We start from the raw sequence: 113,250 nt of genomic DNA, 5'->3' as shown, positions 1-113,250 counted from the left end.
GCGACGTGTTGGTGGCATTCTCGACTGACAATACCATGGCAGTGATGTCGCCATCGGTAGGGACGGCACTGACCGATGCGACAGGTACGGCCAGCGTAACGCTGCGTCCTTTCAGTCTGTCGGCCAGCGGCGCCGCCACGTTGCGGGCGACCACGACGGCCAATGGTGCCGTTGCCAGCAGCCAGATCAATTATGTGCTGGGAGCCACCGACCTGAGTGCGGAGAACATGCGGTTTTCGCCCGCCAGCATCCCGGCCTATGGCACCACCAACGTCACGGTTGATGTCATGGCTGGCACCAGCCTGTACACAGGATCAGGCCAGACGGTAAATTTCAGTTCGACTTGCGTGCAGGCCGGCAAGGCTAGCGTGACCAGCGGCGTGCCGGTAGTCAATGGCAAGGCCACAGCTGTTTTCCGCGACCTGGGTTGCAATGACTACGATATGGTCAATGCCACAGTGGCGGGCAGCGCTTCCATGTATCACGCGACGCTGCCGATCGGCCGCGTCGCGCCGGCATCGGTACAATTTTCCAGCGTCAGTCCGGTAGGAAAATCGATCGTGATTCAAGGGCAGGGCGGCATAGCGCGCACGGAAATGGCTACGCTCACTTTCCGCGTATTCGATACTTTCAACAAACCTCTGGTCGGCCAGGAAGTGACGTTTTCGTTGTTGAACGGCCCTGGCATGACGCTCAATAAAGTGAAAGACACCACGGATGCCAATGGTGACGTCATCACCACCGTGAATTCCGGCACCACCCCGACCACCTTCCGTGTTAAGGCCAGCCTGGCCTCTGGCATTTCCACCTTGTCCGATTCCATCCTAGTAACGACGGGTTTGCCTGTGCAAACGGCGTTTTCGCTCAGCTCCGTCAAGTCTAGCGTGGAAGGCTGGTCGTATGACAGCCCCTTAGGCACCCCTGCCACGACCGTCACTATCTTGCTGGCAGACCAAGCGGGCAACCCTGTTCCTGACGGCACGCCGGTGGTATTTCAGAGCAATTTGGGCGCCATCGGCTCGTCCAGCATGGGCGGCTGCACTACCATGAATGGTGGCTGCTCGGTCGACTTCCGCAGCCAGAACCCGCGTGTGGCGACCAATCCACCTGTCACGCCCTGCAATGATGTCAGCAATGGCGGCACGGCCGACAGCCTGTGGCCCGGTCTTGCTACCGTCTGCGCCAGCACTTCGGACGGCAACAAGACGTTGTTCGCGAAGATCGCCATCTTCCTGAGCGGCAGCCGTCCCGAGAATGTCATGCTGTTCGATCAGTCGGCCCAGGTAAGCCTGGATCGCAGCACCTATGATCTTGGAAGCGTTTCAGCCGCTGCAGTGCGTCAATTCAGCTTGAGATTCAGCGATTTGCATCAAAACCCCATGCCCTCTGGGACCACGGTCGCGATTACGAATATGATCAATGGCGTTGGATCCATTACTCCGGACAGCATACAAAATATCTATCCGCACAACACGCTTGGCGTGGATGACCGTACCGGAGGCAACATTCAAGGTAACCAGGGAGGCCGGCATGCCGTTACAATTAACAGTCTGACGCCGACAAATTGTGTAGCGAATGTGGTCAGCACGTTTAATGTAACAGTGACGACGCCGCTGGGTAACGCCACCAGTTACCCGTTTAGACTGACATTCTCCTGTCCTTGACGTAAGGGGAAACGGGCGCCGTAGAGGCGGCGCCTGCTTATTTTCTGATTGATATAAAAAGTGTCCGAAATTTCCAACAGTAATATCTTTCTTGTCGGCCTCATGGGCGCAGGCAAAACCACGATCGGGCGCATCCTGGCCCGCAAGCTGGGCTTGCGCTTTGTCGATTCCGACCACGAAATCGAGGCACGCACGGGAGCGACCATCCCGTGGATCTTCGAGATCGAGGGCGAGGCCAGTTTTCGCCGGCGCGAGGCCGAGGTCATCCGCGACCTGAGCGCCCAGGAAGGGATCGTCATGGCCACAGGCGGCGGGGCCATCCTCAACGCCGACAGCCGCGCCTACCTGAAGGAGCGGGGCACGGTCGTGTACCTGCGCGCCAGCGTCAGCAACATCCTGGCGCGCACCAGCCACGACAAGAACCGCCCCCTGCTGCAGACGGCCGACCCGCGCAAGAAGCTGGAAGAATTGACGGCGCAACGTGAGCCCCATTACATGGAAGTGGCCGACATTGTCATCGACACGGGCCGTCCTAACGTACAATCGATGGTTCAGACCATCCTGATGCAGCTGGCCAGTCTCGAATGCGAGGCCTCGCCCAACTGCGTCATTCATGCAGAGCCTTCGATGAACGAGCAATCCAAAATGTTGTTGAGCGTAGACCTCGACGAACGCAGTTATCCGATCGCCATCGGTCCCGGCCTGCTGGCCGACGCCGATGCGCTGCTGCGCCATATCAGCGGCCACAAGGTGGCCATCGTCACCAATACCACCGTCGCGCCGCTGTACCTGGGCCGCCTGCAGGCGGCGCTGGCCAGCGATGGCCGCGAAGTGATCTGCATCGTCCTGCCGGACGGCGAAGAATATAAAAACTGGGCCAGCCTGATGCAGATCTTCGATGCGCTGCTGGCCAATAAATGCGACCGCAAGACCACGCTGGTGGCGCTGGGCGGCGGCGTGATCGGCGACCTGACCGGCTACGCGGCGGCCAGCTACATGCGCGGCATCGGCTTCGTGCAGGTGCCGACCACCCTGCTGGCGCAGGTCGATTCTTCCGTCGGCGGCAAGACGGGCATCAACCACCCGCTGGGCAAGAACATGATCGGCGCCTTCTACCAGCCGCGCGCCGTGATCGCCGACACCTCGACCCTGGAAACCCTGCCGGCGCGCGAGCTGTCGGCGGGCCTGGCCGAAGTGATCAAGCATGGCGCCATCATCGATGCCGCGTTTTTCGACTGGATCGAAGCGAACATGGACAAGCTGATGGCGCGCGACAAGGGTGCGCTCGCCTATGCGATCGCCCGCTCGTGCGAAATCAAGGCCGACGTCGTGCGTCAGGACGAGCGCGAAGGCGGCTTGCGCGCCATCCTGAACTTCGGACACACCTTCGGCCACGCCATCGAGGCGGGCCTGGGCTACGGTCACTGGCTGCACGGCGAAGCCGTCGGCTGCGGCATGGTGATGGCGGCCGACCTGTCCTGCCGCATGGGCTATATCGACCAGGCGGCCGTCGAGCGCGTGCGCAAGCTCGTCGCCGCCGCCGGCCTGCCGGTGAAAGCGCCGGACCTCGGTGTCGAGCGCTGGCTGGAATTGATGGAAGTGGACAAGAAGAACGAGGGCGGTGCCATCAAGTTCATCCTGTTGAAACCCTTGGGCAGCCCGTGCATCACGTCCGCGCCGCACGAACTGGTGCTGGCCACCCTGGCCGCCGGAGTGCAATAGGCATGACGCCGGAAGACGCCCTCGCCCAAGGATGGCTAGCCCCCTATGCCGCCCATTCGGCACAGGGGCAGGGACGTCGCTTTGCCGAGGCGGCGCACGCCTCGCGCAGCCAGTTCCAGCGCGACCGCGACCGCATCATCCATTCCTCGGCTTTCCGCCGCCTCGAATACAAGACCCAGGTTTTCCTCAATCACGAGGGAGACCTGTTCCGCACGCGCCTCACGCACAGCCTGGAAGTGGCACAGGTGGGCCGCTCCATCGCGCGCAACCTGCGCCTGAACGAAGACCTGGTCGAAGCCATCGCGCTCGCGCATGACCTGGGCCACACGCCGTTCGGCCACGTGGGCCAGGACGTGCTCAACGAGTGCATGCAGGCGCACGGCGGTTTCGAGCACAACCTGCAAAGCCTGCGCGTGGTCGACACGCTGGAAGAGCACTACGGCGCTTTCGATGGCTTGAACCTGATGTTCGAGACGCGCGAAGGCATATTAAAACATTGCTCGCTCGCGCATGCGCGCGAACTCGGTCCCGTGGCGCAGCGCTTTATCGACCGCACGCAACCGACGCTGGAAGCGCAGCTGACCAACCTGGCCGATGAAATCGCCTACAACAGCCACGATATCGACGATGGCCTGCGCTCGGGCCTGATCACCATCGCGCAGTTGGAAGAAGTGGAATTCTTCGGCCGCCTGTGGCACGACGTGCAGCAGGCGTTTCCCGGCCTGTCGGGCCGGCGCGCCATCTACGAAACCCTGCGCCGCCTGATCACGGCCCTGGCCGACGATCTGATCGTCACGTCGAATGCCCTGATCCTCGACGCCGCGCCGCGCGACGTCAGCGAAGTGCGCGCCAGTCCGCCGCTGATCCGTTTTTCGGACGCCATGCGCAAGGATGCGACGGAGCTGAAGCGCTTCCTGCGCGCGAACCTGTACCGCCACTACCAGGTCAACCGCATGCGCGTGAAGGCCAGCCGCATCGTGCGCGAACTGTACGACAGCTTCATGGCCGAACCGGCCCTGCTGCCGCCCGATTATCAGGTCAACGGCGATGATGTGACAAAGCAGGCGCGCAAGATCGCCGACTATATCGCCGGCATGACGGACCGCTACGCGATCCGCGAGCACCGCCGGCTTTATTCGCTCGACGAGCTGTAACGGTCACTGCGTGGACTGACATGCCCGCGACGCTTCATGTCGGGTTACGCCGTGCCGGCTAACCCGACCTACCTATGCAAGCGGTCATGGGGAATCTGACGTAGGTCGGATTAGCGCAGCGTAATCCGACATGTCTGCGCGATACCACGACACTTCATGCCAACAATGTTGTCGGATTACGCGCTGGCGCGCCTCGGCGGCCCCGCTAATCTGACCTACTCCGCATTGTCGATCCTGTCAATTGGCATGATCATCTAGGTCCCCGCACGATCACCCCAATATCCGTACGGCAACTTCTTTTCTATCATGGCAGCAAGTCAACAAGGGCTTGCCGCCCATCGTCAAGGAGAGTGTCATGATCGAATCGCGCCGCAGTTTCTTGCGCGCCTTGCCAGCCGTTACCATTGGGGCGGCCATCGCGCCGCTGCCAGGCAAGGCCGCCACCAGGGGCGAAGGCGGCCAGCGCTGGGCGATGGTGGTCGATGTGCAGAAATGCATCGGCTGCCAGGCGTGCACGGTCTCCTGCATCATGGAAAACGCCGTGCCGGAAAACAGCTTTCGCACCGTCGTCTCGACCTATGAAGTCAAGGAAGAGAACCGCTGCGGCACCTACATGCTGCCGCGCCTGTGCAATCACTGCGCCAATCCTCCCTGCATCCCCGTCTGTCCCGTGGGCGCCACCTTCCAGCGCAAGGATGGCGTCGTCGTCGTCGATGGCGACCGTTGCGTGGGCTGCGCCTACTGCGTGCAGGCCTGCCCCTACGATGCGCGCTTCATCAACCACGAGACGGGCAAGGCCGACAAATGCACGTTCTGCGCACACCGCGTCGACGAAGGCCTGCTGCCGGCCTGCGTGGAAACCTGCGTGGGCGGCGCGCGCATCTTCGGCGACCTCAATGATCCGGACAGCATGGTGCACCAGCTGCTCAGCGAGAACAAGGTGAAGGTGCTCAAGCCTGAACAGGGTACCCAGCCCCACGTGTTTTACCTGGGACTGGACACGCGCTTCGCCGGCCACGTCGAGGGCGAAGCGACACTTTGGCAACCGAGCAAACACGGGAAATAAACCATGGACAGCCACATCACCGAAATTGTCAACGTCACGCGCGAAGCGGCATGGCTGCCGTGGGCGGTGCAGTATTTTTTCCTCATCGGCCTCAGTTACGGCAGCTTCATGCTGACCCTGCCGTACTTCGTCTTCGGCCGCAAGGCGTATGAACGCCTGGGGCGCATCGCGCTGCTCGCGTCTCTCGTCTGCGGCATGACGGCGCCCGTGGCGCTGCTGGCCGACTTGCACGGGCCGGGCCGCTTCTACCATTTCTACATTTACTTCCAGCCGCAGTCGTGGATGTCGTGGGGCTCGTTCTTCATCCCCCTGTATCTGGGCTGTCTGATGCTGTACGCGTGGCTGGCGCTGCGCGGGGACTTCGCCACGCAGGGGCAGGGTCGGGACCGCCTGGCCTTTGCCTATCGGCTGCTGGGACGTGGCGGCGCCGCATCGCGCCAGGCCATCATCACCGCCGCCGCCTTCACCCTGCTCGCCGCCTTCGTGGTGGGGCTGTACACGGGCATGGAAGTTATGGTGGTGCGCGCCCGTCCACTGTGGTTCACGCCGTTCCTGCCGGCGCAATTTGCCGCCACGGCCTTTGTCGGGGCGGTAGGCCTGGCGCTGCTGTTCAACCGTTTCCTGCCGGGCCGCGACATGGAGCTGGAAGTGTCCTTGAACCGCGCGCTGGCCCTGTCGCTGGCGCTGGTGCTGGCATTGGGCGGCGGCTGGCTGTTCGTCAGCCTGTCCGGCGTAAGCGCCAGCCACAGCATGGCTTTTACCCAGGTGGCGGGCATGCCGCAATGGCAGTTCACGGCAGTCTGGGCCGTGCTGTCGTCGATCGTGCCGATGGCCCTGGCCATCTGGCGTCCCGCCACGAGTGGCCTGGTCAACGGCCTGATCGCGCTGCACTGCGCCTGGATGATGCGCTGGACGATTTTCATCGGCGGGCAGAACATCCCGAAGACGGGCGCGGGCCTGTACGACTACCACCTGCCGATGGGGAACGACGGCTTGATGGGGATTATCGGCACGGCCGGCCTGTGGATCGCGCTGCTGTTGCTGATGCTGGAATTTTTGCCATGGGCCGGACGCGTCGTCGCTGCACGCAGCCGTCCCGCCATGGCCACGCACTGAGGAGTCAACAATGAACGATCAAATACACAACGACGACCGCAACGACGTCCCTGAAGACGAAAAAGAAAAACGCCGCAAGCTGCTGCGCTATGGCGCCATCGGCGGTGGCCTGGCCGCCTTTGCCGCCAGCTTTTCCACCACGGCCGGCCGCATGGTCGACCACGCGCTGGGCAAGGACAAACCCGTACAGCGCTTGCACGGCAATTCGCTGGCGCCCGAGTTTTCCGTCGACACGGCCACGGGAAAATTGACGGTCAATCCCGACCAGCAGGTCAGCTACACCATGTGCATGGGCTGCACCACGTTTTGCGGCGTGCGCGTGCGCCTGGATAAAAAAAGCGGCAAGGTGCTGCGCGTGGCGGGCAATCCGTACAGCCCCCTGTCGGCCGATCCGGCGCTGCCGTACCAGACCCCGATACGCGAGAGCTTCATTTCCCTGTCGCGTTTCGAGGAAAAGGGCTTGAAGGGACGTTCCACCGCTTGCGGCCGCGGCAACGGCGTGCTGGAACAGATGGAGTCGCCGTTCCGCGTGCTGGCGCCCATGAAGCGCGTGGGACCGCGCGGCGGCGGCCAGTGGGAGCCGATCGCCTTCGACCAGTTGGTCAAGGAAGTGACGGAAGGCGGCGACCTGTTTGGCGAAGGCCACGTGCAGGGCTTGCGCGCCTTGCGCGAGCTGGAAAAACCGATCGATCCGGCGCAGCCGGAACTGGGTCCGCAAGTCAATCAGGTGGGCCTGATGTGCAGCACCGACGATGGCCGCCTGGCGTTCGGCACGCGTTTTTTCAAGCAATCGTACGGCAGTCTGAACCTGGTCAACCACGGCTCGTATTGCGGCGGCGCCTACCGCAGCGGCTCGGGCGCCATGTTCGGCGACATGAAGAAAATGCCGCATGCGAAAGTGGACCTGGAAAACACGGAGTTCTGCATCTTCGTCGGCACGGCGCCCGGCAATGCGGGCAACCCGTTCAAGCGCCAGGGCACCTTGATCGCGAAAGCCCGTTCGGGCAAGCGCGACTTCAGCTACGTCGTCGTCGACCCCGTGCTGACGAATGCGGACAGCCTGGCCGCGGGCGACCGCAGCCGCTGGGTGCCGATCAAGCCGGGCACGGATGGCGCGCTGGCCATGGCCATGATCCGCTGGATCATCGAGCACGAACGCTATGACCGCAACTTCCTCGTGCAGCCGAACCTGAAGGTGGCGGAAGCGGCAGGCGAAGCCGCCTGGTGCAACGCCACGCATCTGATCATCAGCGAGAAGGGCCATCCGCGCGACGGCCGCTATCTGCGCGCGTCGGACATCGGCGCGGTGGAACTGGCGGAAGAGGAGCGCTACAAGGATGGCGACGCGTTCTGCGTGATCGACGCGGCCACGCAAGCGATCATGCCGCACAATGCCGCCAAGGGCGAAGCGCGCCTGTTCTTCGACGGCCCGCTGGACGTGGCTGGCGCGCCGCTGCATCTGAAGACGGCCATGACGATGCTCAACGAAGAAGCGCAGCGCCACAGCATGGAGGACTATTCCAGCGCCTGCGGCATCCCACTTGACATCATCGAAGGCCTGGCGCGGGAACTGACCAGCCACGGCAAGCGCGCCGCCGTCAATGCGCACGGCGGCATGATGTCGGGCGCCGGCTTTTATAACGCGTATGCGCTGGTCATGCTCAATACCCTGATCGGCAACTTGAACCGCAAAGGCGGCACCCTGATCAACGGCGGCAGCTTCAAGGATGCGGGCCCCGGCCCGCGCTACGACCTCGAGAGTTTCGACGGCGAGATCAAGGCGGCCGGCATGCCCATCGGGCGCAACGTACCGTATGAAAAAACCTCGGAATTCAAGCTGAAGAAGGAAGCGGGCAAGGCGTATCCGGCCAAGGCGCCGTGGTATCCGAACGCGCCCGCGCTGGCCACCGAATGGCTCACCAGCGCCATGAACGGCTATCCGTACACCTTGAAGGCGCTGATCCTGTGGAGCTGCAATCCCGTCTACGGCATCACGGGCTTGCGCGCGCAGATCGGCAAGGAGCTGGCCGATCCGAAGAAGATTCCCCTGATCGTCGCCATCGATCCCTTCATCAATGAAAGCTCGGCGTTTGCCGACTACCTGCTGCCCGATACCTTGCTGTATGAAAGCTGGGGCTGGGCCGGCGCCTGGGGCGGCATGCCCGTCAAAATGAGCACGGCGCGCTGGCCCGTGGTCGAACCGCGCGTGCAAAAGACGCCGGACGGCCAGAGCATCTGCATGGAATCGTTCTTCATCGCGCTGGCCAAAACGATGGCCTTGCCCGGCTTCGGCCCGGAAGCCCTGCAGGACATGGAGGGCCAGCGCTTCCCCCTGCAGCGCGCGGAAGACTGGTATCTGCGCGGCGGCGCCAACATCGCCTGGCAAGGCAAGACGGCCGTGCCTGAGGCGAGCGACGACGATATCGCGCTGTCCGGCGTGGCGCGCATCCGCCCAGAACTGGAGCGCACCCTGAAGCCGGAAGAGTGGCGCAAGGTGGCCTTCATGCTGGCGCGGGGAGGGCGCTACCAGAGCTATGGCGAGATGTTCGGCCTGCGCCTGCCGCCGCCAGCGAATGCCAAGGCACCGGCAGCGCCCGTGCCGGTGCTTGATGAGACGCCGTATCCGCAGGACTGGTCCACGCACCGCTACCTGAAGCCGATGATGCTGTACAACGAGGGCCTGGGCGTGAGCAAGAACAGCTTGAGCGGCAAGCGTTTCCCCGGCACGCCCGCGTGGAGGGTGGCGGCTTTCGCCGACGGCACGCCCGTGCGCAAAACCTACCCGGCCAGCGAGTGGCCGTTCGAGTTGATCAGTTTTAAATCTGCGCTGCAAAACTCGTACAGCATCGGCGCGCGGCGCTTGCGCGGCATCCATCCGGACAACCCCGTCGCCGTGCATCCCGACGATGCGGCGCGCCTGAAGCTGGAAAATGGCGACCAGATTTATCTGGAGACGCCGGGCGGCAAGGCCAGGGCCACGGTGATGCTGCGCCACGGCGTGCAGCGCGGCGTGATCGCCGTCGAGCACGGTTTCGGCCACAAGGAGCACGGCGCGCGCGCCCACCGCATCGGCAAGCTGCGCCAGCCCGACGAACCGGCCATCGGCGCGGGCATCAACCTGAACGACCTGGGCTTGACGGATCCGAGCCGCGGCGACAAGAACGTGTTCGTCGATCCCGTTTCGGGCACGTCGGTGCGGCAGGGGCTGCCGGCGCGCATTGTGCGGGCCTAGATTTGCCCACCCGCCATCAGCAGCCGGGCTATCTCGGCTGCTGAATGCAGGCCCAGTTTTTCCATCGTGTTATGGCGGTGCACCTGCACCGTCTTGTCGCTGATGCCCAGTTCGCGGGCGATGACTTTCGACGCTTTGCCTTCGGCCATCAGCAGCGCCACTTCGCGCTCGCGCGCGGTGAGCCTGGCCAGCGCCGATTGCGCAGTATTCGCGCTGGCGGCGCTGCGGCTTTCTTCCACGCTGCGGGCCACGGCACGCGAGACGGCGTCCAGCAATACCTGGTCCTTGCACGGCTTTTCCAGAAAATCGCAGGCGCCCGCCTTCATCGTCTGCACGGCCATGGCCAGGTCGCCGTGGCCGCTGAGGAAAATCACGGGCAGCGATATTGCGTGTCCGGTCCTGTTATTCAACTCCTGCTGCAGTTCCAGTCCGCTCATCAATGGCATGCGCACGTCGAGCAGCAGGCAGCCCGGCACATGGCCCTCGTAGCGCTGCAGGAAGTCGCGCGCCGATTCGAACGTCTGCACTTGCCAGCCGGCCGAATCGAACAGATAGGCCAGCGAGCGGCGCATGGCGGCGTCGTCGTCGACGACAAAGATGATCGCATCGCTTTCGTTCATGGTGTTTCCTTATCTGCTTCCATATGCGTATCTTCGGGCAGGCGGAACCAGACCGTCAAGCCTGGCGCATCGGCGTTGGCATGGGCCGACAGGCTGCCGCCGAACGACTCGATGATGCTTTTGCTGAGGGACATGCCCAGGCCCAGGCCTTCGGCCTTGGTGGTAAAGAAGGGCTCGAACAGGCGCGCCATCTGCGCCGCATCGAGGCCGCAGCCGGCGTCGCGCACGGCCACCGTGCAGGCGCCGTTTTCGCGGTGCAGCAGCACGCCGATCGGGTGCTGCGGATGGTCGTTTTCCACCTGCGCGTCGAGCGCATTTTTCAATAAATTGAGCAGCACCTGCTGCACCTGCTGCGGGTCGGCCAGCACGCGCGGTGCGGCGCTGGCCGCCTCGTGACGCCAGCTGATATTGGCTTGCGGATGGGCCGCGCGGAACAGCGATACCGCCTGCTCCACGGCGTCGGCCAGCGCGAAGGCCGTGCTGTGCGCGGGACGCTTTTGCGCCATCGCGCGGATGTGCCGGATGATGGCGCCCGCGCGCTCGCTTTGCGTGGCGATTTCCTGCGCGCCGTCGAGCAGCGGCGCCGCGTCGAGCCGTCCCGCCGCGATGCGGCGCGCCATGCCGCGCGCGAAATTGCCGATGGCCGCCAGCGGCTGGTTCAATTCGTGCGCGATGGCGCTGGCCATTTCGCCCAGGATGGCCAGGCGCGCCGTGTGGTCGAGCGTGGCCTGGCGCTGGCGCGCCTGTTCTTCCAGCGCGCGCTGCTGGTGCTGCGCCGCGCGCAATTGCTCCGTGCGCCGGCTGACCAGGTATTCCACGCGCACCGTATGCACGGCCCAGGCCACCAGCAAGGCCAGCACCAGCAGCATCCAGCCCCAGTAGCGGCGCAGGGCCGTCTCGAACGTCAGCTTGTTCAAATAGGCGTAGGGGCCGATGCGCAGTTCGCGGAACAGTTCATCGACGATCTGGTAATCGCTGGGCACCGTCCAGCTGTAGCCTTCGCTGGTGCGCGGCATGGCCAGCAGGGCCTGCGCCACTTTTTTTGCCAGCGGGGGCGGCGTCTGGCGCAGGGCCACGAAGGGCCAGTCCGGATACAGCCGCGACGAGCTGGCGCAGCGAAAACCGGGAATCGGACGCGTGGTGATGACGCGCAGTTCCTCGGCCCGCACTTCGCCGCGCGCCACCATCTGTTCCAGCAGGCAGGTGCGCACGATGCCGGCGTCCATGCGGCCAGCACGCACGGCCTCGACGATCTGCTGCGAAGGAAAGCCGCTGTAGCGCAGGCTGGCAAAATCGTGCGCGGGATCGATGCCCGCTTCCTGCAGTTCGCGCGCCGCGATCTGGTAGCCGCCAAACGCGTCGGGCGCCACCGCCATCACGTTCTTGCCCGCCAGGTCGGCCAGGTCGTGCAGCGGCGACGCGCTGCGCACGACGATGGCCGAGCCGATGGCCTGGCGCGGCGAGTCCGTCCACGGCGATTCGAGCGTGGCGATGCGGCTGGCGCCGTCGCTGTGTTCGAGCGCCACGTAGTGGCCGCTGCTGGTGATGGCAAAGGCGATGGCCTGCGCCTGCACGGCCCGCGTCAGGCCCGCCTGGTCGTAGTCTGCCAATGTAAAACGGATGCCGGGGATGCTCGCCTGCAGGTGGCGCGTCACGTACGACCAGTCCTGCTGCACGGCGTCGCCGCCCTTGTAGGCCAGCACACCGATGCGTACCTCCGGCAGCGCGTCAGCCGCCTGGACGCCGTGCAAATACAGCGCCGTCAGCGCGAACAGTAAAAAACGCCGCACTAGAACATGCTGCGCTGCGCCGCGCGCGTATCGCCGAACAGGTCCAGCAGCAGTTTCTTGATCGGTGCGGGCAGCGGCGCGTCGGCGATTTTCTCGCCGTCATACCAGACGTGCGTCGCTTCTCCGGCCAGCGCCAGGCGGCGCGCCAGGGTGATGCGGCAGGGGACGATGTGCAGCTTGTAGTGGGTAAACACGTGGACAATGGGCAGCAGCCGTTCCTGCGTTTCGATTTCACCGAACGGTGCCACGGCGCGCGCCAGTACCTGTTGGTCTATCTCGCGCGGTGTGACTTCATCGGCCAGCACGTGGCCATCGAGTTCCGGCAGCGACAGCAAGCCGCCCCAGATGCCCGAGCCGGGGCGCTGCTCCAGCAGCACCTGGCCGTCGTCGATGATGACGAGCATGACGGCATGTTTTTCCGGACTGGTTTTCTTCGGCTTGCGTACAGGTAAGTCTTTGACCCGATGGGTGGCGTAGGCCACGCAGCGCGGCTGCAGCGGGCAGCGGCCGCAATCGGGGCTGCTGCGCGTACACAGGGTGGCGCCGAAGTCCATCAGGCCCTGCGTGTAGGCCTCGATACCTGTTTCAGGCAGCAGCGCCTCGGCGCGGCGCCACATGGCTTCCTCGACCCGTTTTTCGCCGGGATAGGCGTCGATGCCGAAGGTGCGCGCAAACACGCGCTTGACGTTGCCGTCCATGATGGCCGCGCGCGTGCCGCTGGAAAACGCGGAGATGGCAGCCGCCGTCGAGCGGCCGATGCCGGGCAGATCGGCCAGTAGCAGCGGGTCGCTGGGGAACACGCCGTCGTATTCGGCCACCACGCGCTGCGCGCACTTGTGCAGGTTGCGCGCCCGCGTGTAGTAACCGAGGCCGCTCCACTGCGCCATCACGTCTTCCACCGGGGCTGCGGCCAAATCGCGCAGGGTGGGGAAGCGTTCGAGGAAGCGCGCGTAGTAAGCGAGCACGGCGGTGACCTGCGTTTGCTGCAGCATGATTTCGGACAGCCAGATCAGGTAGGCGTCGCGCGTATTCTGCCACGGCAGCGCATGGCGGCCATGCTGCTTTTGCCAGGCGATGACGGTGGCGGAAAAAGTCGGGTCGACGTAATCTTCCAAAGGTGCCGCGCCCGTGGCGGGCGAGAGCGGATGCAGCAGACGTTTCATGCAGGATTCCAGGGTTGTATTCAGTGCGTAGGGTTCATGCGGCGCTGGCCGTGCGCAAGGCGGCCAGCAATTGCGCCAGCTGCGCCTTGTCACGTTCGAGCGCCGCCAGGCTCGCTTCGAAGCCGGCGATTTTCTGTTCCAGGCTGCCCGTGGCGTCGTGGATGCGCTGGATCGAGGCAAAGCGCAGTTTCAGCTGTTCCTTGTACTCGACGATCTGCGCTTCGAGCGGCGCCATGATGACTTTCAGCCAGGCGCTGGCATCGTCGTTGGCGTTGGTGAAACTGCGTCGCACGCGCGAGGCGATAGTGTCGAAGAATTTCTCCATCAGCACGACGCGGCTGGTGGTCAGCAGGGTCGCCGTGCCGAACTGCTTATGGTAGACGGCTTCGATGTCGGCGATCTCCTGGCGGTAGCGGGCCAGCGAAAACGGCATCGGCAAGGCCAGCGCCAGGCCATGTTCGGAGGCGAATTTGCGGTACATCACGTTCATCATTTCCGTGATCTCGGCCGTCTTGCCTTCCGAGCGGTCGAGGTTCTGGCCGATACGCTCGAAATACTGGCGCACGGCTTCGCGCAGGCCCGTGAAAAAGCGGCTGCGCTGCATGGCGGCGCGCACGCCGTCGATATCGTCGCGCACGATGTCCATGCCCAGGCTCGTGTACAGCTCCGTCGACAGCCGGGTAAACACGGCGCGCGTCGCTTGCAGCTTGAACAGGCTGCTGTCGAATTCCTTCTTCTCGATGTCGATGCGCCGCATCATGTGGGCGATCACGCTCTGGTTCTTGCCGCGCAGGCTGTGCAGTTCATGCAGCTGCTCGGCGATGCCGCGCGCGCGGGCCGCCGCCTGTACCTGCTGCGCCGCTTCGATGGCGTCCAGGTCGAACGCCAGCTGGCGCCGGATGATGTCCTTGCGCGCGGGGATCAGCTCCTCGAACAGGGCCGTCTCCAGCGCCTGCAGGCGGCTTTTTTCCAGCAGCGCCGCATCGTGGTTGATCTTGCCCACCAGGGCCTTCTGCGCCGAGACGGGGAATACCTGGCCCGCGTCCAGCGTCAACAGGTGCGCCACGCTGGCCTGCTGGCGTTCGATCGCCTGCGCCACCTCGGCGTCGCCGCGCAATTCGTCCCACATGCTGTCGATCTTGTTGAGCACCACCAGGCGTCCCGCGCCGGCGCCGATATGGTTGCGCCACACTTCGATGTCGCTGCGCGTGACGCCCGTGTCGGCCGCCAGGATGAACAGCACTGCGTGCGCATTCGGGATCAGGTTCAGGGTCAGTTCCGGTTCCGTGCCGATGGCGTTCAAGCCCGGCGTGTCGAGGATGACCAGGCCCTGTTTCAGCAGCGGATGGGGGAAGTTGATGATGGCGTGGCGCCACATGGAAATTTCCACCTGGCCGTCCTCGTCGAGCATGGCGGGAGCGTCCGCATCGCCGGCGTCATACAGGCCGTAGCGCGCCGCTTCTTCCACGCTGACTTTTTTCGTCAGGCTGACCTGGCGGATGGCTTCCTGCATGTCGTCGCCCGCTTCGATATTCAGGGGCAGGACGGTCCAGGCGGCGGGCAGTTCGCGGTAGTCGCTGGTCGACAGGTTCTGCGCGCGCGTCTCGATGGGCAGCAGCCGGATCGATGGCGGCCAGGCCGCGTCGTACAGCAGCTCGGTGGGGCACATGGTGGTGCGGCCCGCGCCCGAGGGCAGGATGCGCTGGCCATAGCCGGCAAAGAAGATGGCGTTGATCAGCTCGGATTTGCCGCGCGAGAATTCCGCTACGAAGGCGACGGATAAACGGTCATCGAGCAGGCGGGAGCCACAGCGCGCCAGGCGCAGCGCGGAGGCGCCGTCGACCAGGCCCGCCGCGCTGGCGGCTTGCCGGTATGCCTGCAAGGCGGCCTGCACGTCCTGCCGCCATGCGCTGTATTGTTCCAGGTCTCTGACCATCTGGCTCCCTCTGTGAGTATGCTTACTTTTGACAATTCACGCAGTAAAACGTGGAACGCTGTCCCTGCACGATTTGCCGGATCGGCGCGCCGCAGACGCGGCAGGGCTTGCCCGCGCGGTTGTACGTGAAATACGTCTGCTGGAAGTAGCCGGACTGGCCGTTCACGCCGATGAAGTCGCGCAGGGTGCTGCCGCCCTGTACGATGGCTTCGGCCAGCACGTCGCGGATCGCCTGCGCCAGTTTCTCGTAGCGGGCCAGGCCGATGCGCCGGGCCGGCGTCTTCGGGTTGATCCCCGCACGGAACAGGCTTTCGGAACAATAGATATTGCCCACGCCGACGACGATGTCGCCCGCCATCAGCACCTGCTTGATGTTGGTGCCCTTGTTGCGCGTTTTCTCGAACAGCAGCTGGCCCGTGAAGCCGCCTTCGAGCGGCTCCGTGCCCAGCCCGCGCAGCAGCGCGTGGCCGTCCAGCGGGCCGTCGGCCTCGTCGTGCCACAGCACGGCGCCGAAGCGGCGCGGGTCCGTCATGCGCAGCACCTGGCTGCCGCCGTCCGCGTCCTCCACGACGAGGTCGAAATGGTCGTGCTTTTGCGCCTGCGTCCCCGTTGGCAGCACGCGCAAATGGCCGGACATGCCCAGGTGGATGATCAGGGTGCCGTGGCGGAAGTGGATCAGCAGGTATTTGCCGCGCCGCCCCGTCAGGCCGATGGTTTGCCCCGACAATTGTTCGCCCAGGGCAGGAGGGAAGGGCCAGCGCAGGCCGTCGCGGCGCAGCACGACGGAGCGCACGGCGCGCCCTTCGAGGTGGGGCGCGACACCGCGCCGTGTGACTTCGACTTCTGGCAATTCTGGCATAGGGCTCGAATGGTTGAAAACCGGGTAAAAAACAGGCGGCTTGCCGGCTGAGGGCTGGCTCTGGCAGGCTACGCCGCCACGACGCATATATTTCGTTACATACGTGAAGTACGCGATAGCCGCGTTGGGCGTAGAATCAAACTTTGCCGTTTAGCCAGGATCAGCCTTTGAAAAACGCTTTCGCCATTGTAACCTTGTCCGCCCTGATGGCCACGCATGCCATGGCACAGACGCCTGTCGCCCCCGCCGATGCCGCGGCCAGCCCCTCTGCGTCTGCGCCCGCCGCGCCGCAGGAGCCGGACGCCACCTCCAAGGAGGGGCCCGCCGGCGATGAGCTGCCGAAGGTCGAATTGAGCAGCGACTTGCTGTACAAGCTGACCAAGGCCGAGATGGAATTCAAGAGCGGCCAGTGGCAAGGGCCGTATGTGACGATGATGGTGGCGGCGCAGCAGACGCGCGATCCGCGCCTGGCGCGCCGCGCTTCCGAAATGGCGCTGGCCGCCAAGCAGGGCAGCGAGGCGCTGGCGGCCATCCGCCTGTGGCGCGAGCTGGCGCCCGACTCGGACGAGGCGACGCAGTTCTTCCTCGGCTTTGTCGTGTTGACGGACAAGATCGAAGAAGCGGAACCGATTTTCGCCGAACGCCTGGCCAATGCGCCGCAAGGCGCACGGGGCGTGGCCCTGTTCCAGATGCAGCAGATTTTGTCGCGCTCGAATGACAAGCTGTATGCCTATTCGATGGTGACGCGCCTGGTGCAGCCTTACCTGGACATGTTCGAAGCGCACCTGGTGCTGGCGCAGGGCGCCCTGTCGATCGGCGAGCGTGACCGTGCCATCGGCGAAGCGAACAAGGCGCTGGCGATCAAGCCAAACTCCGAGCTGGCCGTGCTGACCCTGGCGCAAGTGACGGGCGAACCCGAGGCGGCGGGCAAGGTGCTGGCCGCTTTCCTGCAAAAGAATCCGGACGCCGTCGAAGTGCGCGGCGCATACGCGCGCCTGCTGGTCGAACAGAAGCAGCTGGAACCGGCGCGCGAGCAGTTCCTGCTGCTGTTGAAAAGCGCTCCCGATAACGTGGGCGCCCTGTATGCGCTCGGCATCGTGGCGCTGCAGCTGGAAGACACCAAGGGCGCGGAGCAGTACTTCAAGCGCTTCCTGGCCGTGCTCGAAAAATCCCCCGGCGACACGCGCGATCCGTTCAAGGCCCTGATGATACTGTCGCAGATCGCCGAGACGCGCGGCGACACGGCGGGCGCCATCGCCTGGCTGGACAAGGTCGACAACAGCGCATCAAGCGGCTATGTCGAGGCGCGCTTGCGCCGCGCCCAGCTGATCGCCCGCGGCGGCAATCTCGATGCGGCGCGCAAGGCGCTGACGGAAATCGAAACGGACGATCCGGCAAGCCAGGCGCAGGTGCTGCTGGTCGACGCGCAATTCCTGCGCGACGCCGGCTATGTGCAAAGCGCCTACACGGTGCTGGAAAACGCCTTGCTGCGCTTCCCAGACAATCCGGAGCTGCTGTACGACTACGCCTTGCTGGCCGAGCGCATGGACAAATTCGAGCGGATGGAGGCGAGCCTGCGCCGCGTGATGGCGCTGGCGCCCGACAACCAGCACGCGTACAACGCGCTCGGTTATTCGCTGGCCGAACGGGGCCTGCGCCTCGAGGAAGCCCATGCGCTGATCGAAAAAGCCTTGCAGATGGCGCCGGGCGACCCGTTCATCATGGACAGCATGGGCTGGGTGCAATTCCGCATGGGCAACCTGGCCGCCGCGGAAAACGCGCTGCGCCGCGCCTATGCCGTGCGCAGCGATCCGGAAATCGCCGTCCACCTGGGCGAAGTGCTGTGGCAGAAGGGCGACAAGGCCGAAGCGCAAAAACTGTGGCGCGAGGCGCAAGGCAAGGACCCGAAAAACGAGGCGCTGAAAAGCACCTTGGCGCGCCTGAATGTCAGTTTGTGATTGAATCGATTAACTCAACTATAAAAAACCAGCGCCTTGGCGCTGGTTTTTCCTTGTACCCATGTTAAAAAAACTGCTTCCCCTCACACTCGTCTGCCTGTCACTCTCGGCCTGCTCGACCCTGAGTTCCCCATTCTCGTCAGGCGCCGCGCCATCCGCCAACACCGTCGCACCCTACCGCGAACAGGTGGAGCTGACGGGCCGCCTGAACGTCGTGTACCAGAAAGATGACAAGCCCGAATCGGCCACCGTCAATTTCAACTGGCAGCAGACGGCGCAGCGCACGGACGTGACCCTGTATTCGCCCGTCGGCAGCACGCTGGCGACGATTGCCGTCACGCCGCGCGAGGCCGTGCTGACGCAAAGCGGCAAGGCGCCGCGCAGCGCGCCCGATGTCGACACCCTGAGCGCGCAGATGCTGGGCTGGTCCTTGCCCGTGTCGGGCTTGCGCGACTGGCTGCAAGGGTATGCCGTGGGCGCCGACGGCAAGCGCTTCGTCGCTTCGCCGGCCAACGACAGCGTGACGACGAAAGACGGCTGGCGCTTGCGCTATGTGTCTTGGCAAGAAGTAGGGCAAAATGCGGCCGACAAGACACCGGGCGCCTTGCCCCAACCGCGGCGTATCGATGCCGAACGCAATGCCAGCGCGCAGGCCGATGCCGTGTCGCTGCGCATCGTCCTCGATCCCGCCCCATCGGCTCAAGCACAATGACGTTGACGACCCTGAATAACTGCCCGGCTCCCGCCAAGCTGAACCTCTTTTTGCACGTCAACGGCCGCCGCGCCGATGGCTACCATCTGCTGCAGACGGTGTTCCAGTTGCTCGACCATGGCGACACCCTGCACTTCGCGCTGCGCGACGACACGGCGATTGTCCGCGTGACGGAACTGGCCGGCGTGCCGCAAGAGCAGGACTTGATCATCCGCGCCGCCAGGCTGCTGCAGGCCGAAGTGCTGCGCCGCACGGGCGCCTTGCCGCGCGGCGTCGATATCGCCATCGACAAGGTGCTGCCCATGGGCGGCGGCTTGGGTGGCGGCTCGTCCGACGCGGCCACGGCGCTGATGGCGCTCAATCGCCTGTGGCAGGCCGGTTTGACGCGCGAGGAACTGATGGCGCTGGGCTTGCCGCTGGGCGCCGATATTCCGTTTTTCATCTTTGGCGAAAACGCCTTTGCCGAAGGCGTGGGCGAAGCCTTGCAGCCCGTCGCCACGCCCGCATGCTGGTATGTGGTGATCGAGCCTGGCGTGCAAGTGCCGACCGCCGCAATTTTTTGCGCGGAAGGCTTGACGAGAAATACCGAACCCGTCACAATAGCGGACTTTTCCAGGTACCTCGCAGAAGGAAACGATGCGGGCGGGTTTGGAAAGAATGATTTACAGCAAGTAGCATGCAGTCTTTTCAAGCCGGTAGCAGATGCGGTAGAATGGCTGGGTGCTTACGGTGAGGCCAGGATGACTGGTTCCGGTGCTTGTGTATTTAGTGCGTTTGGCAGTCAGGAAGAAGCGGATGCGGTGCTCAGCAATGTGCCACCAGTCTGGGTCGCCTGGAAGGCAAAAGCGCTGAATCGCCACCCGATGCTCACCATGTTGTAGAGAGCAAAAAAAGATTTTGCTTAGCGTCAAATAGTCGGTATAATACTGGCCAACATGACGGCAAGCAGTCAGTAACGTAGGGGAATCGCCAAGCTGGTTAAGGCACTGGATTTTGATTCCAGCATGCGAAGGTTCGAATCCTTCTTCCCCTGCCACCATTTCACCGTAGTCTGTCGATGCGAAGTTGGCGTCCAGTACGGGAAAAAGCAGATGTGCCGCCACGCGGCATATTCTAAACAATGACTGACCGGGCCTATGCCCGGTTAGTGCTTTTCAAGACTTCTTTATCACCTCTTGGGACTCCCATGGCTTACGAAAACCTGATGGTTTTTACCGGCAACGCGAATCCAGCGTTGGCAGAGGGGGTCGCAAAAAACCTCGGCATTCCTCTCGGTAAAGCAAACGTTTCGAAATTCTCCGACGGCGAAGTAATGGTCGAGATTAACGAAAACGTACGCGGCAAGGATGTTTTTGTTTTGCAATCCACCTGTGCTCCAACCAACGACAGCCTGATGGAAATCATGCTGATGGTTGATGCCTTGAAACGTGCTTCCGCTGGCCGCATCACCGCCGCGATTCCTTACTTCGGCTACGCCCGCCAAGACCGCCGTCCACGCTCCGCGCGTGTGGCGATTTCGGCCAAGGTGGTGGCGAACATGCTGGAAGAAGCCGGTGTCGAGCGCGTCCTGATCATGGACTTGCACGCTGACCAGATTCAAGGTTTCTTCGATATTCCAGTCGACAATATTTACGCTTCGCCAATTTTGCTGGGCGACCTGCAAAAGAAAAACTATCAGGATCTGCTGGTGGTGTCGCCGGACGTCGGCGGTGTGGTCCGTGCGCGCGCCCTGGCAAAACGCCTGGGCTGCGACCTGGCCATCATCGACAAGCGTCGTCCAAAAGCGAACGTGTCCGAAGTGATGAACATCATCGGTGAAGTCGAAGGCCGCAACTGCGTGATCATGGATGACATGGTCGACACGGCAGGCACCCTGACCAAGGCTGCCGAAGTGCTCAAAGAGCGCGGCGCGAAAAAAGTCGTGGCGTATTGCACGCACGCGGTGCTGTCGGGCCCGGCGATCGACCGTATTTCGGCCTCGCCGCTCGATGAGCTGGTCGTGACCGACACGATCCCCCTGTCCGAAGCGGCCCTGGCCTGCGGCAAGATCCGTCAATTGACGTGCGCGCCGCTGCTGGCCGAGACGTTCAAACGCATCATCAAGGGTGACTCCGTCATCTCGCTGTTCATCGATTAATTCGGCAAGAGCAGCAACAGACGTAATGCCTGCGGCGCGACCGGCTTTTTGCCTGTTGCGCCGCAGTGTTTTAGTTTTCGGGGTGTTTTGCACCCATTTTCGAGGATTCCTGGTCGCGGGAGTCCTCATAACACAAGGCGCAAGCCTTGTTCTTCTTGGAGTTTCACATGAAAGTTATCGCATTTAAACGCGAATTGCAAGGTTCCGGAGCGAGCCGCCGCCTGCGCATTTCCGGCCAAACCCCTGGTATCGTCTACGGTGGCGCTGAAGCCCCGGTGCTGATCTCGCTGGATCACAACGCTCTGTACCACGCGTTGAAAAAAGAAGTGTTCCACTCGTCGATCCTGGATCTGGAAATCGACGGCGTTTCCCAGCAAGTTCTGTTGCGCGACTTCCAAGTCCACGCATACAAACAACTGGTTCTGCACGCTGACTTCCAGCGCGTTGACGCTAAGCAAGCTATCCACGTAAAAGTGGCGCTGCACTTCGTAAACGCTGACGTTTCCCCAGCAGTCAAACTGCACGGCGCGACCATCAGCCACGTAGCCAACGAAATCGAAGTTTCGTGCCTGCCAGGCCAACTGCCAGAATTCATCAACGTTGACCTGTCGAACATCGACGTCGGTCACTCGCTGCACGTTGGCGACCTGGTCCTGCCAGCTGGCGTGACCGCTGTCACCCACGGCGCCAACCTGACCATCGCTACCGCTTCGGTACCGGCTGGCCACGTTGCTGCTGAAGCCGAAGCCGCTGCTGCTGAAGCCGACAAGAAGTAATTTTGCCGCCGCAGCAATGCGGTAGTGGCAAGGAAAAACCCGCCAGGTTCGCCGCGCGGGTTTTTTTCTGCCTGTTTTCACCGATAATGCTTTCTTTTACATTGCAGACACAGCCATGCCCATACGCCTGATCGTCGGCCTCGGCAACCCGGGACCCGAATACGAACAAACCCGCCACAATGCCGGCTTCTGGCTGGTGGACAATCTTGCCAACAGCTTGCCCGGCACGCGCCTGCAGCGCGATTCGCGCTACAACGCCATGCTGGCGAAAACGTCGATTGGCGGCAACGAAGTCTGGCTGCTCGAACCGCTGACCTTCATGAACCGCTCGGGCCAGTCCGTGGGCGCGCTGGCGCGCTTTTTCAAGATTGCCGCCGATGAAGTGCTGGTCGTGCACGACGAACTCGATTTGATGCCCGGCATTGCGCGCCTGAAAAAGGGCGGCTCGGCCGGCGGCCACAATGGCTTGAAAGACATCACGGCCGCGCTGGGCACGCAGGATTACTGGCGCTTGCGCCTGGGCATCGGCCACCCGCGCACCCTGAGCCTGCAGCAGCAGGTGGCCGACTTCGTGCTGCACCGCCCGCGCCGCGAAGACCAGGAGCTGATCGAGCAGGCGATAGAAAAATCCCTGCAGGTCATGCCGCAGATCGTCGAGGGCAAGTTCGAGGCGGCGACGATGAAGCTGCACACCGCCTGAGAACAGGGCCTGATGGCGTCACGATACGGCTGTTTTGGCGTCATTTGCCCATCATCGGGCTTTTGAAGCGCGCCTGTCAGGGGTACAATTGACCCCTTGAAATGCAGCACACGCACTATCCCCGGAAAAGGGCGAACCATCGCCCGTTTTCCCTAACAGCACGGCAAGCACGCCGATAGACGGCGCCATGTGCTTTGATTATTAAAGGTTTTCCATGAGTCTCCAATGCGGTATCGTCGGCTTGCCGAACGTCGGCAAGTCCACCCTGTTCAATGCACTGACGAAAGCCGGTATCCCGGCTGAAAACTATCCGTTCTGCACCATCGAGCCGAACGTCGGCGTCGTCGAAGTGCCGGATCCGCGCATGGATGCGCTGGCCGCCATCGTCAAGCCGGAACGCATGGTCAACGCCATCGTGGAATTCGTCGACATCGCCGGCCTGGTGGCCGGTGCATCGAAGGGCGAGGGCCTGGGCAACCAGTTCCTGTCGCACATCCGCGAAACGGACGCCATCGTCAACGTCGTGCGCTGCTTCGAAGATGACAACGTCATCCATGTGGCCGGCAAGATCAACCCGCTCGACGATATCGAAGTCATCCAGACCGAACTGGCGCTGGCCGACATGGGCACCGTGGAAAAAGCCATCCACCGCGAAAACAAGAAAGCCCGCTCGGGCGACAAGGACGCGGCCAAGCTGCTGGCCATCATGGAACGCATGATGCCGTACCTGAACGATGCCAAGCCCGTGCGCGCCATGGGCCTGGACGCCGACGAAATGGAACTGATCAAGCCGTTGTGCCTGATCACGGCCAAGCCGGCCATGTTCGTGGCCAACGTGTCCGACACGGGCTTTACCAACAATCCGCTGCTGGACCAGTTGACGGCGTATGCGCAATCGCAAAACGCCCCCATCGTCGCCATCTGCGCGGCGCTGGAAGCGGAAATCGCCGACCTGGACGACGCCGACAAGGGCGCTTTCCTCGCCGACATGGGTATGGAAGAGCCGGGCCTGGACCGCCTGATCCGCGCCGGCTACAAGCTGCTGGGTCTGCAAACCTACTTCACGGCGGGCGTGAAGGAAGTGCGCGCCTGGACCATTCCCGTAGGCGCCACGGCGCCACAGGCGGCCGGCGTGATCCACACCGACTTCGAACGCGGCTTCATCCGCGCGCAAACCATCGCCTATGACGACTTCATCGCCTACAAAGGCGAAGCGGGCGCCAAGGAAGCGGGCAAGATGCGCGCCGAAGGCAAGGAATACGTGGTCAAGGATGGCGACGTGCTGAACTTCCTGTTCAACGTCTAATCCCTGCGCCGGTCCCATACGGGGCGACAACGAACCCTGCAAGTCATTGATTTGCAGGGTTTTTTATTGCCCGGATGGCCAGCATGTCTGCCATCGGCTGGTTCTCTAATCGTCGTGGCCCCGTGCCAGGCTCTCCGAGCGCTGCCACGTCCACATCAGGCCGATGCCGGCCGAGGTGCCGCTGTTCTGGCGCAGCAGGGGGCTGGCGCGGTTGGCGGCGCCCGTGTAGTTGTCGTAGCGTACAAAGGCAAAGGCGCGCCAGTCCCGCTGCAGCCGGTAGGAGCCGCCCAGGCCCAGGCGCGTGAGCATCAGCCCGCTTTTGGCCGCATACGCGGGGCGCCCATCGGTGGCAAACGCGGGGCTGACGCCATACAGGTAATCGTTGATGGCGGCATTGCCCAGCACGGCGCCGACGCTGGCATCGACATGCCATGCCTGCCGCTCGCCTTGCAGCGCGTACACGAGGCGCGGTTCGAACGTGGCGCCCTGGCGGTGCAGGCCGCCGCGCGCTTCGATGACGGCGCGCAAGGGCAGTTCCAGGCCCAGGCGGCTGTGCTGCGTCGGCTCGGCCAGCTTGATTTTCAGGCGCGGGCCAAATTCCACCAAGGTGCCCAGGTCGGGCATGCCGCGCCGGGCCGGTACATCGCTGGAGCGGGCCGGCAAGGACAGGGCAAAACCGATATCGAAGTCGAGGCGATCCGTATCGAGCAGGCGCGCGCCCACGCCGGAACGGTCGGCGCGCAATACTTTCCCGCGATAAATCAGATAGGGCAGGGCCAGGCTGCGCGTCGAGCGTTCGCTGGCGCCCGGATAGGCGGGCGTGACGGCCGCGCCGCCGAAGACGCCCGCTTCCCATAAGGGTAGCGCTGGCTCTGCGGCGCACGCGGACGCCATGCCGGTAAAGAGGGTGGATGCTGCCAGCAAGGTGTGCGCGACGTTCATGGGGGACCTGCGCAAGGTTTGCCGGCCTGTAGCGATTCCAGCGCCTTGTCGCTGAGGGCGCTCGATGTACGGGCCTGCTTTGCCAGCGCGATAGCCTGGCGGAAATGAAATGCGGCCGCATCGTAGTGGCAGGCGGCGCTGGCGGCGCGTCCCGCTTCGTGGTGCAGCCGCGCCTGCCAAGCTGCATCGCCATGGCCCAGTTCGGCATTCTCGGCCGCGGCCGCGTAGCTGCGCATGGCTTGCGCCCAGTCGCCCTGGCCAGCGGCTTCACGTCCCCACTGCTCCTGCTGCGCCGCCGTGCGCAGTTCGACCTGCGTGGAGCAGGCGCCCAGCGCCATCAGGACGAACGGCAGGACGAGGCAAGAGCGGAAGGACGGGAGTGTGGACATGGCGCCACTGTAGCGCATGGGAAGGCGCGCACGTTTGCGCTGAACGCGTCAATCGGGGCTTTTTTGTAGCACTGATGACATATAATTTGCACACGACTTTGTTATCTTTGACACATCACCGAACAGGAGCACCATGTTTTCACGCAAATTCCATTCTTGTGCACAGCTGATGCTGGCCACCTTGCTGATGGGCTTTGTTGCCGCGTCCCCCGCACGCGCGCAGCAGGCGGCCGTCAAATTGCCGAATGTGGTGATCCTGGCCACGGGCGGCACCATCGCCGGCAGCGGCGCCGACAGCACCACCACCGTCGGCTACACCTCGGCCACCGTGGGCGTCGAGCGCCTGATCGCGGCCGTGCCGGAATTGAAGAAAGTGGCGAATGTGAAAGGCGAGCAAGTGTTCCAGATCGCCAGCGAAAGCATGGGCAACAGCCACTGGCTGGCCCTGGCCAAGCGCATCAACGTGCTGCTGGCCTCGAACGATGTCGATGGCGTGGTCGTCACGCACGGCACCGACACCATCGAGGAAACGGCGTATTTCCTGAACCTGACCGTGAAAAGCCACAAGCCGGTCGTGGTGGTGGGCGCCATGCGTCCCTCGACCGCCATCTCGGCTGACGGCCCCATCAATCTGTACAACGCCGTGTTGCTGGCCGGCAGCAAGGAAGCCGTGGGCAAGGGCGTGCTGGTGGCCTTGAACGACCAGATCAACGCGGCGCGCGAAGTGACCAAGACAAATACGTCCACCACCGACACGTTCAAGTCGCCGGAACTGGGCATGCTCGGCTACATCCAGGGCAGCAAGCCTTTCTTCTATCGCCAGTCGACGCGCAAGCACACCCTGGAATCGGAATTTGACATCAGCAAGCTCGACGCTTTGCCCCAAGTGGACATCGTCTACGGCTATGCCAACATGAACCGTGTCGGCATGGACGCCTTCATTGCCGCCGGCGCCAAGGGCATCATCCATGCGGGCGTGGGCGATGGCAGCGTGGCCGCGCAAATGAAGCCGGCCCTGGTGGAAGCGCGCCAGAAGGGCGTGCTGATCGTGCGTTCGAGCCGCGTCGGCCAGGGCATCGTGGCGCGCAATGGCGAAGCCAACGACGATGAACTCGACAGTGTCGTATCCGACACCCTGAACCCGCAAAAAGCCCGCATCCTGCTGATGCTGGCCTTGACCAAAACCAACAGCACGCAAGAAATCCAGCGTATTTTCTACACGTATTGATCATGACCGCGCCAGATTCAGCCTCATTGGCTGAATCTGGCTGATTTACGCTTGCCCGCTTTGCTGCCATACTTCGCTTCTGAATAATTTCCTGGCAGAAGCAGCAACACTGTTCCTTCTCCCCCTGTCCATGGCTATCCTGTCCGACATCATCCTGTATCCGATCAAATCGTGCGCCGGCATCCATTTGCGCGAGGCGGTCCTGACGCGCTCAGGGCTGATGAGCGAGCACGTGTTCGACCGCGAATGGATGGTGGTCGACCCGCAGGGCCGCTTTCTGACCCAGCGCGAGCATCCGCGCATGGCGCTGATCGTGCCATCCATCAAGGCCAGCACGCTGGAATTGCGCGCGCCGGGCATGCTGCGCCTGGAAATCGAGCTGGGCTTGCCGCATCCGCAACTGGCACCGATGCTGGAGGTGCAGGTGTGGGACGATACCGTGCGCGCCTATGATTGCGACGAGGTGACGGCGACGTGGTTTTCCCAGGCCATCGGCGTGCCGTGCCGCCTCGCGCGCTTTCACCCGGACGTGGTGCGCGCCACGAGCACCAAATGGACGGATGGCGTTGCCGCCTCGACCATGTTTGCCGACGGCTACCCGGTGCTGATCGCGGGTGCCGCCTCGCTGGCCGATGTCAACGACAAGCTGCGCGCCGCCGGCCGTGAACCGCTGCCGATGAACCGCTTCCGGCCCAACCTCGTCATCGGCGATATCGGCGCCTTCGAGGAAGACTACGCCGCGTTCCTGCAATTGGGCGCGACGACCTTGAAACCCGTCAAGCCGTGTTCGCGCTGCCCGATCCCGTCGGTGGACCAGGCCACGGGCGTGCCCGGCCCGGATCCGCTCGACGTCATGCATGGCTATCGCGCCAAGCCCGAACTCGACGGCGCCATCTGCTTCGGCATGAACGCCATCGTCACCGAAGGCGGCGATGAGCGTATCGTGGTGGGGCAGGACATCGGTTTCGAACTGGCATTTTAAGCATGGCGCCCGTACACAAGGGTTTAAGGTTTCTATGAATCAAGCAATACCGCCGGACCCGCGCATTGCCAGCCTCGAAGCCGAAAACCAGGCCTTGCGCGCGCGCATGGCTTTCCTGCTGGAACAGGTCGAGCGCAACCACGACATCATGTGCCGCCACCAGGCGTTCGACCTGGAAATCGTCAGCGCGTCCACGTTTCCCGAGTTGATCGGCACCATCTTCCGCACCTTGCCCGTGATTTCCGACCTCGACGGCGTCACCTTGAGCCTGCTCGACGAGGATGACGATATCGTGCTGGTGATGGAAAAGCTGGGCGTCGATTTCAGTGCCTTCCCGCAGTTGCTGTTCGTGCATGCCGTGGCGGAGCTGGGGTTTACGTCGCCGGTGCCGGCGGCCGAGGGCGAAGCGGCCTTGCCGCCATCGCCGTTGCTCGGTGCCTTCGACGCGGCCGTGCATGGCCCGCGTTTTCCGCAGATCGCATCTCTGCGCAGCGTGGCGCTGGTGCCCTTGTTGCGCAACAAGCGCCTGATCGGCAGCCTGAACCTGGCCAGCAGCGACGTGACGCGCTTTACGCCCGCGCTGGGCACGGATTTCATCAAGCACATGGCGTCCATCATCGCCATTTGCCTGGAAAACGTGATCAGCAATGAAATGCTCAAATACATCGGCTTGACCGATTCCCTGACGGGTGTCTACAACCGCCGCTATATCGACCGCCGCCTGCTGGAAGAAATCGCCCGTGCGCGGCGCCAGAATTATTGCATCTCATGCATGTATATCGATATCGACCATTTCAAGCTGTTCAATGACAAGCATGGCCACCAGGGCGGCGATGAAGTGCTGCGCGAAGTGGCTACGCGCATCCGCACGGAATTGCGCCGCTCCGATGCACTGGGCCGCTTCGGCGGCGAAGAATTCGTCGTGCTGCTGATCGACGCCGACCTCGACAGCGCGACCTTCGTGGCCGAACGCATCCGCGCCAGCATCGCCGGCACCATGTTCGACTTGCCAGGCAGCGCGCAAGCGTGGGTCAGCGTGTCGATCGGCGTGGCCAGCCTTGAAGCGGACGCGGCGCTGCTGCCGATCGAAACGGTGGCGCAGCAACTGGTGGCGCACGCCGACCAGGCCCTGTACCAGGCCAAGGCCGATGGCCGCAACAAGGTCGTCAGCTGGCAGCCGCAGAGCAGCTGAGCAAGATCGGCAGATTATTTCAATAGCAAGGTTTCGGCCTTGGCTACGGCGTCGGCCGTGCCGCGCAGCACCACCACGTCGCCGCTGGCCAGCCGCGTTTCGGGGCTGACATCGAGGCTGCCGCGGCCGCGGCGGATGGCCGTCACAAACGCGCCGCAGCCGGCCACGTCGATCGCACTCAAGGGCAAGTCCACGCAGTGCGCGCCTTCGCTGACGGTGACCGTATGCAGGCGCTCCAGTTCGGCATCGTCGCCCGCGTCGCTGGAACCGTGGAAATAGCCGCGCAGGGAGGCATAGCGCTCCTCGCGCGCCGCCTGCACCCGGTGCACCACGCGGCGCAGGGGCACGCCCATCATGATGAGCGCGTGCGAAGCGAGCATCAGGCTGCCTTCCATTAATTCCGGCACGACTTCGGCCGCACCCGCGCTTTTCAGCTGGTCGAGGTCGGTATCGTCGTGGCTGCGAACGATGACGGGCAAGGTCGGCGCCATTTCTTTGAGTAAATGTAATAACTTCAGTGCCGAGGGGGTATTCGCATACGTGATCACCACGGCGCTGGCCCGGTAGATGCCGGCCGCCACCAGGCTTTCACGCCGGCCCGCGTCGCCATATGAGACGTGGGCGCCGGCCAGCTGCGCTTCCTGTACCCGTTCCGGGTCCAGGTCCAGCGCGTGGTATTCGATCTTTTCCTCCGCCAGCAGGGTGGCCAGGCTTTGCCCGCTGCGCCCGAAACCGGCGATCAGCACGTGTTTCTGCGAAGCCATCGTGCGCGTGGCGATCTTCGTCAGGGCCAGCGATTGCATCATCCAGTCGTTGGCGGCCAATTTCATGACGATGGCGTCCGACTTGGCGATGAGGAAGGGCGCCACCAGCATCGACAGCACCATCGAGGCCAGCACCACCTGCACGACGAACGGGTCCATCAGCTTGATGCCTCCAGCCAGATTCAGCAGCACGAAGCCGAACTCGCCCGCCTGCGCCAGCGCCAGGCCCGTGCGCAATGACACGCCCGTCGATGAGCCGAACAGCCGGGCCAGGCCCGCGATCAGGGTGAATTTCAGCAGCACGGGGCCGCACAGCAAGAGCAGGACGAGCCACCAGTTGTCGAGCACCACGCGGATATTGAGCAGCATGCCGACGGTGATGAAGAACAGGCCCAGCAGCACGTCGCGGAACGGTTTGATATCCTCTTCCACCTGGTGCTTGAATTCCGTTTCGGAAATGAGCATGCCGGCAACAAACGCCCCCAGGGCCAGCGACAGCCCGGCGCGCTCCGTGATCCAGGCCGCGCCCAGGGTGATCAGCAGCAGGTTGAGCATGAACAATTCCTGCGAGCGGCGCTTGGCGACGATGGTCAGCCAGCCGCGCACCATCTTCTGGCCGAGGAACAGCAGCAAGATCAGCACGACCAGGGCCTTGCCGCCGGCCCAGGCCAGGGTTTCGGCCAGGTTGTCCGAATCGCGCGTGAGGGCGGGAATCAGGATCAGCAGGGGCACGACGGCCAGGTCCTGGAACAGCAGGATGCCGATGATCTTGCGGCCGTGTTCGCTTTCGAGTTCCAGCCGCTCCGTGAGCATTTTCGAGACGATGGCCGTCGACGACATGGCCAGCGCGCCGCCCAGGGCGAACGCGGCTTGCCAGCTCAGGTGGATGTAGGCGGACAGGTAGCGCCCGACGAACCAGCCGAAGACGACGGTGGCGATGATGGTGGTGACCACCTGCGCCATGCCTAGGCCGAAAACGATGCGCCGCATGGCGAGGAACTTGGGCAAAGAAAACTCGAGCCCGATGGAAAACATCAGGAAGACGACGCCGAACTCGGCCAGGGTATGGCTGGCTTCGTTTTCCGCCGCCAGGCCCAGCGCATGGGGGCCGATAACGATGCCGACGGCCAGATAGCCGAGCATGGGCGGCAAATGCAACATTCTGAAAGCGACCACGCCCAGCACGGCGCTGCCGAGTAACATCAGGGTCAGTTCAAGCGAGGAAAACATGGGTTGCCCGGTACGGTCAATGGAAATCGTTGTTTGTTGTGACTGGCAAGTTTTTTGCTTTCCTAATTCGTTTATACTTTGGGCATGAGTGTAACCCATGAAAAAACAATGCTGAAAGCTTTTGACCGAATTGACATGCAAGCGACGACCGAGCGCGCCGTCGCGCTGGCCCGCACCACCTTGCAGATCGAGTCCGACGCCATCAATGCGCTGCACGCGCGCCTGGCAACGGACGACAGCGTGGGCCGCGCCGTGGCGCTGCTGCTGCAGTGCAAGGGGCGTGTCGTCGTCTCGGGCATCGGCAAGTCCGGCCATATCGCACGCAAGATTGCCGCCACCCTCGCTTCCACCGGCACGCCGGCCCTGTTCGTGCATCCGGCCGAAGCGGCCCATGGCGACCTGGGCATGGTCACCTCGGACGATGCTTTTATTGCCATCTCGTACTCGGGCGAGTCGTCCGAACTGATGGCCATCATGCCCGTCGTCAAGCGCATGGGGGGCGTACTGATTTCCATGACGGGTAAACCGAATTCCAGCCTGGCCCAGCTGGCCGATGTGCACCTGGATATTTCTGTTGAAAAAGAGGCCTGTCCGCTGAATCTGGCGCCGACGGCCAGCACCACCGTCACCCTGGCTCTGGGCGATGCGATCGCCGTGGCCTTGCTCGACTTGCGCGGCTTCAAGGAAGAAGATTTCGCCCGCTCGCACCCGGGCGGCGCCCTGGGCCGTCGCCTGCTTACGCACGTGCATGACGTCATGCGCAGCGGCGAACGGGTGCCGAAAGTACCCGTGGACGCCTCGCTGCTGCAGGCGCTGGAAGAAATGACGAAGAAGGGCATGGGCATGACGGCCGTCGTCGATGCGGACAACCGCCCCGTGGGCGTGTTTACGGATGGCGACTTGCGCCGCATGTTCGAGCGCGTGCAGGACTTCACGCAAGTGGCGATCCGCGACGTCATGCATGCGCAGCCGCGCAGCATCGCGCCCGAACGCCTGGCTGTCGATGCCGTGGCCGTGATGGAACAGTTCCGCATCAACCAGATGCTGGTCGTCGATGCCGACGGCAAGCTGGTGGGCGCCCTGCATATCCATGATCTGACGCAAGCGAAGGTGATCTGATGGAGAGCGTAGCGGACAACCTGGCGCGCGCGGCCAAGGTCAAACTGATGATCTTTGACGTCGACGGCGTGCTCACCGACGGCAGCCTGCATTTCGGCCCCGATGGCGAAATGATGAAAACGTTTAATGTGTATGATGGCCTGGGCATCAAGCTGCTGCAGGAATCCGGTGTGCAGACGGCCATCATCAGCGCGCGCCGCTCGGCCATCACGGCACGCCGCGCGCAAGACCTGGGCATTACCCATGTGCACCAGGGCGGTCACGACAAGCTGACGCCGTTTCGCGAACTGCTGGCGCTGACGGGCTTGACGGAAGAGCAATGCGGCTACATCGGCGACGACGTCATCGATGCGCCCATCCTGCGTCGCGTGGGCTTTGCCGTCAGCGTGCCGGGCGGGCGTCCGGAAGCGCAGGGCCTGGCGCACCATGTGACGCAGGCCGGCGGCGGCCGCGGCGCGGTGCGCGAAATCTGCGAATTCCTGCTGCGTGCCCAGGACAACTATGCGCGCGTCATGGCGCCGTTCCTGGAGTGAGGTGCGCCTTGCCGCCAGTGACCTATGAAAGAGTGAAACCCTATGCGTAAGCCAGGAGGCGCCCATCGCTGGCGCATGATTTTTACCCTGCTGGGCGCGGTCGTCGTCGCGCTGGCCAGCTTTTGGCTGCTTGAAGTGATGAACAAGAATGGCCAGGACATCAAGGCCAGCAAGAATTTGGGTGAGCCCGACTATTTCATCACCAATTTCAGCCTGGTGCGCATGGACTTGACGGGTAAGCCCAGCTATATCGTGTCGGGCAACAAGCTCACGCATTATCCGGCCGACGATTCGTCCGATATCGACCAGCCCTTCGTGCGCAAGCTCACGCCGGGCATGCCGCCGCTGAACATGAATGCGGAACTGGCGCATATCGACCAGGACAATACCCGGCTGCAACTGCACCGCAAGGTCGTGATCGACCGCGTGGCCAGTCCGAAGGCGCAGAACCTGACGGTCAGGACGGAAGCGCTGACGGTGTTTCCGGACGAAGAAAGAATGGAAACGGACGTGCCTGTCGATATCCTGACGGGTGCCTCGCGCATCAATGGTATCGGCATGAAGGCCAATAACGCCACCGGCGTGGTGGAAGTGCAGAATGCCTTGCGCATGGTCCTCCCGCCGAAACCGCGCCCGGCCGCGGCGGCAAAATGACAGAATGAAACAAGGAAACCATACTATGAAGAACATCTTGCTGTTGAGCGTATTTTCTCTGGCCCTCATGGGCGTGGCGCATGCCGAGAAGGCCGATTCCGAGAAGGAAGCCGTCATCACGGCGCGTAGCGGCCACGTCGATGACGTCAAGCAGATTCGTACCCTGACGGGCGACGTCGTGCTGGTCAAGGGCACGCTGACCATGAAGGCGGGCCGGGCCCTGATCACGGAAGACCCGCAAGGCTACCAGTTCATCACCTTCTGGGCAGATCCCGGCAAGCTGGCCACGTTCCGCCAGAAGCGCGATGGCGCCGGCGACCTGTGGGTCGAAGGCGAAGCGGAACGTGTGGAATACGACAACAAGACGGAAGTGGTGAAACTGTTTTCCAAGGCCAAGCTGACGCGCCTGGAAGGCACGAAAGTGACGGACGTGGCCAATGGCGCCTTCATCTCGTATGACAGCCGCAAGGAAGTATTCAAGATGGAAAATTCCGACAGCGGCACCAGCACCTCCGATGGCGGCAGCGTGCGCATGGTGATCCAGCCGAAGACCAAGGCGCCCGCGGCGGAGAAAGCGCCGGCCACACCTGTGCCAGGAACGAAATAATGGACAATACCCGTTGCGGCAGCACCCTGATCGTTCGCGGACTGCAGAAAACCTATGGCAAGCGGCAAGTCGTGCATGATGTCTCGCTGCAAGTCGAATGCGGCGAAGTGGTGGGGCTGCTGGGCCCGAACGGCGCCGGCAAGACCACCTCGTTCTACATGATCGTCGGCCTGGTGCCGTCGGATGGCGGCAGCATCGACATCAGCGGCGTGGACATTTCCAGCCTGCCGATCCACCGCCGCGCACAGATGGGCCTGTCGTATCTGCCGCAGGAGGCGTCCGTGTTCCGCAAGCTGACGGTGGAAGACAATATCCGCGCCGTGCTGGAAATCCAGACCGTCGAAGGCCGTCCTTTGAAGAAGGCCGAGATCGAGGAACGCCTGGATAAACTGCTGGCCGACTTGCAGATTGAAAAGTTGCGCGAGAACCAGGCGCTGTCCCTGTCGGGCGGCGAGCGCCGCCGCGTGGAAATCGCCCGCGCCCTGGCCACCGATCCCCGTTTCGTGCTGCTCGACGAACCGTTCGCCGGCGTTGATCCGATCGCCGTGATCGAGATCCAGCGCATCGTGCGCTTCTTGAAGGAGCGCAATATCGGCGTGCTGATCACCGATCATAATGTGCGCGAGACGCTGGGTATTTGCGACCGTGCCTACATCATCAACCAGGGCTCGGTACTGGCGTCGGGACGCCCCGACGACATCATCGCGAACGAGTCGGTACGCCGGGTCTATCTGGGCGAACACTTCCGCATGTAAGCCAATGAAACAATCATTGCAGCTGCGCACTTCGCAGCACCTGGCACTGACGCCGCAGTTGCAGCAATCGATACGCCTGTTGCAATTGTCTACTCTGGAATTGCATCAGGAACTCGAGCAACTGCTGACGGACAATCCCTTGCTCGAGCGCCTCGACGATCCACTCGACCGTTCGCTGCGCCTGCTGTCCGATGGGGCCTTGAGCTCCACGGCCGCGCCGGCCGAAGCGCCGCCCCAGCCGCCAGGCCAGGAGGCGCCCGCGGCGCCGGCCGAAGCGGAAACCTTTGACGGCGAGGCGGGCGAGGGCCCGGCCGCCGCGGATGGCGGCGACAGTGACTGGAGCGAGGCGAGCCGGGGCAAGGCGCCCGACGACGAAGATTCGCGCCCGCAGCTGGAGGCCCATCACTGCACCCTGCGCGAACACCTGATGGAGCAGATGCGCGTGACGGTGCTCGAATTGCGCGACCGCGCGCTGGTCGAGCTGATCATCGACGCGCTCGACGACAATGGCTACCTGGAAGAGTCGCTCGACGACATCCTGGCGCGCCTGCCGGAAGAGCTGGAAATCGATGCCGACGAGATGCGCACGGCCTTGTCGCTGCTGCAAAGTTTCGATCCGCCCGGCGTGGGCGCGCGCAATGCGTCCGAATGCCTGGCGCTGCAAATCAAGCGCTTGCCGCACATCGCCATGGTGACGCGGCGCATGGCCCTCGTCATCGTGGAAAAGCACCTGGCCTGGTTTGCCCAGCGCGATTTCAACAAGCTGAAAAAAGCCCTCGATTGCGACGATGAAGACTTGCGTGAAGCGCAGACGGTAATTCGCCAGTGCAACCCGCATCCGGGCGCCGTGTTCGCTGCGGACGTGTCCGATTACGTGGTGCCCGACGTCGTCGTCAAGCGCGCGCGCAATGGCTGGCAAGTGACCCTGAACAACGACGTCATGCCGCGCCTGCGCGTCAATGCCATGTACGCCAACTTGCTCAAGCAGGGCAAGGGCGAGGGCGCCATGGGTGCACAGTTGCAGGAAGCCAAGTGGCTGATCAAGAACATGCGCCAGCGCTTCGACACGATTCTGCGCGTGGCGCAGGCGATAGTAGAAAGACAAAAGAACTTTTTCTCGCATGGGGCCGTTGCCATGCGCCCCCTTGTGCTCCGTGAAATAGCTGATACACTGGGTTTACACGAGAGTACTATCTCGCGGGTAACAACTCAAAAGTACATGCTGACCCCGCACGGCATGTTCGAGTTGAAATATTTCTTTGGTAGCCACGTCGCCACCGAAGCGGGGGGCGAAGCTTCATCGACGGCGATACGGGCATTGATCGTGCAACTGACAGGAGCAGAAGACCCTAAAAATCCTTTATCCGACAGTAAGATTGCGGACATGCTGGGGGAACAAGGCATGGTGATTGCGCGACGTACTGTTGCCAAATACCGGGAAGCATTAAAAATTCCGCCAGTGAGCCTGCGTAAGTGTTTGTAAGTTTTTTTCGGTTCCTCTGCGGGCCGGATACGATGGACCGCACGAACCCGATCATCTTTAGGAGTGTGTATGAATCTCACCATCAGCGGACATCATCTCGAAGTGACACCAGCCATCCGTGAATACGTACAAACGAAGCTGGAGCGCGTGAAACGTCATTTCGATCAAGTTATCGATATCGCCGTGATTCTGACCGTGGATAACCTCAAAGAGAAAGAAAAACGTCAAAAGGCCGAAGTCAACCTGCGTCTGAGCGGCAAAACTGTCTATGTGGAAAGCCTGGCGCACGACCTGTATGCCGCGATCGATACCCTGATCGACAAGCTCGATAGGCAAGTGATGAAATACAAAACCAAAGTGCAAGGGCACGGTAAAGAGGCGATCAAGCATCTGCCAGACAGTTCGGAAGAAGAATTCGCCCCCGCCTAAGCGGCCCGCGACTTTCAACCGGCTGTGATCAACTAAGGGCGCACATTGCGCCCTTTTTTGCGTCCAGCGAAACGCAATGTTCGCCGCGCAGGCGCTAGAATGTTTGCACTTTCACTTCTTTCCTGCCTGCCATGAGCGACCTCGTCCAGATTTCCATCCGCCACCGCACGGGCCACATCGTGCTCGACCGTCCGAAAGCCTTGAATTCCCTGTCGCTGGAGATGGTGCGCGCCCTGAGCGCGGCCTTGCTGGCCTGGCGCGACGATCCGCAGGTGGACGCCGTGGTGATCCGCTCCAGCAGCGAAAAAGCCCTGTGCGCGGGTGGCGACATCCGTTTCTTTTACGACGCGGGCCTGGCCACGCCGCAGGGCGGCAGCGCCTTGCTGGAAGATTTCTTTACGGAAGAATATGCTTTAAATCATTTGATCCATTTTTATCCGAAACCGTATATCGCCGTCATGGATGGGGTGGTGATGGGCGGCGGCATGGGCGTGGCGCAAGCGGGGCCCGGCAACCGCCTGCGCATCGTCACGGGCCGCACGCGCATGGCCATGCCGGAAGTCAATATCGGGCTGTTCCCCGACGTGGGCGGCAGTTACTTTTTGTCCCGTCTGGCGGGTCAGCTGGGCCTGTACCTGGGCTTGACGGGTTTGACGATCAACGCGGCCGACGCCCTCTACACGGGCCTGGCCGATGTCTACGTGCCCGAGGCGCAGATGGGGGCGCTGCTGGCCCTGTTCGAATCAACGCCGGGCGAAGGCTTGCCGGTCGCTATCAAGGCACTGGCGGCACCATTCCAGGCCGAGGCGGGCGCTTCCCCCCTGGCCACGGCGCGCGCTGCGCTGGACCGCCACTTCAGCGCGGGTTCGGTGGCCGCCATCATGGCCTCGCTGGCGAAGGATGACGGCGCATTTGCGGCGAAGGCGCTGGCGGCCATGCGCTTGCGCTCGCCCTTGATGATGTCGGTGACCCTGGAGTTGCTGCAGCGGGGCGCCCACCTGGGCGTGGCCGATTGCCTGCGCATGGAGCGCACGGTGGTGCGCCACAATTTCGAACATGGCGAAGTGCTCGAGGGCGTGCGCGCGCTGGTGGTCGACAAGGACAATGCGCCGCGCTGGAACCCCGCCAGCCTGGACGAGGTCGATGCCAGCATGGTGGCGCGCTTCTTTGCGCCTGTCTGGCCGGCGCAAGCCCATCCGCTGCGCCACCTCGACTGATTAAGAACGCTCGCGGTGGCGCAGCACGACTCTTTCTTTGGGGCCGAAATACTGCGCCAGCCGTTCCGCCATGTACACGGAGCGGTGCTGGCCGCCCGTGCAGCCCAGCGCCACCGTCAGGTAGCTGCGGTTGTCGGACTTGAACGACGGCAGCCATTTTTCGATGAAGGCGCGGATGTCGGCCAGCAGCTCCAGCGCGCTCGGTTGCGCGTCGAGGAAAGCGATCACGGGCGCGTCGCGGCCGTCGAGCGGGCGCAGGGCCAGGTCGTAATAGGGATTGGGCAAGGCCCGCACGTCGAAGACGAAATCGGCATCGAGCGGCACGCCCAGCTTGAAGGCGAACGATTCGAAGAACAGGGTCAGCGGCGCGCGCTCTGAGGCGACGATATCCTTGATCCACGCGCGCAGTTTGTTGGCGCTCAGTTCCGAGGTATCGATCACATGGCCCAGCTGTTCGATGGCCGACAGGCGTTCGCGTTCTTCCGAGATGCACTCGATCAGGGTGCGGCGGCTGGCCGGATTCTGGTTCGGACGCAACTCGTGCGACAGCGGATGGCTGCGCCGCGTTTCCGAGAAGCGCGCCACCAGCGAATGCGTGGTGGCTGTCAAGAACATGACCTTGACGTCATGCCCCTGGTCGCGCAACAGCGCGACATTGTGCGGCAAGCTGACGAGCGATTCGGCGCTGCGCGCATCGACGGCGACGGCCAGTTGCGGCGTGCCTTCGTCGAGCAAGGTTTGCACCAGGCTCGGCAGCAAGGCCGGCGGCAGGTTGTCGACGCAATAGTAGCCGGTATCTTCCAGCACATTGAGCGCGACGGATTTACCGGAGCCGGATATTCCGGTGATAAGGACGATATGCATAGCCCGATCATACAATAAAGACCGGCACCGCGCTCCCGATGCAATTATCTTTACAAATTATTGCAATTTGGGCTGTGATATTTCTTTGCTGCACGCGCCAACAATGCTGTCGGATTACGCGGGGCCTTGCCCCACCTCGGCGGCCCCGCTAATCCGACCTACGTTGCTAATCGCCGCTCATGGCGAGGCGTTGCCGTTCCATGAACTCCTGCAAGGTATCGATGCCGCGCAGTTGCAGAATCGTGTTGCGCACGGCCGCTTCCAGCAGCACGGCGATGTTGCGGCCGGCGGCGACGGGGATGACGACCTTGCGCACCGGCAAGCCCAGCACGTCTTCCGTAGGGAACAGGAAAGGCAGGCGCTCGACTTCCTCTTCCAGCGCGTTGCGGCGCACCAGGTGGACGATCAGTTTCAGGCGCATCTTGCGGCGCACGGCCGTTTCGCCAAAGATGGCCTTGATGTCGAGCAAGCCCAGGCCCCGCACTTCCAGCAGGTTTTGCAGCAGGGGCGGGCAGCGGCCTTCGATCATGTTCGGCGCGATGCGCGAGAATTCGACGGCGTCGTCGGCCACCAGGCCGTGGCTGCGCGAAATCAGCTCCAGCCCCAGCTCGCTCTTGCCCAGGCCCGAATCGCCCGTGATCAGCACGCCCACGCCCAGCACGTCCATGAACACGCCATGCATGATGATGCGCTGCGCCAGTTTTTTCGACAGGTAGACGCGCAGAAAGTCGATCACTTGCGCGGCCGGCAGCGGGGTGGAGAACAGGGGGATGTTTTGCTCGTCGCAGATGGCGAGGATGTCGGGCGGCGTTTCCAGCCCTTGCGCGATGATCAGCGCGGGCGGACCGCCGGCGATCAGTTCGCCGATCACGTGGGTACGCGTGTTGACCTTCAGGCGCTGATAGTAGTTGATTTCCTGGTGACCGAAGACCTGGATGCGGCCCGGATGGATCAGGTTCAAGTGGCCTACCTGGTCGGCGGCCGACGAGACGTCGCCCGAGATCAGGCGCTCGCCGCCGGGGAAGCCGGCGAACCAGCCCAGTTGCAGACTTTCACGATTATCGTCGTACAGGCGTTGTATCGTCAGCGGCGTTTGCAACATGGCAGTCTTCTTCAGGAGTGGAGGAATACCTGAAGTTTAACCCGCCGCTTGCAGACTGGGTTGCCAATTGACGATGCGCGAATGCACGGATTTCGGTTCCGGATCCGTGGCCAATGCCGTACGGAAGGCGTCATCGGAAAACATTTCGGCGATTTCCGACAGGATTTCCAGATGTTGCTGGGTGACATGATCGGGAATCAGCAGGAAAAACAGCAGATTGACGGGCTTGCCATCGGGCGACTCGAACGGAATCGGTTCGGCCAGGCGCACGAAGGCGCCCAGCGGCGATTTCAAGGTCTTGCTGCCCTTGACTCTGCCATGCGGCACGGCCACGCCATGACCCAGACCCGTCGAGCCCAGACGTTCGCGGGCAAACAGATTGTCCGAGACGGTAGAGCGGGCGATGCCGTAATTGTTTTCGAAGATCAGGCCGGCTTGCTCGAAGGCGCGCTTCTTGCTGGAAACTTCCAGGTCCAGCAGGACGTTTTCGAGGGATAATATTTTGCTAAGATTAGTCATGACACTCAATGAAATGGTGCAATGCGCAGAGGGCTTGCGAGCCGAATTATAGGCCTGTTTTCGCGGCCTGTAACGCCAATTCTCAACAGTATACGTCCGCTGCGGGCGCAGTGGGCGCTACAGCCAATGTGACCATCATTTTAGCAAAAAAATAACATCGGCGTGTATCGGCTATTTCTTGATTAAAAACACGCGGCGCGCCGGTTTTTCCGCCGCCGAATGCCGATTTTCCGATTTTTCAGCGTCTTTGACATGCTCTGCGGCACTACTGCAACGTTGTTTTAAAACACAGCCAACATTCCTGTTGGCATGGTTTTGCGGTGTTGCGCGGTGTTGCCTAGCGTTACTGGCGCGCGTTGCGCAGATTGCCCGGCATCGCTCCCGTGCTGAAGTTGCTGCGCCAGGGATTGATGTCGAGGCCGCCGCGGCGCGTATAGCGCGCATACACGGACAGTTTTTGGGGCTTGCACTGACGCAAGATATCGACAAAGATGCGTTCCACGCATTGCTCGTGGAATTCATTGTGTTCGCGGAAACCGATCAGGTAGCGCAACAGGCTTTCCTGGTCGATCTGCGGCCCCGCATACACGATCTGCACGCTGCCCCAGTCGGGCTGGCCCGTCACCAGGCAATTCGATTTGAGCAAATGTGACACCAGTTTTTCTTCCACGGGCGCCTCATCGAGCGCCGCCTTCAAGAGCAGCGGCGAGGGCGTGTATTGCGTGATTTCCAGGTCCAGACGGTCGAGCAGCACGCCGTCGAACTCGCCCATTTTGAGCTTGCCGAAATCTTCCTGCAAAGTCAGTTCCACTTGCACGGGCGCGCCGAAACCATTCGACAAATCCTGCTTGAGCAATGCCAGCAGGGCTTGCGGGCTGTCCAGCTTGGTCTGGTTGAACGAGTTCAGGTAGAGCTTGAACGATTTCGATTCGATGATGTTGGGCGAATCGGCCGGCGCGCTGACCTTGGCAATGGCCACCTGCGGCTTGCCGCGCTGGTTCAGCCACGACAGTTCGTAGGCGTTCCAGATATCGAGGCCGAAAAACGGTAATGTACCGTGCAGTTCCAGCTCGTCGCGCTTGCCCTGGCGCGGAATCGGAAACAGCAATTCCGGCGCGTAATCGGTGCGGTAGGCGGAGCTTTTGCCCAGCGGGGATTGTTCGGCGAGGTCGTTGGTGGTGGTCATGGTCGTGTGGCGTGAATTCAGTCAAGCACGCATGGTAGCCTATTTCGGGGTCAGACCCGTCGGGTCTGACCCCAGCTTGTTCGCCTGGGTTAGAACTAACCTAAAAACAGCTTGTAGACGGGATTGCTGCTCTCATCCCAGTAACGATACCCGAGGGTATCGAGGAAGCGGGCGAATTCTCCCATTTCATCGGGCGGCACCTGCAGGCCGATCAGGATGCGGCCCACGTCGCCGCCCTGGCTGCGGTAATGGCACAGGGAAATATTCCAGTTCGGCGCCATGCTGTCGAGGAAGCGCATCAGCGCGCCCGGGCGTTCGGGGAATTCGAAGCGGTACAGCAGCTCGTCCTGCGCCAGCCGGCTCTTGCCGCCCACCAGGTGGCGGATGTGCGACTTGGCCAGCTCGTCGTGCGTCAGGTCGAGGGTCTTGAATTCGTGTTCCTCGAAGGTCTTCGCCAGCACGCTGGATTCATGCCTGTCGGCAATTTGAATGCCGACGAACACGTGCGCGGCTTTTTCATCGCTGATGCGGTAGTTAAATTCCGTCACGTTGCGCGCGCCGATGAGCGAACAGAAGCGCTTGAAGCTGCCCCGCTGTTCGCGCATGGTAACGGCGAACACGGCTTCGCGGAATTCGCCCAGCTCGGCCCGTTCCGCCACAAAACGCAGCCGGTCGAAATTCATGTTCGCGCCGCTGGCGATGGTGACCAGGGTTTCATTGTTGACGGGGTGCTTGGTCAGGCTGGCCCGTTCCACATAGGCCTTGGCGCCGGCGATGGCCAAGGCGCCGGACGGCTCCAGAATGCTGCGCGTATCCGTAAACACATCCTTGATGGCGGCGCAGATGGCGTCCGTGTCGACGGTGATGATTTCATCGACATACGCCTGCACCAGGCGGAAGGTTTCCTCGCCGGCCAGGCGCACTGCCGTGCCGTCGGCAAACAGGCCCACGTCGTTCAGGGTCACGCGCTCGCCCGCCTTCAGCGAGCGGGCCATGGCGTTCGAGTCGACGCTTTGCACGCCGATGATCTTGATGTCGGGGCGAATCTGTTTTACGTAGGCAGCAATGCCGGCGATCAAACCGCCGCCACCGATGGGGGCGAAGATGGCGTGGATGGGGCCGGCGTGCTGGCGCAGGATTTCCATGCCGATCGTGCCCTGGCCGGCGATCACGTCCGGGTCGTCGAACGGGTGCACGAAGGTCAGCTTCTGTTCCTTTTCCAGAGTCAGCGCATGGTTGTAGGCATCCGTGTACGACTCGCCGTGCAGCACCACTTCCACGTTCACGCCGCCGCGCCCCTTGACCGCCTCGACCTTCACCAGCGGCGTGGTAGTGGGCATGACGATGACGGCACGGCAACCCATGCGGGCGGCCGACAGGGCCACGCCTTGGGCATGGTTGCCGGCTGAGGCGCAGATCACGCCGCGCTTGCGTTCCGCTTCGCTGAGCTTGGACATCTTGTTGTAGGCGCCGCGAATCTTGAAGCTGAACACGCTTTGCATGTCTTCGCGCTTGAAGTAAATCTGGTTGTTCAGGCGCTGCGACAGGGCTGGGGCCAGTTCCAGCGGCGTTTCGGTGGCGACGTCATAGACGCGGGCGGTCAGGATTTTCTTGAGGTAGTCGATGTTCATAGTCTGCAAGCAAGTGATTCTGGGCCAGAAAGGGTCTGGAGCGTGTCTGTCGATAGCGGCGGCGCGGCGGCGGATAGCCTGGCGACAATAATGCTCTGTGGAACTGCGGGCGGGTCTGCCTTTGCCAGCCGGCGCGATGTGTGCGGCGCCCAGGCTGCTCTTCATTATAATGGAGAGCCTTACCGCATCGCGAAGTGTTCCATGATCGAATCCGCAATCGCCTGGCTGCTGCAGCTGATCGCAGCACCGGAAGTCGGGCTGACATCGGTCTTTCTGATCAGCTTTATTTCCGCTACCCTCTTGCCGCTCGGCTCGGAGCCGGCCGTGTTTGCCGTGATCAAGGCCAATCCCGCGCTGTTCTGGGCCGCCATCGGCGTCGCCACCCTGGGCAATACCCTGGGCGGCATCGTCGACTACTGGATGGGCTACCGGGCCAAGCAGGCGTTCGCGAAGGAGCGCGATACGCGCTGGTTCCGCTGGCTGGCCCGCTATGGCGCCAAGACCATGCTGCTGGCCTGGCTGCCCCTCGTGGGCGATCCCCTGTGTACCCTGGCGGGCTGGCTCAAGTTGCCGTTCTGGCCCAGCGTGGCCTATATGGCCATCGGCAAGTGCGCACGCTACCTGACCATGACAGGCTTGCTGCTCTACGTCCCCGATGGTGTTTGGCACCGGATCGGCCAGATGCTGGCTTGAATGGGACGGCCTGCAACGCCAGTTTGCCCCATTTCGTGCAGTTCGATAGTTCGCAGCAGAGTCTGATTTTTGGTATTTTTTCGTTGAAAATTCGTAGAATCTGGTTTTTTATTCGGCAATGGAGGGCTTTTCCATATTTGCTATGGTGGCGGATGCGGTGCTTAAACCTTAGGCTGCCTAAGGCTGTTCCCGCATGGTGCGGCGCAATAAGATAAAATGGGTCTTTAGGGTCCAGTCCACATCGTCACCACACTCCATGAACGCTCCCGCACAAATCCAAGCTTTACTGGCAGAAACGCCGAATGGTCCCGCAGCAAGCCGCCTGCGCGAAATCCCGTATAACTACACGTCGTTTTCCGATCGCGAGATCGTCATACGCCTGTTGGGGGAGGACTCCTGGCGCCTGCTCGACGAGCTGCGCGGCGCCCGTCAGACGGGCCGTTCGGCCCGCATGCTGTACGAGGTGCTGGGCGATATCTGGGTCGTGCGCCGCAACCCGTATCTGCAGGATGACTTGCTCGACAATCCGAAGCGCCGCCAGGGCTTGATCGATGCCTTGCATCACCGCCTGGCCGAAGTCGACAAGCGCCGCTTGTCCATCGATGCGGCCGGCGGCGACGTGGCCGCCAGCGGCGAGACGCCGGAAGTGGCGCAGGCGCGCAGCCATAACGTCGAACTGCTGCTCAAGGCCGCCAGCAAGGCCGTGGCCGACTTTGGCGATGAATTCCGCAAGACCTACGACTTGCGCAAGCGCACGGTCAAGGTGCTGGGCCGCTACACGGAAAAACACAATGTGCGCTTCGACGGCATGACGCGCGTGTCGCACGTGACGGATGCCACCGACTGGCGCGTGGAATACCCGTTCGTCGTGCTCACGCCCGACACGGAAGAGGAAATGGCCGGCCTGGTCAAGGGCTGCATCGAGCTGGGGCTGACCATCATCCCGCGCGGCGGCGGCACCGGCTACACGGGCGGCGCGATTCCATTGACGCCGATGTCGGCCGTCATCAACACGGAAAAACTGATCACCCTGGGCGCCGTGGAAATGACGGTCTTGCCTGGCTTGACGCACGAATACGCGACGATCAATTCGGGCGCTGGCGTGATCACGAACAAGGTTTCGGAAGCGGCGGAGAAGGCCGGTTTCGTGTTTGCCGTCGACCCCACCTCGGCCCACGCCTCTTGCATCGGCGGCAACGTCGCCATGAATGCGGGCGGCAAGAAAGCCGTGCTGTGGGGCACGGCGCTCGACAACCTGGCCTCGTGGCGCATGGTCGACCCGAACGGCGACTGGCTCGACGTCACGCGCCTCGACCATAACCTGGGCAAGATCCACGATATCGCGCTCGCACGTTTCCAGCTGGAATGGCGTCACCCGAGCACGCGCGACGCGACGAAACCGAACGCGCCGTTCAAGACGGAAATCCTGGAAATTCCTGGCCGTAAATTCCGCAAGGAAGGCCTGGGCAAGGACGTGACGGACAAATTCCTCGCCGGCTTGCCGGGTATCCAGAAAGAAGGCTGCGACGGCCTGATCACGTCGGCGCGCTGGATTCTGCACAAGATGCCGAAGTTCGCCCGTACCGTCTGCCTGGAATTCTTCGGCCAGGCGCGCGACGCGATTCCGTCGATCGTGGAAATCAAGGATTACCTCGACGGCTTGCCGGCGAAAGGCGAGCAATACACGAGCATCCGCCTGGCGGGTCTCGAACACCTGGACGAGCGCTACCTGCGCGCCGTCGGCTACGCCACCAAGTCGAAGCGGGGCGTGCTGCCGAAGATGGCCCTGTTTGGCGACATCGTCGGCGACGATGAAAACGCCGTCGCGCAAGCGGCGTCGGAAGTGGTGCGCATCGCCAACACCCGCGTGGGTGAAGGTTTTGTGGCCGTCAGCCCCGAAGCGCGCAAGAAATTCTGGCTGGATCGCGCCCGCACGGCGGCGATCGCCAAGCATACCAATGCGTTCAAGATCAATGAAGACGTCGTCATTCCCCTGAACCGCATGGGCGAATACACGGATGGCATCGAACGCATCAATATCGAGTTGTCGATCAAGAATAAACTGCAACTGGCGGAAGCCCTCAGCGAATTCTTTGCCAAGGGTAACTTGCCAATCGGCAAGAGCGACGATGCATCGGATGACCGCGTCGACGACGCTGAAATGCTGGGCGACCGCGCCGAGCAGGCGCAGCAGTTGCTGGCGCAAGTGACGGCGCGCTGGACCTATCTGCTGGCCCAGCTCGACCGTCCGCTGGTCGACGTGAAGGGCGAACTGGCCGAACTGGGCATGGAGCGCTTGCTGCCCGTGTTCGATGCGCGCCTGCAAACGCAGCCGAACGCCACCCTGTTCGACGTGGTACAGGACCGCACCGTGCGCATCACGTGGAAGCAGGAAATCCGCGCCCAGCTGCGCCAGATCTTCAACGGCGCCGCCTTTAAACTGATTCTCGACGAGGCCACGGCCATACACGCGCGCATCTTGCGTTCGCGCGTCTTCGTCGCGCTGCACATGCATGCGGGCGACGGCAACGTGCACACGAACTTGCCCGTCAACTCGGACAATTACGAAATGCTGCAGGACGCCCATGAAGCTGTGGGCCGCATCATGATCCTGGCCCGTTCGCTCAATGGCGTCATTTCCGGCGAACATGGTATCGGCATCACCAAGCTGGAATTTTTGACGGAAGAAGAGATCGGCGACTTCCGCAGCTACAAGCAGCGCATCGATCCCGAAGGCCGTTTCAACAAGGGCAAGCTGCTGAACCTGCCGGGCATGGGCGCCGACTTGCGCAATGCCTACACGCCATCGTTCGGCCTGATGGGACACGAATCGCTGATCATGCAGCAAAGCGATATCGGCGCTATCGCCGACAGCGTCAAGGACTGCTTGCGTTGCGGCAAGTGCAAACCCGTGTGCTCGACCCACGTGCCGCGCGCCAACTTGCTGTACTCGCCGCGCGACAAGATTTTGGCGACCTCGTCCCTGATCGAAGCCTTCCTGTACGAAGAGCAGACGCGCCGCGGTATTTCCATCAAGCATTGGGAAGAGTTCGAGGACGTGGCCGACCACTGCACGGTCTGCCATAAATGCGTCACGCCTTGCCCCGTGAACATCGACTTCGGCGACGTGTCGATGAACATGCGCAATTTGCTGCGCAAGATGGACAAGAAGAGCTTTAATCCGGGCACCAAGGCGACGATGATGTTCCTCAACGCCACCGATCCCGTGACCATCAACGCCACGCGCAAGGTCATGATCGGCTGGGGTTACAAGGCGCAGCGCCTGGGCCACGATCTGTTGAAGAAATTTGCGAAAAAGCAAACCAAGGCGCCGCCGCCATCGACGGGCAAGCCGCCCGTCAAGGCGCAGGTGATCCACTTCATCAACAAGAAGATGCCGGGCAACCTGCCGAAGAAATCGGCGCGCGCGCTGCTCGACATCGAAGACGACAAGGTCATCCCGATCATCCGCAATCCGAAGACGACGACGGCCGATACGGAAGCCGTGTTCTACTTCCCCGGCTGCGGTTCGGAACGTTTGTTCTCGCAAGTGGGCCTGGCCACGCAAGCGATGCTGTGGGAAGTGGGCGTGCAGACGGTCTTGCCGCCTGGCTACCTGTGCTGCGGTTATCCGCAGCGGGGCGCGGGCGAGTTCGACAAGGCCGAGAAGATGATGACGGACAACCGCGTCCTGTTCCACCGCATGGCCAACACGCTCAATTACCTGGACATCAAGACGGTGCTGGTGTCGTGCGGCACCTGCTACGACCAGTTGGCCACCTACCAGTTCGAGAAGATTTTCCCTGGCTGCCGCATCATGGATATCCATGAGTATTTGCTGGAGAAAAACGTCAAGCTGGAAGGCGTGAACGGCACGCGCTATATGTACCATGAGCCATGCCACAATCCGATGAAGCTGCAGGAATCGGGCAAGACGATCAACTCCCTGATCAGCACGGTGGATAACGTGAAGATCGAGAAGAATGACCGTTGCTGCGGCGAATCGGGTTCCTTGGCCGTCACGCGCCCTGACATTTCCACGCAAGTGCGTTTCCGCAAGGAAGAAGAGATGGTCAAGGGTGCCGACAAGCTGCGCGGCGATGGGTTCACCGGCGACGTCAAAATCCTCACCAGCTGCCCGTCGTGCCTGCAAGGCTTGTCGCGCTACAATGACGATTCGGGCACGACGGCCGACTACATCGTCGTCGAGATCGCCAAACACTTGCTGGGAGAGAACTGGATGCCCGATTACGTGAAACGCGCCAATGACGGCGGCATCGAACGGGTGCTCGTGTAATGTCCACGCCTTGCGATCTGTGTCAGTTGCTCGATGGTTTTGCCAAGAAGCAGGGCTGTGAGGCCTTGCTGTGGCGCAGCGAACGCCTGTCCGTGGTGGCCGTCGACGACCCTGCCTACCCCGGTTTTTGCCGCGTGATCTGGAACAAGCACGTGAAGGAAATGACGGATCTCACGCCGGGCGAGCGTAACTACGTGATGGAAGTCGTGTGGCAGGTCGAGCTGGCCGTGCGCGAAGTGATGGCGCCGGAAAAGGTCAATGTGGCCAGTTTCGGCAACATGACGCCGCACGTGCACTGGCACGTGATCCCCCGCTACCGTGACGACGCGCATTTCCCTAACCCGAGCTGGGCCGTGGTGCAGCGCGAGACGGCGCCCGAGGTGCTGGCCGCGCGCCGCGCCCTGTTGCCGGCCTTGCGTGAGGCCATCATTCAACGTTTATCCGCATAAAGTATCGTCATGACTGAAAAAACAGCAACACCGCAACCGACCGGCTTGACCGTGCACAACCAGTCGCGCGTGCTCGACGTGGCTTTCGACGACGGCAGCACATTTGCGCTGCCGTTCGAATACCTGCGCGTGTACTCGCCCTCGGCCGAAGTGCAGGGCCATGGCAAGGGCCAGGAAACCTTGCAATTAGGAAAACGCCTGGTCGGCATCACGGGCATCGAGCCCGTCGGCAACTACGCCGTGCAGCCTACCTTCAGCGACGGCCACAATTCCGGCCTGTACACCTGGGCTTATCTGTACAAGCTGGGCGCGGAACAAGCCACCTTGTGGCAAGCCTACCTTGACCAGCTGGCGGCAGCTGGCTACCCGGGCGACAGCGGCCGCGACGCCAAGGCCGACATGACGGTCAAGCAATCTTCCGGCGGCCACGTGCATGGACCCAGCTGCGGCCATAAGCATTAATTAAAAATAATGCGGTAATCTTGTCGGATTGCCGCCGCCCCGTTCGTCGTATGAATGCCCGCGCTTGCGGGCATTTTTCTTTGGAGAAGAGACTATGGAATACATGATCCTGATCTACGCCGATGAATCCCGTTATGCATCCATGCCGGAAGGGCAGATGGCCAGCCTGATGGCCGACTTTGCCAGCTATACGCAGGCACTGGACGCGGCCGGCGTGCTGCGCGGCGGGGCCGAGCTGGCGCCGGTGGGCAGCGCCACCAGCGTGCGTGTGCAAAATGGCAAGCCTGTCATCACGGACGGGCCGTTCGCGGAAACCAAGGAGCAGCTGGGCGGCTACTATCTGCTCGACTGCGCCCACCTGGACGAAGCGCTGGCCTGGGCCGGGCGTTGTCCGGCGGCTTCCCTGGGCACGATCGAAGTGCGGCCCGTCACGGCTTGACCATGGCCGGCGACGCCATTGCGGCCGTCGAGCACGTCTTTCGCCAGGAAAAGGGCAGGGTGCTGGCCGGCCTGATGCGGCGTTTCGGCGACTTGGGCCTGGCGGAAGATGTGCTGCAGGAAGCGTGCCGCAAGGCGCTGGAGCTGTGGCCGCGCACAGGCATCCCCGGCAATCCCGCCGCCTGGCTCAGTGCCGTGGCGCGCAACGCGGCTCTCGACCACGTACGCCGGGCGGGCAAGAGCGTCAGCGATGCCGAGGCCGTGCTGTCCTGCCTGCCGGCTGCCGTGATGGAAGAAACGCAGGCCATCGAGGATGACCGCTTGCGCCTGCTGTTCATCTGCTGCCATCCCGCGCTGGCGCCCGAGGCGCAGGTGGCGCTGGCCCTGCGCACCCTGTGTGGCCTGTCCACGGGCGAGATCGCACGCGCCTTCGGCGTGGCGGAAGCGGCCCTGTCGCAGCGTTTGTTGCGCGCCAAACGCAAGATCGCCGAAGCGCGCATTCTCTTCGAGTTACCGCCGGAACAAGAGCTGCAGCCGCGGCTGGCGCAAGTGCTGCACGTGATTTACCTGGTGTTCAGCGAAGGTTATTGCGCCAGCGGCGGCGACACGTTGCTGCGCGCCGACCTGTGCGCGGAAGCGCTGCGCCTGGGGCGCCTGCTGGACAGCCTGCAGCCCGGCCAGCCGGAAGTGCAGGGCCTATTGGCCCTGCTGCTGCTGCAGGCGTCGCGCGGCCCGGCCCGCCTCTCGCCAGGCGGTGAACTGCTGACCCTGGAAGAGCAGGACCGGCGCCTGTGGGATGACGCCCTGATTGCCGAGGGATTGGCCGTGCTGGCGCTGGCCTTGCCGGCGCGCGCGCCAGGGCCGTATCAGCTGCAGGCCGCCATTGCCGCCTTGCACGCGCAAGCGCCCACGGCCAGCGGGACGGACTGGCGCCAGATCAGCGCCCTGTATGGCGCCTTGCTGCGCCACAAGCCGGAACCCATGATTTTGCTCAATGCCGTGATCGCCTGCGCCATGGCGCACGGCGCCGCACACGGGCTGTTCTGGCTGGCGCGGCTCGAAGCCGTTCCCAGCCTTGTCAACTCGCATTATCTGCACGCGGCCCGGGCCGACTTGCTGCGCCGCCAGGGCGACCGGCCGGGGGCGCTGGCGGCGTATGCGCGGGCGGCCATGCTGGCTTCGAATGCGGTGGAAAGGCAATACCTTCTCCGGCGTCACGGGGAAATGCGCCTGCCGCTTGTATAATGCTCCCAAGTTCAAACAGACTGCCTACCATGACCAATACGACCCATTTCGGATACAAAACAGTTGCAGAAGACGACAAAGTGCGCGAAGTCGCCAAGGTGTTCCATTCCGTCGCTGCCAAATACGACGTGATGAACGACTTGATGTCGGGCGGGCTGCACCGTCTGTGGAAGACGTTTACCATCGCCAACGCGGGCGTGCGCCCCGGTTTCAAGGTGCTCGACATCGCCGGCGGCACGGGCGACCTGTCGAAGGCGTTTGCCAAGCAGGCGGGTCCTACGGGCGAAGTCTGGTTGACCGATATCAATGAATCGATGTTGCGCGTGGGCCGCGACCGCCTCTTGAATCGCGGCTTGCTCACCCCCACCTTGTTGTGTGACGCGGAAAAACTGCCATTCCCCGATAATTATTTCGACCGCGTCAGCGTCGCCTTCGGCCTGCGCAACATGACGCACAAGGACGTGGCGCTGGCGGAAATGCGCCGCGTGCTGAAACCGGGCGGCAAGCTGCTGGTGCTGGAATTTTCCAAGGTGGCGGCGCCGCTGCAAAAACCGTACGACCTGTATTCGTTCTCGGTCTTGCCGTGGTTCGGCCAGAAAATCGCCGGTGACGCGGAAAGCTATCGCTATCTGGCCGAATCGATCCGCATGCACCCGGACCAGGAAACCTTGAAGACCATGATGGAAACGGCGGGCCTGGAGCGCGTGCAGTACTACAATTTGACGGCAGGCATTGCCGCTTTGCACACCGGTATCAAGATGTAATGCATCAACGTTGGTGATTTTAGGAGATGGAATGAAATTGAAGAAATTTATGGTCGGCATGATGCTGGCCGCGGCCACGGTATCCATGCTGGGCGAGGCGCTGGCCCGTCCCATGGGCGGTGGCCGTTCGTTTGGCCGCCAGTCGCAAAACGTGGGCCGCCAGGCGCCCGCACCTGCGCCCACCCCGGCGCCGGCCGCCGCGCCGCGCCAGGCGCAGCCTGCGCCAGCTCCCGCACCGGCGCCTGCCGCCGCCAAGGCACCGAGCCGCTGGAAGGGCTTGCTGGGCGGCGCCTTGCTGGGCCTGGGTCTGGGCGCCTTGCTGTCGCATTTTGGCCTGGGCGGCGCCCTGGCCAGCATGATCAGCACCCTGCTGATGGTGGCTTTGCTGGCCGGCGTGGCCTTCTTCATCTACCGCATGGTGCGCGGCAAACGCGACACTAACGCCGGCAATGCGCCGTTCGCCGGTTTCGGCAACCAGCCGGCACCGGCCGGCAATGTGCCCGACATCGGTTCGCACATCCCGCCGCTGCCGCCGCTGCAACCCGTCTCGTCCGGCGTCGGCCTGGACAAGCCGGCACCGGCTGCCGCGCCATGGGGCGTACCAGGCGACTTCGACAAGGAAGCCTTCCTGCGCCACGCGAAAAGCAATTTCATTCGCTTGCAAGCGGCCTGGGACAAGGCCGACGTCAACGATATCCGCGAATTCACGTCGCCGGAAGTGTATGCGGAACTGCGCATGCAAATCCAGGAACGTGGCGCGCAGCCGGACTTTACGGATGTCGTCACCATCGATGCCGAACTGCTCGGTATCGAGACGAGCGTCAACGATTACCTGGCCAGCGTCAAGTTTACGGGCCTGATCCGTTCGGCGCCGGGCGCGGCAGCGGAACCGTTTGCGGAAGTGTGGAATATGTCGAAACCGGTCAGCGGCAACAGCGGCTGGGTCCTGGCAGGCATCCAGCAATTGAATTAATTGTAAAAACTTGCTGAATAATGGCTTAAGTCCATGCGGAATGCATGATGCTTAACAGATATTTCCTGCTGAACTGGTAAGATCGAAACCGCCCGCGTTGTTGTACGGGCGGTTTTTCATTTTTAGGGGCGCGTTTGGCGCGCACGCACACGATGGCACCACTTTCCGATCTTTCCCTGATGACGCCCGTCATCGCCACTATCAACCATTTGCTGGCGCAGGAGCCGTGGGCGCGCCAGCAGCTGGCCGTGCACGCCGGCAAGCTGGCCTGCATCGACACGGGCGCCGTGGCCTTGCGCCTGCGCGTCGACAGCGCCGGCATGCTGGAAACGGCACCGGCGGACGTAGTTGCCAATGTGACCATCCGCGTGAAATTGTCCGATGTGCCGCTGATCCTGCAAAACCGCGAGCGGGCGTTTTCCTACGTCAAGATCGAAGGCGATGCCGAGTTTGCCAATGCGATTTCGCAATTGAGCAAGGGTTTGCGCTGGGAAGCCGAGCACGACCTGGAAAAGGTCGTCGGCCCCATGCTGGCCACGCGCCTCGTTTCCGGTGCGAAAGATGCCGCCGCCTTTGTGCGTACGGGCCAGCAAAAGCTGGCGGAAAACGTGGCCGAATACTTTCTCGACGAACAGCCGATGCTGATCCGTCCTTCTACCCTGCAAGAGTATTCCGCTGGCGTGACGCGCGTGCGCGATGACGTCGAACGCCTGGCCAAGCGCCTTGCCCGGCTGGAAAAGGCGGCCGCCGCCGTCCAGCCGCAGTCCTCCTCACCGGATTTGTCTACATGATATTGAAATTCCTGCGCCTGTTTAAAATCATCCGTGTTTCCATCAAGTACGGTCTGGATGAGATAGCGATTTCTGGTCTGCAAGTTCCCCGCACCGCCAAATTGATCGACACCCTGATTTTCTGGCGCGACCTGTCGTCGCCGCGGGGCTTGCGCCTGCGCCTGGCGCTGGAAGAGCTGGGCCCGATTTTCGTCAAATTCGGCCAGGTGCTGTCGACCCGGCGCGATTTGATGCCGCCCGACATCGCCGAAGAACTGGCGCGCCTGCAAGACCGGGTGCCGCCCTTCGATTCCGATCTGGCCATCGCGCAAATCACCAAGTCGCTCGGTGCGCACCCGGATCAACTGTTTGCCCGCTTCGAGCGCGAGCCGGTGGCGTCCGCATCTATTGCCCAGGTACACTTTGCCACCTTGAAAGACGGCCGCGAAGTGGCCGTGAAGGTCTTGCGTCCAGGCATGAAAAAGCTGATCGACGAAGATGTGGCCCTGATGCACATCGCCGCCGACTGGACCAGTCGCCTGTGGGCCGACAGCAAGCGCCTGAAGCCGAAAGAGGTGGTGGGCGAGTTCGACAAATACCTGCACGACGAGCTGGACCTGATGCGCGAGGCGGCCAACGCCAGCCAGCTGCGCCGCAACTTCGCCAACTCGGACTTGCTGCTGGTGCCGGAAATGCACTGGGATTATTGTTCCAGCAGCGTCATCGTCATGGAGCGCATGTACGGCATCCCCGTGTCGCAGACCGAGCGCCTGGTGGCGGCCGGCGTGGACTTGCGCAAACTGTCCAGCGATGGCGTGGAAATTTTCTTCACGCAAGTGTTCCGCGACGGCTTTTTCCATGCTGACATGCACCCGGGTAATATTCTCGTATCGATCGCGCCCGACTCGTTCGGCCGCTACATCGCGCTGGACTTCGGCATCGTGGGAACCTTGAACGACTACGACAAGGATTATCTGTCGCAAAACTTCCTCGCCTTCTTCCGCCGCGACTACAAGCGCGTGGCCGAGGCGCACATCGAATCGGGCTGGGCGCCGAAGGACACGCGCGTCGACGAGCTGGAAGCGGCCGTGCGCGCCTGCTGCGAGCCGATCTTCGACCGCCCGCTGAAGGATATTTCTTTTGGGCAAGTCTTGCTGCGGCTGTTCCAGACTTCGCGCCGCTTCAACGTGGAAGTGCAGCCGCAACTGGTGCTGCTGCAAAAGACCCTGCTCAATATCGAAGGCCTGGGCCGCCAGCTCGATCCGGAACTGGACCTGTGGCAAACGGCCAAGCCCTACCTGGAAAAATGGATGAGCAACCAGGTGGGGCCGCAAGGCTTCATGGAACGCCTGCGCGCCGAGGCGCCCCGTTATGCGCACATTTTCCCGCAACTGCCGCGCTTGCTGCATCAGGCCTTGACCGTGCATGGCGAACCGCGTGAAAACGACGTGGAACTGATGAAAACCTTGCTGGCGGAGCAACGCCAGACGAACCGCTTGCTGAGCTTTATCGTGTACTTTGTCGGCGCCTTCGCCCTCGGCGCGCTGGGCTTGCAAGTGTTCATGCGCTGGCATCAACTGCCGTTTTAACTGGATCAGGACGTAAGTGATGGCTGACTTCCACAACCGCGACCCGCTCTCGCCCGCCTTCTGGGACGAGCGTTTCGAAAAGCAATTCACGCCCTGGGACCAGGGCGGCGTGCCGTCCCGCCTGCGCCGCTTCGTGGCCGGCAGTCCGGCGGCGCTGCGCTGCCTGATTCCCGGCTGCGGCTCCGCCTATGAACTGGTCTTCATGCTCGATCACGGCTGGGATGCCACGGCCATCGACTTTTCGCCGGCCGCCGTGGCCGCCGCGCGTGCCCAGCTGGGCGAGCGGGCAGGGCAGGTGATGGAAGCGGATTTCTTTGCCTGGCAGCCCGAGGCACCGCTGGACCTGATCTATGAACGGGCGTTTTTGTGCGCCATGCCGCGCGCCATGTGGCCGCAAGTGGCGGCCCGCTGGGCGCAGCTGCTGGCGCCGGGCGCCATGCTGGCCGGCTACTTTTTCTTTGACGACAATGCCAAGGGGCCGCCGTTCGGCATTTCGCGGGAGAAACTGCAGGAATTGCTGGCGCCGCATTTCGACTGTCTGGCCGATGAGGCCGTCGATGATTCCATTGCCGTCTTCGCCGGCAAGGAGCGCTGGATGAGCTGGCGCCGCCGGGCGGACTGAAGCGGGCGGGGCATTTTCCGCTGGCGACAAAGGAAAAGCTTTATAATTCAGGGTTTTTGAAGTTTTTTCTCGGAGTAGAGATGCCGATTTACGCTTACCGTTGTGACGAGTGTGGTTTTGCCAAGGATGTCTTGCAAAAGATCTCCGATCCAGTACTGACGGTGTGCCTGTCGTGCGGCAAGCCCAGTTTCAAGAAACAATTGACGGCCGCCGGTTTCCAATTGAAGGGCACTGGCTGGTACGCGACCGATTTCCGCGGCGGTACGGCGCCCACCACGGCCATTCCGACGGGCCCGGCCGATAACGCCAAGCCTGCCCCGGCCGCCGAGAGCGCGCCTGCCGCTGCGCCTGCGCCCGCTCCTGCTGCCACCACGCCGAAAGCGGACTGAAAAGCGCGCCGCGCCGATACGATCCATTACCGAGAAACTGATGCGTAAATACTTTATTACCGGATTACTGATTTTGGTGCCCCTGGCCATTACGGCCTGGGTGCTGAATCTGGTCATCAGCACGATGGACCAGTCGCTGTTGCTGGTGCCCGGCAGTACGCAGCCCAGCGTCTGGTTCGGCCACAAGATTCCCGCGCTGAGCACCATTCCCGGCCTGGGCACGGTATTGACGGTGCTGATCGTGTTCTTCACGGGCTTGCTGACGAATAACCTGGTCGGCAATTACGTGGTGAAGCTGTGGGAAAAATTGCTGCAACGCATACCCATCGTCAATTCCCTGTATTCGAGCGTCAAGCAAGTGTCCGATACCCTGTTTTCCCCGTCGGGCAATGCCTTCCGCAAGGCCGTGCTGGTGCCGTATCCGCACCAGAACTCCTGGACCATCGCTTTCCTGACGGGCGTGCCGGGCGGCGATGCGGCGAACCACCTGGTGGGCGACTATGTCAGCGTGTACGTGCCGACGACGCCGAACCCGACGTCAGGCTTTTTCCTGATGATGAAGCGCAGCGATGTCGTCGAACTCGACATGAGCGTCGATGCGGCGCTCAAATATATCGTCTCGATGGGCGTGGTGGCGCCTGCGGAAGTTGTTGCTGTACCGGCCCCGGCAGCCAAAGAATAAAGGCAGGCGTCCCATGCGGGACGTGGCCGGATTGAACACTCACTAACCTGAACTGAGAATTTTATGTCTATGCGTACTGAATACTGCGGCCTCGTTACCGAAGCCATGCTGGGACAAACCGTCAGCCTGTGCGGCTGGGTACATCGCCGCCGCGACCACGGCAGCCTGATTTTCATCGACTTGCGCGACCGCGAAGGCCTGGTGCAAATCGTTTGCAACCCGGAACAAGCGGAGATGTTCAAGGTCGCCGAAGCCGTGCGCAACGAATTCTGCCTGCGCGTGACGGGCGTCGTGACCAACCGTATCGAAGGCACGATCAACAACAACCTGAAGTCGGGCAAGATCGAAGTGGTCTGCTCGGAGCTGGAAGTGCTGAACCCGTCCGTGCCCGTGCCGTTCCAGCTGGACGACGACAACCTGTCGGAAACGACGCGTCTGACGCACCGCGTGCTGGACCTGCGCCGCCCGCAAATGCAAAACAACCTGCGCCTGCGCTACAAGGTGACGATGGAAGTGCGCAAGTACCTCGACGCGCTGGGCTTCATCGACATCGAAACGCCGATGCTGACCAAGTCCACGCCAGAAGGCGCGCGCGACTACCTGGTGCCGTCGCGCGTGAACGCCGGCAGCTTCTTCGCCTTGCCGCAATCGCCACAGTTGTTTAAGCAACTGTTGATGGTTGCCAACTTCGACCGTTACTACCAGATCACCAAGTGCTTCCGCGACGAAGACTTGCGCGCCGACCGCCAGCCTGAATTCACGCAGATCGATTGCGAAACCTCGTTCCTGACGGAACAGGAAATCCGCGACCTGTTCGAAGACATGATCCGCGTCGTCTTCAAGAACACCCTGAACATCGACCTGCCGAACCCGTTCCCGGTGATGGATTTCGCCGAAGCGATGGGCCTGTACGGTTCCGACAAGCCGGACATGCGCGTCAAGCTGGCCTTCACGGACTTGACCGAAGTCATGAAGTCGGTCGAGTTCAAGGTCTTCAACGGCGCCGCCAACATGAAAGGCGGCCGCGTGGTGGCCCTGCGCGTACCGCAAGGCGGCAGTATGCCCCGTTCGGAAATCGACGCCTACACGCAATTCGTCGCCATCTACGGCGCCAAGGGCCTCGCTTACATCAAGGTCAACGAGAAAGCCAAGGGTCCTGAAGGTCTGCAGTCGCCGATCGTCAAGTTCCTGCCTGCCGACGTGCTGGCCACGATCCTTGAGCAGACGGGCGCGCAAGACGGCGACCTGATCTTCTTCGGCGCCGACAAGGCGAAAGTCGTCAACGACGCCATCGGCGCGCTGCGCGTGAAAATCGGTCACAGCGAGTTCGGCAAGAAAGCCGGCCTGTTCGAAGACGTGTGGAAGCCATTGTGGGTGGTCGACTTCCCGATGTTCGAGCACGACGAAGAAGCGGACCGCTGGACGGCGACCCACCATCCATTCACGGCGCCGAAAGACGGCCATGAAGACATGCTGGAAAGCGATCCGGGCGCCTGCATCGCCAAGGCCTACGACATGGTCTTGAACGGCTGGGAACTGGGCGGCGGTTCGATCCGTATCCACCGCGAAGAAGTGCAGTCGAAAGTGTTCCGCGCATTGAAGATCGATGCGGAAGAAGCGCAGCTGAAGTTCGGCTTCCTGCTCGACGCCCTGCAATACGGCGCGCCACCGCATGGCGGCCTGGCATTCGGCCTGGACCGTATCGTGACCATGATGACGGGTTCCGAATCGATCCGCGACGTGATCGCCTTCCCGAAAACCCAGCGCGCGCAAGACTTGCTGACCCATGCGCCGTCGGAAGTGGACGAGAAGCAATTGCGTGAACTGCACATCCGTTTGCGCAGCGCCGAGCCTAAAGTAGTGTAATGAAGCATGCGGCTGCCCCGGCGGCCGCTGTTTGATCCACTATGCAAAAAAAGGCGCTGTCGTGGCGCCTTTTTCATTGTTGATATGACTCATAAAATTCCTGTTTCCGTGCTGGTCGTCATTCATACGGCTGACCTTGACGTCTTGCTCATCGAACGCGCGGGCCAGCCCGGCTTCTGGCAATCGGTGACGGGTTCCGTCGATGCCGTCGACGAACCGCTGCCGCAGACGGCCGCGCGCGAACTGTGCGAGGAGACCGGCATCGTTGCCGATGGATGCGATATCGTGCTGCGCGACTGGAACTTGTCGAATGTGTACGAGATCTATCCGATCTGGCGCCACCGCTATGCGCCCGGCGTGACGCGCAACACGGAACACGTGTTCAGCGTGCAAGTGCCGCGCGACATCGCCATCACCCTGAGCCCCCGCGAACACCTGCAATACGCGTGGCTGCCTTATCTGGCGGCGGCCGACCGCTGTTTCTCGTCGTCCAACGCGGAAGCGATTCTGCAATTGCCGGCCATGACGGGCCTGGCGCGCCATCGTTGATCTCATTCGAAAGCCTTGCATGTTGAACTGGTTTAATCTCTCCTAGCAACAAAAACTGGCCGGCACATTCTGCCTGGCGCTGTGCCTGGTCGTGATTGTGGCGGCCAGCCTGTACACGCCGCCCGAACGCACGCCGCCCGTCGGCTTGCCGCTGATGGTGGTGGGACTGCTGTTGCATCCCGGTATGTTTAGCAAGGGCAAGCGCACGGTGGCCTGGCGCGGCGCACCGTTGCTGGTCAAGGTGGTGTGGTCCGCCGGCATCGCGGCGGCCGGCGTCAGTGTCGCCAGCGGCCTGGCGCGCATGTTTGCCTGAGCCAGGCGAGGCCGAAGGCGAGCCAATCGAGGAATTAGGTGCGCACGCGCACCTACGCTGGCGCCGCGCGGGGCCCGTCTGGGAGTAGAATCCATGCATGAAAATCCGCGTAGCAACTTATAATATCCACAAGGGCGTCTCTTCCGTGCGGGGCTTGCCCAGAGTCCACGCATTGAAGCAGGCGATCGCCCTGTTCCATGCCGATGTCGTCTTCCTGCAAGAGGTGCAAGGCAAGCACGACCGCAATGCGGCCCGCTTTGGCGCCGAGAAAAATGGCCACAAGCATTGGCCGGAAGCGTCGCAGCATGAATTCTTTGCCGGCGCCGAGCACCATTCCGCCTACGGCATGAATGCCGTGTACGACCATGGCCACCATGGCAACGCCTTGCTCAGCAAATTTCCCATCGCCTCGCAAACCAACCATGACGTGTCCGACCATGCCTACGAGCAACGCGGCATCCTGCATTGCGTGCTCAAGACGCCGCAGGCCGACGTGCACTGCTACGTGGTCCACCTGGGCCTGTTTGAGTCGGGGCGGGGACGGCAGACGCAGGCGCTGATCGACGCCGTGATGGAATCGGCGCCGAACGGCGAACCCGTCATCATCGCGGGCGACTTCAACGACTGGCGCAACACGCTCAGCGACAAGCTGCGCAATGCGCTCGGCGTGGTGGAAGTGTTCGACCAGCGCGCATCGAATTCGGCCTTGGGCGACCTCGTGCGTACGCTGGCGCGGCGCCAGACGAAAACACCCGTCCCCGTACCGGCACGCACCTTTCCCGCCGCCTTGCCGTGGTTCCGCCTGGACCGCATCTATGTGCGCGGTTTCCACGTGGAAGGCGCACAAGTGATGCATGGCACCCTGTGGGCCAAACTGTCGGACCACGCGCCGATAGTTGCCGCTTTGAAACTCGCGTAGACTGCCGGCATGCGCACAGTCAATTTCATCGCCCACAACGACATCAAGCTGCTGTATTGCGGCACCGATTACTTTCCCGCGCTCATAGCGGCCATCGACGGTGCACGCTCGGAAGTCTATTTCGAAACCTATATCTTTGCCGATGACGCCACGGGCACCCTGGTGCTCGACGCCCTGAAACGGGCGGCCGCGCGCGGCGTGCTGGTGTGCATGATCACGGACTGGTTCGGCACGGGCAACCGCCGCGTCAAGGCCATGCATGCGCAGCTGGAAGCGGCCGGCGTGCACCACCGCATCTTCAATCCCTGGTTCCGGCGCGGCATCACGCGCACGCACCGCAAGATCTGCGTCGCCGATGGCGAGATCGCCCTGGTGGGCGGCATCAATATCAACGACGACATGTTTTGCGACTACGATCACAGCATCAGCCTGGAAGCGCCGCGCTGGGATTTCGCCGTGCAGGTGAAGGGTCCGCTGGTGGACGCTATCCATGAAGAGGTGCAGGCGCAGTGGGCGCGTCTGGGCAAGATGAACCTGGTGCGGCGTATCAAGCTGTACCGCAAGATGCGCGTCGTCAGCAAGGAGCTGGCGAAAAACCCCGTCGTGGCCGGTTTTGTCGTGCGCGACAACCTGCGCAACCGCCGCACCATCCAGCGCGCCTACCTGCAGGCGCTGGGCCAGGCGAGGAAAAGCGTGATGCTGGCCAACCCGTATTTCGCGCCCGGTCACAAGCTGCGCCACGCCCTGGCCCAGGCGGCCCAGCGGGGCGTCGACGTGGTACTGCTGATCGGCGTGGGCGAATTCCGCATGCAAGATGCTGTGGCGCACTCGTTTTACCCGAAACTGCTGGCTGCCGGCGTGAAAATCGTCGAATACCGCAAGACGCAGCTGCACGCCAAGGTGGCCGTCGTCGACGACGATTGGGCGACGGTGGGTTCGAGCAATATTGACGCGCTGAGCCTGTTTTTGAACCAGGAAGCGAACGTGGTGATCAAGGACGTGGCCTTCGCGCAAAGCTTGCGCCAGCATATCGAGCAAGGCGTGGCCGACGGCATCGTGATTCACCAGGATGATTTCAAGCACATCGGCCGTTTCCGGCGCATCGGTTACGAAGCCGCGTTCCTCGTGTACCGGCTGGTGATGCGCATTTTTTCAGTAGGCAAGTACGCATGAACGAGATGACAACGGTCAGGCTGGACAAATGGCTGTGGGCGGCGCGCTTCTTCAAGACGCGCTCGCTGGCCAGCGAAGCCGTCGACACGGGCAAGGTCAAAGTGGGCGGCGAGCGCGTCAAACCGGCGCGCAGCCTGCGCGTGGGCGATGAGCTGGCCATCGACAATGGCGCGGAGACGTGGGAAGTGGCCGTGCTGGGCCTGTCCGACAAGCGCGGCGCGGCACCCGTGGCGCGCCTGCTGTATGAAGAAACGCCGGCCAGCATCGCCCGCCGCGAGCAGCTGGCCGAGGAGCGCAAGCTGTTCCGCGAGCCGGGCACCACCATCAAGGGGCGGCCCACCAAGCGCGACCGCCGGCAATTGTGCAAGGCTGGCGGCCTCGACTGAGGCGCAATTGTTACTGCAAGGCAAGGGCGCACGGCGCTTTTGCCGCCTGAAACCGATATAAACACGCAGTCAGAAAATGCTGCGCTGCACCAATAGAACGCCGGCTCTAAAGTTCCCGTTTGACTTTTACGTGGTAGTGGATAATAGTACGAGCGTTCGGATTTTTTCGAAGCGTGCTTTTTTTTACCCTCGCTTCAGTCCGCCAAATCGGCAACATCACTTTTAGAACGGACATCTTGAATACTTCAGTCAAATTCATGCGCAAGGGCGAGCTGACCCGTGCAGCCATCCTCGACGTGGCGCTGGACCTGTCCAGCCGCGACGGCCTGGAAGGCCTGACGATTGGGCTGCTTGCGGACAAAATGAACATGAGCAAGTCGGGCGTGTTTGCCCACTTCGGCTCGCGCGAGGACTTGCAGATGGAAGTGCTGAAGCTTTATCACTATCGTTTCGAGCAAGAAGTCTTTTTCCCCAGCATGAAAGAACCACGCGGCATCCAGCGCCTGCAATCGATGTTTGCGCGCTGGGTCAAGCGGGTCAGCGTGGAAATCGCTTCCGGCTGCATCTATATCAGTGGCGCCGTCGAGTATGACGACCGTCCGGGTCCCATCCGCGAGGCCCTGGTGGCCATGGTGCGGGCCTGGCAGGGCGCGCTGCTGCGCTGTGTCGAGCAATCGATCGCCACGGGCGACCTGAAAGCGGACACGGACGCCCAGCAGCTGGTGTACGAGATGTATGGCCTGATCCTGGCCCTGCATCACGACGCGCGCTTCCTGCGCGTGCCGGGCAGCATCGAACGGGCGCAAGCGGGCTTTATCCGCCTGCTGGCGTCGTACCAGAATTGCGCCACAAGTAAATAAGCCGTCAGGCAGTATCCGCAACAACGCACACGCACTACAAGTACAACACTTTAGCTAATCGCCTTCAGGAGAAAATTATGGGTCAATACGTCGCGCCAATCCGGGATATGCAATTCGTCCTGCATGAGTTCCTGCAAGTGGAAGAAGAACTGAAGCAAATGCCGTCGTACGCCGACGTCGACGCCGACATCATCAACCAGGTACTGGAAGAGGGCGGCAAATTCACCTCCGAAGTATTGTTCCCGCTGAACCACTCCGGCGACCGCGAAGGCTGCCACCACGACCCCGTCACGAAAAGCGTGACCACGCCTAAAGGCTTTAAAGAAGCGTATAAACAGTACGTCGAAGGCGGCTGGGCGGCATTGGCTTGCGATCCGGAATACGGCGGCCAGGGCTTGCCTGTCGTGCTGAACAATTCGTTCTATGAAATGCTGAACTCGTCGAACCAGGCCTGGTCCATGTACCCGGGCCTGTCGCACGGCGCCTACGAGTGCCTGAAGGAACACGGCACCGACCACCAGAAGGAAGTCTACCTGCCGAAGCTGGTGTCGGGCGAATGGACGGGCACCATGTGCCTGACCGAACCGCACTGCGGCACCGACCTGGGCCTGCTGCGCTCGAAAGCGCTGCCTGAGGCGGACGGTTCCTGGACCATCACCGGCAACAAGATCTTCATCTCGGCCGGCGAGCACGACATGGCGGAAAACATCCTGCACCTGGTGCTGGCCCGCGTGCCGGACGCACCGGAAGGCTCGAAAGGCATCTCGCTGTTCCTGGTGCCGAAATTCCTGCCGAACGCGGACGGCACGGTCGGCGAGCGCAACCCGATCACCTGCGGCGCCATCGAAGAAAAAATGGGCATCCACGGCAATTCGACCTGCCAGATGAACCTGGACGGCGCGAAAGGCTGGATCATCGGCCAGCCGAACAAGGGCCTCAACGCCATGTTCGTCTTCATGAACGCGGCCCGCCTGGGCGTGGGCATGCAGTCGCTGGGCCTGACGGAAATCGCTTACCAGAACGCGCTGATCTACGCCAAGGACCGCACGCAAATGCGTTCGCTGTCCGGCATCAAGAACCCGGAACTGCCGGCCGACCGCATCATCGTGCACCCTGACGTGCGCCGCATGCTGCTGACGGGCAAAGCCTACGCCGAAGGCGCGCGCGCCTTTACCTCGTACGTGGCGCTGCAGATCGACCGCGAACTGCACCACCCGGACGCCGACGTGCGCAAGGAAGCGGCCGACGAAGTGGCGCTGCTGACCCCCGTCATCAAAGCCTTCATCACCGACAACGCCTGGATCGCCACCTCGGACGCGATGCAAGTGTTCGGCGGCCACGGCTACATCTCGGAATGGGGCATGGAACAGTACGTGCGCGACGCGCGCATCAACATGATCTATGAAGGCACGAACACGATCCAATCGCTGGACCTGTTGGGCCGCAAGATCCTGGGCGACAACGGCGCCAAGCTGCGCAAGTTCGGCGAAAAAATCAAGGCTTTCGTCGAAGACAACGGCACCGATGAAGCGATGAGCGAATTCGTCACGCCACTGGGCGACCTGGGCGACAAAGTCACCAAGCTGACCATGGAAATCGGTATGAAGGCCTTCCAGAATCCGGACGAAGTGGGCGCGGCCTGCGTGCCTTACCTGCGCGTCGTCGGCCACATGATCTACAGCTACCTGTTCGCGCAGATGGCCAAGATCGCCCTCGAAAAAGAATCCAGCGGCGACAAGTTCTATACCGCCAAACTGGCTACCGCACGTTTCTACTTCGCCCGCTTGCAGCCTGAAACGGCAACCCTGATCCGTCAGGCGCGTTCCGGTTCGGCCAACCTGATGGCACTCGACGCAGACCTGTTCTAAGACTTGAGGAAAATATGACCAATTTCATCGTTAAAAAAGTAGCCGTCCTCGGCGCCGGCGTGATGGGTGCGCAGATCGCCGCCCATTGCATCAACGCGAAAGTGCCGGTCGTGCTGTTCGACCTGCCTGCAAAAGAAGGTCCAAAGAATGGCATCGTGCTGCGCGCCATCGAGAACCTGAAAAAACTGTCGCCTGCGCCGCTGGGCAACAAGGATGACGCCGCGCTGATCCAGGTGGCCAACTACGAAGACAACCTGGACTTGCTGGCCGGTTGCGACCTGATCATCGAAGCCATCGCCGAGCGCATGGACTGGAAACACGACCTGTACCAGAAGGTGGCCCCGCACATCGGCCCGAACGCGATCTTCGCCTCGAACACCTCGGGCCTGTCGATCACCAAGCTGGCCGAAGGCTTCGACGCCGACCTGAAATCGCGCTACTGCGGCGTGCACTTCTTCAATCCGCCGCGCTATATGCACCTGGTCGAAATCATCCCGACCGCGTTCACCAAGCCTGAAATCGCCGACCAGCTGGAAGGCTTTTTGACCACCACCCTGGGCAAGGGCGTGGTCCGCGCCAAGGACACGCCGAACTTCATCGCCAACCGCGTGGGCGTGTTCGGCATCCTGGCCATCGTGCATGAAGCCGAGAAATTCGGCCTGTCCGTGGACGTTGTCGATGACCTGACCGGCTCCAAGCTGGGCCGCGCCAAGTCGGGCACTTTCCGCACGGCGGACGTGGTCGGCCTGGACACCATGGGCCATGTGATCAAGACCATGCAGGACTACCTGCCGAACGACCCGTTCGCCGCCGTCTACAAGACGCCGGCCGTGCTGGCGCAGCTGGTCGAAAAAGGCGCGCTGGGCCAGAAGAGCGGCGCGGGCTTCTACAAGAAGGTCGGCAAGGATATCTTGCGCCTGGACTTCGCCACCGGTGAATACGTGGCCGGCGGCGCCAAGGCCGCCGACATCATCGCCCGCATCCTGAAGGAAAAGGATCCGGTCAAGAAGATGAAGGCGCTGCGCGAATCGACGAATCCGCAAGGCCAGTTCCTGTGGGCGATCTTCCGCGACGCCTTCCACTACATCGCCATCCATCTGGACACCGTGGCCGACAACGCGCGCGACATCGATTTCGCCATGCGCTGGGGCTTCGGCTGGAACGTGGGCCCGTTTGAAACGTGGCAGGCATCGAACTGGCTGCAAGTGGCCAACTGGGTCAAGGAAGACATCGACGCCGGCCACGCGCTGTGCAACGCGCCTTTGCCTGCCTGGGTCTTCGAAGGCCCGGTCGCTGAAAAAGGCGGCGTGCACACGCCGGAAGGTTCGTACTCCGCCGTGTCGAACAGCTTCGTGCCACGCTCGAGCCTGTCCGTATACGACCGCCAGCCATTCCGCGCACCCGTACTGGGCAGCGGCGCCATCGACGGCAAGACCGCCGGCACCACCGTCTTCGAAGACGAATCCGTGCGCGTCTGGCATACGGGCGACGACGTCCTGATCATCTCGTTCAAGACGAAGATGCACGTGATCGGCGAAGGCGTCATCAATGGCTTGAAACTGGCCCTGGCCGAAGCGGAAAAGAACTTCAAGGGCCTGGTGATCTGGCACGCGGACGCAGCCGAAGGCGGCGCCTTCTCGGCCGGCGCCGACCTGCAATCGGCCCTGCCGGCCTTCATGCAAGGCGGCGTGAAAGCCGTCGATCCGATCATCGCCGAACTGCAGAACACCTTCATGTCGCTGAAATACGCGAACGTGCCGGTGATCGCCGCGGTCGCCGGCCTGGCGCTGGGAGGCGGTTGCGAGCTGGCGCTGCATGCATCGAAGCGCGTGGCCTCGATCGAGTCGTATATCGGCCTGGTGGAAGTGGGCGTGGGCCTGATTCCAGCCGGCGGCGGCTTGAAGGAAGCGGCGCAGCGCGCCTACAAAGAAGCCAAGGGCAACGACATCCTGCAATTCCTGAAGACGGGCTTCACCAATGCGGCCACCGCCAACGTGTCGAAGTCGGCGCTGGAAGCGAAGAAGATGGGTTACCTGAAGGAAGACGACGTGATCGTGTTCAACGCCTACGAGCTGCTGCACGTGGCCAAGGTCGAAGCGCGCGCCATGTTCGACGCGGGCTTCCGTCCGGCGCTTCCTTCGCTGATCCAGGTCACGGGCCGCTACGGCTGGGGCACCATCAAGGCGCAGCTGGTCAACATGCGCGACGGCGGCTTCATTTCGGCGCACGATTTCAAGCTGGGCGAGATGATCGCCGAGATCGTATCTGGCGGCGACGTGGACCAGGGCAGTTTCGTCAGCGAACAGTGGCTGCTGGATATGGAACGCAAGGCATTCCTGGAGCTGTTGAACCATCCGAAAACCCAGGAACGGATCATGGGCATGATGCAGACCGGTAAGCCGGTACGCAACTAAGCACAGCGTCGATGACGATCCTGTCCCTCGTATTTAAAGTACTGCTGCGCGTGAGGCCAAGCATGGTGTATGACCGTATCAAACAACAGATGATGGACACCTTGCCCTTCGTGCGGCTGCTGGGGATCAGCATCGACGAGATCGGCGCCGGCACCTCCAAGGTGTCGCTGCCGGACGATCCCAAACTGCATAATCACCTGGGCACGCAGCATGCGGGCGCCTTGTTTACCCTGGCCGAAACGGCTTCCGGCGCGGCCATGGCTGGCGGCTTCGCCGAGCTGATACTGGGCTTGCGCCCGGTGGCCAAGGAGTCGCGCATCGCCTACCAGAAGGTGGCCCGGGGCGCGACGCGCGCCGAAGGCCGCGTGCCGGGCGACCTGGCTGCCTTGAAGGCGCAGCTGGCGCAGGATGGCAAGGTGGCGTTTCCCGTGGCAGTCGATATTTTCGATGCCGAAGGCACGCTGGCGGCACAGGTGACGGTGGACTGGTATCTGTCGCAGAAGCGCTAAGCGGCAACCTGACTACCCCGGACATTCGACAGAACACGAACCTCGTTCAACATCTTTGAAAGAACAAAATGAGCAAACAACTTCAAGACGCCTACATCGTCTCTGCAACCCGCACCCCGATCGGCAAGGCGCCGCGCGGCATGTTCAGAAACACTCGCCCGGACGACCTGCTGGTGCGCGTGCTGCAATCGGCCCTGGCGCAAGCGCCTGGCCTCGACCCGGCATTGATCACCGACGCCATTATCGGCTGCTCGTTCCCGGAAGCGGAGCAGGGCTTCAATATCGCGCGTAACTCGGTGCTGCTGGCCGGCTTGCCGAAAACCGTCGGTGGCGTCACCGTCAACCGCTACTGCGCCTCGGGCATCACGGCCATCGCCATGGCGGCCGACCGCATCCGCGTGGGCGAAGCCGACGTGATGATCGCCGGCGGCATCGAATCGATGTCGATGGTACCGATGATGGGCCACCACCCATCGATGAACCTGGACATGTTCAGCGACGAAAACATCGGCATGGCCTACGGCATGGGCCTGACGGCCGAGAAAGTGGCGCAGCAATGGAAAGTGTCGCGCGAACAGCAGGACGCGTTCTCCGTCGAATCGCACCGCCGCGCCATCGCCGCGCAGCAAGCCGGCTTCTTCAAGGCGGAAACGACGCCCGTGGAAATCATCACGCGCACGCCGAACCTGGCCACCGGCCAGGTGGACGTATCGCGCCGCACCGTCGACACTGACGAAGGCGCGCGCGCCGATTCGTCGATGGAGTCGCTGGCAAAACTGAAACCAGTGTTCGCCGCCAAGGGCACCGTCACGGCCGCCAACAGCTCGCAGATGTCCGACGGCGCCGGCGCGCTGCTGATCGTCAGCGAAAAAATCCTGCGCGAGCATAACCTGACCCCGCTGGCAAAATTCTCCTCGTTCGCCGTGCGCGGCGTGCCGCCGGAAATCATGGGCATCGGTCCGAAATTTGCCATTCCTGCAGCGTGCGCCGCCGCCGGTATCACGCAAGACCAGCTGGACTGGATCGAGCTGAACGAAGCGTTTGCCGCACAGGCATTGGCCGTCATCGGCGACCTGGGCCTGGATCCATCGAAGGTCAACCCGATGGGCGGCGCGATCGCCCTGGGCCACCCGCTGGGCGCCACCGGCGCCATCCGCGCCGCCACTGTGATCCACGCACTGCAGCGCACCAAGCAGAAGTACGGCATGGTCACGATGTGCGTGGGCGCAGGCATGGGCGCAGCAGGCATCTTCGAACGCGTCTGATGACACTTGGCATAAGCTACTGCGCGTTGCGATTCGCGGCCTGCGATGCTCACTGTGCCTTCGCACAGTTGCGCGTCTCGGCCACAACTCGCTGCCGCTCGCTACGCTTCTGCCAGGCGTCGTGACGTCAGTGGTCAGCTAAGATTAGTCAAAACTTGGGCGCTGCGGGATTACCCCGGCGCCCTTTATCTTTTTGGAGATGACATGGATATTTTGTGCAGCAAGAGCGAGGGCATTCTGACCCTGGAATTCAACCGCCTGGAACGCAAGAATGCGATCACGGGCGCCATGTACCAGACGCTGGCCGACGCGCTGGTGGCGGCAGAGACGGACGATGCAGTACGCGCCATCCTGATCTGCGGCAAGCGCGAGATTTTCACGGCCGGCAACGACCTCGATGACTTCATGAAGACGGCGCGCCCGAAGGATGGCTCGCTCGACCATGACCGTCCCGTGTTCCAGTTCATGCGCGCCCTGTACGGCAGCAGCAAGCCCGTGGTGGCGGCCGTCTCCGGCCCCGCCATCGGCATCGGCACGACCTTGTTGATGCACTGCGATCTCGTCTACGCGGCCGACAACGCCAGCTTCTCGATGCCGTTCACGCAGCTGGGCCTGTGCCCGGAATTCGGCTCCAGCCTGCTGCTCACGCAACTGGCCGGCTACCCGCGCGCGGCGGAAAAGCTGATGCTGGGCGAATCCTTCCCCGCCAGCGAAGCGCTGGAAATGGGCCTCGTCTCAAAAGTCGTGCCCCTGTACGACCTGATGACGTTCGCGCAAGGCCAGGCGGCCAAGCTGGTGGCATTGCCGGCGGCCTCGATCCGCGCCACCAAGCGCCTGATGAAGCAAAGCCGCATGGAACCGATGAAGGCGGCCATCGCCGAGGAAAACAAACTGTTCAGCGCCATGCTGGGCGGCGCCGAGGCGAAGGAAGCGTTTACGGCCTTCTTTGAAAAGAGGAAGCCGGATTTCAAGAAGTTCGCCTAAGGCAGGGCCTGACATCGCGTCGGACCTTCACCATCTGATGCGGAAATGACGATCGACGATGAGAATGCGGTGGCCGGTCAGCGCGAAAACGACCACGTTTACAGCCGCTGCCGCAACTCATTGAATATAAAAGAAGTTTCTCAGCTGCGCCCCTGCAACGGGGGCTGGTCTTGACGTCGCGGCGAGCCTGATTGAAAACAGGGTCCAATAACGATTGCTTGGTGCGGCTACGGCTGCCGACAAGCAAACCTGACATTTTTATCTTTTATGATACTTTCCTGATGAATTTCATGTTTTATGCTAATGCATGGATTGCGACAGTTTCCATTCTCAAATGATGTGAAAGTTCATCGTCATGTATTTTCACGGCCATGACGACCAGTTGACGCGTATTGTCCGGGTATTGCTGCTGCAGGTAAAACAGGAGGAGCATTCATGATTCGATTGGTGTTGCTGTTATTGGGCGTTGAATATCTACGCAAGCGCTGGCGCAGTATCCTGCTGATCGGATTGATATGGCTGCTCGCAGGCCTGGTCATCTTTATTGACGCGCTCGACAATGCGATGTACTTCCCGATCAATTTTTTTGCTTACCTGTTCCTGGTCGAAGGTCTGGCAACGCTGGCTGTGGCATGGACTGGCGTCGGCGGACAGCGCATCTTGCGCTACGTGAAAGGCTGCGCCGTGGTGCTGGCGGCGATGCTGATCTTCGCCGGTCACCACCATGGCAATTTCCTGTTATCGATGATTTTTGGAACGCTTTTTCTCGCCGACGGACTGATACAGTGCGTCTCTGCCTACATGGTCCGCTATCGGCGCTGGCGCGTGGCATTTTCCTGGGGCCTGGCCGAGATTGCGCTGGCAATCTTCTTTTATCAGCCATACCCGACGCATTATGTTGGAACACTACCGTATTGCCTGGGCCTGTTTCTGATGTTTGGCGGCGCCAATTTGATGGGGCTGGCAAGCCGTGTTCGTCGCATGAGCGGTAATCCGGCCCTGTTGGAATCGGCGCATTCCGCAGTCCAGCCGGATGAACACCTTGCTTCTGCATATACCCAAGTGGAGTGGGACGGTCCTCCAGCGGAGCATGAACAGGCGCTGACGGTGCATGTCTGGACGCCTGCCGGTTCAGCCAGGTCGCCGACCCAACATTATCCGATTGTCGATCGCTATATCGCCGCAGTCGATGTCAACGGCGTGATCTCTACCGGGCATGCGGCATTGGAATCGCCGGAAGGTATTTATATCAGCCTGTATCCGCGCACAGAGATCGACCGTTCGCCGGACGATTTCGGGCGCCTGCTGCGCGCCACCCGGGAGAATGACGTGCCGGGCGTATTCCAGCCGGATTATGCGACAGAATCCAAGGCATGGTGCCCGTCCACCGTTCAGGTCCGTATCCGGAATTACGACCCGCGCCAGCTGCAGGCTTTCTGGCGACAGTATCGCTGCGACGAGACTTACAATCTCACGCATCGTAATTGTTCCAGTACTGTTGCCCGGGCATTGGAGGCGGCGATCGACGGCGCCGTTGGCCGCCTGTATGGGGATCGCGCAGGCTGGAGAGTGTTTTTCCGCATCCTGGCGACGCCGGAGTTGTGGGTAGCCGCCCAGATCCGCAAGCGTGCCGTGACGATGGCGTGGACGCCCGGGTTGACGCTCGATTATTCCAGGGCGCTCAGCATGCTGGCCGATCCGCGTCCGTTCGCCTGGTGGAAATTGGCGAGGGCCGCCTTCAACAGGATGGCGCAATTGCGCCGCGAATGGCGTGCCCAGGACCATGGCGCCATCGATCTGCGCGAGAATCCTGGTGAAGACGCCATGCGTGACAAGCGCGCGTAGTTCGCCGTCGCTGCATTGAAATAGATGGATCTAGACGACTGGTCTAATTGTGCTACAATGCCCCGCATGAAAGCTGAATACACCGACGTGCGCCAGCACATTATCGACCAGGGCAAGGCCATCATCACGCGCAAGGGTTTTGCCGGCGTGGGGCTGAACGAGATTTTATCGGCCGCCGATGTGCCCAAGGGTTCGTTCTACCATTACTTCAAGTCCAAGGAATTGTTTGGTGTAGCGATGCTGGAAGACTACGTAACGCGCTACCTGGACGAAATGGAGCGCGTGCTGGGCCAGCCCGGCCGGAACGCGGCGCAGTCGCTGATGGCGTATTGGGCCAGCTGGACCAGCGACAGCCTCGATGGCAGCGGCTGCGACTGCCGTTGCCTGGTGGTCAAGCTCAGCAGCGAAGTGGCGGACATGTCGGAACCGATGCGCGTGGCGCTGCTTGGCGGCACCGACCGCATCATCGCCAGGCTGGCCCTGGCCATCGCGCGGGGCAGGGTGGACGATACGCTGCCATCGGTGGCCGACCCGGCGCAGATGGCCGCCACCTTGTACCAGCTGTGGCTGGGCGCGGCCATGTTGACCAAGCTGCGGCGCGACGCCAGCGCCTTGCAAACGGCCTGGCGGGCGACCCTGGCCATGCTGCAGCTGCCGCCGGATCAATAAGGGCGCCAGGTACGCGGATGACAGACATCCGCGTTTTTTTGAACCGCATTCTAGACGACCAGTCTAATAATAAAGGAGCAGCATGAAGAATTTTGAATTCCACAACCCGACCCGTATCGTCTTCGGTCTTGATACCGTCATCAAATTGTCCACGCTGGTGCCGCACGATGCGCGCGTGCTGATCTTGTACGGCGGCGCCAGCGCGGAAAAGACGGGCACCCTGGCCGAAGTGCGCACTGCTCTTGCGCTGGGCCAGCGCACGGTGCAGGAGTTTGGCGGAATCGAACCCAATCCCAGCTATGAAACCCTGATGCGCGCCGTGGCACAGGTGCGCAGCGAGAAGCTGGACTTCCTGCTGGCCGTCGGCGGCGGCTCCGTGATCGACGGCACCAAGTTCGTCGCCGCGGCCGCCCTGTATGACGGCGAGCCGTGGGAAATCGCCGAGCGCGGCGGCGCCAACGTGCAGCGCGCCCTGCCGTTCGGCACGGTGCTGACCTTGCCGGCCACCGGGTCGGAAATGAACAGCGGCGGCGTGGTGACGAAAAAAGCCACGCATGCCAAGCTGAGTTTTCGCAACCCGCTGCTGTACCCGCAGTTTTCCGTGCTCGACCCCGGCAAAACGTTTACCTTGCCGGCCACGCAGGTAGCCAATGGCCTGGTCGACGCCTTTGTTCACACCACGGAACAGTATCTGACCTATCCGGTGCAGGCGAAGGTGCAGGACCGCTTTGCCGAAGGCTTGCTGCAGACCCTGGTTGAGATCGCGCCGCAGGCGGTCGCCTCACCCGACGATTACGCCACGCGCGCCAACCTGATGTGGACGGCCACCCTGGCCCTGAATGGCCTGATCGGCGCCGGCGTGCCGCAGGACTGGGCCACCCACATGATCGGCCACGAATTGACGGCCCTGTACGACATCGACCATGCGCGCACCCTGGCCCTGGTGCTGCCCGCACTGCTGGACGTGCAGCGCGAGCAGAAACGCGGCAAATTGCTGCAATATGGCGAACGTGTCTGGAACATCACGCAGGGCAGCGACGACGAGCGCATCGCCGCCGCCATCGCCCGCACCCGCGCCTTCTTTGAAGGGCTGGGCATTCCGACCCGTTTGTCGGCCTATCAGCTGGGCCAGGAAGCGGTGGAAGCGGTTTTGACGCAACTGGAAGCACATGGCATGACCTCCCTCGGCGAACACCGCGATATCGACCTCGCGCGTAGCCGCCGTATCCTCGAAGCAGCACTGTAACCCTGACATAAAAGGAAACAACATGAACATCCTGATGGTACTGACCTCGCACGATCAACTGGGCGACACGGGCAAGAAAACCGGCTTCTGGCTGGAAGAATTCGCCGCGCCCTACTATGCCTTGCAGGAAGCGGGCGCGCAGCTGACGGTGGTTTCGCCCAACGGCGGCCAGCCGCCGCTGGACCCGAAAAGCGACGAGCCCGATTCGCAAACGGACGCCACGCGCCGCTTCAAGCAGGACGCCGCTGCGCAAGCCGTGCTGGCCAACACGGGCAAGCTGGCCGACGTGAAGGCGGCCGACTTTGACGCCGTGTTCTACCCGGGCGGCCATGGCCCGCTGTGGGACCTGGCTGAAGACCCGCACTCGATCGCGCTGATCGAGCAGATGATCGCCGCCGGCAAGCCCGTCGCCGCCGTCTGCCACGCGCCTGGCGTGCTGCGCCACGTGAAGGCGGCCGACGGCTCGCCGCTGGTGCGCGGCAAGCAGGTGACGGGCTTTACGAATACCGAGGAAGACGCCGTCGGCTTGACGGCCATCGTGCCTTTCCTCGTCGAGGACATGCTCAAGCAAAACGGCGGCGTTTACTCGAAGCTGGGCGACTGGCAGCCGTACGCCGTCACCGATGGCTTGCTGGTCACGGGCCAGAACCCGGCCTCGTCGGAAGCGGCCGCCCAGGCGCTGCTCAAGCTGCTGGCTTGATGCGTCGGTAGGACGGCCGGCCGCCGGGCGTCATCCACCGGTGCGTCCGGCGGCCATGCCCGCCAGGATCAGGCCGACGGACGCATGCCAGGCCGTCTCGCTGGCGGGCCTGCCCGCCAGCGCATAGCCGTGCAGGAAATCGACGAGTGCATCGCGCCCGCGCAAGCGGGTTTTTTTATCCAGATCGAGGGCCTCCACGGCCAGTTCGAACAGCGCCGTAAAGCGCTCTGCCACATCGGCTTGCGTCACGAGTCCGCGTGCCATCAGGCGCACGAAATACGGTGTGGCGCTGACCAGTTCCAGGTACAGCGCGCACAGCGCGAGCAGGCGACGCTGCGGCCCCTGGCGTTGCGTAAACGGCGGCTGGCGCGGATCGAGCGCGGCAAAACGCTGCGCCATCAGGGCCAGTAATAATTCCTCTTTTCCCGCGTAATAGTGATACAGGGCCATGGCATCGACGCCCAGCCGCTGCGCCAGCGCGCGCATGGAAAACGCTTCGCCTTGCTCTTCCAGCAGGGCCAAGGCCGCTTGCAGGATGGCGGCGCTGTCCAGCGCGGGCGACACGCGGCGCGGCCGTCCGGCGCGGCGCACGGGAGATTCCAGGTCTTGAAGTTTTGGGGTTTTCATGGGCATAATTCTACACCGTAGAATTAATTGAAGGAACATCCATGAAAAAGCCTGTTGTCAGCGTATTTCTCGGCATCAGCATCGACGGCTGCATCGCCGGAGAAAACGGCGACCTGTCCTGGCTGGCCGAGCTGGCGCCCGACTCGCCCGACGCCACCGGCTACACTGCCTTGATGGAGCAGGTCGATACCTTGCTGATCGGCCGCACCACGTATGACGCCGTGCTGGGATTCGAGCCGTGGCCGTATGCGGGCAAGCGCGTGGTGGTATTGAGCCACCGCGACTTCGCGCCGCGCCATGGCGAGCAGCGCCGCGAGGGCAGCGTGCGTGAAGTACTGGAGGGGCTGGCCGAATACGGCTGCCGCCACGTGTATCTCGATGGCGGCGCCGTCATCCGCGCCGCCTTGCGCGAGGGCGTCGTCGACAGCCTGACCCTGTCCATGCTGCCCGTGGTGCTGGGCAAGGGCGTGCGCCTGTTCGAGGATTGCTTGCCGCGCAGCGACTGGCGCCTGGACGGCACGCGCCAGCTGCCCAGCGGCGTGGTGCAGCTGCGCTATCGGAAAAATTAAACCGTGCCGGCGAGATCGACGATAAAGCCGGAATCGTAGCGATCGTTTTCCGGCGTGCCATCGGGCCGCTTGTAGCCGCAGGGGTTGCAGACGACGCGGCAGCCTTGCACGCGGTAGTCGAGCGAGGCGTGCATGTGGCCATGCACCCACAGGTTGGCCTGGGCTACCAGCGCGTCCAGCTGCGAGGCGAAGGCGGGCGAACCCAGGTTCGTCGCGTATTGCTCTTCCACCGACAGCATCGACGGCGCCATGTGCGTGATGACGACCGTCTTGCCCTCGAATGGTTGCGCCAGCTGCCGTTCCAGCCACGAACGGTGCTGCGCATGCAGCTGCGCCGTGTCGCTGGCGCACAGCAGGCGCGGCGTGTCGCCGCCCGTGCTGATGCGCTTGTAGTCGGGCATGTAGCTTTGCGCCGCGCTCAAGGCTTCATCCCGGCGCTCGGCGCCGAACAGCAGAAAATCCGTCCACAGCGTGACGCCGAGGAAGCGCACGCCATCGAGCGTCACGGCGTCGCCGTCGAGCAGGCGGATGTTGGCGCCCTGCGCATTGGCGCTGGCGCAGGCGTCGCGCACGGCGTCCTGCATGCGTTCGAGCTGGTGGCCATACCCCTCGTGATTGCCATGCACGTACAGCACGGGCAGGGCGCCGAAGGTGCGCGCGGCCCAGGCGATGGCGTTGCTGCCCGTGTCGATGTCCCCGGCCAGGATCACCACGTCGGGGCGGCTGGCGGCAAGGTCGATGACGGGCGTGTCTTCACCCCAGACTTCCAGATGCAGGTCGGACAGAATCAGCAAACGCATGGCAATAGGGCGGCAAGGCGCACGAAAGTGTATGGACCTCTATCGTAGCGCAAGTGCGGACGATGGCTTGCTTGACCGCGCGAGGGTAGCGACGTTACTCTGTGGCATCGATTACCGCACACTCATTACTGGAGCCGCATGCCGCCTTTCTTCCTTTCCAAGTCCCTGCTCAGCATCGCGCTGGCCGCCCTGGCGCTGCCATTTGCCGCGCATGCCGCCACGCCCGCCGTCGATCCCTTGACGCAGCCGATCGCCTCGCCGTATGCGGCGCAGTGGAACCGCCCGCAGCAGCCGGCGCGCATCCACGGCGACACGTATTACGTGGGCGTGGGCGGCTTGAGCGTGGTGCTGATCGATACGCGCGACGGCTTGATCCTGATCGATGGCGCGTTGCCGCAGTCGGTGGCCGCCATCAAGGAACATATCCTCGAGCTGGGTTTTCGCCTGGAAGACATCAAGTTCATCCTGAATACGGAAGCGCATTTCGACCATTCGGGCGGCATCGCCGCGCTGGCCCGCGACAGCGGCGCGCAGGTGGTCGCCAGCCCGCTCGGTGCGCAGGCGCTGCGCGCGGGCTCGGTACTCGCCATGGACCCGCAGGCGGGCGAAATCGACCCCATGCCGGCCGTGGAAAACGTGCGCGAGATCGCCGATGGCGAAACCCTGCAACTGGGCGAGGTGACCGTCACGGCGCGCTATACGCCTGGCCATACGCCGGGCAGCACCAGCTGGACCTGGGTCTCGTGCGAGGATGCCGAGCGTCAGGAATGCCTGAACGTGGTGTTCGGCGCCAGCCTCACGCCGGTGGCGGCCGACGATTTTCACTACCTGGGCGATGAACGCCATGGGGACCTGACGCCGGCCTTCCGCCGCGTCATGCAGGACTTTGCCAGACTGCCGTGCGACATTTTGATCTCGGCCCACCCGGACCACTCGGGCGGCGACCTGAAACTGACGCAATTGCTCGAAGGCGTCACGCCGAATCCTTTCATCGATGCGCAGGCGTGCCGCAATTACGCGGCCAAAAATGAAGTCAAGCTCGATGCCCGCATCGCGAAGGAAAAAGCGGCTGCGACAAAATAACAACGTTGGCGTCTTCGCCATGAAAAGCGGTTGACGCACTGCAGCATAAGGTGCAGAATCATCGTCCGCAGTTCAGCGCAGTTCAGATTAACCAGACAAAAGAAAGGAAACCCATGTTCGAGCAGGCTGGCAGCAAGTTGTACTACCACTAGCCCCGTGCATGACGCTCGGGGCCATCGGCACATTGCCGATCCCGAGCCGGTGTCCTGCAAAACCCCGGTGAGGAAACTCGCCGGGGTTTTTTTCTTTTAGACGACCCCGGCATAACGACAATACCAAGGAAGACGTTATGCCCATTCATCAGACACTGCACGGCGCCCATGTGCCCGTGCATATCTTTACCGACGATATCGACGCGCAGGCGCTGCGCCAGCTGCACAATATCGCCAGCCTGCCCATCGTCCATCCGCATGTGGCGGCCATGCCAGACGTGCATGCCGGCATCGGCGCCACCGTCGGCAGCGTGATTCCCACGCGCGCTGCCATTATCCCGGCCGCCGTTGGCGTCGATATCGGCTGCGGCATGAACGCCGTGCGCACGACCCTGACGGCCAGCGACCTGCCCGATAACCTGGCGCGCCTGCGCAGCGCCATCGAAGCGGAAGTGCCCGTCGGCTTCGCACAACATGAATGGAGCCGCGTGCAAGGCTCGCGCCAGGCGCGCGCCGTGCGGCCGCTCGGCGACCGCCTGGCGCACATCGTCGAGCGCCACCGGGGCATCGCCAAGATGCTGCGCCAGTTCGAGCGCACGTGGATTTGCCAGGCCGGCACCCTGGGGGGCGGCAATCACTTCATTGAAATCTGCCTCGACGAGGAGCAGCGGGTGTGGATCATGCTGCATTCGGGTTCGCGCGGCATCGGCAACGTGATCGGCCGTTACTTTATCTCCGCCGCGCAGAAGGACATGCGGCGCCACCAGCTGCAGCTGCCGGACGCGGACCTGGCGTACCTGAGCGAGGGCTCCGCGGTATTTGACGATTATGTGGAAGCGGTGGATTGGGCGCAGGATTACGCGCTGCTCAACCGCAGCGAAATGATGCGCCGCGTGCTCGACGTGCTGGCGAAGTTTGCTCCGCCGTTCCGGCTCGACGGGGAAGCCATCAACTGCCACCACAACTACATCGCGCGCGAAACGCATGGCAATGAGGATTTGTATGTGACGCGCAAGGGCGCCATTTCGGCGCGGCAGGGCGAGCTGGGCATCATCCCCGGCAGCATGGGCGCGCGCAGCTTCATCGTGCGCGGCAAGGGCAAGCCGGAATCGTTCTGCTCCTGCTCGCACGGGGCGGGGCGCAGCATGAGCCGCAGCGAGGCGAAGCGCTGCTTCAACCGCTTCGACCTGGCCGAGCAGACGGCCGGCATCGAGTGCCGCAAGGATGGCGGCGTGATCGACGAGATCCCCGCCGCCTATAAAAATATCGACGCCGTCATGGCGCATCAGAGCGACCTGGTGGAAGTGGTGCATACCTTGCGCCAGGTCGTCTGCATCAAGGGCTGAAAGGAGTGGCCATGAAGATCAAAGTGAAAATCCCGCCCAAGCCGCGCAACCCGCTGGTGGCGGCCGCCAGGCTGCGCGGCGGCGCCGGTGCGCATCAGTCGGAAGCGTCGCCGCGCGCGGCGCGCCGGGCCGGCAAGCACCGGCTGCAGCAACTGCTGGCGGGACGCCTGAAGCCCGAGGATTAGCGCGCTGGATTAACGCAACGGCAGTTCGACGATGAAGTTCGGGTTGAACTGGGGATTTTGCGGCGTGCCGCTGCGCGTCTTGTAGCCGCAGGGGTTGGCTACGACGCGGCACGGGCCGATGCGGTAGTCGCGCGAGACGTGAATATGGCCATGCACCCACAGGTCCGCCTGCGCGGCCAGGTCGTCCAGGCGCGAGGCGTAGGCGGGCGAGCAGCCCTCGCTGCCGTAGGCATCATCGACCGAGAGCAGCGACGGCGCCATGTGGCTGATGACCACCGTGCGGCCGTCGAAGGGCAGCGCCAGTTCGCGCGCCAGCCAGGCTTTTTGCTGCGCGTGGAACATGGCCGTATCGGCCGCGCGCAGCTTGCGAAAGCCCATGTTGGCCATGCGGATGCGCTTGTAGTCGTTCATGACGGCTTCCGCGTCGCGCATGGCCGCTTGCCGCGTGTCGTCGCCCAGCAGGCGGAAATCCGTCCACAGGGTGGCGCCCAGGAAGCGCACCTTGCCGCCTGCCTGGTCGGTGAAGACGTGGGTATCGGCGTCGAGAAAATGCACGTTCGGCGTGGCGGCGCAGGCCGCGCGCAGCTCCTGGCGCACCTTGTCGAGGTGGTGGCCATAGCCTTCGTGGTTGCCATGCACGTACAGCACGGGCAGGCCCGCAAACGCGGTGGTGGCCCAGGCGACGGCGCGTGAACCCGTATCGATGTCGCCGGCCAGGATCACGGCGTCGGGGCAGCTGAGCGCAAGGTTGCCCTGCGGCGCTTCGTCGCGCCATAGCTCATGGTGCAGGTCCGACAGAATCAATAAACGCATGCGGTATCCAGGCGATTCGGGAGTACGCCATCGTACCCGAAAACCGTCACTCTTCCTCCAGCGCGGCGAAGCTGTGCGCCAGGTAGTCGATCAGCGCGCGCACGGCCGGCAGCAGGCCGCGCCGCGACGGGAAGACGGCGTGGATGATTTCGCGCTGCGGCCGCCATTGTCCCATCAGCGGCAGCAGGCTGCCGTTGGCCACCTGTTCGGTGATCATCATGGTCGGCAGCTGCACCACGCCCACGCCGGCCACGGCCGCGTCGCGCAGGGTCAGCATGTCGCCCGTGACGAAGCGCGGCACGTGGCGCAGCTGGGCGCGCGCGCCATCGGGGCCATATAAATCCCACTGGTAGTGCTGCTGCGGCATGCCCAGGGCCAGGCTGGGCCAGTCCGCCAGGTCGGCTGGCGCCTTCGGCAGCGGCGCGCCGGCGAACAGCAGGGGGCTGCCCACCATGCATTGGCTGCGTTCGGCCAGCACGCGCAGCACCAGGTCGCTGTCGGGCAGCGGCGGCGGGCGCACGCGGATGGCCACGTCGATGCCCTCGGCCACCAGGTCGACGCGGCGGTTGCTCGCTTCGAGCAGCAGGGTCACCTGCGGATGGTCGCGCATGAAACCGGCCAGCATGGGAGCGACCAGGGAATGCAGCAGGGCGATGGGGCAGGACAGGCGCACCGTGCCGCGCGGCGCGGCCCGCGTCAGTTCGATCGCTTCCTGCGCCGCCTCCGCTTCCACCAGCATCGCCTTGCAATGCTCGTAAAACGTCTGCCCCACATCGGTGACGGAAAAATGCCGCGTCGTGCGTTGCAGCAGGCGTGCGCCCAGGCGCTCTTCGAGCAGCGCGATGCGTCGGCTGAGTTTGGATTTCGGCATGCCCAGCGCGCGTCCGGCCGGGGCGAAGCCGCCATGGTCGACCACCTGCACAAAGTAATACAAATCGTTCAAATCCTGCATGCCGCCTCCTTGATCGTTCTATTTTTGGAACGCTGATGGCCTATTTTACCGTCTACCGCGTTGATCGTTGCAAGCGTATTCTGTTTCCATCGTAATGCAAACCAACAGGAGATCGAGATGAACACAGTCACAGGTATCTACAGCGCACCGCGCCAGCACTGGGTCGGCGACGGTTTTCCCGTGCGCTCGATGTTTTCGTATAACGGCCATGGCAAGCAGCTGAGCCCCTTCCTGCTGCTCGACTATGCCGGCCCCGCCGAATTTGCGCCCGGCACGCGTCCGCCCGGCGTCGGCTCGCACCCGCACCGCGGTTTCGAGACGGTGACCATCGTCTACAAGGGCGAAGTGGCGCACCGCGATTCGACGGGCCAGGGCGGCGTGATCGGCCCCGGCGACGTGCAATGGATGACGGCCGGCGCCGGCATCCTGCATGAAGAGTTTCACTCGCCTGCCTTCACGCAGTCGGGCGGCACGCTGGAAATGGTGCAGCTGTGGGTGAACCTGCCGGCGAAAAACAAGATGACGGCGCCCGGCTACCAGGCCATCACCAGCGACACGATTCCCGCGGTGGCGCTGCCCGACGGCGCCGGTTCCGTGCGTGTGATCGCCGGCGACTTCGACGGCCGGCATGGCCCTGCCCGCACGTTCTCGCCGATGCAGGTGTGGGATGTGCGCCTGGCCCAGGGCACGCTGACGGAGCTGCCGGTGCACGCCGGCTGGAGCACGGCGCTGATCGTTTTGCATGGCACGGTGCTGGTCAATGGCGAGAGCGTGGTGCGCGAAGCGCAGATGGCGCTGTTCGGGCGCGACGGCGACAGCATCACCGTCGAGGCGAACAGCGACGCCGTGGTGCTGCTGCTCAGCGGCGAGCCGATCGACGAGCCCATCGTCGGCCATGGCCCCTTCGTCATGAACAGCGAAGCGGAAATCGCGCAGGCGTTTGAGGATTTCAACAGCGGCCGCTTCGCCCGCATCGCGACATAGTTTGTGTCATTCATTTGTGCAGTACCCATGCCGCATCCCGCGGCATGGTTTTTCAGGAGACCACCATGAGCACCCCCGCCAACTTCCAAGGTTTGCCACCGATGATCGATCCCGACGACGCCGTCATGCTGCTGATCGACCACCAGAGCGGCTTGTTCCAGCTGGTGCGCGACATCGAGCAGCACGTGCTGCGCGGCCACGTCACGGCGCTGGCCAAGCTGTCGCGCCTGGCCAATATGCCGACCTTTACCACCGCTTCCGTGCCCGACGGCCCGAACGGCCCCTTGATCCCGGAGATCCACCATTTCAACCCGGACGCCGTCTACATCCCGCGCACGGGCCAGATCAACGCCTGGGACAATCCTGCCTGGGTCGAGGCCATCGAAAAGACGGGCCGCAAGACCCTGCTGATCGCCGGCACGCTCACCAGCGTATGCATGGCCTTCCCCACCATCAGCGCGCTGGCGGCCGGCTACAAGGTGTTTGCCATCATCGATGCCTCGGGCAACTGGTCGAAGATGGCCACCGACATCACCATGGCGCGCGTCACGCAGGCGGGCGCCGTGCCGATCGACACGTATGCCGTGCTGGCTGAAGTGATGAACACCTGGAACCGCGCCGATGCGATGGATTTCGCCGCCATCATGACGGACCACATCGTGCCGCCGTACCGCGCGCTGATCGAGAGCTACGACAAGGCGCAGGGCGTGCAAAAGAATGGCCGCGAGACCAAGCTGGAAATCCTCGAGGCGGCCAGCAAGGGCTGATCGCCTTACGGCGCGTCGTAGCGGGCGCGTATCGCCGCCAGCACGCCGCGCTGCTCCAGGCGCGTGATGGCGGCGTTCAGGCGCGCCAGATCGGCCGTGCTGGTGCTGCGCGCATTGAGCATCAGGTGCACGGGCGCGCGCAGGGCGAGGAAGGGCAGGGTGGTCAAGGCGACGCCCTGCAGGCGCGCTTCGTGGCGCACGGCCAGCACGTCGCCCAGCAACAGGTCGGCGCGGCCCGCGTCGAGCATGAGGATGCCTTGCCGGAAGCTGCCGAAGGTATTCAGGCGGCCGTCTTTTTCCAGCGCCGGACGGGCCGCGGCGTACTGCGCGCCATACCAGCCCACCTTGGGCGCGAGCAGGGTGGCCTTGCCGCGCGCCAGCTGGCCGAAGCTGCCGACATGGCGCTGCGCGGCGGGCGTGCCGGCCTTGCCGAAGACGCCGACGGCTTCATCGCGGTACGAGATGGAGAAGCGGGCGTAGGACTGGCGTTCCGGCGTTTCGGACGCGGCCAGCATCAGGTCCAGTCCGCCTGTCTGGAACAGCAGCTGGCGCCGCGCCGTGGGCAGTTCCGGCAAGGTGACCAAGGTGCAGTGCGCTTCCTTGAAGATGGCCTGCAGCAATTCCAGGTCCAGACCCGTATAGCTGCCTTGTGCGTCGCGATACAGGTACGGCGGCCATTGCTCGAGCGCCATTGTCATGCGGCAGGCCTGGGCGGGCAGGACGCTGCCGAGCAGCGTTGCCGCAAGCAGCACGTGGCGCAAGCGCATGGAACATCTCCGCAGTGGTTCAAGGGGTAGTGCTTGCCAATTTGCCAGAATGGCCACGAAAGTCAAGCAGTGCATGGCTGGTTGCGGATATCAAATGGGCTATAGTGGCGGCCTGCCTTCATTCTAAGGAAATCCGCTTGACTCCCCCGCTCGAGATCGCCGCCAATGTTTTGATGACTGCCTCCATCATTCTGGCTGGACGCAATAATATCCATTCCTGGTGGATCGGCATGGTCGGCTGCGTGCTGTTCGCCGTACTGTTTTTCCAGGTCAACCTGTACGCCGACGTGATGCTGCAGCTGTTTTTCATCGTCACCTGCGTCATCGGCTGGCTGCAATGGCGGCGCGGCGCCGGCGGCAAGCCCTTGCCGATCACGCGCACGGGCCGGCGCATTCTGGCCTGGGTGGTGCCGGCCGGTATCGCCTCCGTGGCGATCTACGGCATGCTGCTGCACCGCTTCACGAATGCCTACGCGCCCTTCATCGATTCGGCCGTGCTGGTGTTCAGCATCATCGCGCAATTTTTGCTGATGAGCCGGCGCATCGAAACCTGGGCCTTCTGGCTGCTGGTCAACACTGTGGCCGTGCCGCTCTACTACAGCCGCGGTCTGCACCTGACGGCCGTGCTGTATGCGGCCTACTGGGTCAATGCCGTCATTTCCTGGTACTGGTGGAGCGTGCAGGCGCGCCGCGCGGCGGCCGCGCCGCAGGCGATGGCCGACGCCTGATATTGCCAAATACCAAGTCCTTAGATTCAAAATCGTATATACAATCAATTTTTAATTCGTTCACGCCATAAAGACGCCGGGATATAGTGGCCTTTCCCCGCTTACCGGTGTCTTTTATGTTGCGCATTAGTCCTTCTCCCTGTTTTTATGCCGTCCGGCACCAGCTGACCATGCAATGCATGGCGCAGTGGATGCCGGTGCGTGCCCGGCCACGCATCCCCTAAGTCATTCCCATCCGTTTCGTTGTCGTTTGCCCGCTGGCCTACCCGGTCCGCGTGCCCCTGCTCGGCCTTTTTATCGGAAAAAGGCTGCAATCCCAATAAGAGGAAACCATGTTCAAACCACTCGCCATCAGTCTTGCCATCGCCGCCGCCTTTCCCGCCGTCTCCACCATCGCCCATGCCGAGGACGACATGTTGCGCGTCAACGTGACCGGATCGAATATCCGCGTCAGCGAAAAAGAGGGTGCCAGCGCCGTGCAGGTCATCACGGCCAAGGAATTGAAAGCCAGCGGCAAGACCAGCGTGTCGGATGTGCTGCGGGCCATCTCCGCCAACAGCGGCAACAGCTACAACGAACAATACACGGGCAGTTTCTCGGCCGGCACCTCGGGCCTGTCGTTGCGCGGCATCGGCCAGAAAAATACCTTGATCCTGGTCAATGGCAAGCGCGTGGCCAGTTATGCGACGGCGCAAAACCTGCAGGAAACCTTTGTCGACCTGAACAGCCTGCCGATGGCGGCCGTGCAGCGCATCGAGGTGCTCAAGGATGGCGCCTCGTCCGTCTACGGTTCCGATGCCGTGGCCGGCGTGGTCAATATCATCCTGTACAAGGAATTCACAGGCACGGACATCACGGCGCAGTGGGGCGGCTCGACCGAAGGCACGGGCCAGCATGAAAAGAGCGCGGCGCTGCAGACGGGTTTCGGCAAGCTCGAGGAAGATGGCTACAGCCTGGTCTTCTCGGTCGATGCGCAGCAGCGCGACAAGCTGCAGCAAAGCGATGTGGCGTGGATGCGTGATGCGGACTTCCGCAACCAGCAGCGGGGCAGCCTGGGCTGGGCCATCACCAACTATGCGGGCACGGACCCGACGAAGACCCTGGGCGGCGTGCGCGGACCATTGCAGCTGGTTAATTATGGCGACATCACGCCCGGCAAGACGGGACAAGTGCTGGCGTATAACCCGTCGCCATATAAAACCCTGATTCCCGGCATCCAGCGCGTGCACACGGCCGCGCGTGCCACTTTCAAACTGAATGCGGATACGGAAGCGTATGTCGACCTGCTGCACAGTTACTCGCGCGCCGACCAGACCTTCAGCGCGCCATTGACGGTGAACAACGCCACGCGCGTGTGGAACAACGCTACCCAGGCGCTCGACACGATTCCCGTCGTGCTGCCCGTGGGCCATCCGAACAATCCGGGCGCCACGCCCCTGCCGTTCACGGCCACCCTGTTCGACCTGGGGCCGCGCCTGAAACAGGACAAGGTCACGTTCTACCGCGCGCTGGCGGGCGTCAAGGGCACCTTGGCGGGCTGGGACTGGGATGCGGCCGTCGGCCACTCGAGCAGCAAGCTGGAGGAAACCGTGCAGAACTTCGTCAACCGCTACGCATTCCAGCAGGTGCTGGCCGACGGCAGCTATAACTTCTTTGATCAGGCGCAGAACAGCGAAGCGGTGCGCAACCGCCTGCGTCTGTCGACCCTGCGTCCGGCCGAATCGACCCTCGACACCGTCGATTTCTCGGCCGCGAAAGACCTGTGGCAGCTGCCGGCCGGTCCGCTGGGCTTTGCCGCCGGCGCGCAGTGGCGCCGCGAAAAGATGGATTCGCAAACCTCGATGGCCGTCTTGTCCGGCACCGAGCTGCGCCCGGCGATCAACATCATCAACGGCTCGCGCAGCGTGTCGGCCCTGTTTGCCGAATTGAACGTCCCGGTGGTGAAAGACCTGTCCGTCAACCTGGCGGGCCGCGCCGACCATTACAGCGATTTCGGCAATGCGTTTTCGCCGAAGGCCAGCGCGCGCTACCAGGCGGCGCCGTGGCTGCTGGTGCGCGGCACCGTGTCGCGCGGCTTCCGCGCGCCGTCGCTGCCGGAAATCACGCAAAGCACGGCCGTCAGCTATGTCAGCGTGCTCGATCCGAAGGACCCCGTCACGCCCACGCAGACGCGCGGCGTGACGGCCATTACCATCGCCAATACGGCGCTGCGCCCTGAGCGGTCGAATAACCTGAACCTGGGCGTGGTGGTCTCGCCCACCAGCAGTTCGAGCATCGGCCTCGATTACTACCGCATCAAGCAGGATGGCGTGATCGGCACGGAAAGCGCCACCACCACGCTCGCCAACGAAGCATCGGCGCCGCAAAAGATCACGCGCGACGCCGATGGCCGCATCACGACCCTGTACCGCCAGTACCGCAACCAGGGACAGCGCGAAGTGTCCGGCATCGACCTGGACCTGCGCCAGCGCTTCGTCGACAAGGACTGGGGCAAGCTGACCCTGGCCGGCCAGCTGAGCCGCGTGCTGCGCTTTGCCGAACCGCTGTCGGACGGCGCGCCGCTCACCGATGGCGCCGGCACCAATTATTTCGGCTCCATCCCGAAATGGCGCGGCGTCACCTCGGCCACCTGGGAGCAGGGCAAATGGTCGTCCACGCTGACCTGGAATTACGTGGGCAGCTATGCGCAAAATACGCATCTCGATGAATCGGTGGCCGCCTTCAGCACGTTCGACGTGACCACCAGCTGGCAAGTCACGCCGGCGGCGAACGTCACCTTCATCGTGCAAAACCTGGCCAACAAGCGCGCGCCGTGGGATTACTCGGCCTCGGGCTTCGACTATACGCAAGCCGATCCGCGCGGGCGTTTCGCGTCGCTCAAGCTGAACTATAAGTTCTAGGGTGCGGGGGGCATGCGTGCCCCTCAGTGCCCGTTCGACACCTGCCGCTGCCCCGCCTGTTCATGCAGGCGCTGGCGGTAGGCGCTGGGCGTGACGCCCATGCGTTCGCGGAAGGCCGTGGCGAAGTTGCCCGCGTTGTGAAAGCCGATCAGGAGGGCGACATCCTGCACGTCGATTTCCGTCTGCTGCAGCAGTTCCACGCCGCGCGCGATGCGCGCTTCGCGGATGAAGGCGAAGACTGTCATGCCCGTCTGCTCGCGGAACATCAGGGTCAGTTTTTCGCGGTAGGTGCCCACGCTGCGGGCGATTTCGGACAGGTTGGGCAGGCTGCCCAGGTTGTCGAGGATGAGTTGTTTGACGGCATTGACGAACACGAGGTCCGGATGTTGCTGCCGGTCGCCGACCGGGGTCGCCGCGGGTAATGTGCTGTTGCTTTTACGCATCAATCCCAGGTGGATATGGATACGCGCGGCCAGTTCTTCCGGCAGGAACGGCTTTGCAATGTAATCGACGCCGCCCACCTGCAAGCCCATGACGCGCTCCTTGGCGGCGTCGGCGCCGCTGAGAAAGATCACGGGAATCTGTTCCGTGTCGGGATTGGCCTTGAGCAAACGGCACGCCGTGTAGCCATCCATCTCGGGCATGCGCACGTCGAGCAGGATCAGGTCGGGATGCGTGGCCAATGCCAGCTGGTAGCCCTGGTAGCCATTGAAGGCAATGCTGAAGCGGTAGGGCTGCTCGCTGAGCAGCTCCATCAGCATGCGCTGCTCGAACGCGGAATCGTCCACGATCAAGATGTTTTTTCTGATGGTTTCGCTGGTCAATGGCATGGCATGGATGACTTAACCAAATAGCAAGTTGTGGCTTATTATGCCTCGCTTTTTCTTTTTTTTCTGCTTTTCTCGTATTTCAAAAGATGTTTCTCCGCGAGAAGAAGCGCGGATTTCCTATATCGCCAATAATTCACTCATGCATTGATTTTAAGCAATGTCGATTGCCAAAAAATCTGTTTTGCCAATGCTGCAAACAATGCCGGAGTCCCTCGCTTTCTGACTCTCGGCGCAAGTATGTTGTCGTCCTGGTTTGCGTGCCCCAGAAAACGCCGGCAATACCGTGACTATCCTCGAGCCCTTCATGCCGATGGGCGCATTAATGATGTTCCGTCATCAGGAGGTATCATGTTGCGAGTTATTTCACCCCGCTTCACCGCTGCCGCCAGTGTCGTCCTTGCTGCGACGGCCCTCCTGCCTGGCTACGCCGATGCCGCCGTGTATCTGAACGGCAGCAATACCACGACCTTTGACGTGACCCTGAAAATCATCGCCAACTGCACCATTGCGGCTGCCAATCTCGACTTTGGCCAAAGTCAGGGCGTACTGGCTACTGCCGTGAACGTCAATACGACCGTGAATGTCACCTGCACCAATACCACGCCGTACAACGTGGGCTTGACGGCGGGTACGGGCACGGGCTCAAGCGGCACCACGCGCTATCTGAGCGGCACGGGCGGCAACCTGGGGACGGTGCAATTCAACCTGTTCCAGACGGCCGGCAGCACCTTGTGGGGCGATACGCAGGGCACGAATACCGTCGGCGGCACCGGCAACGGCGCGTCGCAGCCGCTCACGGTGTACGGCAACATTCCGCCGCAGGCGACGCCGGCGCCTGATACCTACAAGTCGACCATCACGGCCACCGTGTACTTTTAAGCCAGGCGCTGCGTGAACGCCGGTTCGATGTCGCTGCTGAAAAGCGTACTGGCGCTGCTGGCCTGCTGCGCCGCCGGCGCGAACGGCGCCAATTTGCAGATTTCGCCGGTGACGCTCAATTTGCGCGCCGCTCAGAATGCCGCGGGTATCAACTTGCAAAATCTCGGCGACCAAGCCATCTACGGGCAGGTGCGGGTGTTCGCCTGGGACCAGCGCGATGGCGAAGAAGTGCTGGCGCCGACGCAGGAGCTGGTGGCCAGTCCGCCGATCGTTGAAATCGCCGCCAACAGCCGGCAGACCATCCGCCTCGTGCGTGCCCAGGCTGGCCCTGTCGCGCAGGAAAAGACGTATCGCGTGCTCATCGATGAAATCAGCCGCGAGGATGATGCGGGTCGCAGCGGCGTCGATATCCGCCTGCGCTATTCGGTGCCCGTTTTCGTGCTGCCGGCCGCTGCGCCGGGCAAGGAAGTGCTCGACTGGCAAGTCTTCCGCGAGCGGGGCGAGTGGATGTTGCGTATCAAGAACAGCGGCAATGTCCATGCGCAGATCGGGGCGATGACGTTGACGAACCAGGCGGGCAAGGAGTTTGCCGTCAGCAAGGGGCTGTTTGGTTATGTCCTGGCCGAACGCATGCGCGTATGGCGCCTGCCCGTCGCCAGGGAGGCCGAACTGGATGGGCCGTTGAGTATTGCGGTCAATGTGAATGCGAAGGCGCTCATTGCCAAGAATTCGACACCCTGAACATGGCCGCCATGGCGGGCGCGACCGGCGTGAACCATGAAACGCGCGCTGGCAGCGTTGCTGTTGCTGGTCATGGCGCCGCTGGCCAGGGCCGATGGCGCGGCAGCCGTGACGGGCGCCGATCCGGGGCCGGCCAGCTTGCCCACCGATCCGGCGGCGCCGAATGAACTGTATCTGGAGGTAAGTGTGAATGCTGTTTCAACCGGGCTGATCTTGCGTTTTACCCAGGTGGGCAAAACCTTGCGCAGCAGTGTGGCGAACTTGCAGCAGCTGGGGCTGGACCCGGCGCGCCTGGTCGCGCCCGGTCAGACCGAGGTGGCGCTCGATGCGGTTCCGGGACTCAGCTATGAATATGATGCGGCGCGCCAGAGCGTGTCGCTGCAGGTGACGGACGACTTGCGCGCGCCGTACCGCATCGATGCGCGCCTGGCGGCGCAGACGCCGCCGTCGCGCGTCACGCCCGGCGCCGTGCTCGATTACGAAGCCTATGCGGAACTGGGCCGGACACGGCGCGCCGCCATTTTCAACGACTTGCGCTATTTCAATGACCGCGGCGTGTTCAGCCATACCGGTACCGTGAACCTGGGGGGAGACCAGCGCAAGTACATGCGCTTTGACACCTTCTGGAGCCATGCCGACCCCGAGACCCTGCAAACGTGGCAAGTGGGCGACCTGATCTCCTCATCGCTCAGCTGGAGCCGCGCCGTGCGCGTGGGCGGCGTGCAGTGGCGCAAGAACTTCCAGCTGCGGCCGGACCTGCTGACCTTTCCCGTCGCCTCCGTCGATGGCACGGCGCTCGTGCCTTCGTCGCTGAGCCTGTATGTGAATGGCGTGCAGCAATATGCTGCCAGCGTGCCCAGCGGTCCGTTTGTGCTGAACCAGGTGGCCGGCATCAATGGCGCGGGACAAGCCACCCTCATCACACGCGATGCCCTGGGGCGCAGCGTGACGACCGTGCTGCCCCTGTATGTCGACACGCGCATGCTGGCCAGCGGCTTGAGCGATTATTCGGTCGAGGCGGGCGCCGTGCGGCGCGACTATGGCCGCCGCCTGTTCGGCTACGAGCGGCAACTGCTTGCCAGCGCTTCCGGCCGCCATGGCGTCAGCGACAGCTTCACCATCGAAGGCCATGCGGAACTGGCTGCCGGCCTGTACCAGGCGGGGGCGGGCGCGCTGGTGCGGCTGGGCCAGGCGGGCGTGCTCAGCAGCTCGCTGTCGGCCAGCGCCGGCCGCAGCCGTGGTGCGCAGCTGGGCGCCGGGTACCAATATGTGGGGCCAAGCTTCAGCGTCGATGCGTACAGCGTGCGCGCCAGCGCCGGGTTTGGCGACCTCGCTTCGCGTGATGGCAGCCCCGTGGTGCGCGCGGCGGACCGCGTCACCGTGAGCCTGCCTTTGCCGGCGGGAAGCAGTATCAGCAGCAGTTATATCGGCTACCGCACGCCTGGCGTACCGTCATCGAAGCTGGCCACCTTGGGCTATTCGGCGACCCTGTTTCACGGCCTGTTCCTGAACGCCAGCCTGTTCCAGGATTTGCGGCAACGCGAGAAGCGGGGCTTTTATGTCGGCTTGAGCATGGCCTTCGACAACAATCTGGCCATCAGCACGAGCGGCAGCCGGCAAAACGGCGAGAGCGGCCGCAGCGTCAGCGCGCAGCGGGCGGCGGACTTTGGCGGCGGTGTCGGCTGGAACTTGCAGGCTGGCACGGTGGGCCGCAATGCCTATCGGCAAGCGCAAGTGGAATACCTGGGCAATAACGGCCGCGTGGATGCGCGCACGCAAAGCGGCGGCATGGGCAATGCCTCCTCGCTGGGCGCGGCCGGCGCGCTGGTGCTGATGGATGGGCATGTCGAGGCGGCGCGCCAGGTGGGCAGCGGTTTTGCACTGGTGTCCACTGGCGGTGTGGGCAATATTCCCGTGCTGCATGAAAACCGCCAGATCGGCGTGACCGACAGGGGCGGCTATCTGCTGGTACCGAATTTGAATCCTTATGGCAATAACCAGATCAGCATCGCCACGGATGAGCTCGACGTTGACGCGCGCGTGCCCGTGACCAATATGAATGTCGTGCCGCAACAGCTGGCGGGCGTGCTGGCCGCCTTTCCCGTCGAACGCTACAGCGCCGCCACCGTCATCGTGCAAGGCGCCGACGGCAAGCCGCTGGCCACGGGCTTGCCCGTGCTGCATGTGCAAAGCGGCAAGCAGACGGTCATGGGATTTGACGGCATGGTGTTCGTTGACGATCTGCTCGAGCAGAATCAGCTGCAAGTCGGCGAGGGCGACAGCGCGTGCACGGTAGGTTTTGCCTATGTGCGTCCTGCCGCGGGCGGCTTGCCCGTGATCGGGCCGCTGCGCTGCGCTGCCGCCGGCGCCGGGGGAGGCCGCTGATGCGCCGCCTGCTGCCATGTCTGACCCTGCTGCTGGGATGCGCCTGGGGCGGCGCGGCGCAGGCGGCCGATACCTGCACGGTGAGCATGACGAATATCGATTTCGGCGCCGTCAGCCCGATTTCCGGCAGCGATTACGTGGCGCAGGCAACGGGCACCTTCAGCTGCCTGTTTTCGTCGCTGAACCTGGGGCAGTTGCTCACGCCCAACGCACAAGTGTGCATCTCGCTGGGGCTGGGCACGAATTCCACCTCGGCCCTGCCGCGCAAGCTGGGCAATGGCAGCAACCGCATGGAGTACAACGTGTACGTGGACAATTCGTATGCCACGGCGAAGATCTGGGGCGGCGCCGGCGTGGCGGGCGCGCCGTCGACCTTCGGCATCATTTTGTCGGCCGGCTTGCTGGCCCCGCCCGGCACGTATTCCACCACCTTTACCGTGTATGCCAGGATACCCGCTGGCACGGCCCTGGCCGCCGTGCCCACGGCCGCCAACGCCAATACGGTGTACACGTCGAGCTTTGCCGGCCAGGGCACCTACACCTACACCACGTATGGCCTCGTCAACCTGTTTGGCTGCACGGCCAGCAGCGGCAGCTTCGGTTTCGCGGTCAATGCCACGGCCGTCAACGACTGCACCATCGCGGCCAGTCCGATGGCGTTCGCGAACGCTTCCATCCTGACGGGCAACTTGCGCAGCACCAGTACCTTGTCCGTGCGCTGCGTGAACAACAATGCCTACCAGATTGCCCTGAACGGCGGCAGCGTGGCGGCCAACGTGGCGAACCGGCAAATGAAAAACATTGTAACGACGGACAAGGTCAGCTACCTGCTGTCGTCGACGCTCGATGGCCCGCTCTGGGGCGATGGCACGTCAGGCACCAGCATGGTGACAGGCACAGGCACGGGCGCCAGCGTGCCGCTGACGATTTACGGCCGCGTGCCGGCGCAGGTGTCGCCGCGCCCCGGCGACTACAAGGACACGGTGACGGCAACGATCTATTTTTAGAACGTGACGGTGATGAGGCCGGTGTCCGATGGCGTCGCCTGCTGTTGCAGCAGATAGGGCGTGTTGTGCTGGCAGCGCACCTGGGTGCTACCGCGCTGCGAGACGACGGTGCACGCTTCGTGGACGACGAAGGTGGCCTGGAACGATGCGGAGGAAACGGTGGCGGCGGCGGTGGTCTGGCAGAGGGAGAGGGCGAGCAACATTAGCAGGGAGGCAAATTTCAAAGAAGTCATCGTAAGCGTATCAGGTGAAAAACGGACGGGAAACAACATTCTCTGACGCCGTTTCGCACACCGGGACGGGAGAAGCTGGACTAAGCATGATTGTACTGGAGCAAGAAAAGTGTGATTTTTCGCGTATTTTCAAGCCCTCCACGGGGCGGGAGACGGCTTGCAAAGCGATAGTAACTAAGTTTCCGTGTGGCAACCGTAGGATTTTTTTTTAATTGTTGTGTTGGATCAACGTGAGGAGACGGTCATGAAACATACCAACTTTAATAATTTGCCTTGCCCGATTGCGCGCAGCCTGGGCAAGGTCGGCGAATGGTGGAGCATCCTCATCCTGCGCGAAGCGTTTTATGGCAAGACGCGCTTCGACGAATTTGAAAAAAGCCTCAAGATCGCGCCCACTATCCTGACGCGCCGCCTGGCCGACTTGGTGGAAGGGGGCTTGATGACGCGCCGCCTGTATTGCGCCAAGCCGCCCCGCTACGACTATGTGCTGACCAAGTCCGGCCGCGCCTTCAAGCCCGTCTTGCTGGCGTTTATCGCCTGGGGCAATGAAAACTTCGCGCCCGAAGGCGCCAGTCTCGTCATCGCCAGCCGCGACACGGGCCTGGCCGCCGATCCGGTGCTGGTCGACGCCACGACGGGCTTGCCCATCAATGATGAGTATTACGCGTTCGCGCCAGGGCCTGCCGCCAGCGACAGCATGCGCAGCATCATCCTCGATGCGGAAAAGAGCAGCGGCATCGCGCCCAAGCCGAAGGCGCCAGCAGCCAATCGGGGCTGGGTGGCGGAAGGGCATCTGGTCTGAGGCCGGGTGGCGGGCGCGCGCCAAGTTTGTCGCAAAGCAAGACGGACTGCACGGCATGGCGTTACTGTCGCACCATGCAACTCAAGTGCGGCGCAGACCCGGCTGTGCGGGCATGGCGCCATCCGTGATCCGATGTCCGTTGAAGGAGTACTGCGATGACCACATTGCCGCAACACCTACGCCGCGCCGCCACTGTGCTGGCGCTGGCCGCCCTGCTGGGCGCCTGTTCCCATGGCCCGCATCACCCGGGCGGCCATGACGTCACCCTGACGGGCGCGCAGGAAGTGCCGGCCAATACCAGCATGGCCACCGGCAGCAGCAATATCCGCGTCGCGCACGACCGCAGCGTCAGCGGGGGCGTGCGCTACACGGGCATGGTGGCCACCGTCGCGCATATCCATGAAGCGCCCGCTGGCGCCAACGGCCCCGTCATCGTGCCGCTGGTGAAAACCGCCGAAGGCATGTTTGCCGTGCCGCCGAACACCATGCTGACGCCGCCCCAGTATGCGAGCTACCAGGCCGGCAACCTGTATGTGAACGTGCACAGCGCGGCCTACCCGGCCGGCGAGATCCGCGCCCAGCTCAAGCCATAGCTTGCCACCGGCGTTTTCTCCGAAACCTCCTTGGGCCGCGCGAGCGGCCTTTTTTTGCGCCAGGCGGCCGGCCAGTGCGGCGCGCTACAATGGCGTTTCATGCTGACCATCCTCGCCATCACCTTTCCCTTCTTCGCCCTGGTGCTGTGCGGCTATCTGGCCGTGCGGCGCACGCTGCTGCCGCTGGCCGCCATCGGCGGCTTGAACAGTTTTGTCCTGTACTTCGCGCTGCCGTGCATGCTGTACCGCTTCGGCGCCGCCACGCCCGTCGCGCAACTGCTCGACGCCAGCGTGTTCGGCGTCTATCTGCTGTGCGCCCTGATCATGGTGGGTGTCACCACGGCCATGACCCTGAGCCACCGCATCGACTGGAACAATGCTGCCTTCGGCGCGCTGGTGGCGGCCTTCCCGAACACGGGCTTCATGGGCGTGCCCTTGCTATTGACCTTGCTCGGACCCCGTTCCTCGGGCCCCGTCATCGTCACCATTGTCGTCGACATGCTCATGACCAGCTCGCTGTGCATCGCCCTGTCGCGCATCGGCAGCGGCGGCGCGCACGGCAGCCGCGCCGCCGTCGTCAACGCCATGAAGGGCATGGCGGGCAACCCGATGCCGTGGGCGATCGTGCTCGGTGCCCTGTCGTCGTGGCTGGAACTGGCCTTGCCCAAGCCTTTGACGCAGACGATGGGCCTGCTGGCCGATGCCGCCTCTCCCGTTGCCCTGTTTACCATCGGCGCCGTGCTGGCCCGTTCGCAGATGAGCACGAGCGACCCGGCGCCGCTGGGAGAATATGTGCCCGTGGCGCTGAAAAAACTGCTGCTGCATCCGCTGCTGGTGTGGGGCATCGGCCACGTGGCCATCGCGCTCGGTGCGCCGCTCGATCCGTTCGCGCTGACCTGCATGGTGCTGGTGGCCTGCCTGCCCAGCGCCAGCAACGTCGCGCTGCTGTCGGAACGCTTCGGCGCGAACACGGCGCGCATCGCCCGCATCATTTTAGTGTCGACGGCGCTGTCGTTTTTGACGTTTTCGGCGGCCGTCAGCTGGCTGGCGTGAGGGGACAGTCAACGTCACGGGGCGCGCCCCGCGCCTTGCGCATCATCGGGAGCACAGCGACGACGCGCATCGCCCGCATCATTTTAGTGTCGACGGCGCTGTCGTTTTTGACGTTTTCGGCGGCCGTCAGCTGGCTGGCGTGAGGGGACAGTCAACGTCACGGGGCGCGCCCCGCGCCTTGCGCATTATCGGGAGCACAGCGACGACGCGCATCGCCCGCATCATCCTCGTGTCGACGGCGCTGTCATTTTTGACGTTTTCGGCGGCCGTCAGCTGGCTGGCGTGACGTTGGCGGCGATCAGCGCGCCCAGCGCCTGCGCCGGGCCGGGGTGATGATCGAGCGCCAGGCCGTGCGCCATGCTGGCCTGGTCCTGCATGCTGCGATTCTGTCCCAGCTTCCATTTTCCTTCCAGGCGCGTGAGGGGAATCTCGATGCCGACGATGGCTTTCAATAGCTTGTCGATATAGCCGGCCGGCGCGTCGCCCACCTTCCACGGCGCGGCTTGATCCGCCTCGTGGCGCGCCGTCAGCCGCTCCACCAATCCCAGCAGCCACGCCGCGTCGTCGATGGCGCGCAGGGGGCCGTGCGCATGCACCACCGCATAGTTAAAGGTGGGGACTTCCTTGCCGCTGCGCTGCTTTTCCGCATACCAGGCGGGCGTGATGTAGGCGTGCGGCCCCTGGAAGATCACCAGTGCGTCGTCGCTCCCGCCGGCGGCGCGCCACAGCGGGTTGGCGCGCGCCACGTGGGCGCGCAGGATGCCGAATGGCGCATCAAGCGTGGGCGCGGCGATCTCGAACGGCAGATGGTCGGCGCACAGGCCATCGGCGCCGTGGCGCACGAGCGCGCCCAGCGGGTGACTGTCGATCAGGCCATGCAGCACGTCGAGGCGCTCTTCGCGGAAGGTGGAGGGCGTGTACATCTAGGCGGCTCCTTGCACGACGACGTCGGCCGTCAGCGAATTGGCGATGTAGCAGCGCTCGTGCGCATCGTGGTGCAGGGCGGCCAAGGCCTCGGGCGAGGGCGGCGTTCCCGCGAAGGCGATGCGCGGACGCAGCACGATGCGCGTCATGGCCAGGCGGCCTTGTGCATTCTTGCCCAGTTCGCCGACGGCATCGTCGCGGTAATCGTCGATGACGACGCCGCGCTGGGCCGCCAGCGACAGGAAGAACAGCATGTGGCAGCTCGACGTGGCGGCCACCAGCGCCTCTTCCGGGTCGATGTTTTCCGCCACCGACATGGGCAGCGGCACGGACAGGGGCGACGACGAGGCGGGTACCGTCAGGCCGCCGTCGAACTGCCATTCATGGCCGCGGCTGTAGCGCTGGCCGGCGAAATCCTGGCCGTCGCGCTGCCAGGCCACGGTGGCGAAAAACTGATGCATGGTTGCTCCGCAAAAGTAGAGGGATGCGTCATCTTAGCGTCAGTCTTGGCTATTTAAAACAGCCAATAAGTGCTATCTTGAAGATACCAATTCGAGAGCCACACTATGCCAGCTTCCCACCTGAACCAGCTTATCGCCGCCTTGCCGCTGCAGCGCGGCGCCAGCGAACCGCTGTTCCGCCAGCTGTATGCGGCCATCAAGGCGGCCGTCCTCGACGGGCGCATGAGCCCCGGCATGCAGCTGCCGCCCACGCGCGATTTTTGCCGCCTGCTGGCCGTGTCGCGCCAGACGGTGCTCAATGCGTATGCGCTGCTGACGGCCGAAGGCTACCTCGATGGCGCCGTCGGGCGCGGCACTTTTGTCAGCCGCGAGGTGCCCCTGCCTGTGCCGCCGGCAGCTGTGCCCGGCCTGCTGCGGCCCCTGTCGGCGCGCGGGCAGGGCGTGGTGACGGCCATGCGCCAGGTGGCCTTCCACCGGGGGCCGCTGCGCGCCTTCCGCGTCGGCATGCCGCGTATCGACCATTTTCCATTTGATGTGTGGAACCGCCTGGAAGCGCGGCGCAGGCGCCGGCCCGACCACCAGTTCGGCTACGGCGACCCGGCCGGCTACCTGCCGCTGCGCGAACTGCTGTGCGTGTACCTGAAGGCGTCGCGCGGCGTTCAGTGCACGCCGCAGCAAATCGTCATCACGTCCGGTTCGCAGCAGGCGCTGTTCCTGCTGTCGACCATCCTGCTGGCGCCCGGCGACGCCGCCTGGATGGAGTCGCCCGGCTACCGGGGCGCCAGCGGCCCGCTGCGCGCGGCCGGCGCGCGCGTGTTTCCCGTCCCCGTCGACGCGCAGGGGCTGGACGTGGCCTACGGCGTGGCGCACTGTCCGCAGGCGAAGCTGGCCTACGTGACGCCGTCGCACCAGATGCCGCTGGGCGTGAGCATGAGTTTGCCACGCCGCCTGGCCCTGCTGGCCTGGGCCGCGCACAATAAAGCCTGGCTGGTGGAAGACGATTACGACAGCGAATACCGCTACTCGGGCGCGCCGCTGGCGTCGCTGCAAAGCCTGGACCGGGCCGGCTGCGTGGTCTACGTGGGCACCCTGTCGAAAGTGTTGTTTCCCGGCCTGCGCCTCGGTTACATGGTGGCGCCGCCCGCGCTGGCCGAAGCGCTGGTGCAGGCCAAGGCCGTGATGGACCGGCACACGGCCATCGTGCCGCAGATGGCGCTGGCGGACTTCATCGCCGAAGGCCACTTTGGCCGGCATATCCGCCGCACGCGCGACAGCAATGCCGAACGGCGCGACCTGCTGGTGCGCGGCCTGGCGCGCGAGCTCGATGGCCAGCTCGCGTGCGGCCCGGCCGACAGCGGCCTGGAACTGTGCGCGTATTTTCGCGGCGATCACGATGAGGAAGCGGTGTCGCGCGCGGGCCTGGCGCGGGGCATCGAACTGCGCCCGCTGGGACACTATGCCGACCCGGCGGCGGGGCCCGAATGCGCCACGCCGCCCGGGCTGCTGCTGGGCTTTGCGGCGATTCCCCCGGCCGAGATGGCGCACGGCTTGCAGGAGCTGGGGCGCATCCTGCGCGGCCGATAAACTATACTGGCGGTTGCCCGCACATGAAGAACCCGACCATGACCACCATCCGCTGCTCCTGGGCCAATCCGGCCAATCCCCGCTACCTTGCGTATCACGACACGGAATGGGGCGTGCCTTGCCACGACGAGCGCCGGCTGTTCGAGATGCTGAACCTGGAAGGCGCGCAGGCTGGCCTGAGCTGGGAAACCATCCTCAACAAGCGCGACACCTACCGCGCCGCTTTTGACGACTGGGATGCGGAAAAGATCGCCGCATATGGCCCGGACAAGGTGGCGCAGCTGCTGGCGGACCCTGGCATCGTGCGCAACCGCCTGAAGGTGGCGGCCGCCATCACGAATGCCCAAGCCTATTTGCGCCTGCGCGCGGAAGGGCAGACCCTGGACAGCTTTTTGTGGGCGTATGTCGACGGCCAGCCCATCGTCAACAACTGGCAGCCGGGCGAGTTTCCCGCCAAGACGGCCCTGTCCGACAAACTGTCGAAAGACTTGCTCAAGCGTGGCTTCAAGTTCGTCGGCTCGACCATCATCTACGCCTACATGCAGGGCATCGGCATGGTCAACGACCACGCGCCCGTCTGCTTTTGCCGCGCGGGGCGCTGATGCGCCGCGCCCTGGTCCTGCTCGACACGGATTTTGACGCTGCCCGCCTGCGCGCCGCCTGCGCCGCGCATGGCGGTCGCCGCCTGCATTACATCGCGCTGGCGCCGCGTCCTGTCGATGCGCATCACTTGCCCGACGATTGGCGCGCACAGTGGCCGCCCTGCGTGCCGGGTCTGCACCGCATGGTGTCGCACGATGGCCTCGTCATACTCGATGTGCTGATCGGCGAGCCCGATGCCTGTCTGGCGCAATTGTCGGCGCGTGTCGATGAAGTGCATCTGGCCTGGGTGCCGGCGGCCACGCCGGTGCTGGCGCGCCTGATGGCCGATGGCGCGCACCTGCAAGCCGTGCACCTGGACGAGGCGCAGCGCACGGCGCTGCAAAAGCATGGCTTTGTTTTTGACGAGAGCCGTTTGCGCGCCGTGTTTTATGCGCGGCGCGACGAGTACGCGGCCGTTGCCGCGCCCGAGCGGTGCGCCGTCGTCATCGGTGCGGGCGTGGCCGGCGCGGCCGCCTGCGAACGGCTGGCCGCGCGCGGCTGGAAGGTGACCTTGATCGAACGCCACGCGCAGCCTGCGAGCGAAGCGTCGGGCAACCTGGCCGGCATCTTCATGCCGCTGATGTCGAAGGACGACAATATCGCCACGCGCCTGGTGCGCGCCGCCTTTCTGTACTCGCTGAAGCGCTGGAAAGACCTGGGCGGTATCGGCGCCGCCATCGAGGGTGCGCAAAGCGGCGTGCTGCACCTGGCGCGCGACGGGGCGCATGCGCAGGTGCAGCGGCAGATCGCCGCCAGCGGCCTGTATCCGCGTGAATTCGCCCGCTGGCTGGAAGCGCCTGAGGCAACCGCCATGCTGGGCGCGCCGGCGCCCGATGGCGCCTGGTGGTTCGAGCAGGGCGGCTGGGCGCGCCCGTCTTCCGTCTGCGCGGCCATGCTGGACGCCTGCGGCGCTTTGCTCACGCGGCGCTTTTCCAGCAGCGCCCTGCGCCTGGAACGTGGCGACGGCGAATGGCTGGTGCGCGATGCGGACGGTGCCCTGATCGCGGCGGCACCCACCGTCATCCTGGCGGCGGGCACGGGCGCCGTGGATTTCGAACAGGCGGCCGGCTTGCCGCTGGACGCCGTGCGCGGCCAGGTCACGCACCTGGCCGAAGGCAGCTTGCCGTCGCTGCCGTTCGTCGTCTGCCGCGAAGCCTACGTGACGCCGGCGTACCAGGGCGTCGTGTGCGTGGGCGCCAGCTACGATGCGGACGCGGACCCCGGCTTGCGCCCATCGAACCAGGAAGACAATATCGCGAAGATCGCCGACATCCTGGACGTGGCCCCGTTCGAGGCGCCGCTGGCCGGGCGCACGGGCTTTCGCTGCATGGCAGCGGACCGCCTGCCGCTGGCGGGCGCCTTGCCCGACCCCGGCATACCGGGCCGCTGCGAGCGCCTGCGCGACGTGCCGCGCTGGCCCGGCCTGTTCGGCTTGCTCGGTTATGCCTCGCGCGGCCTGATCTGGGCACCGCTGGCGGCCGAGCTGCTGGCTTGCCAGCTGGAGGGGGAGCCGTTGCCGCTGGAGAGTCAATTGGCCGCCGCCCTGGATCCTGCGCGGTTCTTGCTGCGCGAGCGCCGCCGCGCTGGTTGAGCGTTGGCGCAGGGCAGGCGAGGGCTGGGGTCAGACCCCCAACACAGCTGACGCAAAGCCTGGCGCCAACGCGCGTGAGGGTCTGACCCCATACGCGGACGCTCCGCGCGTAGTCCCCATATCTGTTTTTCAGCTTTCCAAACTCTTTTTAATTTGTTTTCCGAACAACATAAGTTCGCTACAGTGGACTCGTGCTGGTTTTTGACGACGGAATAAAGAGGTGGACAGATGGCTGCTGCAGAACTGATTTTCGATCCCCGCGCCGCGCACGGCGAGGCGGCGTTTGATGAAGTACTCCATCTCGCGCGCAGCCAGGCGCAGGCCCAGGGTTTGCCGTATGCGGGCATCGTCAGCGCGCAGGATGCGTGGCAACTGGTGCAGGCCGGCAAAGCCGTGCTGGTCGACGTGCGCACCAACGAAGAACGCACTTTTGTCGGCTACGTGCCCGCCTCGCTGCACGTGGCGTGGGCCACCGGCACGGCCATGAACCGCAATCCCCGTTTTACCCGCGAGCTCGAAGCGAAGGTGGGCGGCAAGGATGCCGTCGTAGTGCTGCTGTGCCGCAGCGGCAAGCGCTCAGCCGCGGCGGCCGAAGCGGCCGCCAAGGCGGGTTTTACGCACGTCTTCAATATCGCGCAAGGCTTCGAGGGCGACCTCGACGCACAGCAGCAGCGTGGCCACAGCGGCGGCTGGCGCTGGCATGCGCTGCCCTGGCTGCAAGATTAACCCGCTTCCCGGGACCACCATGAACCAGCGAGCCCTTCCCCCCGTCTCCCTTGCCGCGCAGCCGCAATGGGAGCTGCACCAGATCGTCGACGAGTTGCGCGCCGTGCGCGCGCAGTGGCGCGAAGGATTGGCCGGCAGCCAGGAATGCGGCGCGCGCGAATTCCCGTCGCGCCAGCATCTGCACGACATCATCAAAGCCCTGTGCGCGGCCCTGTTCCCCATGCGTCTGGGGCCCCTCGACCTGCAGCAGGAGAGCGAGGATTTCTTTGTCGGCCACACGCTCGACACGACGCTCACGGGCTTGCACGAACAGGTGCGGCGCGAACTCAGTTACCACGCGCGCCAGCACGGCTTGCAGCAGACGGTGTCCATCGAACAGCAGGCGCTGGCCATCGTGCAGCGCTTCGCCCGCGCGCTGCCGCGCATCCGCGCCCGGCTCGACACGGACGTGGCGGCCGCCTTCCATGGCGACCCGGCCGCGCACAGCGTCGACGAAGTGCTGCTGTGCTATCCGGGCATCCTGGCCATCATCCATTACCGCCTGGCGCATACCTTGTACGCGCTCGGTGCGCCGCTGGTGGCGCGCATCATCGCCGAAGTGGCCCATTCGCAGACGGGCATCGACATCCACCCGGGCGCCATCATCGGCAGCAGCTTTTTCATCGACCATGGCACGGGCGTGGTGATCGGCGAGACGGCCATCATCGGCGAACGGGTACGCATTTATCAAGCCGTCACCCTGGGCGCCAAGCGCTTTCCAGCCGGCTTTGATGGCGTGCTGAAAAAGGGGCTGGCGCGCCATCCCATCGTGCAGGACGACGTGGTCATTTATGCGGGCGCGACTATCCTGGGACGGGTGACCATCGGCCAGGGCTCCGTCATCGGCGGCAATGTCTGGCTGACCCGCAGCGTGGCGCCCGGCAGCCATGTCACGCAAGCGCACAACCAGCAGGAGGCACCGGAGTCGCCGGCGCCATCCCACCCCGCCTTTGCCCACCACCCATGAGGACAGCATGTTGATCAAACAGTTTGGACTGGCCGTGCGCCAGTTGCGCGAAGGGCGTGGCTGGTCGCAGGAGCGCCTGGCCGAAGCGGCCGACTTGAACCGCTCGTTCATCGGCGAAATCGAACGGGGCGCCGCCACGCCATCGCTGCTGACGGTGGAAAAACTGGCCATTGCGCTGGGCATCGGCCTGGCGGGATTGATGGCGCGCTGCGAACCGGAACTGGTGGATTGAATCGGGTGGATCAAGCGTCACGATGATGGCGATAGCATGTTGAGAGAAGAGGGGAGACGTCCGATACTTTATTTGTTTTTCAGATAAGCATATTCACTTTTCTCATCAGGAGTAGTCATGACAGTAGCAACAGAGAGCCAGTTTGCGCTGGGCGACAACGCCGCGCGCCAGCTGGCCAATGCAAGCAAGAGCGTCCCCCAGTTATCCACGATCACGCCGCGCTGGCTCGTGCACCTGCTGCAATGGCTGCCCGTGGAAGCGGGTATCTACCGCCTCAACCGCGTGAAAAATCCGAAGGACGTGCGCGTGGCCTGCTCGCAGCGCGACGAATCGGAACTGCCGCAAACCTTCGTCGACTACGACGACCAGCCGCGCGAGTATTTTCTCAATGCCGTCAGCACGGTGCTCGACGTGCACACGCGCGTGTCGGACCTGTACAGCAGCCCGCACGACCAGATCAAGGAGCAGCTGCGCCTGACCATCGAGACGATCAAGGAGCGCCAGGAAAGCGAATTGATCAACAATCCCGACTACGGCCTGCTGGCCAGCGTGCATGACGACCAGCGCATCTTTACGCTGACGGGCGCGCCCACGCCGGACGACCTCGACGAACTGCTGACGAAAGTGTGGAAGGAGCCGGGCTTTTTCCTGGCGCACCCGCTGGCCATTGCCGCCTTTGGCCGCGAATGCACGCGCCGTGGCGTGCCGCCGCCCACCGTCAGCCTGTTCGGCTCCCAGTTTTTGACGTGGCGCGGCGTGCCGCTGGTGCCGTCCGATAAGCTGCCCATCGAAGACGGCAAGACGAAGATCATTTTGCTGCGCGCGGGCGAGCAGCGGCAAGGCGTGATCGGCCTGTTCCAGCCTGGCCTGGCGGGCGAGCAGAGCCCGGGCCTGTCAGTGCGTTTCATGGGCATCAACCGCCACGCGATTTCGTCCTACCTGATTTCGCTGTATTGCTCGCTGGCCGTGCTGACCGACGATGCGCTGGCCGTACTGGAAGACGTGGAGATCGGTAAATACCATGACTACCCAGACACCTACAAGTGATGGTGCGGCGGGCTTGCCTGCCGTCCCATTTTTACCCGACGAAGCGACCCTGAACCGTTTGGCCGGCGAATTCTTTGCCCGTTTGCCGGGCTTGGACAAGTCGCCCAGCCTTGGCGGTTCCGGCAGCGTGCTCGATGCGGCACCCCGTTATGCGAACCGTCCGCCGCCCCAGCCCGGCCCTTCGTTCGCCGCCATCGCGCCCGGCGTGGCGACGGCGCAGGTGCCGCCCGTGACGGCGCCGCTGGAGTCCCCCATTGCGCCGGCGCCGATATCGGTGCCCACGCCGCGGTTGTCCGCCATCGGTGCACCGTCGCCCTACTATTTTGTCGGCGGCGCACATGGCTATCCCGTGTCGAACCATAATCTCGACGGCCTGGCGGGCCAGGGACTGGGACAGGCCGCGCCCGACGCGTTTGCCACGCCGCAGCGGACGCCCGCGCGCCAGCTGCCCGTATCGCCATCTGACAGCCCGCCCGCGTTCTATTTCCAGACCGAGCTGCCTGCGCGGCCGCAAGGGCATGGCCAAACCCCCGCGCCATTCGACGTGCACGCCGTGCGGCGCGATTTTCCCGTGCTGGCCGAACGGGTCAACGGCAAGCCGCTGGCCTGGTTCGACAATGCGGCCACCACGCACAAGCCGCAGTCGGTGATCGACCGGGTGTCGTACTTCTATGCGCACGAGAATTCGAACATCCACCGCGCCGCCCACGCGCTGGCGGCGCGCGCCAGCGATGCGTACGAGGCCGCGCGCGCCAAGGTGGCGAATTTTCTGGGCGCCGCCTCGGCCAATGAAATCATTTTCGTGCGCGGCGCCACGGAAGGCATCAATCTGATTGCCAACACCTTCGGGCGCAAGTACATCGGCAGCGGCGACGAGATCATCGTCTCGCAGCTCGAGCACCACGCCAACATCGTGCCGTGGCAGCAGCTGGCGGCGGAAAAGGGCGCGACCCTGCGCGTGATTCCCGTCGACGACAGCGGCCAGATCCTCCTCGATGAATTCCGCAAGCTGCTCAACGGGCGCACCAAGCTGGTATCGGTGACGCAGGTGTCGAATGCGCTGGGCACCGTCACGCCCGTGGCGCAGATCATCGCGCTCGCGCATGCGGCCGGCGTGCGCGTGCTGGTCGACGGGGCGCAAGCCGTATCGCATTTGCGCGTGGACGTGCAGGCGCTGGGCGCCGATTTCTATGTGTTTTCGGGGCATAAAGTGTTCGGCCCGACGGGCATCGGCGCCGTGTATGGCAAGGCGGACTTGCTCGAGCAACTGCCGCCATGGCAGGGCGGCGGCAACATGATCGCCGACGTCACGTTCGAGCGCACCGTCTACCAGGGCGTGCCGAACCGTTTCGAGGCGGGCACGGGCAATATCGCCGATGCCGTCGGTCTGGGCGCGGCCATCGATTACGTGCAGCGCATCGGCCTGGAAAACATCGCCGCCTACGAGCACGCGCTGCTGGAATACGCGACGCACCAGCTGCAAGCGATTCCCGGCGTGCGCCTGATCGGCACGGCGTTGGACAAGGCGAGCGTGGCCTCGTTCGTGCTGGCTGGCTACGAGCCGGCGGAAGTGGGGCGCGCCCTGAACGACGAGGGTATCGCCGTGCGTTCGGGTCACCACTGCGCCCAGCCGATTTTGCGCCGCTTCGGCGTGGAAGCGACCGTGCGGCCCTCGTTCGCCTTCTACAACACGTATGAGGAAATCGACCGCATGATCGTCGTGGTCAAACGCCTGGCGGGCGCGCGCCGCTGATCTTGCCCGCTTGTCAAGCTGATGCCGCCCCTGCGCCAGCGGGGCGGCATTGTTGCGTCAAATCACGGACTTTGCGCGCGGCTGGCTGGCGCCCGCAGGCTGGCGGTATAATTTATCCTTGGCAATATTCAAGCTGCGGCCCAAGGAGATATCCGGTGGAAGATCAACACAGCTCGCCCGAGCTATTCCTGTTCCTGGCGTCGACCGTGCACGACATGAAAAATTCGATCAGCGTCGTCAGCGGCACTTTGGAGTCGCTGCTGGCGGCCGAGCAGGCCAAGCCGGTGCCCCAGGCCGACCCGGCCTATCTGCAGATGGCGCAGATGCTGTACCAGACCAAGCGCCTCAACGATAACCTGATCCAGCTGCTGGCCCTGTACAAAGAAGTGGGCAAGCCCGGCTACCCCTTCGACGTGCAGCCGCAACTGGTGAGCCAGGTCATCGACCAGGTGGTGGACCAGGAAAAGATCCTGCTGGCCTCGAAAGGCATCCATCTGCAGACGGCCTGCCCGCCGGAGCTGATCTGGACCCTCGACGAAGACCTGGTCATCGGCGTGCTCGCGCATGCCATCAACAACGCCATCCGCTACACGAAGGATACGATACGCCTGTCGGTGCGGGAGCACGACGATATGCTCGAGCTGCGCGTGGAAGACAATGGCGACGGCTATACCCAGGCGCTGCTCGACGCGGGCAGCGCGGCCATGGATGGCATGACCGCCGGCGTGAATTTTTCCACCAACAGCACGGGCCTGGGCCTGTATTTTTCCAGCGAAGTGGCAAAGATGCACAAGCACCGGGGCAGCAGCGGCAGCATCGCCCTGGAAAATGGCGGCGCCCTGGGCGGCGGCTGTTTCATCCTGCGCCTGCCCTGAACGAGGATGCCATGACGACAGACAGCCACGCCACCGCCGCCGAAGCGGGCAGCACCGACTGGGCCGACAAACATTATCTGCTGGTCGACGACTTCATCGGCATCCGCATCCTGCTGCGCGAATCGCTGCGCAACCTGGGCGCGCGCCATATCGACCAGGCGGCCAGCGGTGGCGAAGCCATGAAGCTGCTGGCCAAGACGCGCTACGACGTGGTGCTGTGCGATTACAACCTGGGCGAAGGCAAGAATGGCCAGCAAGTGCTGGAAGAGACGCGCGTGCGCAACCTGACGGCGCCGTCGAGCGTCTGGCTGATGGTGTCGGCCGAGAAAAGCGTGGAATCCGTGATGGGCGCGGCCGAGCACCAGCCCGACGCCTACCTGATCAAACCGATCACGGAAGGCGTGCTGCTGACGCGCTTGAACCGCGTGTGGCACAAGAAGCAGGTGTTCCGTGAAATCGACCAGGCCTGCATGGAAAAGGATTATCTGCGCGCGGCCAAGTTGTGCGATGCGCAGATCGAAGTCAACAAGCTGCACGAGCTGGAATTGCTGCGCATGAAGGCGTCGTTGCTGCTGAAAAGCGGCGAGCCGGAAAAGGCCCGCGCCGTGTACGAAAAAGTGCTGGCCGAGCGCGATTACAGCTGGGCCAAGGCAGGCCTGGGCAAGATCCGCATGAATAACGGCGAGCACGAGGCGGCGCGGCAGATCTTCCAGGGCGTGATCGTCGAGAACAAGTACTACATCGACGCCTACGACCAGATGGCCGTCGCCTACCAGCTGATGGGCCAGCACGAGGAAGCGTGCGGCGTGCTGGAAAAGGCGGCGCGCCTGTCGCCCAATTCCGTGCCGCGCCAGCGCAACCTGGGGCTGGCGGCGCTAAAGATCGGCAATGTCAGCATGGCGGAAAAGGCCTTTCGCAAGTGTATTTCCATCGGCGAGTTTTCCGTCATGAAGACGCCGGACGCCTATCTGGGCCTGGCGCGCGTGTGCGGCCTGAAGAAAGATGCCAAGGAGGCGCTGCAATGGCTGCTGCTGGCGCAGCGCGAATTCTCGCCTGAGCAGATCGGCTTGCGCGCGAAGATCACGGAAGGCATGGTGCACCACGAAACGGGCGATTACCGGCGCGCGCGCAAGTGCGGCGACGAGCTCGAGGCCATGCTGCTGGAAGACCCGGCGCGGCCCGAAAAAAGCATCTGCATGGAGCTGGCGACCTTGCTGTTCGCCGTCGGCGTCAAGGATGCGCCGGCCGGCCTGCTGTGCTACGTGGTGAAGAACAACCACGACAACCAGGTGGTGCAGGACGAGGTGCAAAAGATCTTCGACAAGGCGAAGATGGGCGACGAAGGCACGAGCCTGATCATCGCCTCGCGCAAGGAAGCGTCGGACTTGATGAACAAGGGCGTGCTGCTGTGGAAGACGGACAAGCTCAACGAAGCGGTGGCCTGGATGCGCGCGGCGCGCGAAAAACTGCCGAACAACCTGCGCATCCTGTTCAATTCCGCGCAAATCATCGTATCGTTCCTGGAGCAGCGCGGCTACCAGGCGGACTTGGCGGCCGAGGCGATGGAAGTGTTGTTGTATGTAGACAAAATTGCACCAGGCCAGCAGCGCTTTGCGCAATTGATGGAGCAACTGGTGCAGCTGACGCCCCCGCCCGGGCCGGAAGAGGCTGTCGAGGTGGCGGAAAAAGCGCCGCCGGCGCCGGAAAAAGGGGGAAAAGCCGTGCGGGAGCGTGCCGGATGATAAACTAGGGGCCAGCGTGGGTTCGCCTGCGCTTGAGTTGCTCTACAACAATAAGGAAGAAACTATGCGTGATGTGGTCAATGAAGTATACAAAAAAATGAAAGTCGGCGCCGTTGCCTGGGTACGCCCGGTGGCCGCCAAGGGAGACACGCTGGAAACATTCCAGTCTTCGTACGAGCACGCCAAGGCGCTGGCCGACGAAGGCCTGATCACGATCGGTGACGTAAAACGCCAGGCCGACAATCAGATCGAGGCGATCCGCATTCATCGTATCGCCTGATCATATCGCCTCTCCGCGACGTCAGGATTTGCCTGGCGCCTTGGACTTGGGTGCCGCGCGCTTTGCCGGCGCCTTGCGCAGCGGGGCTTTGGCCTTGGCTGCCATGCCTGCTTCTGCCGGCTTGGCGGACTTGCCGGCCGTGGCTCCACCGCCAAAACTGGCCGCTGCCGCGCTGGCTGCATCGGGCGACATCGCTGTCGACACGGCCTGCTTGAACTGATCTTGTAACAAATTCCACCAGGCACTTGGATTGGCCAGCTGGGCTGCCGCCTGGCTGCCGGCATCGTTGGGCGCCGCCGCAGCCGGTTCGGGCGCGGGTGCAGGCGCCGGTTTCGGTTCAGGCGCTGGCGCTGCGGGTGCCGCTTGCTGGAAAAACGCGGAAGCGTAGGGCACCGATTCAAACACGGTTTTCTCGCTGGCACCGGGCTGGGTGATGGCCGCGGCCAGGGACGCGCCCATCGATTTCAGGGTGGCGATGGTGCCGCGCTGTACTTCCAATGCCTGGATACTGCCGCGCAGCATGCTGGTATTGAGGTTCAGCCAGGCTTCGACGGCTTTCAAGTCATTGATTTTCTTGTCCAGCTCTTCCACCGACATGGTGGGCGCAGTGATGCCGGGCACGCCCATGCCGGGCACGCTCATGCTGCCCCACAGGTTTTTGACGAAGTCGAGGGTGTCGGTCACAACTGCTGCGCCCGGCATTTGGGGCATTTGCGGGTTTGCCATGCGAAATCTCCTGGTAGGTGGATGTGCCTAGCGTAGCAGATATCAGCTTGCAACTGACGCAAAGCCGCCAACATTTTCTTACATAAAACAGCAGGAGTTGAGCACAGGCAAGAAGCAGGAAGTGGGGGGAAGGCGTTACACTACGGCCTATGATGCCTGACTCCTTCTTTTCGCCACCGCGCCGCCGCACCGTCATGTTTGTCGCGGTCATCGGCGCACTGCATTACGTGGCGCTGGAATGGCTCACCTCGCATGCCAGCATGGTGCCGCTGGGGCAGGATCATGCGCAGGTGGTGAGCATGGCATTGATCGCCGAGCCACCCAAACCCGTGCCGGTGGCGCCGCCGCCGCCGAAGCTGCGGCCCTTGCCCGAGCCCCGCTTGCCGCCGCCACCGCCGCCGACGGAGTTGCCGTCGAGCGAGTCGGCCCAGTTGACGGCGCCTGCCAGCGACGCGCCGGAAGGGCCGGTGACGCCCGCGGCACCGGCGGCCAGCGCGCCAGCCATCACGGCGCCCGCGCCCGCCGTGGCGGAAGCTGCCGCGCCGGCTCCCGCGCCGCCGCCACCGCCCGTCGAGCAGGCGCGGCGCTACAAGACGAATGCACCCGCTTCGGCCCAGTTCGACCTGCACGTGGACCGGCGCGATGCGGACGGCACCAAGTGGCAAGGCGTGGCCGGCATGGCGTGGGAAAACCGGGGCGACACGTACCAGCTGAAACTGGAAGTGGGCCTGAGCATGCTGATTACGCGCATCAACCTGCTGGTGCTGACCAGCGAGGGCCTGATCGACGGCAGCGGCATCGTGCCCGTCACGGCCACGGAAAAACGCAAGGGCCGCGCGCAAACGGCCACGCATTTCAACCGCGACGCCAAGACCATTACGTTTTCAGCCACGACGGCGACGGTGCCATGGCAGGAGGGGGCGCAGGACAAGGCGACCGTGCCGTTCCAGCTGGCCGCCATCGGCCGTGCCGACGTCAACCAGCTGGCGGGCAATATCGACATCCTCGTCGGCGAGGAAAAGGAAGCGACCGTGTTCCGCTTCCAGCTGGTGGGCGAGGAAGAGCTGGACACCAAGATGGGCCGCCTGGTGACCTGGCATTTGCGCCGGCCGCCGAAGCCGGGCACATATTCGTCGCAGCTTGATATCTGGCTGGCGCCGTCCATGCAATGGTATCCGGTACAAATACGCAATACCGAAGCGAACGGGGCGCTCACCACGCAAACCGTGACCCAAATTCGCGTCAATGACGCTACAGGAAAATAAATGACTACTTTGAAACGCATTTTGCTCGCCAGCCTGCTGGCCGCCACCCTCACGCCTGCCATGGCCGACGCCCCCCTGGAGCATCCCGCCATCAAGCGCCCGTACAAGCTGGTGCCGTCGGCTGACCTCGTCTATTCGATCAAGGCCAAACAGCGCGGCATCGGGCTGTCCGGCGAATCGGTCAGCAACTGGCGCGTGGGCGATGGCAAGTACTCGCTGCTGGCCGAAACCAAGGCGGCCCTGTTCGGCAAGATCCTCGAACAGCGCAGCGAAGGCGCGGTCGACGATTACGGCCTGGCGCCCGTTCAATTCGTGGAAAAGCGCTTCCGCAAGGATGCCGTCACGACCACCTTCAAGCGCGACAGCAAGACCATCGTCTTTGGCGAAGGCGATGAAACCTATCCGCTGAAAGGCGGCGAACAGGACCGCAATAGCGCCGTCTGGCAACTGGCCAGCGTGGCGCGCGCCGCGCCCGAGAAATTCGTCCCCGGCTCGGAATGGGCCTTCTTCGTCGCCGGCGCGCACGATGCCGAGCCGTGGACCTTCAAGGTGGTCAAGGAAGAGACGGTCGCCACGGGCATGGGGGAGGTCGCCGCCATCCACCTGGTCAAGGCGCCGCCGCCGGACAAGAAGGGCCAGCAAGTGGACCTGTGGCTGGCGCCGTCGCTGGAATGGTATCCCGTGAAGGTGACATTCGCCGACGCGGACGGCGGCGATTACGTCGAGCAAACCTTGCAGAAGATCGTCAAGAAGTAAGTGCTTGCTATCATAGCAAATATTGATTTTCTCTATTTTTCACCCCTAACGGCAAATGCTGGGGTCAGACCCGCCGGGTCTGACCCCGGATTTTCGCTGTTGGTTTTTTTGCTGATGCAACACTCGGCTTGTCGACAGCGCCATCGCCCCTCTTCCACAAGTCGAATTGCATGTCAGAACTGATATACTGACGCCCCCGCCCCGCAGCGCTGCGTTAGCCCGCCGCGCCGCCCGCTGAACACTCATCCGGAAAAGAATGATTGATATAATGGCAAGTGCAGCCGTGGCTACGGATGCAAATCAGACAGAGCAAGAGCATCATGATTCCTTGCAGGCGCATTTCCAGCCCAATATTTCGGCCGATGAAATCGAGCAGGTATTTCACTTGAAGCGGGCGCAGCCCTTGCTGCAAGTGTTTACGGCCCTGTTTCACGGCGGTTTCGATGGCGTGCTGGTGCGTCTGCTGGTGTTGCGCGAGCTGGCGTCCGATGCCGCCACGTCCGCCTACACGCGCGCCGATATCAACACCAAGCTCGCGTATCTGTTGCCGGAAAGCCTGGAAACGGTCTTGCTGCGCCTGCGTTCGAACCAGCTGCTGGCCTGGGATGCGCAGCAGGGCGTGTACCGCGTCACGCCGATGGCGCGCAATGTGCTGTCGGCCATCGACAGCTTGCTGGGCCTGGGCCAGACGGAAGACGAAGCGGAAATGGGCTTCCTGCTGTCGCAGGTGGCGGGCGCGCAAGCCGTGGGCGGCGTATCGGTCGAACAACTCCAGCATTTGCTGGGCCGCCTGGTGGACTTGACGGAAGAGTTTTCCGACGCCATCGCTTCCGGCTCCGAATTCCGGCTGCGCACGGCGCAGGCGAAGTGGAACATGGCTTGCGACTGGGTGGAAAAGGGTTCCGAGATTCTCGTGGCCATCACCTCCGATGAAAACGCGGACAGCGCCACGCACAAGGCGGCGCAGGCGATCGGCCGGGCGCAAAGTAAATTGCTCAACATGCAAGGCATGTTTTCGCGCGCCCTGAACCAGATCGAGCGCCAGCGCGTGCACCTGGGCCAGTCCGGCCTGTCGACCACCGACATCAAGCGCTGGCTCTTGCTGCACGACGACCTGGCCAGCCTGGCCGAAGGCGCCATCGACCAGCCCGTCGTCCCCCTGTTCTCCACGCCGGCCGAAATGATCGACGTGGCCGAAACGGAACTGCTGTCCGAACGGGCGGCAGGCGTCATCAACACGGGCCTGCCCAGCGGAGAGGACGCGCCCACCACCATCAGCGACGGTCCCGCCATGCAGCTTGAACTCGATGATTTGCTCGAACGCCTGTCGAACTTTGCCAGCCTGGGCAATTTCCCCAGTATCGGCGAAGAAGGACCGAAATCGGTTCCCGTGCAGGATTCGCTGCTGCCGGCCAGCTTTGCCGTGGCGTCCTACCGCGCCTCGATGCTGCCGCTGCTCGGCGACGTGTCCGAAGCGAGCTTGCAAGGCTCGACGGCCGAACTGGCCCGTTTGCCGATCACCTTTACACCGACCGACGAGATGGTCCAACTGACCGACCCCCATGTGGCGGCCATGTCGATCGCCTCGCTTTCACTGAATGTTTCACTTGATTTAGATAGCGGCACCGCCGATGAATGACGATTCCCAAATCCTGATTGCGCGCCTGCTCACGCATCAAACCCTGCGCCGCGACGACAAGCTCGTCAAGCGCGTGCTGTCCGACGAGCTGTTCCGCGCCGAGATCGATGCGCGCCTGCTGGCCTGCGGCTTGAAGCTGCTCGACAACGTGTATGCCGACCATGTGACGCTGGCCCTGACGCGCACCATCGAGCCGAAGATCTTCGGCGCGCGCGACGTGTGGCAAAACAATAATTTCGGTCTGGCGCGCGATGGCGTGGCCTTGCTGGTGGTGCTGTGGGCGCAGATCATCCTGCCCAAGCGCGAACGCCAGGAAACGCACCAGCACGCGGACGACGACCAAAATGACATGTTCGGCACGGAAAAACCGCTGCCGCGCGCGGAAGACGCGTCGATCGGTATTTCCTACAAGGCGCTGCTGTCCGACTTCGGCGACAAGCTGGGCAAGAAGACGCGCATGGACATGAATCTGGGCACCCTGGCCAAGCTGGGCTTCATCGAGCGGCGCGGCGATGTCATCCTGGAAGGCCCGCTGCTGGACCTGATGATGGATACGGACGTCTTGAAAGAACGCATCATCAACGGCGCCCTGGCCGACGTGTTCAAGCGGGCGCCCGCGCGCCTGGTGGCCGTCAGCGGCGATTCACTGCTTGACGCCGACCTGACAGACGACCTGTCCGCCGACATCGGCGACCTGCCTGACGCGGGCGACGAGCCCGTGTCCGATCTCCCTCACTGAAAGCGCCCATGTTTCATATCAAATCACTTGAACTGGTGCACTGGGATTACTGGCAGCGCATCAAGAATATTCCGCTCGACGCAAAGATCATCACCATCGCGGGGCAGAACGGCTCGGGCAAGACCACCTTGCTCGATGCCTTGCGCACCCTGTTCGGCCTCGACTGCTCGATGGGGCGCACGTATAAACACTATGCGCGCCATTCGGGCCAGCAGACGGCCTGGCTGCGCGCCGTGGTCGACAACAAGAACGTGGGCAAGCAGCTGTCGAACCGCCCGTTCCGCAGTTCCGGCTTCTTCAGCGACGATGAAGTAACGCTGTTTTGCCAGATCCAGAAGAATGGCGGCGACTGGAAGCGCCAGTATCTGATGCGTCCGGGCAATGTGCAGA

General features: G+C 63.2%; 108 protein-coding genes and 1 tRNA gene (2 of these 109 cut by a window edge). 86 read left to right on the top strand and 23 right to left on the bottom strand.

The genetic code is table 11. From position 1 onward, the window contains the following. From IGS60_RS25825 to IGS60_RS25800, 6 genes are all read left to right on the top strand, one after another. A protein-coding gene (locus tag IGS60_RS25825; protein WP_070312502.1) for a hypothetical protein crosses the window boundary here: on the top strand, positions 1-1,664 show its 3' portion. It extends 547 nt beyond the left edge of the window; 1,664 of the gene's 2,211 nt are visible here — the last part of the coding sequence; the start codon falls outside the window, past its left edge; its stop codon occupies positions 1,662-1,664. A gap of 60 nt (positions 1,665-1,724) precedes the next feature. Further along, positions 1,725-3,386 (top strand): bifunctional shikimate kinase/3-dehydroquinate synthase AroKB, encoded by a 1,662-nt coding sequence (aroKB, locus tag IGS60_RS25820; RefSeq protein ID WP_275528113.1) that lies wholly within the window; start codon positions 1,725-1,727, stop codon positions 3,384-3,386. Positions 3,387-3,388: 2 nt separating this feature from the next. After that, the gene (locus IGS60_RS25815) at positions 3,389-4,540 is read left to right on the top strand and encodes a deoxyguanosinetriphosphate triphosphohydrolase (RefSeq protein ID WP_230506599.1); all 1,152 of its coding nucleotides are present in this window, start codon (positions 3,389-3,391) and stop codon (positions 4,538-4,540) included. Positions 4,541-4,895: 355 nt separating this feature from the next. Next, positions 4,896-5,606 (top strand): sulfate reduction electron transfer complex DsrMKJOP subunit DsrO, encoded by a 711-nt coding sequence (dsrO, locus tag IGS60_RS25810; RefSeq protein WP_070221683.1) that lies wholly within the window; start codon positions 4,896-4,898, stop codon positions 5,604-5,606. A gap of 3 nt (positions 5,607-5,609) precedes the next feature. Further along, complete coding sequence (nrfD, locus tag IGS60_RS25805; protein ID WP_230506598.1) at positions 5,610-6,722, top strand: NrfD/PsrC family molybdoenzyme membrane anchor subunit; 1,113 nt, start codon at positions 5,610-5,612, stop codon at positions 6,720-6,722. Positions 6,723-6,732: 10 nt separating this feature from the next. Continuing rightward, on the top strand, positions 6,733-9,954 hold the full coding sequence (locus IGS60_RS25800; RefSeq protein WP_230506597.1) for a molybdopterin dinucleotide binding domain-containing protein: 3,222 nt from the start codon (positions 6,733-6,735) through the stop codon (positions 9,952-9,954). Here IGS60_RS25800 and IGS60_RS25795 read toward each other — a convergent pair. From IGS60_RS25795 to mutM, 5 genes are read right to left on the bottom strand one after another with little or no spacing between them, the layout of a single operon-like run. Then, positions 9,951-10,574 (bottom strand): response regulator transcription factor, encoded by a 624-nt coding sequence (locus IGS60_RS25795; protein WP_230506596.1) that lies wholly within the window; start codon positions 10,572-10,574, stop codon positions 9,951-9,953. The two genes, IGS60_RS25800 and IGS60_RS25795, sit on opposite strands and share 4 nt — an antisense overlap. After that, entirely contained in the window at positions 10,571-12,364 is a 1,794-nt protein-coding gene (locus tag IGS60_RS25790; RefSeq protein WP_230506595.1) for a sensor histidine kinase, read from the bottom strand. The genes IGS60_RS25795 and IGS60_RS25790 overlap by 4 nt, the downstream gene beginning before the upstream one ends. Beyond that, entirely contained in the window at positions 12,364-13,527 is a 1,164-nt protein-coding gene (gene mutY / locus IGS60_RS25785) for an A/G-specific adenine glycosylase (protein ID WP_230506594.1), read from the bottom strand. Before mutY ends, IGS60_RS25790 begins: the two co-directional genes overlap by 1 nt. 34 nt (positions 13,528-13,561) lie before the next feature. Next, positions 13,562-15,463 carry a dynamin family protein gene (locus IGS60_RS25780; RefSeq protein ID WP_230506593.1) on the bottom strand — a complete coding sequence of 634 codons (1,902 nt, stop codon included), beginning with the start codon at positions 15,461-15,463 and terminating at the stop codon, positions 13,562-13,564. Positions 15,464-15,485: 22 nt separating this feature from the next. Then, positions 15,486-16,322 carry a bifunctional DNA-formamidopyrimidine glycosylase/DNA-(apurinic or apyrimidinic site) lyase gene (mutM, locus tag IGS60_RS25775; RefSeq protein WP_070221676.1) on the bottom strand — a complete coding sequence of 279 codons (837 nt, stop codon included), beginning with the start codon at positions 16,320-16,322 and terminating at the stop codon, positions 15,486-15,488. A 167-nt stretch (positions 16,323-16,489) separates the two neighbouring features. Between mutM and IGS60_RS25770 the strand changes: the two genes are divergently transcribed. From IGS60_RS25770 to ychF, 8 genes are all read left to right on the top strand, one after another. Next, entirely contained in the window at positions 16,490-18,280 is a 1,791-nt protein-coding gene (locus IGS60_RS25770) for a tetratricopeptide repeat protein (RefSeq protein WP_121668339.1), read from the top strand. Between the two features lie 61 nt (positions 18,281-18,341). Then, positions 18,342-18,992, top strand: a complete 651-nt coding sequence (locus IGS60_RS25765; protein ID WP_230506592.1) for an outer membrane lipoprotein LolB — start codon at positions 18,342-18,344, stop codon at positions 18,990-18,992. Continuing rightward, a complete protein-coding gene (gene ispE, locus IGS60_RS25760) occupies positions 18,989-19,873 on the top strand; it encodes a 4-(cytidine 5'-diphospho)-2-C-methyl-D-erythritol kinase (RefSeq protein ID WP_099409282.1) in 885 nt (294 codons plus the stop codon). The genes IGS60_RS25765 and ispE overlap by 4 nt, the downstream gene beginning before the upstream one ends. 78 nt (positions 19,874-19,951) lie before the next feature. After that, positions 19,952-20,028: transfer RNA gene (locus tag IGS60_RS25755), tRNA-Gln, on the top strand. A gap of 150 nt (positions 20,029-20,178) precedes the next feature. Next, entirely contained in the window at positions 20,179-21,129 is a 951-nt protein-coding gene (locus IGS60_RS25750) for a ribose-phosphate pyrophosphokinase (protein ID WP_034753270.1), read from the top strand. A gap of 167 nt (positions 21,130-21,296) precedes the next feature. Then, the gene (locus IGS60_RS25745) at positions 21,297-21,905 is read left to right on the top strand and encodes a 50S ribosomal protein L25/general stress protein Ctc (RefSeq protein ID WP_070221672.1); all 609 of its coding nucleotides are present in this window, start codon (positions 21,297-21,299) and stop codon (positions 21,903-21,905) included. 115 nt (positions 21,906-22,020) lie between these two features. Next, complete coding sequence (gene pth, locus IGS60_RS25740; protein ID WP_086145733.1) at positions 22,021-22,605, top strand: aminoacyl-tRNA hydrolase; 585 nt, start codon at positions 22,021-22,023, stop codon at positions 22,603-22,605. A gap of 214 nt (positions 22,606-22,819) precedes the next feature. Further along, entirely contained in the window at positions 22,820-23,911 is a 1,092-nt protein-coding gene (gene ychF / locus IGS60_RS25735; RefSeq protein ID WP_071325626.1) for a redox-regulated ATPase YchF, read from the top strand. A 105-nt stretch (positions 23,912-24,016) separates the two neighbouring features. On the opposite strand, the gene IGS60_RS25730 is transcribed toward ychF, so the two are convergent. Together IGS60_RS25730 and IGS60_RS25725 are read right to left on the bottom strand one after the other, a co-directional pair. Beyond that, the gene (locus tag IGS60_RS25730) at positions 24,017-24,853 is read right to left on the bottom strand and encodes a MipA/OmpV family protein (RefSeq protein WP_230506591.1); all 837 of its coding nucleotides are present in this window, start codon (positions 24,851-24,853) and stop codon (positions 24,017-24,019) included. Further along, entirely contained in the window at positions 24,850-25,242 is a 393-nt protein-coding gene (locus tag IGS60_RS25725) for a hypothetical protein (RefSeq protein WP_230506590.1), read from the bottom strand. The genes IGS60_RS25730 and IGS60_RS25725 overlap by 4 nt, the downstream gene beginning before the upstream one ends. A gap of 133 nt (positions 25,243-25,375) precedes the next feature. Between IGS60_RS25725 and IGS60_RS25720 the strand changes: the two genes are divergently transcribed. From IGS60_RS25720 to IGS60_RS25710, 3 genes are all read left to right on the top strand, one after another. Then, entirely contained in the window at positions 25,376-26,470 is a 1,095-nt protein-coding gene (locus tag IGS60_RS25720) for a type II asparaginase (RefSeq protein WP_070221658.1), read from the top strand. A gap of 130 nt (positions 26,471-26,600) precedes the next feature. Beyond that, entirely contained in the window at positions 26,601-27,452 is an 852-nt protein-coding gene (locus IGS60_RS25715; protein ID WP_070292352.1) for an MOSC domain-containing protein, read from the top strand. A 34-nt stretch (positions 27,453-27,486) separates the two neighbouring features. After that, positions 27,487-28,644 carry a diguanylate cyclase gene (locus IGS60_RS25710; RefSeq protein ID WP_070221656.1) on the top strand — a complete coding sequence of 386 codons (1,158 nt, stop codon included), beginning with the start codon at positions 27,487-27,489 and terminating at the stop codon, positions 28,642-28,644. Between the two features lie 14 nt (positions 28,645-28,658). Here IGS60_RS25710 and IGS60_RS25705 read toward each other — a convergent pair whose 3' ends face one another. Beyond that, a complete protein-coding gene (locus IGS60_RS25705; RefSeq protein WP_070292354.1) occupies positions 28,659-30,638 on the bottom strand; it encodes a monovalent cation:proton antiporter family protein in 1,980 nt (659 codons plus the stop codon). 108 nt (positions 30,639-30,746) lie between these two features. On the opposite strand from IGS60_RS25705, the gene IGS60_RS25700 reads away from it, so the two are divergent. The 8 genes from IGS60_RS25700 (at position 30,747) to IGS60_RS25665 (ending at position 37,435) form a co-directional block, all read left to right on the top strand. Further along, positions 30,747-31,757, top strand: a complete 1,011-nt coding sequence (locus IGS60_RS25700; protein WP_083287963.1) for an SIS domain-containing protein — start codon at positions 30,747-30,749, stop codon at positions 31,755-31,757. Further along, positions 31,757-32,290 carry an HAD family hydrolase gene (locus IGS60_RS25695; RefSeq protein WP_070221654.1) on the top strand — a complete coding sequence of 178 codons (534 nt, stop codon included), beginning with the start codon at positions 31,757-31,759 and terminating at the stop codon, positions 32,288-32,290. The genes IGS60_RS25700 and IGS60_RS25695 overlap by 1 nt, the downstream gene beginning before the upstream one ends. Before the next feature lie 42 nt (positions 32,291-32,332). Continuing rightward, a complete protein-coding gene (gene lptC / locus IGS60_RS25690) occupies positions 32,333-32,944 on the top strand; it encodes an LPS export ABC transporter periplasmic protein LptC (RefSeq protein ID WP_070221653.1) in 612 nt (203 codons plus the stop codon). Positions 32,945-32,969: 25 nt separating this feature from the next. Continuing rightward, positions 32,970-33,551 (top strand): lipopolysaccharide transport periplasmic protein LptA, encoded by a 582-nt coding sequence (gene lptA, locus IGS60_RS25685; protein WP_070221652.1) that lies wholly within the window; start codon positions 32,970-32,972, stop codon positions 33,549-33,551. Next, a complete protein-coding gene (gene lptB / locus IGS60_RS25680) occupies positions 33,551-34,306 on the top strand; it encodes an LPS export ABC transporter ATP-binding protein (protein ID WP_034753325.1) in 756 nt (251 codons plus the stop codon). The genes lptA and lptB overlap by 1 nt, the downstream gene beginning before the upstream one ends. A gap of 4 nt (positions 34,307-34,310) precedes the next feature. Beyond that, complete coding sequence (locus IGS60_RS25675; RefSeq protein WP_070221651.1) at positions 34,311-35,789, top strand: RNA polymerase factor sigma-54; 1,479 nt, start codon at positions 34,311-34,313, stop codon at positions 35,787-35,789. A gap of 69 nt (positions 35,790-35,858) precedes the next feature. Further along, a complete protein-coding gene (gene raiA, locus IGS60_RS25670) occupies positions 35,859-36,218 on the top strand; it encodes a ribosome-associated translation inhibitor RaiA (RefSeq protein ID WP_070221650.1) in 360 nt (119 codons plus the stop codon). A 131-nt stretch (positions 36,219-36,349) separates the two neighbouring features. Next, a complete protein-coding gene (locus IGS60_RS25665; RefSeq protein WP_230506589.1) occupies positions 36,350-37,435 on the top strand; it encodes an enoyl-CoA hydratase/isomerase family protein in 1,086 nt (361 codons plus the stop codon). On the opposite strand, the gene rapZ is transcribed toward IGS60_RS25665, so the two are convergent. From rapZ to ilvA, 5 genes are all read right to left on the bottom strand, one after another. Then, positions 37,436-38,299, bottom strand: a complete 864-nt coding sequence (gene rapZ, locus IGS60_RS25660; protein ID WP_070221648.1) for an RNase adapter RapZ — start codon at positions 38,297-38,299, stop codon at positions 37,436-37,438. Positions 38,300-38,465: 166 nt separating this feature from the next. Next, positions 38,466-39,401 (bottom strand): HPr(Ser) kinase/phosphatase, encoded by a 936-nt coding sequence (hprK, locus tag IGS60_RS25655; protein WP_034753337.1) that lies wholly within the window; start codon positions 39,399-39,401, stop codon positions 38,466-38,468. A 36-nt stretch (positions 39,402-39,437) separates the two neighbouring features. After that, on the bottom strand, positions 39,438-39,920 hold the full coding sequence (locus IGS60_RS25650) for a PTS sugar transporter subunit IIA (protein WP_034753339.1): 483 nt from the start codon (positions 39,918-39,920) through the stop codon (positions 39,438-39,440). Positions 39,921-40,263: 343 nt separating this feature from the next. After that, positions 40,264-41,106, bottom strand: a complete 843-nt coding sequence (gene queF / locus IGS60_RS25645) for an NADPH-dependent 7-cyano-7-deazaguanine reductase QueF (RefSeq protein ID WP_230506588.1) — start codon at positions 41,104-41,106, stop codon at positions 40,264-40,266. Between the two features lie 95 nt (positions 41,107-41,201). Then, a complete protein-coding gene (ilvA, locus tag IGS60_RS25640; RefSeq protein WP_034753344.1) occupies positions 41,202-42,737 on the bottom strand; it encodes a threonine ammonia-lyase, biosynthetic in 1,536 nt (511 codons plus the stop codon). 201 nt (positions 42,738-42,938) lie between these two features. On the opposite strand from ilvA, the gene IGS60_RS25635 reads away from it, so the two are divergent. From IGS60_RS25635 to IGS60_RS25495, 29 genes are all read left to right on the top strand, one after another. Further along, positions 42,939-43,430, top strand: a complete 492-nt coding sequence (locus IGS60_RS25635; protein WP_070221645.1) for a YqaA family protein — start codon at positions 42,939-42,941, stop codon at positions 43,428-43,430. A 256-nt stretch (positions 43,431-43,686) separates the two neighbouring features. Beyond that, complete coding sequence (locus IGS60_RS25630) at positions 43,687-47,727, top strand: DUF3683 domain-containing protein (RefSeq protein WP_230506587.1); 4,041 nt, start codon at positions 43,687-43,689, stop codon at positions 47,725-47,727. Further along, positions 47,727-48,176, top strand: coding sequence for an HIT family protein (locus IGS60_RS25625; protein WP_230506586.1), 450 nt, complete (start codon positions 47,727-47,729; stop codon positions 48,174-48,176). The genes IGS60_RS25630 and IGS60_RS25625 overlap by 1 nt, the downstream gene beginning before the upstream one ends. A 9-nt stretch (positions 48,177-48,185) precedes the next feature. Continuing rightward, positions 48,186-48,638: a gamma-butyrobetaine hydroxylase-like domain-containing protein gene (locus IGS60_RS25620; protein ID WP_230506585.1), complete on the top strand. Its 453-nt coding sequence runs from the start codon at positions 48,186-48,188 to the stop codon at positions 48,636-48,638. Positions 48,639-48,732: 94 nt separating this feature from the next. Next, positions 48,733-49,077 (top strand): YciI family protein, encoded by a 345-nt coding sequence (locus tag IGS60_RS25615; RefSeq protein WP_230506584.1) that lies wholly within the window; start codon positions 48,733-48,735, stop codon positions 49,075-49,077. Between the two features lie 2 nt (positions 49,078-49,079). Continuing rightward, positions 49,080-50,321: an RNA polymerase sigma factor gene (locus IGS60_RS25610; RefSeq protein WP_230506583.1), complete on the top strand. Its 1,242-nt coding sequence runs from the start codon at positions 49,080-49,082 to the stop codon at positions 50,319-50,321. 29 nt (positions 50,322-50,350) lie between these two features. Continuing rightward, the gene (ubiE, locus tag IGS60_RS25605; RefSeq protein WP_034753359.1) at positions 50,351-51,085 is read left to right on the top strand and encodes a bifunctional demethylmenaquinone methyltransferase/2-methoxy-6-polyprenyl-1,4-benzoquinol methylase UbiE; all 735 of its coding nucleotides are present in this window, start codon (positions 50,351-50,353) and stop codon (positions 51,083-51,085) included. A 31-nt stretch (positions 51,086-51,116) separates the two neighbouring features. After that, a complete protein-coding gene (locus tag IGS60_RS25600) occupies positions 51,117-52,058 on the top strand; it encodes a Tim44 domain-containing protein (protein WP_230506582.1) in 942 nt (313 codons plus the stop codon). Between the two features lie 152 nt (positions 52,059-52,210). Then, entirely contained in the window at positions 52,211-52,849 is a 639-nt protein-coding gene (locus IGS60_RS25595) for an SCP2 domain-containing protein (protein WP_070312527.1), read from the top strand. After that, positions 52,846-54,417, top strand: a complete 1,572-nt coding sequence (gene ubiB, locus IGS60_RS25590; protein WP_070221638.1) for a ubiquinone biosynthesis regulatory protein kinase UbiB — start codon at positions 52,846-52,848, stop codon at positions 54,415-54,417. Before IGS60_RS25595 ends, ubiB begins: the two co-directional genes overlap by 4 nt. 19 nt (positions 54,418-54,436) lie before the next feature. Further along, positions 54,437-55,039 (top strand): methyltransferase, encoded by a 603-nt coding sequence (locus IGS60_RS25585; protein WP_230506581.1) that lies wholly within the window; start codon positions 54,437-54,439, stop codon positions 55,037-55,039. Between the two features lie 80 nt (positions 55,040-55,119). Beyond that, positions 55,120-55,428 (top strand): FmdB family zinc ribbon protein, encoded by a 309-nt coding sequence (locus IGS60_RS25580; RefSeq protein WP_230506580.1) that lies wholly within the window; start codon positions 55,120-55,122, stop codon positions 55,426-55,428. A gap of 40 nt (positions 55,429-55,468) precedes the next feature. After that, positions 55,469-56,110 carry a DUF502 domain-containing protein gene (locus IGS60_RS25575; protein WP_070292364.1) on the top strand — a complete coding sequence of 214 codons (642 nt, stop codon included), beginning with the start codon at positions 55,469-55,471 and terminating at the stop codon, positions 56,108-56,110. Positions 56,111-56,179: 69 nt separating this feature from the next. Continuing rightward, a complete protein-coding gene (gene aspS, locus IGS60_RS25570) occupies positions 56,180-57,976 on the top strand; it encodes an aspartate--tRNA ligase (RefSeq protein WP_070221635.1) in 1,797 nt (598 codons plus the stop codon). 84 nt (positions 57,977-58,060) lie between these two features. Next, a complete protein-coding gene (nudB, locus tag IGS60_RS25565; RefSeq protein ID WP_230506579.1) occupies positions 58,061-58,525 on the top strand; it encodes a dihydroneopterin triphosphate diphosphatase in 465 nt (154 codons plus the stop codon). A gap of 97 nt (positions 58,526-58,622) precedes the next feature. Beyond that, complete coding sequence (locus IGS60_RS25560) at positions 58,623-58,838, top strand: hypothetical protein (protein WP_230506578.1); 216 nt, start codon at positions 58,623-58,625, stop codon at positions 58,836-58,838. Between the two features lie 97 nt (positions 58,839-58,935). Next, a complete protein-coding gene (locus tag IGS60_RS25555) occupies positions 58,936-59,757 on the top strand; it encodes an endonuclease/exonuclease/phosphatase family protein (RefSeq protein WP_070221632.1) in 822 nt (273 codons plus the stop codon). 9 nt (positions 59,758-59,766) lie between these two features. Next, a complete protein-coding gene (gene clsB, locus IGS60_RS25550; protein WP_070221631.1) occupies positions 59,767-60,930 on the top strand; it encodes a cardiolipin synthase ClsB in 1,164 nt (387 codons plus the stop codon). Next, positions 60,927-61,316: an RNA-binding S4 domain-containing protein gene (locus IGS60_RS25545; protein ID WP_230506577.1), complete on the top strand. Its 390-nt coding sequence runs from the start codon at positions 60,927-60,929 to the stop codon at positions 61,314-61,316. The genes clsB and IGS60_RS25545 overlap by 4 nt, the downstream gene beginning before the upstream one ends. Before the next feature lie 257 nt (positions 61,317-61,573). Further along, complete coding sequence (locus tag IGS60_RS25540) at positions 61,574-62,176, top strand: TetR/AcrR family transcriptional regulator (protein WP_070292367.1); 603 nt, start codon at positions 61,574-61,576, stop codon at positions 62,174-62,176. Between the two features lie 77 nt (positions 62,177-62,253). Continuing rightward, entirely contained in the window at positions 62,254-64,044 is a 1,791-nt protein-coding gene (locus tag IGS60_RS25535) for an acyl-CoA dehydrogenase C-terminal domain-containing protein (RefSeq protein ID WP_034753387.1), read from the top strand. Positions 64,045-64,058: 14 nt separating this feature from the next. Further along, positions 64,059-66,458 (top strand): 3-hydroxyacyl-CoA dehydrogenase/enoyl-CoA hydratase family protein, encoded by a 2,400-nt coding sequence (locus tag IGS60_RS25530; protein ID WP_230506576.1) that lies wholly within the window; start codon positions 64,059-64,061, stop codon positions 66,456-66,458. Between the two features lie 11 nt (positions 66,459-66,469). Next, positions 66,470-66,967: a PaaI family thioesterase gene (locus IGS60_RS25525; RefSeq protein ID WP_230506575.1), complete on the top strand. Its 498-nt coding sequence runs from the start codon at positions 66,470-66,472 to the stop codon at positions 66,965-66,967. A 68-nt stretch (positions 66,968-67,035) separates the two neighbouring features. Beyond that, positions 67,036-68,232 carry an acetyl-CoA C-acyltransferase gene (locus IGS60_RS25520; RefSeq protein WP_070221628.1) on the top strand — a complete coding sequence of 399 codons (1,197 nt, stop codon included), beginning with the start codon at positions 67,036-67,038 and terminating at the stop codon, positions 68,230-68,232. 204 nt (positions 68,233-68,436) lie between these two features. Next, on the top strand, positions 68,437-69,216 hold the full coding sequence (locus IGS60_RS25515) for an enoyl-CoA hydratase (RefSeq protein ID WP_070221627.1): 780 nt from the start codon (positions 68,437-68,439) through the stop codon (positions 69,214-69,216). Between the two features lie 435 nt (positions 69,217-69,651). Next, positions 69,652-71,061 carry an HdeD family acid-resistance protein gene (locus IGS60_RS25510; protein ID WP_230506574.1) on the top strand — a complete coding sequence of 470 codons (1,410 nt, stop codon included), beginning with the start codon at positions 69,652-69,654 and terminating at the stop codon, positions 71,059-71,061. Positions 71,062-71,127: 66 nt separating this feature from the next. Beyond that, entirely contained in the window at positions 71,128-71,730 is a 603-nt protein-coding gene (locus IGS60_RS25505; RefSeq protein ID WP_070221625.1) for a TetR/AcrR family transcriptional regulator, read from the top strand. 82 nt (positions 71,731-71,812) lie between these two features. Beyond that, positions 71,813-72,976: an iron-containing alcohol dehydrogenase gene (locus IGS60_RS25500; RefSeq protein ID WP_230506573.1), complete on the top strand. Its 1,164-nt coding sequence runs from the start codon at positions 71,813-71,815 to the stop codon at positions 72,974-72,976. Positions 72,977-72,998: 22 nt separating this feature from the next. After that, a complete protein-coding gene (locus tag IGS60_RS25495; RefSeq protein WP_070312539.1) occupies positions 72,999-73,676 on the top strand; it encodes a type 1 glutamine amidotransferase domain-containing protein in 678 nt (225 codons plus the stop codon). Between the two features lie 30 nt (positions 73,677-73,706). Here the strand turns inward: IGS60_RS25495 and IGS60_RS25490 are convergent, their stop codons facing one another. Beyond that, positions 73,707-74,303, bottom strand: a complete 597-nt coding sequence (locus IGS60_RS25490; protein ID WP_230506572.1) for a TetR/AcrR family transcriptional regulator — start codon at positions 74,301-74,303, stop codon at positions 73,707-73,709. Between the two features lie 41 nt (positions 74,304-74,344). Here IGS60_RS25490 and IGS60_RS25485 point away from each other — a divergent pair, with 41 nt between their 5' ends. Next, positions 74,345-74,872 (top strand): dihydrofolate reductase family protein, encoded by a 528-nt coding sequence (locus IGS60_RS25485; RefSeq protein WP_230506571.1) that lies wholly within the window; start codon positions 74,345-74,347, stop codon positions 74,870-74,872. Here the strand turns inward: IGS60_RS25485 and IGS60_RS25480 are convergent. Then, entirely contained in the window at positions 74,869-75,672 is an 804-nt protein-coding gene (locus IGS60_RS25480; protein WP_230506570.1) for a metallophosphoesterase family protein, read from the bottom strand. The two genes, IGS60_RS25485 and IGS60_RS25480, sit on opposite strands and share 4 nt — an antisense overlap. A 138-nt stretch (positions 75,673-75,810) precedes the next feature. Between IGS60_RS25480 and bla the strand changes: the two genes are divergently transcribed. From bla to IGS60_RS25465, 3 genes are all read left to right on the top strand, one after another. Next, positions 75,811-76,755 (top strand): subclass B3 metallo-beta-lactamase, encoded by a 945-nt coding sequence (bla, locus tag IGS60_RS25475; protein WP_230506569.1) that lies wholly within the window; start codon positions 75,811-75,813, stop codon positions 76,753-76,755. Positions 76,756-77,044: 289 nt separating this feature from the next. Then, positions 77,045-78,253 (top strand): RtcB family protein, encoded by a 1,209-nt coding sequence (locus tag IGS60_RS25470; RefSeq protein ID WP_230506568.1) that lies wholly within the window; start codon positions 77,045-77,047, stop codon positions 78,251-78,253. Between the two features lie 11 nt (positions 78,254-78,264). Further along, positions 78,265-78,438, top strand: a complete 174-nt coding sequence (locus IGS60_RS25465) for a hypothetical protein (RefSeq protein ID WP_230506567.1) — start codon at positions 78,265-78,267, stop codon at positions 78,436-78,438. 9 nt (positions 78,439-78,447) lie between these two features. Here the strand turns inward: IGS60_RS25465 and IGS60_RS25460 are convergent, their stop codons facing one another. Continuing rightward, complete coding sequence (locus IGS60_RS25460) at positions 78,448-79,251, bottom strand: metallophosphoesterase family protein (protein WP_230506566.1); 804 nt, start codon at positions 79,249-79,251, stop codon at positions 78,448-78,450. Positions 79,252-79,297: 46 nt separating this feature from the next. Continuing rightward, a complete protein-coding gene (locus IGS60_RS25455; RefSeq protein ID WP_230506565.1) occupies positions 79,298-80,203 on the bottom strand; it encodes a LysR family transcriptional regulator in 906 nt (301 codons plus the stop codon). Positions 80,204-80,320: 117 nt separating this feature from the next. Between IGS60_RS25455 and IGS60_RS25450 the strand changes: the two genes are divergently transcribed. Next, positions 80,321-81,187: a pirin family protein gene (locus tag IGS60_RS25450; RefSeq protein ID WP_230506564.1), complete on the top strand. Its 867-nt coding sequence runs from the start codon at positions 80,321-80,323 to the stop codon at positions 81,185-81,187. A 65-nt stretch (positions 81,188-81,252) separates the two neighbouring features. Continuing rightward, positions 81,253-81,954 carry an isochorismatase family protein gene (locus tag IGS60_RS25445; protein WP_230506563.1) on the top strand — a complete coding sequence of 234 codons (702 nt, stop codon included), beginning with the start codon at positions 81,253-81,255 and terminating at the stop codon, positions 81,952-81,954. A 5-nt stretch (positions 81,955-81,959) separates the two neighbouring features. Here the strand turns inward: IGS60_RS25445 and IGS60_RS25440 are convergent, their stop codons facing one another. Beyond that, positions 81,960-82,721, bottom strand: a complete 762-nt coding sequence (locus tag IGS60_RS25440; RefSeq protein WP_121668368.1) for an ABC transporter substrate-binding protein — start codon at positions 82,719-82,721, stop codon at positions 81,960-81,962. 137 nt (positions 82,722-82,858) lie between these two features. On the opposite strand from IGS60_RS25440, the gene pnuC reads away from it, so the two are divergent. After that, the gene (gene pnuC, locus IGS60_RS25435) at positions 82,859-83,449 is read left to right on the top strand and encodes a nicotinamide riboside transporter PnuC (protein ID WP_083287966.1); all 591 of its coding nucleotides are present in this window, start codon (positions 82,859-82,861) and stop codon (positions 83,447-83,449) included. Positions 83,450-83,781: 332 nt separating this feature from the next. Continuing rightward, the gene (locus IGS60_RS25430) at positions 83,782-86,349 is read left to right on the top strand and encodes a TonB-dependent receptor (protein ID WP_230506562.1); all 2,568 of its coding nucleotides are present in this window, start codon (positions 83,782-83,784) and stop codon (positions 86,347-86,349) included. Positions 86,350-86,372: 23 nt separating this feature from the next. Here the strand turns inward: IGS60_RS25430 and IGS60_RS25425 are convergent, their stop codons facing one another. Further along, positions 86,373-87,179 carry a response regulator gene (locus IGS60_RS25425; protein WP_070292380.1) on the bottom strand — a complete coding sequence of 269 codons (807 nt, stop codon included), beginning with the start codon at positions 87,177-87,179 and terminating at the stop codon, positions 86,373-86,375. 348 nt (positions 87,180-87,527) lie between these two features. On the opposite strand from IGS60_RS25425, the gene IGS60_RS25420 reads away from it, so the two are divergent. Genes IGS60_RS25420 through IGS60_RS25405 form a run of 4 tightly spaced genes read left to right on the top strand, consistent with a single transcriptional unit; the run spans position 87,528 to position 92,191 of the window. Continuing rightward, positions 87,528-88,058, top strand: coding sequence for a spore coat protein U domain-containing protein (locus IGS60_RS25420; RefSeq protein ID WP_121668371.1), 531 nt, complete (start codon positions 87,528-87,530; stop codon positions 88,056-88,058). A 12-nt stretch (positions 88,059-88,070) separates the two neighbouring features. Beyond that, a complete protein-coding gene (locus tag IGS60_RS25415; protein WP_227742093.1) occupies positions 88,071-88,799 on the top strand; it encodes a molecular chaperone in 729 nt (242 codons plus the stop codon). 36 nt (positions 88,800-88,835) lie between these two features. Then, complete coding sequence (locus IGS60_RS25410) at positions 88,836-91,184, top strand: fimbria/pilus outer membrane usher protein (protein WP_230506561.1); 2,349 nt, start codon at positions 88,836-88,838, stop codon at positions 91,182-91,184. Next, complete coding sequence (locus tag IGS60_RS25405) at positions 91,184-92,191, top strand: spore coat U domain-containing protein (protein ID WP_070292382.1); 1,008 nt, start codon at positions 91,184-91,186, stop codon at positions 92,189-92,191. Before IGS60_RS25410 ends, IGS60_RS25405 begins: the two co-directional genes overlap by 1 nt. Here the strand turns inward: IGS60_RS25405 and IGS60_RS25400 are convergent. Continuing rightward, positions 92,188-92,463 (bottom strand): hypothetical protein, encoded by a 276-nt coding sequence (locus IGS60_RS25400; RefSeq protein ID WP_230506560.1) that lies wholly within the window; start codon positions 92,461-92,463, stop codon positions 92,188-92,190. The genes IGS60_RS25405 and IGS60_RS25400 overlap by 4 nt on opposite strands. Before the next feature lie 205 nt (positions 92,464-92,668). Between IGS60_RS25400 and IGS60_RS25395 the strand changes: the two genes are divergently transcribed. The 4 genes from IGS60_RS25395 (at position 92,669) to IGS60_RS25380 (ending at position 95,015) form a co-directional block, all read left to right on the top strand. Continuing rightward, positions 92,669-93,226, top strand: a complete 558-nt coding sequence (locus tag IGS60_RS25395; RefSeq protein ID WP_070312550.1) for a helix-turn-helix domain-containing protein — start codon at positions 92,669-92,671, stop codon at positions 93,224-93,226. Between the two features lie 155 nt (positions 93,227-93,381). Continuing rightward, positions 93,382-93,819 carry a CHRD domain-containing protein gene (locus IGS60_RS25390; RefSeq protein ID WP_230506559.1) on the top strand — a complete coding sequence of 146 codons (438 nt, stop codon included), beginning with the start codon at positions 93,382-93,384 and terminating at the stop codon, positions 93,817-93,819. Between the two features lie 99 nt (positions 93,820-93,918). After that, the gene (locus IGS60_RS25385; protein ID WP_230506558.1) at positions 93,919-94,872 is read left to right on the top strand and encodes an AEC family transporter; all 954 of its coding nucleotides are present in this window, start codon (positions 93,919-93,921) and stop codon (positions 94,870-94,872) included. Then, positions 94,869-95,015, top strand: coding sequence for a hypothetical protein (locus IGS60_RS25380; protein WP_230506557.1), 147 nt, complete (start codon positions 94,869-94,871; stop codon positions 95,013-95,015). The genes IGS60_RS25385 and IGS60_RS25380 overlap by 4 nt, the downstream gene beginning before the upstream one ends. A gap of 126 nt (positions 95,016-95,141) precedes the next feature. On the opposite strand, the gene IGS60_RS25375 is transcribed toward IGS60_RS25380, so the two are convergent. Then, a complete protein-coding gene (locus IGS60_RS25375; protein WP_070312551.1) occupies positions 95,142-95,795 on the bottom strand; it encodes an FMN-binding negative transcriptional regulator in 654 nt (217 codons plus the stop codon). Continuing rightward, positions 95,796-96,257, bottom strand: a complete 462-nt coding sequence (locus tag IGS60_RS25370) for an OsmC family protein (RefSeq protein WP_230506556.1) — start codon at positions 96,255-96,257, stop codon at positions 95,796-95,798. A gap of 105 nt (positions 96,258-96,362) precedes the next feature. On the opposite strand from IGS60_RS25370, the gene IGS60_RS25365 reads away from it, so the two are divergent. The 11 genes from IGS60_RS25365 to IGS60_RS25315 all read left to right on the top strand — a co-directional run bounded on the left by IGS60_RS25365 (position 96,363) and on the right by IGS60_RS25315 (position 107,735). Then, entirely contained in the window at positions 96,363-97,841 is a 1,479-nt protein-coding gene (locus IGS60_RS25365) for a PLP-dependent aminotransferase family protein (RefSeq protein WP_230506555.1), read from the top strand. A 38-nt stretch (positions 97,842-97,879) separates the two neighbouring features. Continuing rightward, entirely contained in the window at positions 97,880-98,443 is a 564-nt protein-coding gene (locus IGS60_RS25360; RefSeq protein WP_070312554.1) for a DNA-3-methyladenine glycosylase I, read from the top strand. Further along, a complete protein-coding gene (gene mnmC, locus IGS60_RS25355) occupies positions 98,443-100,074 on the top strand; it encodes an FAD-dependent 5-carboxymethylaminomethyl-2-thiouridine(34) oxidoreductase MnmC (protein ID WP_070292469.1) in 1,632 nt (543 codons plus the stop codon). The genes IGS60_RS25360 and mnmC overlap by 1 nt, the downstream gene beginning before the upstream one ends. Before the next feature lie 228 nt (positions 100,075-100,302). Then, positions 100,303-100,800 (top strand): rhodanese-like domain-containing protein, encoded by a 498-nt coding sequence (locus tag IGS60_RS25350; RefSeq protein WP_083287303.1) that lies wholly within the window; start codon positions 100,303-100,305, stop codon positions 100,798-100,800. Between the two features lie 19 nt (positions 100,801-100,819). After that, positions 100,820-101,806, top strand: coding sequence for a serine O-acetyltransferase EpsC (epsC, locus tag IGS60_RS25345; RefSeq protein ID WP_121668377.1), 987 nt, complete (start codon positions 100,820-100,822; stop codon positions 101,804-101,806). Between the two features lie 7 nt (positions 101,807-101,813). Then, positions 101,814-102,038, top strand: a complete 225-nt coding sequence (locus IGS60_RS25340) for a helix-turn-helix domain-containing protein (protein ID WP_070221599.1) — start codon at positions 101,814-101,816, stop codon at positions 102,036-102,038. Positions 102,039-102,155: 117 nt separating this feature from the next. Further along, positions 102,156-103,085: a family 2A encapsulin nanocompartment shell protein gene (locus tag IGS60_RS25335; RefSeq protein WP_070221598.1), complete on the top strand. Its 930-nt coding sequence runs from the start codon at positions 102,156-102,158 to the stop codon at positions 103,083-103,085. Continuing rightward, entirely contained in the window at positions 103,060-104,838 is a 1,779-nt protein-coding gene (locus IGS60_RS25330) for a family 2A encapsulin nanocompartment cargo protein cysteine desulfurase (protein ID WP_230506554.1), read from the top strand. The genes IGS60_RS25335 and IGS60_RS25330 overlap by 26 nt, the downstream gene beginning before the upstream one ends. Positions 104,839-104,993: 155 nt before the next feature. Beyond that, the gene (locus tag IGS60_RS25325; RefSeq protein ID WP_230506553.1) at positions 104,994-105,713 is read left to right on the top strand and encodes a HAMP domain-containing sensor histidine kinase; all 720 of its coding nucleotides are present in this window, start codon (positions 104,994-104,996) and stop codon (positions 105,711-105,713) included. A gap of 11 nt (positions 105,714-105,724) precedes the next feature. Continuing rightward, entirely contained in the window at positions 105,725-107,455 is a 1,731-nt protein-coding gene (locus IGS60_RS25320) for a tetratricopeptide repeat-containing response regulator (protein WP_121668379.1), read from the top strand. Positions 107,456-107,519: 64 nt separating this feature from the next. After that, the gene (locus IGS60_RS25315) at positions 107,520-107,735 is read left to right on the top strand and encodes a hypothetical protein (protein ID WP_034753454.1); all 216 of its coding nucleotides are present in this window, start codon (positions 107,520-107,522) and stop codon (positions 107,733-107,735) included. A gap of 21 nt (positions 107,736-107,756) precedes the next feature. On the opposite strand, the gene IGS60_RS25310 is transcribed toward IGS60_RS25315, so the two are convergent. After that, positions 107,757-108,461, bottom strand: coding sequence for a PhaM family polyhydroxyalkanoate granule multifunctional regulatory protein (locus IGS60_RS25310; protein WP_070292391.1), 705 nt, complete (start codon positions 108,459-108,461; stop codon positions 107,757-107,759). 149 nt (positions 108,462-108,610) lie between these two features. On the opposite strand from IGS60_RS25310, the gene IGS60_RS25305 reads away from it, so the two are divergent. The 5 genes from IGS60_RS25305 to IGS60_RS25285 all read left to right on the top strand — a co-directional run. Continuing rightward, complete coding sequence (locus tag IGS60_RS25305; RefSeq protein ID WP_230506552.1) at positions 108,611-109,726, top strand: DUF3108 domain-containing protein; 1,116 nt, start codon at positions 108,611-108,613, stop codon at positions 109,724-109,726. Next, the gene (locus IGS60_RS25300; RefSeq protein ID WP_230506551.1) at positions 109,727-110,482 is read left to right on the top strand and encodes a DUF3108 domain-containing protein; all 756 of its coding nucleotides are present in this window, start codon (positions 109,727-109,729) and stop codon (positions 110,480-110,482) included. Between the two features lie 268 nt (positions 110,483-110,750). Continuing rightward, positions 110,751-112,121 carry a hypothetical protein gene (locus tag IGS60_RS25295; protein ID WP_092608970.1) on the top strand — a complete coding sequence of 457 codons (1,371 nt, stop codon included), beginning with the start codon at positions 110,751-110,753 and terminating at the stop codon, positions 112,119-112,121. Beyond that, positions 112,114-112,860 carry a hypothetical protein gene (locus IGS60_RS25290; RefSeq protein ID WP_070292394.1) on the top strand — a complete coding sequence of 249 codons (747 nt, stop codon included), beginning with the start codon at positions 112,114-112,116 and terminating at the stop codon, positions 112,858-112,860. The genes IGS60_RS25295 and IGS60_RS25290 overlap by 8 nt, the downstream gene beginning before the upstream one ends. 8 nt (positions 112,861-112,868) lie before the next feature. After that, positions 112,869-113,250: the 5' end (the start) of an ATP-binding protein gene (locus IGS60_RS25285; RefSeq protein ID WP_230506550.1), read on the top strand. 2,450 nt of this gene lie beyond the right edge of the window; 382 of the gene's 2,832 nt are visible here — the first part of the coding sequence; its start codon is at positions 112,869-112,871; the stop codon falls past the right edge of the window.

It is taken from the genome of Janthinobacterium sp. FW305-128 (assembly GCF_020858135.1).
Lineage (GTDB): Bacteria > Pseudomonadota > Gammaproteobacteria > Burkholderiales > Burkholderiaceae_D > Janthinobacterium.
This window is presented reverse-complemented; position numbering and strand designations above follow the sequence as displayed.

Bases quoted from the DNA above. Each gene is read 5' to 3' on its own strand.
- IGS60_RS25815 (WP_230506599.1), top strand. From the start codon at position 3,389: ATGACGCCGGAAGACGCCCTCGCCCAAGGATGGCTAGCCCCCTATGCC.
- dsrO (WP_070221683.1), top strand. From the start codon at position 4,896: ATGATCGAATCGCGCCGCAGTTTCTTGCGCGCCTTGCCAGCCGTTACC.
- nrfD (WP_230506598.1), top strand. From the start codon at position 5,610: ATGGACAGCCACATCACCGAAATTGTCAACGTCACGCGCGAAGCGGCA.
- IGS60_RS25800 (WP_230506597.1), top strand. From the start codon at position 6,733: ATGAACGATCAAATACACAACGACGACCGCAACGACGTCCCTGAAGAC.
- IGS60_RS25795 (WP_230506596.1), bottom strand. From the start codon at position 10,574: ATGAACGAAAGCGATGCGATCATCTTTGTCGTCGACGACGACGCCGCC.
- mutY (WP_230506594.1), bottom strand. From the start codon at position 13,527: ATGAAACGTCTGCTGCATCCGCTCTCGCCCGCCACGGGCGCGGCACCT.
- IGS60_RS25780 (WP_230506593.1), bottom strand. From the start codon at position 15,463: ATGGTCAGAGACCTGGAACAATACAGCGCATGGCGGCAGGACGTGCAG.
- mutM (WP_070221676.1), bottom strand. From the start codon at position 16,322: ATGCCAGAATTGCCAGAAGTCGAAGTCACACGGCGCGGTGTCGCGCCC.
- IGS60_RS25765 (WP_230506592.1), top strand. From the start codon at position 18,342: ATGTTAAAAAAACTGCTTCCCCTCACACTCGTCTGCCTGTCACTCTCG.
- ispE (WP_099409282.1), top strand. From the start codon at position 18,989: ATGACGTTGACGACCCTGAATAACTGCCCGGCTCCCGCCAAGCTGAAC.
- IGS60_RS25750 (WP_034753270.1), top strand. From the start codon at position 20,179: ATGGCTTACGAAAACCTGATGGTTTTTACCGGCAACGCGAATCCAGCG.
- IGS60_RS25745 (WP_070221672.1), top strand. From the start codon at position 21,297: ATGAAAGTTATCGCATTTAAACGCGAATTGCAAGGTTCCGGAGCGAGC.
- pth (WP_086145733.1), top strand. From the start codon at position 22,021: ATGCCCATACGCCTGATCGTCGGCCTCGGCAACCCGGGACCCGAATAC.
- ychF (WP_071325626.1), top strand. From the start codon at position 22,820: ATGAGTCTCCAATGCGGTATCGTCGGCTTGCCGAACGTCGGCAAGTCC.
- IGS60_RS25730 (WP_230506591.1), bottom strand. From the start codon at position 24,853: ATGAACGTCGCGCACACCTTGCTGGCAGCATCCACCCTCTTTACCGGC.
- IGS60_RS25725 (WP_230506590.1), bottom strand. From the start codon at position 25,242: ATGTCCACACTCCCGTCCTTCCGCTCTTGCCTCGTCCTGCCGTTCGTC.
- IGS60_RS25720 (WP_070221658.1), top strand. From the start codon at position 25,376: ATGTTTTCACGCAAATTCCATTCTTGTGCACAGCTGATGCTGGCCACC.
- IGS60_RS25715 (WP_070292352.1), top strand. From the start codon at position 26,601: ATGGCTATCCTGTCCGACATCATCCTGTATCCGATCAAATCGTGCGCC.
- IGS60_RS25710 (WP_070221656.1), top strand. From the start codon at position 27,487: ATGAATCAAGCAATACCGCCGGACCCGCGCATTGCCAGCCTCGAAGCC.
- IGS60_RS25705 (WP_070292354.1), bottom strand. From the start codon at position 30,638: ATGTTTTCCTCGCTTGAACTGACCCTGATGTTACTCGGCAGCGCCGTG.
- IGS60_RS25700 (WP_083287963.1), top strand. From the start codon at position 30,747: ATGCTGAAAGCTTTTGACCGAATTGACATGCAAGCGACGACCGAGCGC.
- IGS60_RS25695 (WP_070221654.1), top strand. From the start codon at position 31,757: ATGGAGAGCGTAGCGGACAACCTGGCGCGCGCGGCCAAGGTCAAACTG.
- lptC (WP_070221653.1), top strand. From the start codon at position 32,333: ATGCGTAAGCCAGGAGGCGCCCATCGCTGGCGCATGATTTTTACCCTG.
- lptA (WP_070221652.1), top strand. From the start codon at position 32,970: ATGAAGAACATCTTGCTGTTGAGCGTATTTTCTCTGGCCCTCATGGGC.
- lptB (WP_034753325.1), top strand. From the start codon at position 33,551: ATGGACAATACCCGTTGCGGCAGCACCCTGATCGTTCGCGGACTGCAG.
- IGS60_RS25675 (WP_070221651.1), top strand. From the start codon at position 34,311: ATGAAACAATCATTGCAGCTGCGCACTTCGCAGCACCTGGCACTGACG.
- raiA (WP_070221650.1), top strand. From the start codon at position 35,859: ATGAATCTCACCATCAGCGGACATCATCTCGAAGTGACACCAGCCATC.
- IGS60_RS25665 (WP_230506589.1), top strand. From the start codon at position 36,350: ATGAGCGACCTCGTCCAGATTTCCATCCGCCACCGCACGGGCCACATC.
- rapZ (WP_070221648.1), bottom strand. From the start codon at position 38,299: ATGCATATCGTCCTTATCACCGGAATATCCGGCTCCGGTAAATCCGTC.
- hprK (WP_034753337.1), bottom strand. From the start codon at position 39,401: ATGTTGCAAACGCCGCTGACGATACAACGCCTGTACGACGATAATCGT.
- IGS60_RS25650 (WP_034753339.1), bottom strand. From the start codon at position 39,920: ATGACTAATCTTAGCAAAATATTATCCCTCGAAAACGTCCTGCTGGAC.
- queF (WP_230506588.1), bottom strand. From the start codon at position 41,106: ATGACCACCACCAACGACCTCGCCGAACAATCCCCGCTGGGCAAAAGC.
- ilvA (WP_034753344.1), bottom strand. From the start codon at position 42,737: ATGAACATCGACTACCTCAAGAAAATCCTGACCGCCCGCGTCTATGAC.
- IGS60_RS25635 (WP_070221645.1), top strand. From the start codon at position 42,939: ATGATCGAATCCGCAATCGCCTGGCTGCTGCAGCTGATCGCAGCACCG.
- IGS60_RS25630 (WP_230506587.1), top strand. From the start codon at position 43,687: ATGAACGCTCCCGCACAAATCCAAGCTTTACTGGCAGAAACGCCGAAT.
- IGS60_RS25625 (WP_230506586.1), top strand. From the start codon at position 47,727: ATGTCCACGCCTTGCGATCTGTGTCAGTTGCTCGATGGTTTTGCCAAG.
- IGS60_RS25620 (WP_230506585.1), top strand. From the start codon at position 48,186: ATGACTGAAAAAACAGCAACACCGCAACCGACCGGCTTGACCGTGCAC.
- IGS60_RS25615 (WP_230506584.1), top strand. From the start codon at position 48,733: ATGGAATACATGATCCTGATCTACGCCGATGAATCCCGTTATGCATCC.
- IGS60_RS25610 (WP_230506583.1), top strand. From the start codon at position 49,080: ATGGCCGGCGACGCCATTGCGGCCGTCGAGCACGTCTTTCGCCAGGAA.
- ubiE (WP_034753359.1), top strand. From the start codon at position 50,351: ATGACCAATACGACCCATTTCGGATACAAAACAGTTGCAGAAGACGAC.
- IGS60_RS25600 (WP_230506582.1), top strand. From the start codon at position 51,117: ATGAAATTGAAGAAATTTATGGTCGGCATGATGCTGGCCGCGGCCACG.
- IGS60_RS25595 (WP_070312527.1), top strand. From the start codon at position 52,211: ATGGCACCACTTTCCGATCTTTCCCTGATGACGCCCGTCATCGCCACT.
- ubiB (WP_070221638.1), top strand. From the start codon at position 52,846: ATGATATTGAAATTCCTGCGCCTGTTTAAAATCATCCGTGTTTCCATC.
- IGS60_RS25585 (WP_230506581.1), top strand. From the start codon at position 54,437: ATGGCTGACTTCCACAACCGCGACCCGCTCTCGCCCGCCTTCTGGGAC.
- IGS60_RS25580 (WP_230506580.1), top strand. From the start codon at position 55,120: ATGCCGATTTACGCTTACCGTTGTGACGAGTGTGGTTTTGCCAAGGAT.
- IGS60_RS25575 (WP_070292364.1), top strand. From the start codon at position 55,469: ATGCGTAAATACTTTATTACCGGATTACTGATTTTGGTGCCCCTGGCC.
- aspS (WP_070221635.1), top strand. From the start codon at position 56,180: ATGCGTACTGAATACTGCGGCCTCGTTACCGAAGCCATGCTGGGACAA.
- nudB (WP_230506579.1), top strand. From the start codon at position 58,061: ATGACTCATAAAATTCCTGTTTCCGTGCTGGTCGTCATTCATACGGCT.
- IGS60_RS25555 (WP_070221632.1), top strand. From the start codon at position 58,936: ATGAAAATCCGCGTAGCAACTTATAATATCCACAAGGGCGTCTCTTCC.
- clsB (WP_070221631.1), top strand. From the start codon at position 59,767: ATGCGCACAGTCAATTTCATCGCCCACAACGACATCAAGCTGCTGTAT.
- IGS60_RS25545 (WP_230506577.1), top strand. From the start codon at position 60,927: ATGAACGAGATGACAACGGTCAGGCTGGACAAATGGCTGTGGGCGGCG.
- IGS60_RS25540 (WP_070292367.1), top strand. From the start codon at position 61,574: ATGCGCAAGGGCGAGCTGACCCGTGCAGCCATCCTCGACGTGGCGCTG.
- IGS60_RS25535 (WP_034753387.1), top strand. From the start codon at position 62,254: ATGGGTCAATACGTCGCGCCAATCCGGGATATGCAATTCGTCCTGCAT.
- IGS60_RS25530 (WP_230506576.1), top strand. From the start codon at position 64,059: ATGACCAATTTCATCGTTAAAAAAGTAGCCGTCCTCGGCGCCGGCGTG.
- IGS60_RS25525 (WP_230506575.1), top strand. From the start codon at position 66,470: ATGACGATCCTGTCCCTCGTATTTAAAGTACTGCTGCGCGTGAGGCCA.
- IGS60_RS25520 (WP_070221628.1), top strand. From the start codon at position 67,036: ATGAGCAAACAACTTCAAGACGCCTACATCGTCTCTGCAACCCGCACC.
- IGS60_RS25515 (WP_070221627.1), top strand. From the start codon at position 68,437: ATGGATATTTTGTGCAGCAAGAGCGAGGGCATTCTGACCCTGGAATTC.
- IGS60_RS25510 (WP_230506574.1), top strand. From the start codon at position 69,652: ATGATTCGATTGGTGTTGCTGTTATTGGGCGTTGAATATCTACGCAAG.
- IGS60_RS25505 (WP_070221625.1), top strand. From the start codon at position 71,128: ATGAAAGCTGAATACACCGACGTGCGCCAGCACATTATCGACCAGGGC.
- IGS60_RS25500 (WP_230506573.1), top strand. From the start codon at position 71,813: ATGAAGAATTTTGAATTCCACAACCCGACCCGTATCGTCTTCGGTCTT.
- IGS60_RS25495 (WP_070312539.1), top strand. From the start codon at position 72,999: ATGAACATCCTGATGGTACTGACCTCGCACGATCAACTGGGCGACACG.
- IGS60_RS25490 (WP_230506572.1), bottom strand. From the start codon at position 74,303: ATGAAAACCCCAAAACTTCAAGACCTGGAATCTCCCGTGCGCCGCGCC.
- IGS60_RS25485 (WP_230506571.1), top strand. From the start codon at position 74,345: ATGAAAAAGCCTGTTGTCAGCGTATTTCTCGGCATCAGCATCGACGGC.
- IGS60_RS25480 (WP_230506570.1), bottom strand. From the start codon at position 75,672: ATGCGTTTGCTGATTCTGTCCGACCTGCATCTGGAAGTCTGGGGTGAA.
- bla (WP_230506569.1), top strand. From the start codon at position 75,811: ATGCCGCCTTTCTTCCTTTCCAAGTCCCTGCTCAGCATCGCGCTGGCC.
- IGS60_RS25470 (WP_230506568.1), top strand. From the start codon at position 77,045: ATGCCCATTCATCAGACACTGCACGGCGCCCATGTGCCCGTGCATATC.
- IGS60_RS25465 (WP_230506567.1), top strand. From the start codon at position 78,265: ATGAAGATCAAAGTGAAAATCCCGCCCAAGCCGCGCAACCCGCTGGTG.
- IGS60_RS25460 (WP_230506566.1), bottom strand. From the start codon at position 79,251: ATGCGTTTATTGATTCTGTCGGACCTGCACCATGAGCTATGGCGCGAC.
- IGS60_RS25455 (WP_230506565.1), bottom strand. From the start codon at position 80,203: ATGCAGGATTTGAACGATTTGTATTACTTTGTGCAGGTGGTCGACCAT.
- IGS60_RS25450 (WP_230506564.1), top strand. From the start codon at position 80,321: ATGAACACAGTCACAGGTATCTACAGCGCACCGCGCCAGCACTGGGTC.
- IGS60_RS25445 (WP_230506563.1), top strand. From the start codon at position 81,253: ATGAGCACCCCCGCCAACTTCCAAGGTTTGCCACCGATGATCGATCCC.
- IGS60_RS25440 (WP_121668368.1), bottom strand. From the start codon at position 82,721: ATGCGCTTGCGCCACGTGCTGCTTGCGGCAACGCTGCTCGGCAGCGTC.
- IGS60_RS25430 (WP_230506562.1), top strand. From the start codon at position 83,782: ATGTTCAAACCACTCGCCATCAGTCTTGCCATCGCCGCCGCCTTTCCC.
- IGS60_RS25425 (WP_070292380.1), bottom strand. From the start codon at position 87,179: ATGCCATTGACCAGCGAAACCATCAGAAAAAACATCTTGATCGTGGAC.
- IGS60_RS25420 (WP_121668371.1), top strand. From the start codon at position 87,528: ATGTTGCGAGTTATTTCACCCCGCTTCACCGCTGCCGCCAGTGTCGTC.
- IGS60_RS25410 (WP_230506561.1), top strand. From the start codon at position 88,836: ATGAAACGCGCGCTGGCAGCGTTGCTGTTGCTGGTCATGGCGCCGCTG.
- IGS60_RS25405 (WP_070292382.1), top strand. From the start codon at position 91,184: ATGCGCCGCCTGCTGCCATGTCTGACCCTGCTGCTGGGATGCGCCTGG.
- IGS60_RS25400 (WP_230506560.1), bottom strand. From the start codon at position 92,463: ATGTTGTTTCCCGTCCGTTTTTCACCTGATACGCTTACGATGACTTCT.
- IGS60_RS25395 (WP_070312550.1), top strand. From the start codon at position 92,669: ATGAAACATACCAACTTTAATAATTTGCCTTGCCCGATTGCGCGCAGC.
- IGS60_RS25390 (WP_230506559.1), top strand. From the start codon at position 93,382: ATGACCACATTGCCGCAACACCTACGCCGCGCCGCCACTGTGCTGGCG.
- IGS60_RS25385 (WP_230506558.1), top strand. From the start codon at position 93,919: ATGCTGACCATCCTCGCCATCACCTTTCCCTTCTTCGCCCTGGTGCTG.
- IGS60_RS25375 (WP_070312551.1), bottom strand. From the start codon at position 95,795: ATGTACACGCCCTCCACCTTCCGCGAAGAGCGCCTCGACGTGCTGCAT.
- IGS60_RS25370 (WP_230506556.1), bottom strand. From the start codon at position 96,257: ATGCATCAGTTTTTCGCCACCGTGGCCTGGCAGCGCGACGGCCAGGAT.
- IGS60_RS25365 (WP_230506555.1), top strand. From the start codon at position 96,363: ATGCCAGCTTCCCACCTGAACCAGCTTATCGCCGCCTTGCCGCTGCAG.
- IGS60_RS25360 (WP_070312554.1), top strand. From the start codon at position 97,880: ATGACCACCATCCGCTGCTCCTGGGCCAATCCGGCCAATCCCCGCTAC.
- mnmC (WP_070292469.1), top strand. From the start codon at position 98,443: ATGCGCCGCGCCCTGGTCCTGCTCGACACGGATTTTGACGCTGCCCGC.
- IGS60_RS25350 (WP_083287303.1), top strand. From the start codon at position 100,303: ATGGCTGCTGCAGAACTGATTTTCGATCCCCGCGCCGCGCACGGCGAG.
- epsC (WP_121668377.1), top strand. From the start codon at position 100,820: ATGAACCAGCGAGCCCTTCCCCCCGTCTCCCTTGCCGCGCAGCCGCAA.
- IGS60_RS25340 (WP_070221599.1), top strand. From the start codon at position 101,814: ATGTTGATCAAACAGTTTGGACTGGCCGTGCGCCAGTTGCGCGAAGGG.
- IGS60_RS25335 (WP_070221598.1), top strand. From the start codon at position 102,156: ATGACAGTAGCAACAGAGAGCCAGTTTGCGCTGGGCGACAACGCCGCG.
- IGS60_RS25330 (WP_230506554.1), top strand. From the start codon at position 103,060: ATGACTACCCAGACACCTACAAGTGATGGTGCGGCGGGCTTGCCTGCC.
- IGS60_RS25320 (WP_121668379.1), top strand. From the start codon at position 105,725: ATGACGACAGACAGCCACGCCACCGCCGCCGAAGCGGGCAGCACCGAC.
- IGS60_RS25315 (WP_034753454.1), top strand. From the start codon at position 107,520: ATGCGTGATGTGGTCAATGAAGTATACAAAAAAATGAAAGTCGGCGCC.
- IGS60_RS25310 (WP_070292391.1), bottom strand. From the start codon at position 108,461: ATGGCAAACCCGCAAATGCCCCAAATGCCGGGCGCAGCAGTTGTGACC.
- IGS60_RS25305 (WP_230506552.1), top strand. From the start codon at position 108,611: ATGATGCCTGACTCCTTCTTTTCGCCACCGCGCCGCCGCACCGTCATG.
- IGS60_RS25300 (WP_230506551.1), top strand. From the start codon at position 109,727: ATGACTACTTTGAAACGCATTTTGCTCGCCAGCCTGCTGGCCGCCACC.
- IGS60_RS25295 (WP_092608970.1), top strand. From the start codon at position 110,751: ATGGCAAGTGCAGCCGTGGCTACGGATGCAAATCAGACAGAGCAAGAG.
- IGS60_RS25290 (WP_070292394.1), top strand. From the start codon at position 112,114: ATGAATGACGATTCCCAAATCCTGATTGCGCGCCTGCTCACGCATCAA.